The organism is Streptacidiphilus jeojiensis (assembly GCF_042510965.1).
Lineage (GTDB): Bacteria > Actinomycetota > Actinomycetes > Streptomycetales > Streptomycetaceae > Streptacidiphilus > Streptacidiphilus jeojiensis.
This window is the reverse complement of record NZ_JBEUKS010000001.1, coordinates 165736-281078: the sequence shown is the minus strand read 5'-3', so window position 1 is coordinate 281078 and position 115343 is coordinate 165736. Positions and strand designations below refer to the sequence as shown.

Genomic DNA, 115343 nt, shown 5'->3' with positions numbered 1-115343 from the left:
GCAGCAGGTTCCACTGGGCTGCGCCGTGTTCCAGGTCGTGGAGTTGGTCGGGGTCGGCGTACCAGTCGTTGTCGAAGTCGAAGCCGATGCGTTTGACGGGGGTGCCGTGCCAGGTCTGCAGGATGGTCTGGCCGGGGCGGCGGTGGACCCAGGGGGGCAGTTCGGTGTTGGTGATGATGTAGCGGGAGGTGGCGAGGGCTTGGTACCACTGGGGGCTGTGCAGGCGGATGGGGGTGGCGGTGGGGGGGATGTCGGCCTGGAGGTCGTCGACGACCCACAGGTGCTGCAGAGGGGTGCCGCGGGTGAGGAGTTCTTGGTGCAGGGCGCGGGGGGAGTCGGCGTAGGGGCCGCCGTTGTAGCTGGTGTACAGGACGGTGGGGCGCAGGGGCTGGGTGCGGGCGGCGGGGTAGGTCTCCTCGCGTAGCCGGCGTTGGTGGTAGGAGCCTGCTTCGTCGCCGGTCAGGGAGTCGGCTGCGGTCAGCAGCAGGCAGTCGTACCAGCGGCGGGCCAGGGTGACGGTCTTGCCGCGGGCGGTGACCTGGAGCGGGACGGTGGTGTGGGCGCGGGGGGCCAGGTGCAGTTTGATCTCGCCGGCGTCGGGTCCGTCGGTGGCTTCGGTGTCGAGGCGGCCGAGGAGTTCCCATTCGCCGGCGCGCAGGGGCAGTTCGCCGCTGTGGACGTCGTTGGGGTAGGCGGGCAGCAGGGCGGTGAAGGTGCCGTCGACGCTCTGGGCGGGGTGGGTCTGCGGGCGGCGGGTGTGCCGTTTGTGGCGCAGGACCAGGTCGAAGGTGTGGGTGCCGGTGACCGGGTAGCTGCCCTGGAGCTGGAACGCGGACTGGTCGGGCAGCACGGTGACCGATTCCACCACCGGCTGCACCCGCTGGTCGCAGATCTGCAGATAACCCCGCGGCGAGGCCTTGAAGAGCAGCGCCCGGTCTCCGGGCTTCACCTCCGCGCCCGCCTTCACCAGCGGGAACTGCACCGATGACGGACTGTCAGCCCCCAGGTCCAGGACGACCGGCACCACGTGGCCGTCCGCATGGACCAGGTCGGCCGACCAGTGCTCCTTGTCCCGGCCCTGGGTGCTGGGCCGGTTGCGGGAGTGCTCCAGCTGGACCCGCTCCAGGTCGGCGGGGTCGATCCGGACGGTGAAGGAGACCTGGTCGCCGGTGGCCGCGCCCAGCTCCAGGACGTAGTCCACGACGCGGGAGCTGCCGTCCTCGGTGTGCCGCAGCACGAGCACGACACCGTCCTCGATGCCCGGCTGGGCGCGCAGCGAGCCGCCGAGCTCGATCAGGTCGCCGACGGGCTCGGCCGAGGTGACCCGGGCCTTGACGGTCTCGACCCGCAGGCCCAGGTGCTGGTCGGTGATCTCGGGGATCAGCCGTACGTCCTCGCTCACCCAGAACGGCGCGGGGCTCTGGCCGGAGCCGGTCTGCCCCTCCTTGATCCGGGTCCGGCGCGGACGGCCTGCGCCGAACTGGGCCAGCGTCACCGCCCAGCTGGCGTCCTGCCATTCGCCGCGCTTCTTCAGGCGCTCCGGGTCGACGGTGACCGACCAGCCGGACCAGTCGGCGTGGTGGAACGGAAGGTTGGGGTTCTCGGCGGTCACGTCGGGACGCCGCACCGTGCGGGTGGGCAGCACCAGCGTGCGCTGGCTCTTCTTCCGGCGCAGTATCAGCGCGCGGACCGAGTCGTACCGGTGCTCGGCGCCGAGGTTCTTCTGGAAGGCGTGTCCCTCCAGCTTCAGCCGGCCGTTCTCCCAGGTGATCGCGTCCACGGTGGCGTGCAGGCCGACCGCGGCGACCAGGGTGGCCACCGCCTCGTCCAGCGGCGGACTGTCCTTCAGGACGGGGTAGTCCGCCTTGGGACGCAGCGTGCCGCGGGTCGGGATGGCCCGCGGGTACACCTCCTCGAACGCCAGCACGGCCAGCAGATCGTCCATCCGGCGCTTGGCGGTCAGCCAGTACTTGATCCGCAGGCCCTCGGGGAGTTCGGTCAGCAGGGTGGGCTCGATGTCCTCGACGATGCGGCCGACATGGTCCAGGAAGGCGGTCCGGTAGACGTCGTCGGCCTTCGCCAGCGAGCGGAAGAACATCTCCAGTTCCTCGACCAGGACGTTGAGGTCGTAGGACTGCAGATAGGTGTGGAACTCAGGGTCGGCCTGGGCCTGGGTCTTGAGGAAGTCGCGGACCATGCTGATCGAGGTGACCCGGTCGATCAGGCCCTTGGGGTCGGTGCTGTTCTGGGTGATCGACCGGGAGCCGACCTCGCGCATCCGCCACAGGTAGACCGGCTCGGCCAGGCAGTCGACCGACGTGGCGAGATAGTGCAGCGGCACGCTGACCGGGGCGTCCTCGTAGAGGATGCCGGGGTACTGCATGGCGTGCCGGTCCCAGAAGCTGCGCCGGTAGACCTTGTTCCACGCGGTGCGGTCAGTGACCAGAGAGGGGTGCTTGCTGATGTGGGTCCGCAACCGGGTCGCGCCGAACGGGGCGCGGTGCACCCAGGACGGGCTCGACCCCACGGCCCGGAAGCGGTGCACATTGCCGGCCACGAAGTCCGAGCCGGTCTGCTCCAGCGTCTCGATCATCAGCTGGTAGGCCTTGGGCGGGACGATGTCGTCGCTGTCCACGAAGGTCAGGAACTCGGCGTCGGGGTCCACGGCCGCGCTTCCGGTGTTGCGGGCCGGCCCCAGGCCCTTGTTCTCCTGCTGGACCAGGCGGAAGCGGGGGTCGCGCTGTGCGAAGGCCTCGGCGATCTCGGCGCTGGAGTCCGTGGAGCCGTCGTCCACCATGACGACCTCGAAGTCGTCGAAGGTCTGGGCGGCCAGGGACGCCAGGCACTCCTCCAGGTAGAGCTCGACGTTGTAGATCGGGACGACCACGGAGAGGCGGGGGGCCATGAGGTACGACGGGCCTTTCTGGTGCAAGGAGGACATATTTTCGCCGACAAGGCATAGCTCTTAAGCACCCAGGCCGACTCGGGCGCCCCTGCGCGAATCGGGGCCATGGGCGCACGGTCTACAAACTAGTAGACGATTGCCTGAGCGCCTTGCACGCCAGGCAAGAACTGAACATGAGCGTAGTTTGAAACATGCCTTCACACAGTTAGCTCAAAGGCAACATCGGCCCAACACTCGCTGTCCAGGACGTGTCTGGGAGCGTACCCAGAGATTTCCCAGGAACCGCGGATCCCTCGCTCACCCGTTCGGCCAGGAATCTGACGACCCGACAACTCACCTCGGGTCAGGCCGCTGGCCTGGGCATTCGCCGCTCGGGGGCGGGTCGATCCGGGGGGCCGGGCGCTCGTGCCGTCGCCCGCAGAACAGGCGCGACGGCACGCTCGGCGCTTCTGTAGAGCCTGTGGCTCAGGAAAGCAGCGACCCAGTGAAGCCTGTCAGGCCGGTGACGTCGGCAGCGCCGGCGACCCGGCCCCGCACCTCCCCGCGGCTGCGCCGGATCCTGACCGGAACCCCGGCCTCCCTCGCGCTACTGGCGGGAGCACTGCTCATCGCCCACGGGCTGCGGACGCCGACCCCGCCGCCGCAGCCCACCGCGGCCCAGGGCTTCGCGGCCGGGGACCAGGCCACCGCCGCGCCCGCCGTCTCCTCGCACCCCGCCTCCGCGGGCCCGCAGCCGCTGGCCGTGCTGGCCCCGGCGGTTCCGACCCGGGTGCGGATCCCGGCCATCGGGGTCGACGCCCCGCTCACCGCGCTCTACCTGGAGCCGGACGGGCAACTGGCCGCGCCCTCGGAGACCGACCGCAACCTGGCCGGCTGGTACCGCGCGGGCACCTCGCCCGGCAGCATCGGCACCGCGATCATCGCCGGCCATGTCGACACCCATCAGGGGCCCGCCGTCTTCTACGGACTGGGCGCGCTCAAGAAGGGGAACACCATCGAGGTCGACCGCGCCGACCACGTCGACGCCTTCTTCACCGTCGACGCCGTCGAGGCCTACGCGGCCACCGGATTCCCCGACCGCAAGGTGTACGCCCCGGCGGCCCGCCCCGAACTGCGCCTGATCACCTGCGGCGCCGGCTTCGACAAGAAGCGCCAGCAGTACCTCGGCAACGTCGTCGTCTTCGCCCACATGACCGGCAACCGTCCCGGCTGAGGCGCAGCCCCTATGCGGGGCTTTGAATCGTTTTCCGCAGAGCTGCCGACAACGCCCTGCATCCCGCTGGCCGAGCGGCCGACCTCTCTTGACGGGCCGATCGGGCCGGGCTAGATTGCCCGTGCGTGAAACGATTCATTAGAGGATGACAGGGAACCCCATGACGGATCTGTCCGCAGTCAAGGCGGCGCTGAAGGCCCAGGAGATAGAGACTCCCTCCTGGGGCTACGGCAACTCGGGTACGCGGTTCAAGGTGTTCGCGCAGGAGGGCGTGCCCCGTGACCCGTACGAGAAGATCGAGGACGCCGCCCAGGTGCACGCCGCCACCGGGGTGGCGCCGCGCGTCTCGCTGCACATCCCCTGGGACCGGGTGGACGACTTCGCCGCCCTGGCCGCGTTCGCCCGGGAGCGCGGGCTGCAGGTGGGGGCGGTCAACTCCAACACCTTCCAGGACGACGACTTCCGCCTGGGCAGCGTCGCGCACGCCGACCCCAAGGTGCGCCGCAAGGCGGTGGAGCACCTGCTGGAGTGCGTGGACATCATGGACGCCACCGGTTCCCGCGACCTGAAGCTGTGGTTCGCCGACGGCACCAACTACCCGGGCCAGGACGACATCACCGGCCGTCAGGACCGGCTGGCCGAGGCCCTGGCCGAGGTGTACGCGCGGCTCGGCGACGAGCAGCGGATGATCCTGGAGTACAAGCTGTTCGAGCCCGCGTTCTACCACACCGACGTGCCGGACTGGGGCACCTCCTACGCCCACTGCCTCAAGCTGGGCCCCAAGGCCAAGGTGGTCGTCGACACCGGCCACCACGCACCGGGCACCAACATCGAGTTCATCGTCGCCTTCCTGCTGCGCGAGGACCGGCTCGGCGCCTTCGACTTCAACTCCCGCTTCTACGCCGACGACGACCTGATGGTCGGGTCCGCGGACCCGTTCCAGCTGTTCCGGATCCTGCACGAGGTGGCGAAGAACGACGGCTTCGCCCCCGGGAGGCAGGTCGCCTTCATGCTCGACCAGTGCCACAACATCGAGGGCAAGATCCCGGCGGTGATCCGCTCGGTGATGAACGTTCAGGAGGCCACGGCCAAGGCCCTGCTGGTGGACCTGGACGCGCTGCGGTCCGCCCAGAGCGCCGGCGACGTGCTCGGGGCCAACGCCGTGCTGATGGACGCCTACAACACCGACGTCCGCCCGCTGCTGCGCGAGGTCCGCGAGGAGCAGGGCCTGGACCCGGACCCGCTGGCCGCCTACCGCGCCACCGGCTGGCAGCAGCGCATCGTCGCCGACCGGGTCGGCGGCACCCAGGCCGGCTGGGGGGCCTAGCCCTACCCGGTCCGGGCCCGTCCCCGCCCGCCGCTGACCCTCGCCGTCCGCCCCCGCCCGGACGTACCCCGGGAACCTGTCCGCGTTTTCGGGACAGGTCCGCCCTCCTTTCCCGCACAGAGGACCGCCACCATGTCGAGCCATCCCGAAATCGCCGCGTTGCTGGCCCGCTCCAACCGGCTGGGCGCCGACCCGCGCAACACCAACTACGCCGGGGGCAACACCTCCGCCAAGGGCACCGCCACCGACCCGGCCACCGGCGCCGAGGTCGAACTGCTGTGGGTCAAGGGCTCCGGCGGGGACCTGGGCACGCTCACCGAGCCGGGTCTGGCAGCCCTGCGGCTGGACCGGCTGCGGGCACTGACCGGCGTCTACCCCGGACCGGAGCGCGAGGACGAGATGGTCGCCGCGTTCGACTACTGCCTGCACGGCCGGGGCGGCGCGGCCCCGTCCATCGACACGGCGATGCACGGGCTGGTCGACGCCGCCCACATCGACCACCTGCACCCCGACTCCGGCATCGCCCTGGCCTGCGCGGCGGACGGCGAGAAGCTCACCGCCGAGTGCTTCGGCGACACCGTGGCCTGGGTGCCCTGGCGCCGCCCCGGCTTCCAGCTCGGCCTGGACATCGCCGCGGTCAAGGCCGCCAACCCGCAGGCCGTCGGCTGCGTCCTCGGCGGCCACGGCATCACCGCCTGGGGCGACACCAGCGGGGCGGCCGAGGCCAACTCGCTGCACATCATCCGCACCGCCGAGGCCTTCCTGGCCGAACGCGGACGTCCCGAGCCCTTCGGACCGCTGATCGAGGGTCACCGGCCGCTGTCCGAGGCCGGGCGCCGCGAGCGCGCCGCCGCGCTGGCCCCGCTGATCCGCGGCCTGGCGTCCACCGACCGTCCGCAGGTGGGCCACTTCACCGACAGCGCCCCGGTCCTGGACTTCCTGGCCCGCGCCGAGCATCCGCGGCTGGCCGCGCTGGGCACCTCCTGCCCGGACCACTTCCTGCGCACCAAGGTCCGCCCACTGGTCCTGGACCTGCCCGCGACCGCGCCGCTCGACCAGGTCGTCGAGCGGCTGAGGACGCTGCACACCGAGTACCGCGCCGACTACCAGGCCTACTACGACCGGCACGCCACCGCCGAATCCCCGGCGATCCGCGGCGCCGACCCGGCGATCGTGCTGGTCCCCGGGGTGGGCATGTTCTCCTTCGGCAAGGACAAGCAGACCGCCCGGGTGGCCGGGGAGTTCTACCTCAACGCGATCAACGTGATGCGCGGCGCCGAGGCGGTGTCCAGCTACACCCCGATCGAGGAGTCGGAGAAGTTCCGGATCGAGTACTGGGCCCTGGAGGAGGCCAAGCTGGCCCGGATGCCCGAGCCCAAGGCGCTGGCGACCCGGGTGGCGCTGGTCACCGGCGCGGGCTCCGGCATCGGCAGGGCGATCGCGCACCGGCTGGTCGCCGAGGGGGCCTGCGTGGTGGTCGCCGACCTGAACACCGACAGCGCCCAGGCCGTCGCCGACGAACTCGGTGGCCCCGACCAGGCCGTGGCGGTCACCGTGGACGTCACCGACGAGCAGCAGATCGCTGAGGCGTTCAAGGACGCCGCGCTGGCCTTCGGCGGCGTGGACCTGGTGGTCAACAACGCCGGCATCTCCATCTCCAAGCCGCTGCTGGAGACCACCGCCCGGGACTGGGACCTGCAGCACGACATCATGGCCCGCGGCTCCTTCCTGGTCTCCCGTGAGGCCGCCCGGACCATGGTCGACCAGGGCCTGGGCGGGGACATCGTCTACATCGCGTCCAAGAACGCGGTCTTCGCCGGCCCCAACAACATCGCCTACTCCGCCACCAAGGCCGACCAGGCCCACCAGGTCCGGCTGCTGGCCGCCGAACTGGGCGAGCACGGCATCCGGGTCAACGGGGTCAACCCCGACGGGGTGGTCCGCGGCTCGGGCATCTTCGCCGCCGGCTGGGGCGCCCAGCGCGCCGCCACCTACGGTATCGCCGAGGACAAGCTGGGCGAGTTCTACGCCCAGCGCACCATCCTCAAGCGCGAGGTGCTGCCCGAACACGTCGCCAACGCGGTCTTCGCACTGACCGGCGGCGACCTCACCCACACCACCGGACTGCACATCCCCGTCGACGCCGGCGTCGCCGCCGCCTTCCTGCGCTGACCCCTTCGCCCATCGCTCGGTCCGTTCCGCACTCCCCACCCTCCAGGTTGCCCGTGTGAACCCCACCTCCTCGTCCTCCGCACCCCCGGCCGTGTTCGCGGCTGCCGACCTCGGCGCCACCAGCGGCCGGGTGGTCCTCGCCCGGGTCGGGCCCGGCCGGCTCGACCTGACGGAGGTGCACCGCTTCGCCAACACCCCGGTACGGCTGCCGCAGGGCCTGCACTGGGACATCCTCGCGCTGTACCAGGGGGTGCTGGACGGGCTCCGCGAAGCCGCCAGGTCCGCGCCGATCGCCTCGATCGGGGTGGACAGCTGGGCCGTGGACTACGGACTGCTCGACGGCGAGGGGAGGCTGCTGGGCAATCCGTACCACTACCGGGACGAGCGCACGGACACCGTCGCCGACCGGGTCCGCGAGCAGATCGGCGCGGCCGAGCTCTACCGCGCCAACGGACTGCAGCACCTGCCCTTCAACACCCTCTACCAGCTGGCCGCCGAGGCCGGCACGCCGCAGGCCCTGGCGGCCCGTCAGCTGCTGCTGATCCCGGACCTGCTGACCTACTGGCTCACCGGCCGGACCGGCGCCGAGGCCACCAACGCCTCCACCACCGGCCTGCTCGACACCCGCACCGATGCCTGGTCGCCCGCGCTGGCCGGAGCCGTGGGCCTGGACCCCGCGCTGCTCCCGCAACTGCGCCGTCCCGGCGACGACTGCGGAACCCTGCTGGCCGGACCGGCCGCCGCCACCGGGCTGCCGCAGCGCACCGCGGTCACCGCGGTGGCCTCCCACGACACCGCGTCAGCCGTGGTGGCGGTCCCCGCCGACCGACCCGACTTCGGCTACGTCTCCTGCGGCACCTGGTCCCTGGCCGGGCTGGAACTCGAGGCCCCGGTGCTCAGCGAGGCCTCCCGGACCGCGAACTTCACCAATGAACTCGGCATCGACGGCACCGTCCGCTACCTGCGCAACATCATGGGCCTGTGGCTGCTCAGCGAGTCCCAGCGCAGCTGGCAGGCCCGGGGCGAGCCGCACCGGCTGGAACCGCTGCTGGCCAGGGCCGCCGCCGCGGAACCGTTCGCCGCCGTCATCGACCCGGACACCCCGGAGTTCCTGGCCCCCGGCGACATGCCCGCCCGCATCGCCGACTACTGCGAGCGCACCGGGCAGCGGCCGCCGGCCGACCAGGGCTCCCTGGTGCGCACCATCCTGGAGGGCCTGGCCCTGGCGCACGCCCGGACCCTGCACCAGGCAGCCGCCCTGGCCGGGCGCGAGATCCAGGTGGTCCACCTGGTCGGCGGCGGCAGCCGCAACGACCTGCTGTGCCAGTTCACCGCCGACGCGGCCGGGCTGCCGGTGGTGGCCGGACCCAGCGAGGCCACCGCACTGGGCAACGTCCTGGTCCAGGCCCGTGCCCACGGCCTGGTCCACGACCGCGCCGGGATGCGCCGCCTGGTCGCCGACACCCAGCCGCTGCGCCACTACACCCCGCGCGGCAACCGGTCCGCCTGGACCGCGGCCGCCGCCCGCGTCGGCCTGGTCTGAAGGACCCGACGACAGCACCCCAACGACCGGACGCCCACCGTCCCAAGGAGCCGCGATGCGTGTCGCACTCTTCCCGACCTGCGTCAACGACGCGATCCATCCGCGCACCGGACAGGCCGCGGTGGCACTGCTGGAGCGGCTCGGCGTGCAGGTCGACTTCCCGGCCGCGCAGACCTGCTGCGGCCAGCCCCAGTACAACACCGGCTACCGGCGGGCCACCGAACCGCTGGTGCGGCGGATGGCCGAGGCCTTCGCCGGCTACGACCACGTGGTCACCCCCTCGGGGTCCTGCACGGCCATGGTGCGCGACAACTACCCCAGGATCGGCGCCAGGGCCCGGACCGAGGGCCGCGGCGACGGCCTGGCCCGGGCCGCCGCGTCACTGGCGCCGCGGGTACTGGAACTGACCGAGTTCCTGGTGGACGTCCTCGGGGTGACCGACGTCGGTGCCTACTACCCGCACCGGGTCAGCTACCACCCGTCCTGCCACGGACTGCGGATGCTGGGGCTGGGGGACCGGCCCAGGCGGCTGCTGGAAGCCGTCGAGGGGCTGGAACTGGTCGAGCTGCCGGGCGCCGAGGAGTGCTGCGGCTTCGGCGGCACCTTCGCCGTCAAGAACCCCGACGTCTCCGCCGCCATGGGCGCCGACAAGGTCCGCAACGCGCTGTCCACCGGGGCCGAGGTGCTGTGCGGGGCGGACAACTCCTGCCTGCTGCACATCGGCGGGACCCTGCGCCGGGCCGACGCGCCGATGCGCGCCGTGCACCTGGCCGAGATCCTGGCCTGCACCCGGGCCGACCCGACCGGCGCCGGCTGGGCGGCCCCCAGAGCGAGGAGCAGCGCATGAGCGACACCTATCTGGGGATGCCGTCCTTCCCGCAGGCCGCCAAGGCCTCCACCAGGGACACCCGGCTGCGGGCCAATCTGACCCACGCCACCCGCACCATCCGCGACAAACGGGCCAGGGCGGTGGCCGAGCTCGACGACTGGGCGCAGCTGCGCGAGGCCGGCAAGCGGATCAAGGACCGGACGCTGCGTCACCTCGACGGCTATCTGGTCCAGTTGGAGCAGAACGTCACCGCCGCGGGCGGGACGGTGCACTGGGCCGCCGACGCCGCCGAGGCCAACCGCATCGTCGCCGACCTGGTCAAGGCCACCGGAGAGAGCGAGGTGGTCAAGGTCAAGTCGATGGCCACCCAGGAGATCGAGCTCAACGAGGCGCTGGCCGCCGAGGGCATCACCGCCTACGAGACCGACCTGGCCGAGCTGATCGTCCAGCTCGGCGAGGACCGGCCCTCGCACATCCTGGTCCCGGCGATCCACCGCAACCGCGGCGAGGTCCGCGACATCTTCGCCGCGAAGATGGGGGAGTGGGGCCGCCCGGCCCCCGAGGGGCTCGGCGACAGCCCGGCCGAACTGGCCGAGGCGGCCCGGCTGCACCTGCGGGAGAAGTTCCTGCGCGCCAAGGTGGGCATCTCCGGCGCCAACTTCATGGTCGCCGAGACCGGCACCCTGGTGGTGGTCGAGTCCGAGGGCAACGGACGGATGTGCCTGACCCTGCCCGAGACGCTGATCTCGGTGGTCGGCATCGAGAAGGTCCTGCCCACCTGGCGCGACCTGGAGGTGTTCCTGCAACTGCTGCCGCGCTCCTCCACCGCCGAGCGGATGAACCCCTACACCTCCTTCTGGACCGGCACCAGCGACGGCGACGGCCCCCGGGACTTCCACCTGGTGCTGCTGGACAACGGCCGCACCGACACCCTGGCCGACGAGGTCGGCCGGCAGGCGCTGCGCTGCATCCGCTGCTCGGCCTGCCTGAACGTGTGCCCGGTCTACGAGCGGGCCGGCGGCCACGCCTACGGCAGCGTCTACCCGGGCCCGATCGGGGCCATCCTCACCCCGCAGCTGCGCGGCACCGCCAGCGCCGTCGACGCCTCGCTGCCCTTCGCCTCCACCCTGTGCGGGGCCTGCTACGAGGTCTGCCCGGTCGCCATCGACATCCCCGAAGTCCTGGTCCACCTGCGTGAGCAGGTGGTCGAGCGGGACGGCCCCGGTCATCGGACCGAGCGTGCCGTGGTGCGGGCCGGCAGCTGGCTGCTGGACCACCCCGCGGCGCTGGGGGCGGTCGAGCGCTGGGCGTCCAGGACCCGCGGGCTGCACCCCCGACGGTTGCCCACCGCCCTGGCCAGGGCCTGGACCGACAGCCGCGACCTGCCCGAACTGCCGGAGGCCCCGTTCCGCGACTGGTGGAGGAAGAGCCGATGACCGTACCCGCGAAGGGTTCGTCCCGCGAGCGGATCCTGGCCCGGATCCGGGCCGCCGTCCAGGACGCCGCCGAACCGCCCCCGGTGCTGCGCGACTACCGGGACAGTCACCAACCCGACGACCCCGCCCGGCTGCTGGACCTGCTGGCCGCGAACCTCGCCGACTACCGCGTGGTGGTGCACCGCTGCACCGGGGCCGAACTTCCGGCGGTCATCGGCCGGATCCTGACCGAGCGCGGCTCGCGGACCCTGCTGGTACCGGACGGCGTCCCGGAGGACTGGCTGAGCGGTACCGCCGTCGAGCGGGTGCGCGACCACCCGCCGCTGGCGCCGGATCGACTCGACGCCGTCGACAGCGTGCTGACGGGGTGTGCGCTGGCCGTGGCCGAGACCGGCACCATCGTCCTGGACGCCGGGCCCGGGCAGGGCCGGCGCGCCCTCACCCTGGTCCCGGACCACCATCTGTGCGTCGTCCGTGCCGCCGACCAGGTGGTCGCCTCGGTGCCGCGGGCCCTGCCCCGGCTGGACCCGTCCCGGCCGCAGACCTGGATCTCCGGGCCCTCGGCCACCAGCGACATCGAACTGGACCGGGTGGAGGGCGTGCACGGCCCCCGCACCCTGGAAGTCGTCCTGGTCGGCTGAGGCCGGTCGACACCTTGTCCACGCCACCGCTTCGGCTTTCAACGTTTCAATTCAGCTGCTTGATGAACCGGCGCCGGGATTCCCGGGGCTGCAGTGGAACTCCCGCCCGCGGAGCAAGTGGAGCGGTGCAGGCAGGCGGCGTTATTGAATCGTGTCAATCCTTGAAAGCACCCCCGTGCACAGGCAATCGCGCAGGTCGGAGTCAGTCTTCCGACCCCAGCGGGCCGCCCCGGGCCGCGCACCTGCCGTACCGGGGCTTCCAACATCCCTTGACGCGCCCACAGCCCGAAGCTAACTTCGCGGCAACTCCTTTGAAACATTTCACAGCCCGGGTCGCAGTAGCCCGGAGAGCCAGGAGACCATCCATGACCCACCCCGAACCGGACCCGGTCCCGGTCCTCGCGCTCGAGGGGGTGAGCAAGTCCTTCGGCGCCGTCCGAGCCCTCCGCGGAGTCTCCCTGCAGCTGTTCGCGGGAGAGGCACACGCCCTCGCCGGCGAGAACGGCGCCGGCAAGTCCACCCTGATCAAGGCCCTGGCCGGGGTGCACCGGCCGGACGAGGGCACCGTGCTGCTGGACGGCGAGCCCGTCGTCTTCCACGGTCCGGCCGACGCCCGGGACGCGGGTGTGGCCGTCATCTACCAGGAGCCGACGCTCTTCCCGGACCTGTCGGTGGCCGAGAACATCTTCATGGGTCGTCAGCCGCGGCGCTCCTTCGGCCGGGTGGACCACCGCGCGGTCCACGCCGCCACCGCCGACCTGTTCCGCCGGCTGGGCGTGGACCTGGACCCGGACCAGCCGGCCCGGGGACTGTCGATCGCCGACCAGCAGCTGGTGGAGATCGCCAAGGCGCTCTCCTTCGACGCCCGCGTGCTGATCATGGACGAGCCGACCGCGGCGCTGACCGGCAGCGAGGTGGCCCGGCTGTTCGGCGTGGTGCGCTCGCTGCGCGAGGAGGGCGCCGCCGTACTGTTCATCTCGCACCGGCTGGAGGAGGTCTTCGCGCTGTGCCAGCGGGTCACCACCCTGCGGGACGGCGCCTGGATCGCCACCGAGCCGGTCGCCGGCCTCGGCGAGGACGACCTGATCCGCCGGATGGTCGGACGCGACCTGGACGAGCTCTACCCCAAGCTCCCCGCCGAGGTCGGCGCGGTCGCACTGAGCGTGCGCCGGCTCACCCGGGAGGGGGTCTTCACCGACGTCTCCTTCGAGGTGCGCGGCGGCGAGATCGTCGGCCTGGCCGGCCTGGTCGGCGCCGGCCGCAGTGAGGTCGCCCGCGCCGTGTTCGGCGTGGACCGCTGGGACGGCGGCGAGGTCGAGGTGGCCGGCAAGCCGCTGAAGCCCGGCGCCCCCAGCCTGGCCATGGCCGCCGGACTGGCCCTGGTCCCCGAGGACCGCCGGGCCCAGGGGCTGGTGATGGGGATGTCCATCGAACGCAACATCGGCCTCACCGGACTGCGGGCCACCTCCCGCGCCGGAGTGATGAACCGGGGCAGCGAGCGCAGCCGCGCCGTCGACTGGGCGGTCCGGCTCCAGGTGAAGTACGCCCGGCTGGGCGACCTGGTGGGCACCCTGTCCGGCGGCAACCAGCAGAAGGTGGTGCTGGCCAAGTGGCTGGCGACCTCCCCGACCGTGCTGATCGTGGACGAGCCCACCCGCGGCATCGACGTCGGCACCAAGGCCGAGGTGCACCGGCTGCTCTCGCAGCTGGCCGGACAGGGCGTCGCGGTGCTGATGATCTCCTCCGACCTGCCGGAGATCCTGGGCATGGCGGACCGGGTGCTGGTCATGCACGAGGGGCGGATAGCCGCCGAACTCGACCGGGCCGAGGCCACCGAGCAGTCGGTGCTGGCCGCGGCCACCGGAGTCACCGGGAGGGCGGCATGACCACCACCATGGAACCCGTGCGGGTCGCGGTCCCGGCGAGCCGGGGACTGCTGGACCGGGTGCTGAAGATGCGCGAACTCGCCATCCTCGCGGTGCTGGTGCTGATGCTGGCCGCCACCCAGATCGACAACAGCGCCTTCCTGTCCCAGCAGGGGATCAAGGACCTGCTGCTCAACGCGACCATCCTGGTGCTGGTGGCGGTCGGCGAGGCGATGGTGGTGATCACCCGCAACGTCGACCTGTCGGTCGGCTCGGTGCTGGGCATCACCGCCTTCGCGGCCGGGGACTTCCTCCAGGGCGGCGGCAACCCGCTGCTGGCGGTGGTGCTCGCGGTCGCCCTGGGCGCGGGGTTCGGCCTGCTCAACGGCCTGCTGGTGAGCATCGGTCAGGTCCCGGCCCTGGTGGTCACCCTGGGCACGCTCTACATCATCCGCGGCATCGACTCGATCTGGATCGGCTCCCGGGAGATCACCGCCGGGGTGCTGCCCACCGGCTTCATCGACTTCGGCCACAACGGCCTCTCCGCCCTGCCCTACCTGGCGGTCCTGGCCGCAGCGGTCCTGGTCGCCGTCGCCTACTTCCTGCGCAACTACCGCAGCGGCCGCGAGTTCTACGCCCTGGGCTCCAGCCCGGAGGCGGCCGGACTGGCCGGCGTCCCGGTCCGCAAGCGGATCCTGGCCGCCTACATCGCCTGCGGCGCGCTCGCCGGACTGGCCGGCGCGCTCTACCTGGCCCGCTTCGGCAACGTCGACTCCGGCACCGGCAGCGGCTACGAACTCACCGTGGTCAGCGCGGTGGTGGTCGGCGGCGTGGCCTTCACCGGGGGCTCCGGCAGCGTTTACGGGGTGGCCCTCGGCGCCCTGCTGCTGACCTCCATCAACAGCGTCCTGCCCTCGATCGGCGTCAGCTCGGTCTGGGTCCAGGCCATCGACGGAATCCTGCTGCTCGTCGCCATCGCGGTCGACCGGATCCTGGCCCTGCGGGTCGCCGGCATCCTGCGCAAGAGGGCAGCGGAGACAAGGAGCGCCCGCCATGGCTGACACCACCGCACCGTTCACCGCCCGACTGCGCTCCGCCCGACTCGGCGACATGGTCCGCTGGGACACCGTCGTCGGCGCCCTGCTGCTGGTCCTGCTGGTGTGCTCGTTCTCCTTCGTGGACAACTTCGGCAACGCGCTGAACCTGTCCTTCCTGATCGGCAACACCCTGCCGATCGCCCTGATCGCGCTGCCGATGACACTGCTGGTGGTCAGCGGGGAGATCGACCTCTCGGTCGGCTCGACCGCGGGACTGTCCGGCGCGGTCATGGGCGCGCTGTGGAACGCCGGCTACCCCATCGAGACGATCATCCCGATCTGCCTGCTGCTGGGGGTCGTCTGCGGACTGGTCAACGGCCTGCTGGTGACCCGGCTCGGACTGCCCTCACTGGCCGTCACCATCGGCACCCTGGCCGCCTACCGGGGAATCGCCCAGATCGTGCTGGGGGCCAACTCGGTCACCGACTTCCCGCAGCAGTACCTGGACTTCGGCTCCGGGCGGATCGCCGGCACCTTCATCCCCTACGCCGCGATCCCCTGGGCGGTGCTGCTCCTGCTGGCGGCGGTGGTGCTGCACGCCACCCCGGTCGGACGCTCGCTGTTCGCGGTGGGCGCCTCCGAGGAGGTGGCGCGCTTCAGCGGGGTGCGGGTCAAGCGGTTGAAGCTCTCCATGTTTGTCGCCACCGGCTTCGTCTCCGCGCTGACCGGAGTGTTCTGGGCGCTGCACTACGCCAGCGCCCGCTACGACAACGCCACCGGGCTGGAACTCTCCGTGGTCGCCGCGGTCCTGCTCGGCGGGATCGACTTCGACGGCGGCCGGGGCACCCTGGGCGGCGCGGTGGCCGGGGTGTTCCTGCTGGGGGCGCTGCAGAACGTGATGAGCCTGGTCAACGTCTCGGCCCAGTCCCAGATCGTGGTCACCGGCGTGCTGCTGGTGGTCTCCGTCCTCGGCCCGAGGGTGGCCCGGCAGCTGTCCGTGGCCCGCGCCCGACGGCGCACCCTCACCGCCCCGGTGGTGCCCGCTGCGGCGACCGCACCGGCCGGTGGTACCTGATCCCCGCACCGGTCCTCCATCCCTGATCCGCCCGGCCCCACCCCACCCGATCGGCCCGAACCCGTACCCAGGCTTCAGCCTGCCCATGTGCTGCCGCGGCAGCGAGAGGAACCCCGCCATGACCCAGAGAATCGCCCCCGCCGGCCGTCTCGGCGTCGCCCTGGCCGTCACTGCCACCGTCGCCCTCGGACTCAGCGCCTGCGGTGGCACCACCAAGAGTTCCACCGACAAGGCGGCCTCCTCGGCGCCGGCCGCCGCGGCGGGCTCCTCCGCCAACCCGAACGCGCCCACCAAGACCGGGCTGACCGTCGCCTTCCTGCCCAAGCAGGTCAACAACCCCTACTTCACCATCTCCGACAACGGCGGCAAGGCCGCGCTGACCACCCTGGGCGAGAGCTACAAGGAGGTCGGCACCAACAGCGGCACCGACACCGCGGGGCAGGTCTCCTACGTCAACACCCTGACCCAGCAGAAGGTGTCCGCGATCGCGGTCTCCGCCCAGGACCCCGGTGCCCTGTGCACCGCGCTCAAGCAAGCCATGAGCAACGGCATCAAGGTGGTCACCTACGACTCGGACACCAACCCGGACTGCCGGCAGCTGTTCATCTCCCAGGCCAGTTCCGAGGCGCTGGGCCGCAGCGAGGTCGACCTGCTCGGCAAGCAGCTCAACTACACCGGCGACATCGCGATCCTGTCGGCCGCGCAGACCGCGACCAACCAGAACACCTGGATCGGCTTCATGAAGGACGAACTGAAGAAGCCGCAGTTCGCCAAGATGAAGCTGGTCAAGATCGCGTACGGCAACGACGACGCGCAGACCTCGTTCCAGCAGACCCAGGGCCTGCTGCAGCAGTACCCCAACCTGAAGGGGATCATCTCCCCGACCACGGTCGGCATCAAGGCCGCCGCCCAGTACCTGTCCGGCTCCCAGTACAAGGGCAAGGTCACCCTGACCGGCCTGGGCACCCCCAACGACATGCGCGCCTACGTCAAGAACGGCACGGTCCAGGGCTTCGAGCTGTGGGACCCGGCCAAGCTCGGCAGCCTGGCCGCCTACGCGGCCACCGCCCTGGCCTCCGGCCAGATCACCGGCGCGACCGGGCAGAGCTTCAAGGCCGGCGACCTGGGCAGCTTCACCATCGGCGCCCAGGGCGTGGTGGTGCTCGGCGCGCCGACCGTCTTCACCGCGGCCAACATCGACCAGTTCCACTTCTGACCGGACCCGCCCGCGGCTCGGGCGCCGCCGCTCCACCGGGGCGGCGGGACCCGGGCCACGGGTGCGACCCCATACGATGAGCAGTCACCGGAGGTCGGAATCCCTCCGGTGTCGGCGTGAGGCGGCAGGACGGGCGCGTGGCACAGATGGTCGGTATCAAGGACGTGGCCCGGCAGGCCGGGGTCTCGGTGGGCACGGTGTCCAACGTGATCAACCGGCCGGACATGGTCTCCGAGGAGACCCGGTTCCGGGTCCAGGCCGTGATCGAACGCCTGGGCTACGTGCGCAGCGAGTCGGCCCGGCAGCTGCGGGCCGGCCGCAGTCGGATCATGGCGCTGCTGGTCCTGGACATGGGCAACCCCTTCTTCGTGGACGTGGCGCGCGGCGCCGAGCGGGCCGCCCGCGCGGCCGGGCTCGGCGTGATGGTCTGCAACAGCGGCCAGAGCGCCGCCGAGGAGGCCGAGTACCTCTCGCTCTTCGCCGAGCAGCGGGTGCGCGGCGTGCTGCTGACGCCCGCTGACGCCAGCGGACGCAACCTGGAGTCCTTCCGCCGCCACCACATCCCCTTCGTGCTGGTGGACCGGGTGGCGGCCGGCTCGGCCGAGTGCTCGGTCTCGGTGGACGACGTGGCCGGCGGGACCCTGGCGGTCCGTCATCTGCTGGCCGAGGGACACCGCTCCATCGCCTACGTCAGCGGCCCCGGCCATCTGCAGCAGATCAAGGACCGCCGGCTGGGCGCGCTGGCCGCGCTGGCCGAGGCGGGCCTGCCCCCCGAAGCCCTGCAGGACCTGCCGACCGAGGGGCTGAACGTCGCCGCGGGACGGGACGCCGGTGCCAGGCTGCTCGGGCTCACCAGCCGCCCCACCGCGGTGTTCTGCGCCAACGACCTGCTGGCCCTGGGCATGCTGCAGGCGCTCTACGCGGCGGGCGTCAGCGTGCCGGGGGAGCTGGCCATCGTCGGCTACGACGACATCGAGTTCGCCGCCGCGGCGGCGGTCCCGCTCACCTCGGTCCGGCAGCCGGCCCTCACCATGGGTGCGATGGCCGCCGAACTGCTGCTGGAGGAGACCGACGACGAGGCCGGCAAGCACCGGCACCAGCGGGTGGTGCTGCAGCCCGAGCTGGTGGTGCGCAGCTCCTCGCTGAGCCAGCGGCGACCGTCCTGACCCTCGCGCGCCACGGGTCGAGTCCGATCTATTGACGCCTCACAGGGCGCTCTCATAGATTCCCTTCGTGTCATATGAATGAAACGTTTCACACATTCTTCGTCAGTGCGCCCAGTCTGGAGAAGCACGTATGACGACGCCTCAGCGCGTTCTCCGCCGTCCGAATCGCAGACACCGCATCGCCCTCGCCGTCGCCCTGGCCGGGCTGGCCGCGGCGGCGCTGCCGACGGCCGGGGCCAGTGCCAGTGCCAGTGCCAGTGCCGCGGCCGCACCGGCCGCCCGTCCGTGGGACGCCTACAACCTCGCGCCCGCCACCCGCACCGTCACCCCGGTGCGGGTGACCCGCACCACGGGCACCCTGAGCGGCGCCTCCGCCGTGCTGCGCGGCCGACCGGTGACGCTCACCGGGGCCGGGTCCTCGATCACGCTGGACTTCGGCAAGGAGGTCGGCGGACTGGTGAGCCTGCACTTCACCGGCGCCGGGGCCGGACAGCGGCTGGGCCTCGCCTTCAGCGAGTCCTCGCAGTACATCGGCCCCGACAGCGACGCCAGCAATGGCGGCTCCGGCAGTGACGGCGCGATCTACGCGGATGCCACGCCCGGATCGAACTGGACGGCGCCGCAGGCCTCGTTGCGCGGCGGGTTCCGCTATCTGACGCTCTTCGCCGCCACCGACGGCCCGATCTCCCTGGACCAGGTCTCACTCGCCGTCAGCTTCGCGCCCACGATGGCGAACCTGCGCGACTACGACAACTACTTCTACTCCAGCGACCCGCTGCTCAACCGCATCTGGTACGCCGGTGCCTACACCGTGCAGACCAACACCATCGCCCCCAGCACCGGCCGGGTCTGGGGCCCGCCGGCCCAGGGCTGGAACAACACCGGAACCGTCGGCACCGGAGACACCGTGCTGGTCGACGGCGCCAAGCGGGACCGCACGGTCTGGCCGGGCGACCTGGGCGTGTCCGTGCCCACCGAGTACGCCTCGCTGGGCGACCTCACCCCCACCCGCAACGCGCTGACCACGCTGTACCAGCACCAGGCAGCTTCCGGCGAACTCCCCTTCGCCGGACCGCAGGTGAACTTCTACGGCTCGGACACCTACCACCTGTGGACCCTGATCGGCACGGCCAACTACTACCAGTACTCGCACGACGGGACCTGGCTGGACAGCGAGTGGGCGAACTACCGTCGGGCGCTGGCCTTCTCGCTCGCCAAGGTGCAGCCGGACGGGCTGATGTCGGTCACCGGCACCGCCGACTGGGCCCGCAGCGACCAGGGCGGGGAGAACATCGAGGCCAACGCACTGCTCTACCAGGCCCTGACCACCGGCGCCGCGCTCGCCGGCGCCGAAGGGGACCAGACCGACGCCTCCGCCTGGAAGACCGCCGCCGACACCGTCAAGTCGGCCGTCAACTCACTGCTGTGGGACGACGCCGCGGGGGAGTACCGCGACAATCCGAGCAGCGCCCTGCACCCGCAGGACGGCAACTCGGCCGCGGTCTGGTTCGGACTGGCGCCGGGCGACCGCGCCAAGCGCGTCAGCGCCTCGCTCACCACCGACTGGAACGCCTACGGCGCGACCACCCCGGAGAAGGGGTCGGAGATCGCCACCTTCCCCGGCTCCATGGAGATCCAGGCCCACCTGCAGGCCGGCGACGCCACCCGGGCCCTGGACCTGATCCGCCGCGAGTGGGGCTACATGCTCAACTCCCCGCTCGGCACCGGCAGCACCTTCTGGGAGGGCTATCTGGCGAACGGTCAGTTCGGCTACGGCGGCGCCTACATGAGCGCCTCGCACGGCTGGGCCACCGGACCCACCTCGGCGCTGACCTTCGACGTCCTGGGCATCAGCCCCCGGTCGGTCACCGGCGGCTACGCCCTGAAACCCCAGCCCGGCGACCTCGCCGACGCCCAGGGTTCCCTGAAGACCCCGCTGGGGGACATCAGGCTCGCCTGGCAGCACGACGTCGCCCGGCGCAGCTTCACCGAGCAGATCGACGCGCCGACCGCGGCGGTCGACGAGGTCGACGTGCCCACCTTCGGCGCCCCGACGCAGGTGACCGTGGACGGCAAGCGGGTCTGGAACGGCTGGACGGCACTCGGCTACGGGGCGCACCTGGAAGGCGGCTACGTGGTCCTGAACGGCCTCCCCGCCCGGGCGAGCGTCCGCAGCCAGGCGGTGGCCCCGGTGCCCACCGCGATCAGCGTGGCCGCGACGTCCACGCCGACGGCCCCGCTGCGGGCCGGCCAGGCCCTGACGCTTCCGGTCACCGTCAGCGCCCAGGGCGACAGCGTCCTGCACGGACAGGTCACCGCGAAGCTGCCGACCGGGTGGACCGCCGACCCGGCGAGCTTCACCCTGGACACCCGCGACGGACCCACCGACACGGTGGTCCAACTGACCGTGCACGCACCGGACGACGCCGCCGGCGGACCGCGGTCCATCGACGTCACCGCCGCGGCCGGCCGCACCAGTGCGCAGGTCAGCACCTCGGTCCTGGTGTTCGGCACCTGGCCGCAGGGCACCACCGCCGAGGCGTCCAGCGCGCACGCCCCCAATGTCTTCAACGGACAGCAGCGCAGCTACGACGCGGCCAACGCCATCGACGGCGACCCCGCGACCTTCTGGAACGACGACACCGCCGGGCAGTTCCCGGACACGCTCACCGTCACCGCCCCCTCGCCGGTCACGCTGCACGGGGTCGGCTTCTCCTCCATCGTCGACGGCGTGCCCACCGACTTCGCCGTGCAGACCTGGGACGGCAGCTCCTGGACCACGCAGGCGCAGGTGAACGGCAACACCGAGCTGGACCGGTGGATCCCGTTCGACGCCCCGGTCACCGCTTCCCAGGTCCGACTGGTCGTCACTGCTTCGCAGACGCAGAACGGCAATTACACCCGGGTCGCCGAACTCACCCCGTAGCCCCGGAACGCCGCCGGGGCATCGGAATCCACCGAAATTCCCGCCTCTGTTTTGAATCGTTATACCCCCACCACCACCCCACCCAGTCGTCCGCGACCCGCGGCCGACCGAGCTCCCGGGAGCCACCATGCCCACCCTGCGCCTCCCCGCACACACGGCCCGCACCGCCCAGGCGATCGCCGTCGTGGCCGCCCTCACCGCCACCTTCGCCGTCTCCGGACCGGCCTCCGCGAACACCGTCGGGGGCGGCGCGCGGCCCTCGTCGTCGCCGGACTGGCAGAAGTACGTCCAGGCACCCGCCGGCCGCTCGGTGCAGCCGGTCTCCATCGTCAGCACCACCGGGAACGTCACCCACCCGAGCGGGGCACTGGGCAAGGGCACCGCCGTGCTGACCCGCCCGGCCCCGGCGGCCAAGCCCGCCTGGCCCAGCGGAACCACGGCCACCGCGTCCTCGTACCACGACGGCAACCAGGGCAACGACGGCAAGCCGCGGACCTACGTCCCCGGCAACGCGGTCGACGGGAACACCGACACCTTCTGGAACGACGCCGACGCCGCCACCTACCCGGCCTGGCTCCAGATCACCAGCCCCACCGCGGTCACCCTGCCCGGCATCACCGTGCTGTCCAACAGCGACGGCGTCCCGCAGGACTTCACCGTCCAGACCTGGGACGGCTCGACCTGGACCACCCAGGCCACCGTCACCGGCAACACCGAGGTCCAACGGGCCGTCAGCTTCACCACGCCGGTCACCACCACGCAGGTGCGCATCAATGTCAGCAAGGACCAGGCCAGCTCCAAGGGCGAGTACACCCGGATCAACGAGGTCTGGCCCGGTGTGGTGGCCGACCCGCCGGCGCCGAGCATCACCCTGGACTTCGGCAAGGTCGTCGTCGGCTACCCCAGAATCAGCTTCGCCGGCGCGTCCGGCAACAACCCCGGGGTCCGGCTCGCCTTCTCGGAGACCCTGCAGTACCTGAGCGACCGCTCCGACTTCACCCGCTCCGACGTCAGCGGCGGACCGGGCACCGACCAGTACGCCGTGCCCCAGCAGGGCGGCGTCTGGACCGACAGCAAGACCTGCCTGACCGGCAGTCAGGTGTGCTCCGACGGACTGCACGGCTTCCGTTACCTGAAGATCAGCCTGGACGCCCTGCCCGCCGACGCGCCCTACACCCAGGCCAACGGCACTGTGAAGATCAACGGGGTGTCGCTGGACTTCACCCCGTTCCTGGGCACGCCCTCCAGCTACACCGGCTGGTTCGAGTCCTCCGACCAGCAGCTCAACCAGTACTGGTACGACGCCTCCTACACCAACGAGCTGGTCACCGACACCTTCCGGCCCGGCGACGTGGACCCGCGCGGGGCCGACAGCACCGGCCTGGACGGCAAGCTGGTGCTGCAGGACGGCGCCAAGCGCGACCGCGACCCCTACGTCGGCGACATCGCCGTCTCCGGCCGCACCACCTACCTCACCCACGACACCGCGGTCGCGGCCCGCAACGTGCTCGCCGACCTGGCCGACCACCAGCGCTCCGACGGCTGGATCCCGCCGGCCTCCATCAACAACTACACCCTGCCGCTGTTCGACTATCCGATGTGGTGGGTCACCAGCAGCTGGGACTACATCCTCTACACCGGGGACACCGCCTACGCGCAGACCTACTACCCCAACCTGGTCAAGGTGCTGGACAGCTGGTACCCCAGCGTCACCGACGCCAACGGCCTGCTCTCCAAGGGGCTCAACGGCACCGGCGGCTACGGCGACTACGCCTTCCTGCCGCGCACCGGCGAGGTCACCTACTACAACACCCTGTACGTCCAGGCCCTCAAGGACGCCGCCGCGCTGGCCACCTCGCTGGGCCGCACCGCCGACGCCGACCGGTGGACGCAGCGCGCACAGACCGTCAGCACCGCCGTCAACGCGCACCTGTGGGACAGCAGCACCGGCGCCTACCTGGACTCCGCCACCGGTCCGGTCCGGCACGCCCAGGACGGCAACGGACTGGCCGTGCTGGCCGGGGTCGCCGACCAGGCCCAGGCCACCTCCGCCCTGGACTACCTGGCCCGGAACACCGCGCTGCCCTACGGCAACTCCTTCATGGACAACGACACCCTGGTTTCCGACGGCACCCAGCGGGTCTACGCCTTCACCTCCTACCCCGACATCCAGGCCCGCTTCCTCAGCGGCCAGGCCGACTCCGCGATCGACGAGATCAAGCGGCTCTACGGCTGGATGGCCGGCCACGGCCCCGGCACCACCGACTGGGAGGGCATCGGCGCCGGCGGATCCCTCTACGAGGGCGCCTACACCTCGGCCGCCCACGGCTGGTCCACCGGTGTGGTCCCGGCGCTCACCAACGACCTGCTCGGCGCCACCCCCACCGGCCCCGGCTTCAGCACCTGGAGCGTCCAGCCGCACCCCGGCACGGTCACCTGGGCCCGCGGCCAGCTGCCCACCCCGCACGGCCCGCTGCAGGTCAGCTGGGTCCGCGGCAGCGGAGCCCAGCAGTTCTCGCTCACCCTCACCGCCCCCAAGGGGACCACGGGCGACGTCGCGGTGCCGGTCACCGGGAGCGCCGTGGTCCGGATCGACGGCCGCACCGTCTGGAACGGCACCGGGGCCACCGGTCCGGACGCCACGCTCCAGAACGGCTACCTCACCCTGCACGGAGTGCAGCCCGGAACTCACACCGTCACCGTCACCGTCACCCGCACCGGCAAGTAGTCGCGCGACCCGAACGGACGAGCCGTCAGACAGCCGAGGACAAGGAGAACCACCTCCGTGACATGGCCCGCAATCCGCAGCGGCCGGCGTCCGCGCCGGACCACGACCGCCGCGATCGTCACCACGATCATCGCCGCGGTGCTGTCCGTACCCACCGCGATGCCCGCACTCGCCTCCGCCGCCACCCAGCACCCGCCGGGCGTCACCGGCAGCGCCCAGGCCCCGACCGACCTCAAGGTCGACGGCCAGGGCCCCGGACTGCCGGTCGGTGAGGCCCGGCCGACCCTCTCCTGGGTCCTGCACGACAGCGCACGGGCGCAGAGCCAGACCGGCTACCAGATCCGCGTGGGCACCGGCTCGACGCGCCTGTGGGACTCGGGCCGGACCGCCTCGCAGAACTCCACCGACGTCGCCTACGCAGGACCCGCCCTGGCCGCCGACCGCAGTTACACCTGGTCGGTGCGGACCTGGAACCGCCAGGGCCAGGCCTCGCCCTGGTCGGCGCCGGCAGCCTTCGACACCGGGCTGCTCGACGCCGCGGACTGGTCGGCCTGGTGGCTGCAGGCCGGCGACGGAGCCCTGGTCCGCGGCGACTTCACGGTCACCGGGCCGGTCGCCAGGGCCCGCCTGTACTTCGCCGCCCAGGGGCTGGTGGAGCCGCACCTGAACGGCGCGCGGGTCGAACCGTCCGAGGTCCTCGACTCCTCCGTCACCGACTACTCCTCCCGGGTCCTGTACCGGGACCTCGACGTCACCTCCCTGCTGCACCAGGGCGGCAACGCGCTGGCCTTCATGGCGGGCAAGGGACAGTTCAGCGGCCAACCCACCTTCGTGGCCCAACTGGACGTGACCTACAGCGACGGAACCAAGGCCACCTTCGGCACCGGACCCGGCTGGCGGACCACCGCAGGACCGGTGACCGGGGACGACTTCTACTACGGGGAGACCTACGACGCCCGCAAGGCCGTCACCGGCTGGGACACCGCGGGACTGGACGACAGCGCCTGGCCCCTGGCGCACGCGGTCGCACCGGCGTCGCACCCGCTGAGCCTGGCCCAGGGCAGGCCGGTCACCGCACTGGACACCACCAGCTGCTGCGGCTGGTCGCCGGCCGCACTCACCGACGGCGTCGACGGCTCCACCGACACCTCCCAGGGCTACCACTCGGCCATCGAGTCCACCGCCGACACCACCAAGTGGGTGCAGACGGACCTCGGCACGGACCAGGACGTCCGGCAGATCCGGCTGTTCCCCGCCCGGCCGACCAACGACCCGGCCGGCGACTTCCCCGCCGCCGGATTCCCGGTGCGCTACCTGGTCCAGGTCAGCGACGACCCGACGTTCGCCACCGCGACCACGGTCGCCGACCGCACCGGCGCCGACCAGCCGTCGCCCGGTACCGCACCGGTGGTCCTCGACACCCGGGCCACCGGCCGCTACGTCCGGGTCACCGCCACCAGGCTGCGCTGCATCGGCAGCAGCTGCACCTTCCGGCTGGCCGAACTCGGCGTCTACGGCGCCCGTCCGGCGGTCGGCTACTCCGCGCTCACCCGGCTGCAGGCCGACACCACCCCGCCCACCGAGATCGTCAAGACCCTCACCCCGGTGCGGGAGACCCGGCCCGCGGCAGGCCAACGGGTGTACGACTTCGGCCAGAACATCACCGGCTGGGTGACCGTCACCGCGACCCAGCCCGCCGGAACCACGGTGGACATCAGGAAGGGCGAGATCCTCGACCCGACCGGCCAGGTGACCACCTCCAACATCAGCTTCTCCGCGGGCGACCCGCCACGGCAGACCGACCACTACACCTTCGCCGGTTCCGGCGCCGAGACCTACGCACCGCGGTTCAACTACTCCGGGTTTCGCTACGCCGAACTGACCGGCCTCCCGGACGGGGCCGCCGTCACCGTGACCGCCCAGGAAGTGCACACCGACGTGGCCACCACCGGCACCTTCACCTCGTCCGACGCGCTGCTGAACTCCATCCAGGGCGCGGTGGCCCAGACCCAGCTCAACGACCTGCAGTCGATCCCGCTGGACTGCCCCACCCGCGAGAAGCACGGCTGGCTCGGCGACGCCGCGGACTCCGACGTGGAGGCCATGGCCAACTACGACATGCAGTCCTTCTACGCCAAGTGGCTGGGCGACGTGGTCACCAGCCTCAACCCCGACGGCAGCATCCCCTCGGTCGCCCCCACCAACGGCAGCACCGGCTGGGCCACCGACCCGGCCTGGGGCACGGCCTACCCGCAGATCATCTGGGACACCTACACCCAGTACGGCAGCAAGCAGCCCATCACCGCCAACTACCAGCACGTGAAGGCGTGGGTCGACTACCTGGGCACCATCAGCGACGCCGACCACATCGTGGTCAACGCGCCGACCTCCTGGGGCGACGACTGGGTTGCCACCGTCAGCACCCCGCACGACTACTTCCAGACCGGCTTCTACTACCTGGACGCACAACTGCTCGCCAGGATGGCGGCCGTCGTCGGCAACCGGGCCGACGCGGCCGAGTACGGCGCCCTGGCCACCCGGATCGCCGCCGGCTTCACCAAGCGCTTCTTCGACCCCGCCACCGGCGTGTACGGCACCGGCACCCAGCTCTCCTACGCGATGCCGCTGGTGCTGGGCATCGTCCCGGCCGGCCGCGAGCAGGCCACCGCGGACCGCCTGGTGCAGGACATCGCCGCCCACGACGACCACCTCACCACCGGATTCGTCGGCACCACCCTGGTGTTCCAGGCCCTCGGCGCCTACGGGCGCAACGACGTCGCGCTGGCGGTGGCCGAGCGCACCGACTACCCCAGCTTCGGCTACATGCTCAGCCAGGGCCCGGGCACGATCTGGGAGAAGTGGGTCGACTCCTCCGCGCCGGACGGGACCTCCTCCAAGGACCACATCGGACTGGGCGGCTCCATCGGCCAGTGGTTCTACCAGCAGCTGGCCGGGATCCAGCCCGGCAGCACCGGATCGGGGTACAGCAGCCTCACCCTCGCCCCCGGCGTCGTCGGTGACCTGACCTCCGCCTCGGCCCAGCAGCGGACGGCACGCGGAACCGTCGTCAGTTCCTGGCAGCGCGACGGCTCCACGCTGACCTACCACGCGGTGGTACCCGTCGGCAGCACGGCGACCATCCGGCTGCCGCTGCTCGGCGGCGCGCAGTCCACGGTCAGCGAGGGCGGCCGGACCGTGTACGCGGCCGGGCACCGCGCCCAGGCCGATCCCGGTCTGGCCGTCGGCCGGGCGGACGACCAGCAGCTCACCCTCACCGCGGGCTCCGGCGACTACACCTTCACGGTGACCCCGCCGCGGACCACCGTCACCCGCCTGGCGGTCACGGCGAGCCAGCCGGCGCCGGTCACCGCGGGTACCGGCGGCGACGTCACCGCCGTGGTCGAGGGTCGCTCCACCGGCACCGGCCCGGTATCGGTCAGCGCCACCGTGCCCGCCGGCTGGACGGCCACGGCGACACCGGCGCAGATTCCGCTCACCCCGGCCACCACCGAGGTCCGCAGCACGCTGCGGATCACCGTCCCCGCCGACGTCGCCGGCGGGGTCTACCCGGTGACGGTGAAGGTCCGCACGCCCGACGGGACCGTCGCGACGGCCCCGGTGCACCTGCAGGTCTTCGGCCGCTGGCCGGCCGGAACCAGCGCGAGCGCGTCCAGCGAGCACGCACCCAACGTCGTCAACGGCGCGACCCGCACCTACCTCGCCTCCAACGCGATCGACGGCGACCTGACGACCTTCTGGAACGACGACACCCAGGGCCAGTTCCCCGACACCCTGACCGTCACCGCTCCCACACCCGTACCGCTGCACGGAGTGGGGTTCGCCTCGAACCCGGACGGCGTCCCGACCGCCTTCACCGTCCAGACCTGGGACGGCTCGCAGTGGGTGACCCAGGCCGACGTGTCCGGCAACACGGCCCTGTACCGCTGGATCCCCTTCGCCGGGGAGGTGACGACCACTCAGGTACGCGTCGTGGTGACCTCCGACCAGGACGGTGCCTTCACCCGGGTCGCCGAGCTGACTCCCTGATCGGTCGGCGAGGTTCAGGCGGCGGGCGGGCGACAGCCCGCCGCCTGGGCGGCCCGGGCGAAGGCGTGCACCAGCGGACGCGTGTCGTCGGCGCGCCAGGCCAGCGCGAACCGCGACGGCGACAGCCCGCGGACCGGACGGGTGACCACGCCGCCCCGGGTCAGCAGCGGGGCGTTCCCGGCGCCCAGCAGGCACACGCCCTGCCCGCCCACCAGCGCCTCGTAGGTCTCGTCGACCCCGCTGATCTCGGCGCCGACCAGCGGCTCCCGGCCGCCGCGCTGGTCCACGGCCAGCCAGTAGTCGCGCAGCACCCCGGCACTGCCCGGCAGCGCCAGGAACGGCTCGTCCAGCAGCTCGGCGAACTCCACCGCCTCGCACCCGGCCAGCCGGTGCGTCTCCGGCAGTGCCACCAGCCGCGGCTCCTCGGCCACCACCAGCCAGCGCAGCCGCCGCGCCTCGGGCTGCGGCAGCCACAGGAACGCCACATCGCTGGAGCCGTCGACCAGCCCCGCGCTGGGGTCGGCCCAGTCGACCTGACGGAGCACCAGCTGCGCGTCCGGGTACTCGGCGGTGAGGCGGGAGCGGATCGCCGGCAGCATCCCGCCGCGCCCCGGGCCGGTGCTCATCCCGACCACCAGCCGACCGTCCAGGGCGGCCCGGGCCGCCGCCACCGCGTGCTCGGCCTGCTCCCACTGCTCCAGCACCCGGCGGGCGTGCGGCAGCAGCGCCGCGCCGACGGCGGTCAGCCGAACCTCGCGCCGGTCCCGCTCGAACAGCGGCGCACCCAGGGTCCGCTCCAGCATCCGGATCTGCTTGCTCAGCGCCGGCTGCGAGACGAACAGCGCCTCGGCCGCCCGGGTGAAGTGCAACTCCTGTGCCACCGCGACGAAGTAGCGGAGATCCCGGCTGTGCACATCCATAGCCCATGGTTATCACGGAAGGTCTTGGACGCGCGAGACCCGACCGGAGCAGGCTGGGGACCAACAGAGCGAACACCACGGACCCACGGAGTAGCGATGAGCAAGGTATGGCTGATCACCGGCGCCAACAGCGGCTTCGGCCGGGCGCTCACCGAGGCGGCGGTGGCGGCGGGCGATGTCGTGGTCGCCGCGGCCCGGCGCACCGAGACGCTGGCCGACCTGGTGGCGGCGCACCCCGACCAGGTCGAGGCGGTCCGGCTGGACGTCACCGACCTGGCCGCCGTCGACGCGGTGGTCGCGGATGTGACCGCCCGTCACGGCCGGATCGACGTGCTGGTCAACAATGCGGGCCGGACCCACGTCGGGGCGGCCGAGGAGACCACCGACGCGGAACTGCGCGCGCTGTTCGAGGTGCACGTGTTCGGCCCCGCGGCCCTGGTGCGGGCAGTGCTCCCGTCCATGCGCCAGCGCCGCTCTGGGGCGATCGTGCAGCTCAGCAGCATGGGCGGGCAGATGTCCTTCGCCGGGTTCTCCGCCTACAGCGCCACCAAGTTCGCCCTGGAGGGCTTCTCCGAGGCGCTGCTGGACGAGGTCGCACCCCTGGGCATCAAGGTGCTGGTGGTCGAGCCCGGGGCGTTCCGCACCGGCCTGATGGGCAACCGCAGCGTCAGCGCGGAGATCGACGACTACGCCGCCACCGTCGGCCCGACCCGCGCCATGGCCGCGGCCGGGGACGGCGCCCAGCCCGGCGACCCGGCCAAGGCGGCCGCCGCGATCCTGACGGCCCTCGCCGCCGAGAACACCCCGCTGCACCTGCCGCTGGGCAACGACGGCGTGGACGCGGTCCTCGGCCACCTCGACGCCGTCCGCGCCGAGGTGACGGCCTGGGAGAAGACCGCCCGGGACACCGTCTTCGACTGAGCGGTCCGGCCGTCGGTTCGTCGGCCGTCAGCCATCGGCCGTCGGCCTGCGGACGCCCGGGTGGACCTCGTCGACACTTCGGCCACCCGGGCTCGGGCGGCGCCCGGTTCGCCTATGCTGCGCGCACAGGTCGGTCGGGACAGAGGAGCAGGCGCCTTGACGGCTCATCGGATTCCGCTGAACTACTTCGCGATGTCCTTCGGCCTGGCCGGTCTGGCCGGCACCTGGGTGACGGCTGGCCGCGAGGGCCATGTGCCGAGCGCGGTGGGCGACGCGCTCCTCGCACTGGCGGCGCTGGTCTGGCTGGTCACCGTGGGGCTCTACCTGCGCTACGCGCTGTCCGAACGGGGCAGGCTGGTCGCGGACCTGACCGACGGCATCGCCGGCCCCTTCATGTCGCTGGCGGTGATCACCCCGATGCCGCTGGCGGCCCAGGGCGTAGCGCCGCACGCACCGACCGCGGGCAAGGTCCTGGTCGACGTCTTCCTGGCGCTCACGGTCCTGCTCGGCGGCTGGTTCACCGGCCAGTGGATCTACGGTCCGCTCGACATCGACCAGCTGCACCCCGGCTACTTCCTGCCCACCACGGCCGGGGGTCTGATCGCGTCCGCCTCGGCCGCGGCGGTCGGCCAGCGTCGGCTGGCGGAGGCGATGCTGGGACTGGGCCTGGTCTGCTGGCTGATCCTGGGATCGATGATCCTGGCCCGGCTGATGTTCCGACCGCCGCTGCCGCTGCCGCTGACGCCGACCCTGGCCATCGAGGTCGCCCCGGCGGCGGTGGCCTCGCTCGCCTACTTCTCCCTCGACGGGGACCGGATCGACGTCTTCGCCGCCCTGCTGGCCGGCTACGGCGTACTGATGGTGCTGGCCCAGCTGCGGCTGCTGCCGCTGTTCCTGCGGCTGAAGTTCACCCCGAGCACCTGGGCCTTCACCTTCTCCTGGGCGTCCGTCGGCACAGCGACGCTGCACTGGGTCGACCGGGGCAGGCCGGCGGGCCACCTGGTCTGGACCGGCCTGGTGCTGGCCGCGGTCACCGCACTGGTGGGCGGCATCGCGGTCCGTACCGCGGTCGCCCTGCTGCGGCGTCAACTCTGAGCTGCGGCTTGGCGGATGCGGTATCGTCGCCGACGCCGGGCGGGTGCGTACAGCAGCAGGAGGGGTTCGTGACGGAGGACAGGACCTGGATGCAGGGGACCGACGAGCGGGCGCCGTCGGCGGATCTGCACCCCGAGGTCGCGCACCCCGCCCGGGTCTACGACGTGTGGCTGGGCGGCAAGGACAACTTCGCCTCGGACCGCGCCGTCGCCGAGCAGCTGGCGACGATGACCCCGCACGTGGTGAACGCGGCGCGGGCGAACCGGGCCTTCCTCGGCCGCGCGGTGCGCACCGTCTCGGCCCTGGGCGTCAGCCAGTTCCTGGACATAGGCACCGGCATCCCCGCCGCCGGGAACACGCACGAGGTGGCCCAGCGGGCCGACGCCTCCGCCCGGGTCGCCTACGTGGACAACGACCCGATCGTGCTCACCCACGCCCGGGCGCTGATGAGCGGGTCCGGCCACGGGGCCACCACGGTGACCCAGGCCGACCTGCGCGACCCCGAGGCGATCCTCGCCGCGCCCGGCGTCCGCGACCTGCTCGACTTCAGCCGCCCGGTGGCGCTGATGCTGGTCGCGGTGCTGCACTTCATCGGTGGCGACCAGGACCCGCAGGGCATCGTCAAGCGCCTGCTGGAGGCCCTCCCCGGCGGCAGCTACCTGATCCTGACCCACGGCACCGGGGACACCCTGCCGCAGGACCTGGCGCAGCGCGCCGAGCAGTCCTACGACCAGGCCGCGGCCCATCTGCACCTGCGGCCGCGCCAGGAGGTCGAGCGGTTCTTCGGGGGCGGGGAACTGCTGGAGCCGGGCCTCGTGCTCGCGCCGTTCTGGCGTCCGGACGGGCCGCTGGCCGCGGACGCCGAGCGGCTGGGCATCTACGCAGGCGTCGCCCGCTACTGAGCCCTGACCGGCCCCGATCCCCGGCGCCGCGCGGCCTCCGGCGTGCGGGGTGGCCGCAACGGCGGTATGCAGGGGGGATGGACGCGCCGGAGTGGTTCGTGGGGTGGCGCTCGTGGCGGTCGCGAGCGGGCCTGGTGGCGATCGCGCTGGCGGTGATGGCGGTGATCGCCCTCGCGGACGTGCTTTCGCCGCCCGACGTCCACCTGGGGCCGCTGCTGGTGGTCGCGCCGGCGTTCACCGCCTCGTTCGGCGGCCCGCGGCTGACCGGGTTCATCGGACTGCTGGCCGTGCTCACCCTGGTGTGCATCGGGCTGGCCCGGGGGGTGCTGGGCACCGAGAACCTGATCGTCCAGATCGGCTCCATGGTTGCGCTCTCGGCGCTGCTGACGGTCTTCTGCCGACTGCGGGAGCACCATCTCGGCGAGCTCTCCCGGGCCCGGTACGTCTCCGAGGCGACCCAGCGGGTGCTGCTGCCGCCGATCCCGGAGACGGCCGGCCCGCTGCGCATCGCGTCCTGGTACCACGCCGCCGAGGCGGGCACCAGGATCGGCGGGGACCTCTTCGCGCTGGCCCGCACGGCCACCGGCACCCGCCTGATCATCGGCGACGTCCGCGGCAAGGGACTGACCACGCTGGACGCCACCGCGATGCTGCTGGGGGCCTTCCGGGCGGCGGCCCACCGCGAGGCCCCGCTCCCCGAGCTGGTCTCCTACCTGGAAGGCAGCGTCTGCTGGGGCCTGGGACAGTTCACCGAGGCCGAGGGAGACGTCGGCGAGCGCTTCATCACCGCTGTCGTCGTCGACATCCCGGACGACGAGCAGGTGGTCCACCTGATCAACTGCGGGCACCCGCCCCCGCTGCTGCTGGGCCGGGAACACCCCACCCAGCTGGTCGACGACCAGTCCTCCCCGCCGCTGGGCCTGGGCGCCCTGGCGAACACCCCCTACGAGATCGCCACCTTCCGCTTCGGACCGGGCGAGCTGCTGCTGCTCTACACGGACGGGCTGATCGAGTCCCGGGACCGGACGGGGGCCTTCTACCCGTTGCCGGAACGCGCCGAACGGTGGAGCGCCGCAGCGCCACGGCTCTTCCTGGACGCGCTCCGGCGGGATCTGGAAGCCCATCTCGACGGGCCGCCCGAGGACGACATCGCCCTGATCGCCCTGCGGCGAGCCGGCAGTACCCCAGGGATCAACGACCCCGGCTCGAACAGCTGACCGCGGGGCCGTCGGAGTGGAGCTCCCTGCGTGTCCACAGCCGGGCCGGCGATCTGCGGGCATTTAGCGACGTAGCGTCAGAAAGTGACCATCCAGACCCGTCGGGCCCGGTGCGGCAGCCGTGCGTCAGCGCTGAGTGCCACCGTCGCCGGCCTCGCCCTCGTCGCCCTCTGCGGCTCCGCAACCGTGCCGGCCAGTGCCTCGCCCTGGGCGGAACGGCACCGGGCCGGCGGCTCGGTACTGCTCAACGAGACCTTCCAGGGATCCTCCATCGCGGACCCGGGCTTCATGCCGCTGGACACCGCCTGCCTGACCGGCGCCGCCACGACGCCGCCGGCGGGGGAGTCCACGACCGGGCCGTGCACCGCCGCCGACCAGACCGCCCCGAACGTGCCGACCCCCGGCGTCACCCCCGGCTGGCTCCAGCTCACCGACGGCGGCTACTACCGCGTCGGCGGCCTGCTCTACAACCGGCCGCTGCCCGGCAACGGCGGCCTGCAGGTGATCTTCGACCAGTACCAGTACGGCGGCAACGGGGCCGACGGCATCGGCTTCTTCCTGGTGGACGGCGCCGTGGACCTCACCGAGGCGGGCGCGGACGGCGGCTCGCTGGGATACGCGCAGCGCAACCTGGAACCTGGAGTGCACGGCGGCTACCTGGGCATCGGCCTGGACGCCTACGGCAACTTCGCCAACGACGGCGAGAACCGCGGCAGGAACTGCCCCGCCGCCTCGAAGTCCCCGGTGATCAGCGACTACCAGGTCACCGACTCGGTGACGCTCCGTGGACCGGGCGAGGACCTCGACGGCTACTGCTTCCTGGCCTCGACCATGACCGCGGACGCCTCCAAGCCCTCGGGCTTCGTCACCACCCTGCCCGGCAGCCTCAGGTCCAGCGCCACGGTTCCCGACGGGGCGGCGCGGCGGGTCCGACTGACCGTCAGCCCCGATCCCCGGCCGCTGGTCACCGTGGACATCGACTTCAACGACGGCAACGGCTACCAGCGGGTGCTGTCCTACCAGATGAAGGACGACGCACCGAAGACCTACAAGTTCGGCTTCTCCGGCTCGACCGGAGGCCTGATCGACACCCATCTGATCCGCAACGTCGTCGCGTCCTCGGTGGACCCGCTGAGCACCCTGAACCTGGTCAAGACCGTGGCCACCGACCTGCGCGGGCAGCGCGGGGCGACCCGCAAGGTGGGCGACACCGTCAACTACAACTTCCTGGTCACCAACACCGGCAGCACCGAGCTGGACGGGGTGACCATCAGCGACCCGAAGATCACCGACGCCACCTGTCCGCGCTCCACGCTGGGCCCCATGGGCAGCCCGACCGCGTCCATGGTGTGCACCGGCACCCATGTGATCACCGTCGACGACTCCTTCACCGGCGTGTTCACCAACACCGCCACCGCCGGCGCGACCAACCCGGGCGGCTCGAACGTGGTCTCCAACGAGTCCTCCGCCTCGGTGGACGTGGTGCGGCTGACCCCTGAGCTGGAGATCACCAAGACGGCCGAGCCGCAGCGGACCGAGCCGGGCGGCACGGTGCACTACACGGTGAGGATCAGCAACGTCGGCAGCATCCCGGTAAGCCCAGCCGACTTCACCGACGACCTGAGCGGGGTGCTGGACGACGCCGACTACAACGGCGACGCCACGGCGACGACCGGCACCGTCACGCCGGTGAAGAAGACGCTGCACTGGAGCGGGGACCTGGCGGCCGGGGCCGAGGCCACGGTCCGGTACTCGGTGACCGTCCACGACCCGGACCGCGGTGACGGGGTGCTGCACAACGCCGTCACCGGCAGCATCCCCGGCACCAGCTGCGCCGCCTCCACTCGCCACGCCACCACCCGCGCCGCCTCCACCCGCGCCCTGCTGCCCTGCACCGTCGACGTCCCGGTCGACCGGCCCACACCGACGCCCTCGCCCACGGTCACGATGGGCGAGCCCGGTGCCCCGACGCCCGCCCCCACCCGCACCGAGGCGGAACCGGCCCCGATGGCCCCGCGACCGCTCGGACCGGTGCACGCGCACCTAGCGGCGACCGGTATCGGGACCATGCTGATGCTCCCGGGCGGTCTGGCGGTCCTGGCCCTGGCGGCCGGAGCGCTGCTGCTGCTCCACAGCCGCCGGGACCGTGGCCCCAGCAACCCGGACGGGACCGATCCGGGCCCGGCGGACGAGTAGCCCGGGTCCGGGCGCGCCGCACCCCACCCCGTGGGGCGGCGCGCCCGGCCGGCGGTCAGCCGGGTTGCCCCGGCGCCGGAGGAACCGGACCCGCGGTGGGAGCAGCCGGGGACGTGACCGGTGGTGCGGCCGGCAGCGCCGTGGCGCCGCCCATTCCGGGCGCGATGGCGGCGCTCAGGACCGCGTTGTTGGGCAGCAGGACCGGCCCTTCGGGGGTGCGGAGCTGCACGAAGAGCAGGGTCATGTCGGTGACATGGCCCTGGATCCGGCCGCCGAGGGCGCCGGACTGGATCGTCACGTCCTGGCCGACGTGGAACGGGCGCGCGGTCAGCAGCACCAGTCCCGCGAAGATGTTGCCCAGCACCGGCTGGGCCGCGATGCCGACGATGACCCCGGTCAGCGCCCCGCCCAGGATCAGCCGGCTCCACGGCACGTGCAGCAGGCTTAGTGCACCGAGGACCACCAGCGCGTAGCCGGTCAGCAGGCACAGCATCCGCAGCGTGGTCACCCGCGAGTCCCCGAAACTCTGCGGCACCAGCGCGACCAGGTCCTGGGTGGCCCCGCGGACCGCGATCAGGGCGAAGACCAGGAAGACCAGCGCACTGGCCGCGGCAATGGTGCGGTCCGCCAGCGAGTGGTGCGAGGACTGGTCGCCGAGCACGCCCCCGTAGTACGTGGACACGGCCAGCCCGGCCAGCGCCATGGTGGTGGTCACGACGGCCTTGCGGGTGCGGATCACGCCGCGTCCACGGGGCCTGCGGCCGCCGGCCCGGCCGTGGTCCTCCTCGGAGGACGTGGCCTCATCTGGTGTTTTCACGCTCCGTATTGTGCAGCCCGGGGACTGCGCTGCGGAACATCCGCCACGGTTGCCGCCGCGCTCGCCGCTACGCTGCCGTCAGCAGCCGGGACAGGCCGGTGGCCTTCAGCACCCGCAGCAGCAGCGGCCGTGCCTGGACCAGGCGCAACGGGACGCCGAAGTCGGCGGCCAGGTGCTGCGCCCGGATGAAGACGGTCAGCCCGCCGCACTCGCAGGAGTCCACCAGGGCGACGTCGACGTCGATGCGCCGCACCAGGGGGTCGACCAGCAGCGGTTCGAGGGCCTGGTCGAGCAGCGCGTCGGTGCTCCGGTCGACGCACCCGGAGAGCAGGATCTCCGCAGTGCCGGAGTCCTCCCGCACGAGCACGGCCACGGCTGAACGGTCGCCCATGAGTCCCCCGATCCCGCAACGCTACTGGGGAGCAAGGTAGTTGAATCAGCCACGGCTCGTACACGACATCCCCATGATCCCTTCCGTATCGTGTCTCCGCCGTTACCCGCGCCGGGGGGAATCCGGGGGAATAGCGTCCCGGTGATCCAGGTTGGCCCACTCCAGAGCACCCCACCTTCAGGAGGACCCAGCATGCCTGGCATCACCGACCAGCCGGTTCGCGCTTCCGGAAGCTATCTCCTCGGCGGCGACCTGCCCGTCGCCCGGCTGGGGTACGGCACCATGCAGCTGACCGGCCCCGGCGTCTGGGGGGACCCCGCCGACCCGGCCGAGGCACTGCGGGTGCTGCGCCGCGCGGTCGAGCTGGGCGTCACCTTCATCGACACCGCCGACGCCTACGGGCCGTTCACGGCCGACCTGCTGCTGAAGCAGGCGCTGCACCCCTACCAGGACGATCTGGTCATCGCGACCAAGGCCGGATTCACCCGGCAGGGCCCGGGCCGCTGGACCGCGGTGGGCCGCCCCGAGTACCTGCGCCAGCAGGTGGAGCTCAGCCTGCGCAACCTGGGCCTGGAGCGGATCGACCTGCTGCAGCTGCACCGGATCGACCCCAAGGTCCCGCTCGCGGAGCAGATCGGCGAACTGGCCGCGCTGCAGGCCGAGGGCAAGATCCGGCACATCGGGCTGAGCGAGGTCTCGGTGGCGGAGATCAAGGAGGCCGGCCGGACGGCGCCGATCGTCTCGGTGCAGAACCGCTTCAACCTGGCCGACCGGGCCTCCGAGGACGTCCTGGACTACGCGGAGGCCAACGGCGTCGCGTTCATCCCCTGGTTCCCGCTGGCCACCGGCGGCCTGCTGGGCCCGGACAGCCCGCTCGCCCGCATTGCCGCCGATCGCGGCGCCACCCCGGCCCAGCTGGCGCTGGCCTGGCTGCTGCGCCGCTCCCCGGCCGTCCTGCCCATCCCCGGCACCTCGTCCGTGGCGCACCTGGAGGAGAACGTCCTGGGGGCGACGCTGGAGCTGACCGACGCCGAGTTCGACGCCCTCGCCGCCGCCGTCTGAGCCCGCTCAGCCCATATGGCAGTAGGGGTGAAGGCCTCGTCGACAGGGCGAGGCCTTCACCCCCAGCGTAGGCCTGCGGCCTACTGCGGCGGCTACCGGCGCGGCAGCTTCCAGCCCGGCCGCGGGAAGTGGCAGGTGTAGCCGTTGGGGTAGCGCTCCAGGTAGTCCTGGTGCTCCGGCTCGGCCTCCCAGAAGTCCCCCAGCGGCTCGACCTCGGTGACGACCTTGCCCGGCCACAGGCCGCTCGCCTCGACGTCGGCGATGGTGTCCAGGGCGACCCGGTGCTGCTCCTCGTCGGCGTAGAAGATGGCCGACCGGTAGCTTGCGCCGATGTCGTTGCCCTGCCGGTCCACCGTGGTCGGGTCGTGGATCTGGAAGAAGAACTCCAGGATGTCGCGGTAGCTGGTCCGCTCGGGGTCGAACTGGATCTCGATCGACTCGGCGTGCGACCCGTGGTTGCGGTAGGTGGCGTTGGGGGTGTCCCCGCCGGAGTACCCCACCCGGGTCTCGGTCACGCCCGGCTGCTTGCGGATCAGGTCCTGCATGCCCCAGAAGCAACCACCGGCCAGAACGGCCTTCTGCGTGTTGCCAGCCATGGCTTCTCCCTCTGTGTCCTCGGTGCCGGTCAACCCCCTGACCGGCCGGCCCGCGGCGGTCGCCACGGGCGGTCGTCTCCAACTGTCGCCGGGGCGGTGCCCGCGGTCAAACCTGGACCCGGACCACCCGGCGGACGGGCCTCCGGTTACCCTGCAAATGATCACCGGACGGGCGTTCGAGCGAGTAGGGTGTGCCCGTGGCTGACAAGTTGGGCTGGATGAAGCCCGGGGACGACGACACACCTTCGGTCGAGCTGCGCACGGACGTGCCCCACCCCGCCCGGATCTACGACTTCCTGCTCGGCGGCAAGGACAACTTCCCGGTGGACCGCGAGGCCTCCCTGGAGATCGCCGCCGTCTGGCCGAACCTCCCCGCCTCGATGCGGGCCAACCGCAGCTTCATGCAGCGGGTGACCCGGTACCTCGCCGAGGAGCAGGGCATCCGCCAGTTCCTGGACATCGGCACAGGCCTGCCCACCTCGCCCAACCTGCACGAGGTCGCCCAGTCCGTGGACCCCGCCGCGCGGGTCGTCTACGTCGACAACGACCCGATGGTGCTGGTGCACGCCCGCGCCCTGCTCACCAGCGCGCCCGAGGGCAGGACCACCTACATCGACGCGGACCTGCACGATCCGCAGGCCATCCTGAACGCCCCGAACCTGCGCGCCACCCTGGACCTGGACCGCCCGGTCGCACTGAGCCTGATCGCGGTGCTGCAGTTCGTCACCGACGAGGACGAGGCGCACGCCATCATCGACGGGCTGATGAAGCACCTGGCGCCCGGCAGCTTCCTGGCGCTGTCCACGGTCACCGCCGACAGCGCCCCCGAGGAGGTGACCCGGGGCATCGACGCCTACGCGGCCCGGGGCATCCCGGAGCGGATCCGCGACCGGGCCGAGGTCGAGCTGCTCTTCGGCGATCTGGAACTGGTGGACCCGGGCGTCTGCCTGGTGCACCGCTGGCACCCCGACGCGCAGTCGGCGGCCGTCCCCGACGAGCATGTGCACATGCACGGCGGCGTCGCCCGCAAACGCGGCTGAGCCGCGCCCCTGGGCCGCGCAGCCCCTGGTGAGAAGCGGGTAAGGGCACGGCCCCGGTCGCGAAAACCGGTCGGGCGCCGCTGCCCGGAGGGCTAAGGTGGGAAACGATCGATGAGACACCTCGTTCGGTGAGGCGTCTCCACGGACACAGGCCACTGATCCCACCCGTCGAGAGACGCTCCGGATCAGGACACCTCTTCCCGACCTAAGGGTTGAGGCCAAGTGGCTGCGCAGACGGGCCGGTTGACACAGGCGCCCGCGCTACGCCGTGGGGTGCCAAAGCTCTGACGAGTTGGGGTGTGCCGGTGGTCCGTGCCTGGATCCCGGCGTTCCCCCTGCCGCACGGCGCCAAGGAGCGCCACGACCGGAGGGAGGCGAGCGACATGGACAGCAGCTGCAGTAGTCCGGGCCACAAACGGCCCCAGCACCCATGCCCGAGCCCGTCTTCCTCCGGCATGCGGTAACCAGCCCCCGCTCCGTGCGACCCGCACGGCGACCGGTCGACCCCGCCCACCCGGGCCCCGGGCCGGACCGCGGCTGCCGCATGCCCTCCACACGGCCCCCACCGGGGCCAGGGAGGGGTCCACCATGACCACCACCGCCGACACCACCACCCGCGCCGCCGTCCTGGACGACGCGCACCTGGGCGACATCCAGGGCGCCCTGGGCACCATCCGGCTGGACGACCACGGCGCCCGCCGCGGCCTGTCCGCCAAGGTCAAGACCCTGCTGGCGATCGCCGGCCCCGGACTGATCGTCATGGTCGGCGACAACGACGCCGGAGCCTTCGCCACCTACGGCCAGGCCGGCCAGGACTACGGCACCCATCTGCTGTGGACCCTGCTCCTGCTGGTCCCGGTGCTCTACGTCAACCAGGAGATGGTGCTGCGGCTCGGCGCGGTCACCGGCGTCGGACACGCCCGGCTGATCCTGGAGCGCTTCGGCCGGTTCTGGGGCGCCTTCTCGGTGATCGACCTGTTCGTCCTCAACGCGCTGACCCTGGTCACCGAGTTCATCGGGATCACCCTGGCCGCCGGGTACCTGGGGCTGCCCAAGGCTGCCTCGGTGCTGCTCGCCGCGGCGATCATCGTCGCCTCGGCCTTCACCGGCTCCTTCCGCCGGTTCGAGCGGATCGCGATGGCCCTGTGCGCCGGATCGCTGCTGCTGGTCCCGATCTCCTTCATGGTCCACCCGGCCGCCTCCCAGCTGGCGCACGACCTGGTGGTGCCCGGCCTGCCGGGCGGCAGCGGCCAGCTGGCCACGGTGATGCTGCTGATCATCGGCATCGTGGGCACCACCGTGGCGCCCTGGCAGCTGTTCTTCCAGCAGTCCTACGTCATCGACAAGCGGATCACCCCGCGCTTCATGCGCTACGAGAAGGCGGACCTGGTCCTGGGCATCGTCGTGGTGATCGTCGGAGCCACCGCGCTGATGGGCGCCTGCGCCGCCGCCTTCGCCCACACCGGCGCCGCGGGCGGGTTCACCGACACCGCGGGCGTCGCCCACGGCATCGCCGCCGACGCGGGCCGGGTCGCCGGGGTGCTGTTCGCGATCGCGCTGCTGGACGCCTCGATCATCGGCGCCTTCGCCGTCTCGCTGTCCACCGCCTACGCCATCGGCGACGTCTTCGGCATCAAGCACTCGCTGCACCGCGGGGTCAAGGGTGCCAAGGGCTTCTACGCCGTCTACGCGGCCCTGGTCGCCCTGGCCGCCACCATCGTGCTGATCCCCGGCTCCCCGCTGGGGCTGCTCACCGAGGGCGTGCAGACCCTGGCCGGGGTGCTGCTGCCGTCCGCCTCGGTGTTCCTGCTGCTGCTCTGCAACGACCGGGAGGTCCTCGGTCCGTGGGTGAACGGCGCCAGGACCAACGCCTTCACCGCCGCCGTGGTCGGCGTCCTGGTCACCCTGTCGGTGATCCTGACCGCGTCGGTGCTGTTCCCGCACATCACCGCGAACGCGATCCTGGACATCATGGCCGGCTGCGGCGCGGCGGGCCTGCTCGCCGCCGGCTACGCCCTCGCCCGCCGCCGCACTGCCGCGACGGCGGACCCGGTCGACCGGACCGGCCGCGACTCCTGGCGGATGCCGCCGCTGGAGACCCTCACCAGGCCGGTGATGGCCACCGGCCGCAAGATCGGCATGGGTGCGCTGCGTGCCTACCTCGCGGTGGCGATGGTGCTGGTCATCATCAAGATCGTCGAGGTCGCGCTCGGAAGCTGACGACCCCTCATGTCAGGGGCCGTTCGAGGAGGACCCCGGCAGAGGCACCGTGTGGAAGGAGCCGAAGGGGACGCCGTTCAGCGCCCCGCCCATGGCGTCGTGCCAGATGGGTCCGGCCACGGTGCTGCCGAAGACCTGACCGGGGCCGTAGGAGGTGCCGCCGATGGACTGGCCGTCCTCCAGGCTGGTGACGGAGGTGCCGGTGTCGCTGACGACGGTGGCGCCGGAGAGCTGCGGGGTGAAGCCGACGAACCAGACCTGCTTGTGGGCGTCGGTGGTGCCGGTCTTGCCCGCGCTGGGGCGGCCGTCGGTGAAGCCGTCGGCCGCGCCGGTGCCGTCCTCGACCACGCCCTTGAGCATGGTGGTGATGGCGTCGGCGGTGCTCTGCTGCATCACCGGGTGGCAGTTGGCGGAGGGGACCGCCAGGCTCTTGTGGTTGACGTCGGTGACCGCGGTGATCGCGGTCGGGGAGCAGTAGACGCCCCGGGCGGCGAAGGTGGCGTACACGTCGGCCATCTCCAGCGGGGTCAGGCTGTTGGTGCCCAGGGTCAGCGACTGCACCTGGGCGATGGGGGCCAGGGTGGTGGTACCGGGGGAGTAGGTGGCCTGGCTGGTGATGCCCAGCTTGGCCATCATCTGCACGACGTTGCAGAGCCCGGCGTCCTTCTCCAGCGGCACGAAGTAGGTGTTCACCGACTTGGCCATGGCCTCGGGCATGGCGAAAGGACCGACCAGGGAGGGGGAGTCGTTCTGGTTCGGCGGGTTGTCGGACTCGGGGAGCCGGTTGCCCTGACAGTCCTTCATGGCCGGGTAGGGCTCCTGGTACGGGGCGGGGTAGGTCCGGTCCATGCCGATGCCGTTCTCCAGCGCGGCGGCCGCGGTGATCGGCTTGACGGTCGAGCCGGTCGGGAAACCGCCGCCCCCGCCCATGGAGCGGTCGACGTTGTAGTTCAGCGTGGTGACCGCGGGGCTGTTGCCGTCGCCGTAGGGGCGGCTCTGGCCCATGGCGACGATGGCGCCGGTGCCCGGCTGGACGATGGTCATCGCGGTGGCGGCCTTGTCGCCGGGGGCGACGTGGGAGCTGACCGAGTTCTCCAGGGCCCGTTGGGCCCTGGGGTCCAGCGTGGTGTGGATGCTGAGGCCACCGCGGTCCCACAGCGCCTGCCGGGCCTCGACGGTCCTGCCGAAGGCCGGGTCGGCGAGGAAGAGGTGTTCGACGTAGTCGCAGAAGAACTGCTCGCCGTTGCCGGCGGTGATGCAGCCCTCCTTGGGGCGACTCACCTTCAGCCCCAGCGGCGCGGCCTTCGCCCGCACGGCCTGCACCGCGGTGATCGACCCGTACTTGGCCATCGCGGCCAGCACCACATTGCGGCGGACCAGGGCGGCCTGCGCGTCGATCAGCGGGTCGTAGCCGCTGGGGGACTGCACGATGCCGGCCAGCAGCGCGGCCTGGGGGAGGGTCAACCGGTCGGCGTGGACGCTGAAGTAGCGCTCGGCGGCGGACTCGATGCCGTAGGCCTGCTCACCGAAGAAGGCGATGTTGAGGTAGTCGGTGAGGATCTGGTCCTTGCTGAGGGTCTCCTCCAGCTTGATGGCGACCTTCAGCTCGGAGATCTTCCGCGCCACGGTCTGCGCCTGCGCCTCGCGGACCTTGGCCGGGTCGTTGCCGGCCAGCTCCACGTTCATGTTCTTCACCAGCTGCTGGGTCAGTGTCGATCCGCCCTGCGAGGTGCCGGAGGAGGCGTTCTTGGTCAGCGCGCGCAGGGTGCCCTTGAGGTCGATCGCGCCGTGCTGGTAGAAGCGGTTGTCCTCGATGTCGACCAGCGCCTGCCGCATCACCGGGGCGATCCTGGCGAACGGCACCACGACCCGGTCCCGGGCGTAGACCCTGGCGATCACCCCGCCGTCGGCGTCGTAGACGGTGGACGCCTGGGAGAGGGTGGGGGCGGCGTTGTACTCCGCCGGAAGGTTGTTGAAGTCGGTCACCAGCGACTTGGCCCCGAACCCGAGCGCGCCGACCGCGGGCAGGGAGAGTCCGGCGACCAGTGTGCCCGCCAGCACACTCGCACAGACCATCGCCACGCCCAGTCCGAACCTGCGGATGACACCGTGCAGACGCTTCCCCGCCATGCTTCCCCGATACCCGGTCCGCCCGGGCCCGGCCCCTTTCCTTACCGCTCTCACACGGTTCCGGGCCGGATCCGGCCGGAACCGACGGCCTAGCGCGAGCCGGCCGGCTCCTTGTTGCGCGGACCTCCGGGGCCCGAGGTGTCGGACGCCGGACCGGAGATCTCCTCCAGCGAGCGGCCCTCGGCGTCCACACCGAGGAAGACCTCGACCACGGCGCCGATCAGCATCACCGCGGCTCCGATGAGGTAGCCGATGAACAGCTTGAAGTGGTCGTGGCCGTCGCCGATCAGCTGTCCGTAGAGCCAGGGACCGAAGGCGCCGAAGGACTGGGCGATGACGAAGAAGACGGCGATGGCCTTGGCCCTGACCTCCACCGGGAAGATCTCACTGACGGTCAGGTAGGCGGCGCTGGCGCCGGCCGAGGCGAAGAAGAAGATGACGCACCAGCACACCGTCTGGGTGACCGCGTTCAGCAGCCCCGCGTTGAACAGGAAGGCGCTGACGGCCAGCAGGAACCCGGAGAGGAAGTAGGTCCCCGAGATCATCTTTCGGCGGCCGACGGTGTCGAAGAGCCGTCCGATGGTCAGCGGGCCGATCAGGTTGCCCAGCGCGAAGAAGATGAAGTAGTAGGCGGTGTCACCGCTGGCCACGCCGTAGATCTTGGTGAGCACCAGTGCGTAGGTGAAGAAGATGGCGTTGTAGAGGAACGACTGAGTGATCATCAGCGACGCTCCCAGCACGGAGCGGCCGGGATAGCGGGAGAACAGGGTCCGGGCCAGGGTGACGAAGCCGATCTGGTCCGCGGCGGCGACCTGGACCGCCCTGGACCCGTCGACCGGTGGCAGTGACCGCCCGGAGGATTCGACTTCGTGCTCGATCTCGGTCACCGCCTGCTCCGCCTCGTCGACCCGCCCGTGCATCAGCAGCCAGCGCGGACTCTCCGGCAGGTTCTTCCGGACGAACAGGATGACGAAGCCGAGGACCGGGCCGGACAGGAAGGCCACCCGCCAGGCGTAGCTGCTGGGCAGGTTGTTGACGACGGTGAGGGTGATGATCGTGGCGATCAGGGCTCCGCCCCAGTAGGTGCCGTTGATCGCGATGTCCACCCGCCCCCGGTACCGGGCCGGGATGAGCTCGTCGATGGCCGAGTTGATGGCGGCGTACTCGCCGCCGATGCCCATGCCCGCGATGAACCGGGTGGCGTTGAGCCAGATGACCCAGCCCTGGCTGTGGCCGGCCGTGCAGGCGGTGAGGGCGCCGCCGAGCAGGTAGACACCCAGGGTGATCATGAAGAGGTTGCGCCGCCCCCACTTGTCCGACAACCATCCGAAGAACAGCGCGCCGGCGACCTCACCCAGCAGGTACACGGTGCCGACCGAGAAGCTCACCGACGCCGAGGACAGGTTCAGCGTGTCCGGCTGGGTCAGGATGCTGGTGACATTGCTGGCGATGGTGATCTCCAGGCCGTCCAGCACCCAGGCCACACCCAGGGCGATCACCAGCCTGGTGTGGAAGGGGGACCAACCCAGCCGGTCCAACCGCGCCGGGACCAGGCTGCGGATGCTCCGTCCGGAGTCCGGAACGGCATGGTCCCCCGGAATGGCGGAGTCCGAGGAGTGGGTCATCAGGCACCTCCGATGGCGCGTCCTTCGCCGAGCGCCGGCGTCGGCGCGGGGCCCGGAACCGGCCCGCACCGGCACTGCGCGCTGCGGGCGGCAGCGCCCGCACCAGCGCATCTGCCCGGTTGTCCAGCAGGCTAACGTCGCCCTTATCTCCCCGCAGAACCTGACGCGCCGCTCAGCCGGACTGCAGCCGGCCCCGCAGGAACCGCCGTTCCGCCTCGGTGGGGGCCAGCTCCAGGGCCGCGCGGTAGCTCGCGTCGGCCTCAGCCGCCCGGCCGAGACGGCGCAGCAGGTCCGCGCGGGTGGCGTGGAGCAGGTAGTACCGGTCCAGCCGCCCGGTCCCGGCGATCGCCTCGACCAGCGGCAGCGCCGCCTGCGGGCCCTCGGCCATGCTGACCGCGACGGCGCGGTTGAGGTCCACGACCGGGCCCGGTGCGACGGCCGCGAGCTCGGTGTAGAGCCCGACGATCTGCGGCCAGTCGGTCTGCTCCGCAGTCGGGGCGGTGGCATGGCAGGCCGCGACGGCTGCCTGGATCTGGAACGGTCCGGCCCGCCGCCGCCGCAGCGCCCGTTCGAGGACCGCGCTGCCCTCGGCGATCAGTGCCTGGTCCCACAGCGAGCGGTCCTGCTCCGACAGGGTGACCAGTTCGCCGTCGGCGTCGATCCTGGCCGGCCGGCGGGCGTCGTGCAGCAGCATCAGCGCCAGCATCCCCTGCGCCTCGGGCTCGTCCGGCATCAGCGCCGTCAGCACCCGCGCCAGCCGGACCGCCTCCTGGCACAGCCGGTGCTTCCGAGGGTCCCCGTAGCCCTCGTTGAAGAGCAGGTAGAGCACATGGAGCACAGCCGGGAGCCGATCGGGCAGCAGGTGCCCGGGCGGCACCCGGAACGGGATGGCCGCGTGCGCGATCTTCTGCTTGGCCCGGAACAGGCGCTGGCCCATGGTGCGCTCCGGCAGCAGGAACGCCCGCGCGATCTCGGCCGTGGTCATCCCGGCCAGGCTGCGCAGCGTCAGCGCCACCTGGGCGTCCAGGTTCAGCGACGGATGGCAGCAGGTGAACATCAATTCGAGCCGCTCGTCCGGGATCTCGTGGTCGCTCGCGTACGGCTGCGGTTCGGGTTGCATCGCGGCGACCTCCCGTAGCTTCGCCGCCTCCGTGGTCGCCCGGCGGATCCGGTCGATGGCACGGTTGCGCGCGGTGGTGGTGAGCCAGGCCAGCGGCTGGTCCGGGACGCCGGTCTCGGGCCACTTCACCAGTGCCCGGGCGAAGGCGTCCTGGGCGCACTCCTCGGCCAGGTCCCAGTTGCCGCCGGTGAACCGGATCATGGTGGCCACGATCCGGCTCCAGCCGTCGGCGTAGATCCCGGCGATCCGGTCCTCCACCTGCCGCTCCGTCATGGGTCTCGCGCTACCTGGTTCCTGCGCTGCCTGGTTCCTGTTCCGTGCTCCCGGCGGGCTGCCGGGCTGCCGTGCTCCGCCTAGTCCTCGTCGTCGAGCCAGAACGGGCGGAGCTCGATCATCCCGTGCCAGGCCATCGGGTGCTTGGATGCGACCTCGATGGCCTCGTCGAGATCGGCGCACTCCAGCACGTCGAAGCCGGCGATCTGGTCCTTGGTCTCGGCGTAGGGCCCGTCGGTCAGCAGCACCTCCCGGTTGCGGACCCGCACGGTCGTGGCGTCGTCGGCCGGGCGGGTGCGGTTGCCCAGCAGCCGGATCCCCTTGCCGTCCATCTCGGCGACCCAGTCCTCGACGTCCGGCGCGCCCTCGTCCTGTCCGGGCTTGAAGTCGGGGTCGGTGCAGACCAGCATCAGGTACTTCATGGCAGTGCTCCCATCGTGGTGTCGGCAAGTGACCACAGCAGTGGCCGTGGTCCCTTCATCATCTCCGTGCGACTGACGAACGGCGGGAGCGTTCTACTACCACTGTGCCGAAGATTTTTTCCGGCGGCGCCGAGAACGGTGCGGCGGGCGGTGCCGGGGGTATGCCCCACCCCCGAGTCGGGGACCAGCACCATGGGACCGGTCTGCCCCCGCTGGAACAGTTGGGTCGTGTCAGCACCTTTTCGGATTCCGGCGAGAGGGAGAACAGACCATGCACGCCATCAGCCCGCGCAGCCGCACCCTGGTCGCTGCGGCGGCCCTCACGTTGACCGTCGCCTGCGCGGCCCCGGCGGCAGCTGCGTCCGCGGCCGCGGGGTCGGCGTCGACCAGCGCGGTGCAGCAGTGGACGCAGCGCGGCACCGTCGTGACGGTGACGCCGCTGTCCCGACTGACGCCGGCCCAGGCCTCCGCGTACGTCACGACCATGGGCTTCGCGACGGGTGACGCCCGCGACGGTGTCGACCTCTACCGGATCACCTACCGGACCGTCACCCCGCAGGGAGGCCCGACGACCGCCACCGGACTGCTGGCGCTTCCCGTCGACGGGAGGCACAGCGCCCTGCCCACCGTCGAGTACACCCACGGCACCATGCCCTCCCGGGAGGACGCGCCCTCGGTCTCCGACGGGCCCGACCGCGCCGTCACGGTGATGTTCGCAGGTCAGGGCTTCGCCGCGGTCGCCCCCGACTACCTGGGCTTGGGCCTGGGGCCGGGCGCCCACCCGTACATGGACCTCGGCTCGGAGACATCCGCCTCGGTCGACCTGCTGCTCGCGGCGCGCACCGTCGCCGCCGAGCACGGCCGACGACTGGACGGACGACTGCTGGCCACCGGCTTCTCCCAGGGCGGCGCCGCCGCGATCGGCCTGGCCCATGCGGTGCAGCAAGGCGCGGTGCCAGGCTTCCGACTCACCGGGCTGGCGCCCGTCAGCGGACCCTACGACCTCCGCGGCCAGGAGATCCCGGCAGCCTTCGACGGCCGACTCGACCCGCCCATCGCCACGTTCTACCTGGCCTACCTGATCACCGCCTGGAACCGGCTGACCCCTCTCTACCAGACGCCGTCCGAGGCCTTCCGCGCTCCCTACGACCGCACCGTGCCGCAGCTCTTCGACGGCGACCACACCGACGACCAGGTCACCGCAGGCCTGCCGGCCGATCCGACGCACCTGCTCACCCCGGGATTCATCGCGAAGCTCCGCCACCCCACCGGCTCCTTCGCCGCGATGCTGAGCAAGGCCGACGCAGTCTGCGACTGGACCCCGAACGTCCCGGTCCACCTCTTCGCCGCCGACGGCGACCGCGACGTGGCCTACGGCAACGCAGTCGCCTGCACGGACGCCCTGCGCGACCACGGAGCGCACGTTTCACTCACCGACGTCGGCCCCGTGGTCCACACCCAGTCCGCCCTGCTGAGCTACCCGCAGATCCTGAACTGGTTCGAGAAGCTGGCGGCCTGACGGAAGCGCAACGCGCACGTCGGACCTGTCCATGGTTGGGCCAGGAACCGAACGGGTGCGACCTACGTCTCCCGCACCATGACTTCTGACGATCAGCAAGGGCACGCGAGCCGGACCGGAGCCGCCTCGCCGACTGCTGTGACTGTGGATCCGCCGCAGGTCAACGACTACGACAGCATCGCCGAGGCGTACTCGGCCGAGAACGAGACCAGCCTCGTCAATGCCTACTACGAGCGGCCGGCGATGCTGGCCCTCGCCGGGGACGTGGCCGGTCGGCGGATCCTCGACGCCGGCTGCGGTTCCGGGCCGCTGTTGGCGGCGCTGCGCGACCGTGGCGCCGTCGTGAGCGGCTTCGACGCGAGTGCCGGGATGCTGGAGCTGGCCCGGCGGCGGCTCGGTGACGGTGCGGACCTGCAGGTGGCCGACCTGGGCAGTCCCCTGCCCTACCCTGACGACACGTTCGACGACGTCGTCGCGTCCCTGGTGCTGCACTACCTGGAGGACTGGGGGCCGGCGCTGACCGAGTTGCGACGCGTACTGAAGCCCGGCGGTCGCCTGATCATGTCCGTCGACCACCCCTTCGCCATCCACGGCTTGGAGTTCCTGGCCGGGAACAGAAGCAACTACTTCGCGACCTACGACCGGATCGAGGAGTGGACCATGGGCGGCCAAACCGCCCAACTGCGCTTCTGGAACAGGCCGCTGCACGCCATGACCGACGCCTTTAGCGAAGCGGGGTTCCGGATCACGGTCATCAGCGAGCCGGAATCCGTCCCGGCCGCCCGTGACCTGTTCCCCGAGGTCAAGCCACGCTTCCTGAGCTTCCTGTTCTTCGTCCTGCAAGCGGAGTAGCACTGGAGCGGGCGCGGAGCCCGACGGTCACCGGCTGGCGCCGATGCCGTCCTGAGACTCCGCGCCCTGTTGTCCTACTCGTTCGGGTCCCACTCTGCGAGCTGCTCCATCGGCTCGGTGTTGCCGGTGGTCTCCACGCTGTCGAGCGGGGCGCGCTCGTAGAAGTAGAGGACCATATCGCTCGCAGTGCCTCGCATCGCCATGTCGCCGGGCTCCGCGTCGGCGGCGAGGTCGTCGCAGTGGACGCCGTCGGCGTTGAGGGTCAGGCGCCAGGAGCGGCCCTCGGTCGCGTGCAGGTCGATGGTCGCCGGCTTGAACGGCCAGGGGACGGTCGTCGCCGAGACGGTGGTCAGGAACTCGTCGACGCCCTCGACCGCGACGTCCGTCGGCAGCGGCTGCGCGGTCCCCTGGGTGAGTTGGACGTCGTAGGTGTGGACGGCGATCTCCTGGATCTGGTGCCGGGCCACGGCTCCGCTGGTCTGCGGGGCCTGCGAGCGGCCCCACCAGGTCCAGCAGCCGCGGTCCGGGCCGGCCTCGCGCATCGCGTCGAGCATGAGCTCGGTCGACTCGGCCAGCCAGGCGTCCAGGGCCTCGCGGTCACGGGGCGCGGTCGGGGCACCCTTCGGGTCCGTCCTCGCCGGGGGCTCAGCGCCCGGGCCCGCCGCGACGATCGCGGCCTGGCGCCGGCGTCCGTCGCCGAGGTGCTGCGCCAGGTCGCGCAGCGTCCAGTCCGGGCAGGTCGGAACCTGGACGTCAAGGTCGGGCGCGGACGCGATGGCAGCACGGAACGCAGCCGAACGGTCTTCGATCAGCCGCAGGACCTCAGGGAACTCCAAGATATTTTGCACGTCGGTTGTGTATCACGGCGCTCCGCCCGCAGGGTAGCGAATTTGTCGCACGAACGAACCGAGGGCCGGGGGTCGGACTTCCCAGGTCGGGCGTTGGAGTTGGTCGTTGTACACGATGATGTCGGCGTGGTCGGTGGGGCGGGCTGTGGTGAAGTAGAGCTGTTGGGAGGGGATGTAGCGGTGGCGCCAGGATCGTTCGATGTCTGCGGTAGAGCTGGCCAGCGCTGCGCCTCGGTGGCGGGCGCGGTCTATCGTCTGCTCGAAGGGGACGGACACGAAAATGCGCAGGTCCCACTGGTCGATGAGTTCTGGGCGTAGGAGGAAGACGCCGTCGAAGAGCAGTACGGCGTCTGTGGGGGCGGTCGTGGTCGGCTGGGATGACGGGGTGTCGGTTTCGGCGTCGTAGACCGCGGTTTGGAACCTTCGGTTTCCGCCCGGGCCCAGTGGGTCGAGTAGGACCCGGCACAGCGCGGCGTGGTCGTGGGCGTCGAAGTAGCAGCCCTCGGCCGAGTACTGGCCGCGTCGGTAGCGCTGGGCGCGGGGGACGAGGAAGTCGTCGATGCTTGCGCGGATGACGTCGCGGTCCTGGGCGCGCAGGACGACGGCAAGCTCATCGGCCAGCGTGGTCTTGCCGGAGGCGGGCGCCCCGTCGATGGCGACCCGCAGCGGGTGAGGCGTCGTGACGGACCTGATCGCCTCGGTCAGCCGACTGATGAGCTCGCCGCGAGTGCCCTGGTCCATTGCTACCTCTCTCACGGTGTCCGTGCCCAGCACCGCACGTCACGCTGTGGTCGCCGACGCTCGTTCGACGAGACAACCGCTTGATGGCCCGCCAGGGCCACAACCCAGTCTGGAGGGTCATGCCCCCTTCGCGAAGACCAGCACCTCCGTGGAGGCGACGCCCATGGGGGCCAGGAAGCTGGCCTCCAGGGTGCAGTTGAGGGTTGCGAAGAGGTCCACGCAGGTCTGGCGAGGCATGGCGGCCGGGTAGGAGTCGTGTCCCGAGCCGCCATCCGTCGCCCAGGCCTGTACCGCCGCGGGGTCCAGGCAGGTTTCCGTCATCACGTCGAAGACGATCCGACCACCGGGGCGCGTGACCCGTGCCATCTCGTAGAAGTAGCGGGAGGCGCAGAGGAAGGTCACGGTGTTGAAGACCTTGTGGGCCTGGACCAGGTCGACGCTGGCGTCGGGGGTCGGGGCGAGACTGCTTCCCGCGGTCGGTCGGGCGACCACGCCGAAGGTGGTCACTAGGTAGTCGGCCCAGGGCCCTGCGGTCTCGTAGATCTCGTAGCGGTCCGGCGAACACTCCTTCAGCGTCTTCTCCAGATACCGTCCGGACCCGGGGCCGATCTCCAGCACCGTTTGCGGGTCGGTGGCGAAGACACCGAGATCGCGTAGTTTGTCGATGGTGGACTGGGTCGCCCCGGGCGTCCCGTTCATCACCGCGTCGATGTGGTCGCCGACGGACAGGCCGGCTGCCCGGGCGGCCCGCATCGTTGCCTCGAACGGGATGAAGTCGTCGACGCCACCCAGGTTGTTGGCGCTGCGCACGATGTCGAATCCAGTACGCCCCAACACTCGCTTGAGCCCCGACTTCAATACCGGCATTCTCGCGCCTGCTGTCCTCATTAAACGTGCCCCCCAGTCGTTTCTGCGCTGGGGGTCAGCATAGGATCCGCGGATGCCGCAGCGCAGGGGGGACGGCAAATTCGCTACGGAGTTACGGTAGGCCGGTTTGCGGCGCGGGAGCTCACACCCGATGCATACCGTTTCGCTATGGAGGTAGGTCGATCCTCGGTGGTCTGCGCGGGAGTGTCGCAGGTGAGGGGGTGCAGGCACATCAGATATACAGCCAGCTCTCAGGAACTCTCCTGGAAGTTCCGGGTCTTGGCTGAATATGTTCTGACTGCCTGTCAATATCCGCCCTGGTTCCCTCATTTTCGGAACCAGGGCGAGCGCGGATGCAGTTGTGCGATCAGGTAGTGGCCTGTGCGGCTGCGGGGGCTACCGGCGTTGGCTGGAGTGTTTTGATTCCGGCCGCTGGACCCTTTCCGGGCTGAGGGATGGCTCGTATGGTGCATGTCATTGGAGCCATTAGATCGTGGTCATGACATTCCAGGCAGCCGTGGTTGCAGGCATATTCCTGCGAACGTCTCGGCGGTGTTGAGGCCCCGGGTCAGGACGCCGAGGAAGGGGACGTCGACGGCCGTCCTGCGCCGACTGCCGCCGTTCGTGGCGGGATGGCGGTCGGGCTCGGAAGGTCTGCGCTCGGGCGGCGCTGGGCTCGTCGGACTGCTGTGGCGGCGGCCAGGGATCCGATCACAGGGGCGAGGAGGTAGACCGGGAGCAGGGCGGTGCGGCCGGACAGGAGGGCGGGGCCGAACTCGCGGGCCGGGTTGGCAACGCCGCCGGAATGGGTGCCGAAGGCGATGATCTGAGCGGTGATCAGGGTGCCCACGGCCCAGGGGGTGTAGCGACCGAGGCGACGGCTGGAGATGCCGATGCCCGCGACGGCGACGATGACGAACATGGTGCCGGCCTCCACTGCGGCGACAGCCGCCCAGGACCACCCGGGAGCGGGCGCCACCGCGGCGTAGTCCGTGGCCCGGCCGGCGATCGCCGGCCCCCAGGCCAGCCGGGCGGCCGCGGTGCCGACGACGGAGCCGAGCAACTGTGCGGTGATGAACGGGAGGACGTCGCGCCCCGGGGTCCTCCCGTAGCGCCACATCGCAAGGCTGATGGCGGGGTTGAGGTGGCCGCCGGTCGCTCTGCCCCAGGGCGAGAGCATGAAGGCGGTGACGGTGTAGCCGGCGATCGGCGCGACCGCGAGCAGCCTTCGCTGCGGGGTGTTCCACCAGCCGCCGGAGCCGCTGTCGATGGTGACCATCAGCCATCGGGTCGCGGTGACCGCGATGAAGAGCATGATCGCGGTCATGACGAGTTCCAGGGCTGCCGCCCGGCGGTGCGTGCTCACAGCGGGTCGGTCCAGGAGGCGTCGGAGCGGGCCAGGACGTGTGTGGCGGCGGTCGCGCCGAGGAGCAGCAGGGAGGCGAGCAGCAACGGCAGGGCCGGGTTGCCGTGCAGGACGGCGACGGCGCCGGCCAGGCCGCCGATGAACATCGCCAGTGCGGACAGGGTGCGGCGGCCGACCTTGCCGCCCTTGCCGCCGGCGGCGCGGCTGTCGGAGGCGATGCCGGTGATGGTGAGGGTCAGGACGGTCGTGGTGAGGTCGGGGACCGCGAGCGCGCGGGAGGCCGCGTTCTGGACGCCCATGCCCAGTCCGAGCAGGGCGATCAGCGCATAGCGGGCATCCCCGTCGTACGGGCTGCCGGTGCTCTGGGCGATGGCGTAGGCGGCCAGGACAAGGACGCTCTCCAGGACCAGCGCCATGTGCAGCAGCTGCCCGCGGTGGGCCCGCGTCCGGTGCGCGATCCGGCCGCCGAGCAGCGCGCCGACGGCGAAGGCCGCGAGCGCCGCGAGCGAGGCGGCCAGGGAGAAGCCGGCGGCTCCGGCGATGGCGAAGCCGGAGAAGACGACGTTGCCGGTCATGTTGGCGACGAAGACATGCCCCAGGACGAGGTAGCTGAAGGCGTCGACGAGACCGGTGACCACCGTCAGCGCGAGCATCACCGGCGGGAGCGGGCCGTGCCGGTCCTCCCGGTCGGGGACCACGGTGGTCCACGCGTCCCGCAGTACGACAAGCATGGCGGCGCTCCTGTTCTCCTGGGTGATCACCTCCAGGTTGGAGCGTCTCGTACGTTCTGTCCAACATATGGATGCGGACTCAGCGAGCTGTTTCAGCGATCGATCGTCATACGGTATGCCGTTCGACGACGTCGAGGAAGGCCGCGGCGGCGGGCGCCAGCCGCTTGCTGTCGTAGACCACCGAGACGTGGTGCACCGCTGCCGGGTCCGCCAGGCGCAGGATGCGGGCACCGTTCGGCAGGGTGCCGTCCGGGAGGAGGGACCCGTGGCCGCGCACGGAGGAGTGCGGGACGACGGTGATGCCGACACCCCGCGCGGCCAGCCGGATCATGTCGTGGACCTGGCCGACCTCGAAGTGTCGCTGCGGCGTCAGTCGCTCCCGGGCGAAGGCCGCCTCGACCTGGCGGCGCAGTCCGCTGCCCTGGGAGAACTGGATCAGCTGGTCGTCCGTCGGGAGGTCGGAGAGCTCGATCAGGTCGCGGTCGGCCAGGGCGTGGTCCTGCGGCACGATCACCACCAGGGGGTCGCTGCCCAGCGACCGGTGGTCCAGACCCTCGGGTATGTCGCCGGGACCGAGGCCGACCACCGCCACGTCGAGGCCGCCGGACAGGACCGCGGCGGCCATCTCGGAACTGGGTGCGTTCAGCACGTGGAAGTCGATGGCGGGGTGCCGGGCGTGGTAGTCGGCCATCACCTCGACCATGTCGACCGAGCAGGCGAGCGTCTGCACCAGGCCCAGGCGCAGCCGGCCGCGGCGCAGGCCCGCGAGCGCGTCCAGGGCGGCCTGCGCGTTGTCCACGTCGGCGAGGATGCGCCGGGCCAGCGGTTCCAGCAGTTCGCCGGCGGCCGTCAGCCGGACCGAGCGGCTGGTGCGGCTGAACAGGGCGGCCCCGACCTCCTTCTCAAGGCGGGCGATCTGCTGGCTGAGCGCGGACTGCGCGACGTAGCAGTCGGCCGCGGCCTGGGTGAAGTTGCGCGTCTCGGCGACGGCCAGGAAGTACTTCAGATGCCGCAGATCCATCTGTCACGCCGATCGATTCGAGTGGAACCATGTGTTGGATCGATCCACTGTCGCAAATCTGGCGCATTCTGCGCGAGCCGAGCGCACGCACCGGCGCGCGGCAGGCCCGGGCCGTCGTCGAGGCCGCCGCCGAATCCGGGGAGCAGCGCAGCCGGCGTGGGCGCCGAGGGGACTTCCTGCCGGTGCGTCGCCGATGCCGGGCGTGCCGGGGTCAGTTGGGTTCCGCGGAGCCGGAGAGCTGGAGCTTGCGCTGGGCGCGTTGGTAGAAGGTGGTCTGGCCGAGGCGGACGATGCGGGCCGCGGCGGGGAGCATGTTCAGCTCGACGACGTCGCCCGGGCAGACCTGGCCGACCAGGCGGCCGTCGGCCTCGATGGCGAGGTCGCCGCTGTTGGGCAGGATCTCCAGGGTCAGCCGCTCGCCGCTGGAGAGGAACAGCGAGCGGTTGAAGGCCGAGTGCGGCGCCACCGGGGTGACCAGCAGTCCCTCGGCGTTGGGGGAGACGATCGGTCCGCCGGCGGAGAAGCTGTACGCGGTCGAGCCGGTGGGGGTGGCCACCACGATCGCATCGGCGCTGTAGCGGACGAAGGGCTGGTCCTGGACCCGCACCGCGACCGCGGCCGACTTGTGGCCGGGGGACCGGATCAGGACCACGTCGTTGAGCGCGGTCTCCTGGCGGGAACCGAAGGTCACCTGGACGGCCGAGCGGCCCTCCACGGTGAACCGGTGCTGGTCGATCGCGTCGAGCGCGGCCGGGACGTCCGGGATGTCGATCTCGGCGAGGAACCCCAGGCGCCCGACGTTGACTCCGAGCACCGGCGCGCGGCCGCCGACGGCCAGGCGCATCGCCCGCAGCATGGTGCCGTCCCCGCCCAGGCTGACCACCAGGTCGGCGGAGGCGTTCATCTCGTCGGCCAGCACCGGCAGGGCCTCGCAGCCGATCCGCGCCACCTCGTCCGCGAGCCCCAGGACCTTGGAGTCCCGGCCCCGGCTCCAGCGGACGATGGTGTCCACGATCGCGGTGTCGGTCCGCTCGGGGTGGAGTACCAGGCCCACCGCGCTGATCAGTCCCATGGGAGCTCCTCGAGGTCGGTCCGTGCGGTCCGTGGCCGTGACGCTCTCAGTCAGGCACAGCCGGTCAGCACGGGCAAGACCCTAACCCGGCATTCGGGCGCTCCCCGTCCCGCCGCGCCGGGGAGCGCCGGGGGAGGGGGCGGCCTGGTCGGCGGGGTCGCGCAGCGGACGGACGACGATGTCCCCCATGCCCTGGTCGGCCAGGGTGATCGCCTCGGCGTGGTCGCGGGTCGCCTGCTGCAGTGCGGCCGCGGCCGCTGACGCCGCTGCCGAAGAGGAGCCGTGGCCGGTGCGGTAGAGCGTCCTGGTGATCTGGCTGCCGGTGACGGGCAGCGTGGTGACCGTGACCTGGGCCAGGTGCGCGGCGAGGTACGCGGGCAGGATCGCGGCGCCGACCGCACCTGCCAGCAGGGCCTGGACGGTGCCCAGGTGCTCGGCGCGGTGCTCGACCGACGGGGTGACGCCGTGGGTGCTCGCGAACCGGGCGAAGGCGCGACCGCGTGCGGAGTCGGCGGGGGCGCCGATCCAGGGGCGGCCGGAGAGTTCGGCCGCGGTGGCCGGTACCTCCCAGCCGGCCGGGACGACCACGCGGTAGGTGTCCTCGCTGAGCACCTGCGCGCGTACGGCGGGCGGCAGCGGCAGGGCGGTGTCCCGGTCGTCGGTGATGACCAGGACGTCCAACTCGCCCAGGCGCAGTTGCCGCAGGCCGTCCTCCAGCCCGGCCTCGGCGAACCTCGGCTCGACCCCGGGATGCCACTGGGCGAGCAGCGCCAGCGAACGGGCCGCGATCCTGGACAGCACCCAGGGGGTGGCCCCGATCGCCACCGGCCCCTGCACGACCTGGTGGTTGGCCGCGCTCAACTGCTGGGCGGCGAGGGTGAGTTCCTGGTCGATGCGGGCACCGGTGGCGGCCAGCAGCCGTCCGCCGGCGGTGAGTTCCAGGCGCGGGCCGGAGCGGTCCACCAGGGGGAGTCCCACCTCCCGTTCCAGGGCGGCCAGTTGCTGGGACACCGCCGAGCGGGTGTGGCCCAGCCGGCGGGCCGCTGACGCCAGTCCGCCGCTCTCCGCGATGGCGTGCAGGACCAGCAGCCGCCGTGGATCGAGGTCCATCCGTGCGGCCCCTTCTGTCGTCCGGGGCGTCATCGTGCCACAGGGCGTTCGGCCATGGCCAGCTGTGCTGTCGGGAGGGGTAAGCAGAGCTGTCCGGAGGGACTGTCCTGCCGGGGCCCGGCTGCCAGACTGGCCGTCATCCCCAGGGCTTCGGCAGTCGGCCGCCCTGGTTCCCGCATGCCCGAAGCCGGGCTGAAGCCCGTACCCGAGGAGGCCGTTCATGGCACGACTTGCACCTCTGCGCGTCCGGAGGCCGGTCGCCGGCGCAGTCGTAGTGCTGCTGGCCGGCGCGCTGGTGTCGGCCTGCGGGGGAACCCCCACCCCCCAGGCCGAGCCCGGTACGGCCGGCGTGGCGGCGGCCGGGGACGCGAAAGCCGGCGCTGCCACGGGCACGTCGTACGTGCTCAGCGCCCCCGCGGTGGCCGGCGGCTACCCGCAGGGGCAGCCCTCGGCCCAGCTGGTGCAGCAGGTGGACGGCGACCTCAAGCAGACGGCCCAGCAGCTGGGCGTGTCCGGTACGCCGGTGCACGCCTACTACGACGACCGCGCGGACGGGGCCTGGATCTTCTACAACGGCGTCACCGGCGCCGGCTTCGACCCCGACCACCTGCACGACCTCCTGGACCAGCCCCCCGCCACCAAGGACGACGGCGCCGGCGACCTGCTCAGCACCAGTGCCGTCGACGCCGACCCCGGGTCGCACGGCGGCCGCGCGGTCTGCAACACCGTCCTGGTCCAGAACGCCATGCTGTCCACGGCCGCCACCACCTGCTCCTGGTTCACCGCGACCACCGCGGCCGGCATCACCGTGGTCATCAAGGGGGACGGCACCAACACCAAGGTCGGGTTCACCGCGGCCGACGTGGCCCCGATCATGCGGGCGATCAGGGCCGACGTCGAGCAGTCGAAGAGCCGGTGACCGGCAGGAGCGGCGTCAGCGGCGGTCGGCGCCGGTGTAGGCACGCACGTCGGCGACGCTCCACCAGCTGCCGCTGGCGGCCGTCAGGGTGAGGCGCACATAGCGGGTGCCGCGGCCGTCGACGTCGACGCTGGTGAACTGCCCGCTGCCCTGGCCGTCGGGGACCTCCGTGGTCCAGTGCACGCCGTCGGTGCTGGTGGCCGCGGTGTAGCCGCGCGGGTAGTCGCCGGTGGAGGCGCCGGTGTCGAAGACGACCTGCTGCGGGTGGAGCACCTTGCCGAGGTCGACCTGCAGGTACTGGCCGGGGGCCTGGGAGGTGCCGGAGGAGAAGCGGGTGCTGGCGTCGTCGTCGACCGCATTGGCCGCCGGGTCGGTGCTGCTGCCGGTACTGGCGGTGGCGGTCCATCCGGTCGGGTCGAGCTGCTGCGCTCCGTGTCCGGCGGCGGAGCCGGGGTTGCGCCAGACGAAGGTGGCCAGCGCTCCGCCGGGCAGCGTGTAGCTGAGGTTGCGGTCGCCCTCGCGGATGGCGAAGGTCTGCGGGTTGTCGTTCTCGTTGTGGGCGACCAGGACGGTGCTGCCGTCGGGGTTCCGGAAGGCGACGTCCTCGACCTGGCCGTTCCATCCGGTGGTGCCGAAGGAGGTGCTGGCGATCCGGACCGCGCCGGGCTGGACGAAGCGGGCCAGGTGGCCCAGGGTGTAGTACTCGGCGTTGCGGGTGACGGTGCCGTCGGCACCGATGGTCAGCACCCCGGTGCAGCCGGTGCAGCCGCCGGTGTGCGGGCCGCCTGCGGGATCGAGGGCGATGTTCCAGTTGATGACGGTCTTGGCCCAGTTGCGGGTGGCGCCGATGACCAGGTTGCGGGCGTGCCACTTGAGGGTGTCGGAGAAGGTGTCGGCCGGGTTGGCGGACTGGCTGCCGGAGCACTCGGTGAAGTAGATGTCCTTGGTGGGGAACTGCCGGTGCAGCGCGGTCATCGCGCTGGGGTCGCCGTAGTAGCAGTGGTAGGCGGTGCCGGAGATGTACTGGGCGGCGGGGGAGTTCAGCAGTTGCTGGGGGTAGTCGTCGACGTCGGCGGTCTCGTCGGGCGGGGTGGCGGCCGCGTCGTTGGGGTGCTCGGTCCAGTTGTGGTCGTAGCCCAGGATCGTGGTGTCCAGGTGGGCGGCGCGGAGCATCGGGCCGAGCTGCTCGATGACCTTGGCCTCCTGCCAGGACGGCATGTCGGTGCCGGGGTAGCCGGACGGGGTGCGGTTCTGCGGCTCGTTCTGCACCGTGATGGTGTCCACCCGCACGCCGTTGGCCCGGTAGGCCTGAATGAACTTCACCAGGTAGGCGGCGTAGGCGCGGTAGACCCTGGGGTCGTCGATCAGGCGTCCGCCGGTGAGCGAGCCGCCGGTCTTCATCCAGGCGGGCGGGCTCCACGGGGTCGCCAGGATCTGCAGGTGCGGGTTGAGCTGCTCGGCCTGTCGCAGCAGCGGCAGGATCTGGGCCTGGTCGTGGGCGATGCTGAAGTGGCTGAGCGAGTAGTCGGTGCTCCCGGCCGGGACGTCGTCGTAGGTGTAGGCCGGTCCGGTGGTGAAGTCCGAGGCGCCGACGGGCTGGCGCAGGTAGTCCAGGCCGTCCCCGGAGGTGGGGCTGAAGAGCGAGCGCATGGCGGCGGTCCGGGCCTGCGGGTTCAGGGCGGACAGGACCGAGGCGGAGGAGTCGGTGATGGCCGCGCCGAAGCCGGACATGGTCTGGAAGGTGCGGCTGGGGTCGACCACGACGGTGGGCGCGGTGCTGGGCGTGGTGGTGAAGCCGACGGTGCCGGCGTCGGTCATGGTGTCGGTGCCGTCCGGGGTGGTGATCCACACCTGCGCCGATCCTGAGCCGGAGCCTGAGACGGAGCCAGAGATGGCGCCCGAGCCGGAGACCGATCCCGCCGCGGGGTTGCGGACGGAGGCTGCCTGGGCCGGGGCCAGCCCGGTTCCGACGACGGCCGCAGCCGCGAGCGTGCAGACTGCGGCGAGCAGGGCTTTGCGTGGTGGACGCATGGGACCTCTCCAGGGACGAAGCGGAACGCGGCTTTGAAACGAAATGAAACAAATGTCATTCCGGCGAAACACACGTAAGCGCCCGGGCTCGGACCCTGTCAAGGGGGTTGTCATGGTTCCGCAACTACGGCCGCGGGGCTGCGGTATGCTCCGGCGCATGAAACAAAACCGGGTGACGCATGGCTAGGCCCCGGGCGAAGCACGTCACGGTACGGGCCATCGCAGCGGAGGCCGGGGTGTCCATCGCCACCGTCTCGCGCGTGATCAACGGCCATGCGACGGTTTCCCCGCAGACCCAGGAACTGGTCCGGCGCGCCATGGACCGGCTCAAGCCGGCGCCCCCCGCCGCGCGCCCCGGCGCGGTGTACGTGCGCTGCCCCTATGTGCTGACGGACTACTTCGGCGTCATCGTCACCTCGATCGCCGACACCCTGGCGCTGCACGGCCGCGACCTGGTGCTCGGCGCCGGCGAGTCCGCGCAGAGCGCGCATGTGCTGACCTCGCTGCCGCACAACCCCGCAATCGCGGGCGCCGTGCTGATCCTGCCGCCCGAGCCGGACCAGGAGCTGCAGGACCTGCGGGCGGCCGGCTTCCCCTTCGTGGTGGTGGATCCGCGCACCGAACTGCCGGGCGAGATCGCCTCGGTCTCGGCCGCCAACGCCGCCGGCGCCCGCAGCGTCACCGCGCACCTGACCGCGCTGGGGCACCGGCGCATCGGCGTCATCGGTGGGCCGGGCAACTGGCTGGCCGGCAAGGCAAGGCTGCTCGGACACACCTCGGCGATGGCCGAGGCCGGCAGTCTGACCACCTCCGACCTGCTGCGCAGCGCGGAGCCCACCACGGAGAACGGCTACCGGGCGGCCCGGGAGCTGCTGTCCCTGGCGGACCGTCCCACCGCCCTGATCGGCTTCAACGACAAGGTCGCGGTGGGCATCCTGCGCGCCGCGCACGAGCTGGGGCTGCGGGTGCCGCAGGACCTGTCGGTCGCCGGCTTCGACGACAGCGACCTGAGCCGCAGCACCCAGCCCAGGCTCACCACCGTGCGCCAACCCCTGGAGGAGATGGGCCGGATAGCGGTCTCGCTGCTGACCCGGCACCTGGACGGCCACACCGTGGACACCCTGCACATCGAACTGGCCACCCAGCTCGTGGTCCGCGAGTCCACCGGCCCGGTGCCGACGCGCTGACACCGGGTCAGTCGGGTCAGCCGGCGCTGCCGAGGCCGAGTTCGGCGAAGCGCTCGCCCATCCGGCGGTGGGTGGCCGCGTCCGGGTGCAGCTGGTCGGGGAGCGGCAGTTCGGCGCTGTCCGCCTCGCCGTAGAGCTCGCGGCCGTCGAGGTGGCGCAGGTTGGGGTCGTCGGCGGACCGCTGCCGGACGATGCGGGACAGTTCCTCGCGGATGGCCGTGAGGGTCAGCTTTCCGGCCGCGCGTTCGGCGGGGTCGCCGGTGGCGGTGAACCGCAGCTGTCCGGTGGCGAGCGCAGCCAGGTCGAAGGTGGTGGGCCCCGGGGTGTCCTCGTGGATGGGGCAGAGGATGGGGGAGACGACCAGCAGCGGCGTGGTCGGATGGCCCTCGCGGACGGTGTCCAGGAAGCCGTGCACCGCGGGGGTGAAGGCGCGCATCCGCATCAGGTCGGTGTTGACCAGGTTGATGCCGATCTTGAGGCTGATCAGGTCGGCCGGGGTGTCCCTGATGGTGCGGGCGGCGAACGGGTCGAGCAGGGCGCTGCCGCCCAGCCCGAGGTTGACCAGCTCCACCCCGGCGCGGGCGGCGGCGATCGCGGGCCAGGTGGTGCTGGGGCTCGCGGCGTCCGAGCCGTGGCTGATGGAACTGCCGTGGTGCAGCCACACCTTGCGGCCGCGGTCCGGCACCGGCTGGACCGCCGCGTCGGTGCGCAGCGAGACCAGTTCGGTGGTCTCGTTGTGCGGCAGCCAGATCTCGACGTCCTTGTCCTGGTCGGACAGGCCGGTGAAGCGGACGGTGGCGACCGGGCCGGGGCGGTGGTCGGCGGTGCCGGTGGCCATGTCGATGGTGAGCGTGTTGCCGCCGGGCGCGACGGCCTGGCCGGCCAGGCGTCCGTCGACGACCAGGTCGTAGACGCCGTCCGGGCGGGGCGGCGCGCCGGCGTAGCTGCGCTTGGTGGGCAGCGTGTCGAGCTCGACCACGGTGGCGCGGGTGCGCAGCACCAGGCGCACCCCGGAGGGCTGGGCCTCGGCCATGGCCAGCTGCGGGTCGGTGTTCTGGGCGCGGGCCCAGGCCGGCAGCCGGTGCGGCAGCAGGCCGTGCCCGGTGCGCTCCAGGTCCAGCGCGCCGCGCAGCAGGTCGGCGGTGATGGGTGTGGTGGTCAGGTCGTGCTGAGGGTGCGTCATGTCTCCGCCTGGCGATGGGGATGTTCGAGGAGGATCGGATGGTCGGGGCGGCCGGTCGGGTCAGGGCGCGGGCCAGTTGCGCAGCAGGGCGTCCAGCGCGTCCAGGGACCGCGACCAGCTTTCCTGGCTGTCGGGCGCGCTGTGGCTGAAGCCGCCCGACAGCTCCAGGGCCACATAGCCGTGGAAGGCGCTGCCCAGCAGCCGTACGGCGTGGGTCTGTTCGGGCTCGGCCAGGTCGTAGCCGCGCAGTACGGCCCGGGTCAGCTGGGAGAGCCTGACGCCGGCGGAGGCGGCGGCCGCCTGCGGGTCGAGCCGGTACTGGGCTGCCGCGTAGCGGCCGGGGTGATCGCGGGCGTAGTCGCGGAAGGTGTTCCCGAGCGCGGCCAGCGCGTCCCTGCCGGCCCGGCCGGCCATGGCCTCGGCGGCCCGGTCGGCCAGCTGCTCCAGGGCGAGCAGGGCGATTCCGGTCCTGAGGTCGTGCGAGTTCTTCAGGTGCGAGTAGAGGCTGGCGACCTTGACGTCGAACCGCCTGGCCAGCGCCGAGAGCGTCGCCTGGTCGAAGCCGACCTCGTCGGCCAGCTCCGCCCCCGCGTCGATCAGGCGCTGGGTGCTGAGTCCTGCGCGTGCCATGGTGTGCCCTGCCTCCCGGTTTCCTGCATCGACCATACATTTGCCTAATGCTTATAGGCAAATGCGCGATCGAGTTAGCTCACGGCAGGGTGAGGATGCGGGGGCCGTCCTCGGTGACGGCGATGGTGTGCTCGAAATGGGCGGCCCGGCTGCCGTCGACGGTGCGCAGGGTCCAGCCGTCGGGGTCGGTGCGGTAGGCGTTCTGTCCGCCGGCCATGAGCATGGGCTCGATGGCGATGGTGAGCCCGTGGCGCAGCGGGTAGCCGCGGCCGGGGCGGCCGTGGTTGGGGACGTGCGGGTCCTCGTGCATCCGGCGGCCGATGCCGTGGCCGCCGAAGTCGGTCGGCATGCCGCAGCGGGCCCTGCGGGCGACGCTGCTGATGGCGTGGGAGATGTCGCCGATGCGGTGGCCGACGGTGGCCGCGGCGATGCCGGCCTCCAGGGCCTGCTTGGTGGCGGCGATCAGTTCCAGGTCGGCGGGGCGGGGCGTGCCGACGGTGAAGCTGACGGCGGCGTCGCCGGTCCAGCCGTCGAGTTCGGCCCCGCAGTCGATGCTGACCAGGTCGCCGTCTCGGAGCCGGTAGTCGCCGGGGATGCCGTGGTCGACGGCGTCGTTGACGGAGGCGCAGATCACGGCGGGGAAGGGGGTGGGGGCGAAGGGCGGCCGGTAGCCGAGGAAGGGTGAGCGTGCCCCGGCTGCGGCCAGTACGGCGCGGGCGGCCTCGTCCAGCTCGCGCAGCCGGACGCCCACGGCTGCTGTTCCGCGGACCGCCGCCAGCGTGTTGGCCACGACGCGTCCGGCCTCGCGCATGGTCTCCAGCGCGGTGTCGGTCTTGATCTCCACCATGGATCGGAAGCTCCCTGCGATGCGGTGATGCCCAATACTTATACCGGTATTAGTATCACGGGCATGGTGAGAACTCCTTTGACCCCGGAAGAGCGGCAGCGGGGCGAGCGCTTCGGCGCCCTGCTCCGTCAGGCCCGCGGCGAGCGCAGCATGGTGGATGTGGCGGCGGCGGCCGGGCTGTCCGCGGAGACGCTGCGGAAGATCGAGACCGGCCGGGCGCCGACCCCCGCCTTCTTCACCATCGCCGCGCTGGCCTGGGCCCTGAACGTCTCCCTGGACGAACTGGCCGCCGCCTGCGCCGCGGATGCCGACGGCGAGGGGGCGGCCATGTCGGCCTGACGGTCGCCGGCCGGGTCCGCCGGCCTCAGATCTCAGACCGTGAGCGGAACCGGATGGACCTCGTCGGCCTTGTGCCCGGCGCGCTCATGGACGCGTTGCACCGCGTCGACGGACGGGGCTTCGGACAGGCAGTACACCGTGCCCGAGTCCGGGTCCGCCCAGGCCTGCTTGAAGTGGACGTTCTCGCTCGCCTCGATGGCGAGGTCGGCCTGGTGGGCCGATGCGAGCTGCTCCGCGGTGATCCCGGTCATGCCGTGGTGGACATCGATGAACGTGGCCATGGTCTACACATCTCCGTCGGCTCGGTGCGGTCCGCCCGGAGCGCAGCGGTCCCGCCGCCTGTCCGGTCGGCTCCCTCCAGGATGAACCCGCTGCGAACCGGACGCCAAGGTCAGGCGGTGCCGCTGGGGTCCTGGTATACGGCGTCCAGGGCCAGGTAGGCGCCGCCGCGGGCGGGTGCGGTGAAGCCGAGGGTCGAGGGAAGTACCTCGCAGCCGCCGCACTCCGGGGCCATCACCCGGCGGGCCACGCCCTCGCGGACGCTGGGCAGCAGGTAGTCGGCGAAGACCGCGAAGTAGCCGCCGAGCACCACCGCGCGCGGGTTGAGGACGTCGACCAGCAGGGCGACGCCCAGCGCCAGGTCGTCGGCGATCAGGGCGAGCGCCTGCAGCGTGCGCGGGTCGCCGTCGTCGGCGCGGCGGCGCAGGTCGGCCAGCCTGGACTCCACGTCCAGGGACGGGTCGTGGACCGGGTCGTCCGGGTCGGAGGCGTGGCGCAGCAGGGCGCCCAGGCCGACCATGGTCTCCCAGCAGCCGACCCGGCCGCAGGCGCAGGGGTGGCCGCCCGGGGCCAGCGGCATGTGGCCGATCTCGCCCGCGAACCCGCGTGCCCCGCGCATCAGTTGGCCGCCGCTGATGATGCCTCCGCCGACGCCGGTCTCACCGGTGACGTAGATCAGGTCGTGGATGTCGGAGGCCGAGGCGACCAGGTACTCGGCGATCGCGCCCAGCTTGGCGTCGTTCTCCAGCCGCAGCGGCGGCGCGGATCGGCCCAGCCGCTCCCGCAGCGCGTCCAGCGCCGCGACGTCGCGCCAGCCGATGTTGCTGGCGAAGGCCACCCGGCCGGTGGTGATGTCGACGTTCCCGGGCGCGGCCAGGGCCGCGCCCACCACCCGGGCGCCGGCCGCCTGGACCGCGGCCTCGGCCTCGCGGACCAGGGCCGCCGCGCTGTCCAGGACGGACTCCGGGCCGGCGGTCCGCACGTCCACGGCGATCCGCCGCTGGAAGGCCACCTCGCCGCGCAGGTCGAGCGCGACCACCGCCAGGTAGTCGACGTTGATCTCCACGCCGACCCCGCAGATGGTCCGCCCGTCGATCTCGACGGCCTGGCTGGGACGGCCGACCGAGCCGTCGCGCTCGGAGGCCCCCTCCCGCACCAGGCCCAGCTCGACCAGTTCGGAGATCAGGCCGGTGATGGTGGGCCGGGGCAGTCCGGTGTCCGAGGCGATCCTGGCGCGTGAGCGCGGGCCCGAGTCCCGCAGCAGCCGCAGCACCAGGCCGAGGTTGGTGCGCCGGATCGAGGCCCGGTCGCTCGGCTTGGACGGGCCGGCCATCGCGACCTCGTGCGCCGCGCCCCCACGCAGGTCTGCCTTCACGCTCACTCCCTACCCGCCGTCGTCCGGCACTGAAAGTTCTGCCGCGGTGTTGACTTCCGCCGCCTTAGTTATGATCCTACTTTAATTAATCGGGCTGTTCGCAAGTCCTCGCACGCCAAGTTATTCGATCGCTACCTCGTAGGAGACTTCAGGTGAGACGTCGTCAGATACGCGCCGTGGCACTGTGCGCCGCCCTCGCATCCATGGCCGTGGTGAGCGGATGCAGCTCCAGCGGCAGCACGGGCAGCTCGCAGAGCCCGTCCAGCGCCGGCGGCACGGTCAAGCTCGACTTCTGGGGCTGGGCCCCCGGGTACGAGCAGTCGGTCGCCCTGTTCAACAAGAGCCACCCGGGCATCCAGGTCATCTTCGACAAGACGCCCTCGGGCTCCAAGGGCGGCTACACCAAGATGCTGACGGCCGCTCAGGCCGGCAACGCGCCGTGCCTGGGCATGGTCGGCTACGAGACCATGCCCAGCTTCGCCGCCGCCGGGGCGATGATGGACGTCACCCAGTACCTGGCCCCGGCCAAGAGCCAGTTCGCCGCCTGGACCTGGAACCAGGTGACCATCGGCGGCAAGACCTACGGCGCCCCGGTCGACACCGCCCCGATGGGCCTGCTCTACCGCAAGGACCTGTTCGCCAAGTACGGCATCAGCAAGCCCCCGGTCACCTGGGCCGAGTACGCCGCCGACGCGGCCAAGGTGCACGCCGCCGACCCCAGCGTCTACCTGGGCGACTTCGGCAACGACGCCTACAACTACGCGGGCCTGGCCTGGCAGGCCAGCGCCCCGTGGTTCGGCACCAGCGGCGGCCAGTGGCAGGTGAGCCTGAACAGCCCCGCCAACCAGAAGGTCGCGGGCTACTGGCAGGGCCTGCTGGACAAGAAGCTGCTCAAGACCGACCCCAGCTACGACCCCACCCTCTACAAGGACATGGCCGCCGGCAAGATCCTCTCCGACGTCAACGCGGTCTGGGACACGCCCATCCTGGCCTCCAGCGTCAAGGGCACCTCCGGCAAGTGGGCGGTCGCCCCGATGCCGGTCTGGGACGCCGCCAACCCCGTCTACGGCAACGACGGCGGCTCGGCCACGGTCGTGCTCAAGGGCTGCGCGCACCCCAAGGAGGCCGCCGAGTTCGCCACCTGGATGAGCACCGACCCGTCCAGCGTCAGCAACCTGATCAAGGTGACCGGGATCTACCCCGCCGCCACCTCGGGCCTGTCCAACCCGGCCCTGTCCGCGCCGGACCCCTTCTACGGCGGCCAGGTGGTCTTCGACGTCTTCAAGGCCGAGACCCCGCACATCGACACCTCCTGGGTGTGGGGCCCGACCATGACGCAGACCTCGACCGACCTGGGCGACGGGCTCGGCACCAGCGCCGCCGGCAGCACCCGGATGCCGGACGTGCTGACCACGGTGCAGAACAAGACCGTCGCGCAGCTGAAGCAGCAGGGGATGAGCGTCTCCGGATGAGCACCGCCGCCACCACGCACAGCACGCCCACCACGCACCACGCGCGGCGGCGGGCCCGGACCGCCGCCGCGTTCCTGCTGCCCTTCGCCCTGCTGTTCGCCGTCGCCTACCTGGCCCCCATCGGCTACACCCTCTACCAGAGCCTGTTCAAGATGCACCGTGACGGGCTCGGCCTGTCCGCCCCCACCAAGGTCTTCGCCGGACTCGGCAACTACTCCGACGCGCTGCACGACCCGGTCTTCCGCAGCTCGCTGCTGCGGGTGCTGCTGATCGGCGTGGTGCAGGTGCCGGTGATGCTGGGCCTGGCCCTCGGGCTGGCCCTGCTGCTGGACGCCAAGGGCACGTTGTTCAAGCGCTTCTTCCGGCTGGCCTTCTTCCTGCCCTACGCCCTGCCCGGGGTGGTCGGCGCGCTGATGTGGTCCTACCTGGTCGCCCCCGGCCTCAGCCCGATCACCTCGGCCGCCCATGCGCTCGGCCTGCACCTGGACCTGACCTCAGGGCCCATGCTGGCCCCGACCATCGGCAACATGCTCACCTGGGGCTGGACCGGCTACAACATGCTGATCATCTACTCCGCACTGCAGGCCATCCCGCCCGAACTGGCCGAGGCGGCCCGGATGGACGGCTGCTCGGCACTGGGCATCGCCTGGCACGTCAAGATCCCCATCGTCCGCCCGGCGCTGGTGCTGACCACGGTGTTCTCCATCATCGGCACCGCCCAGCTCTACAACGAGCCGGCCGTGCTGCAGCACGTCGCCCCCAACCTCAGCAGCAACTACACCCCGATCTTCGCCGCCTACAACGCGGTCAACGACAACAACTTCGGCTACGCGGCCACCGAGTCGGTCATCCTCGCAGCCCTCGCCTTCGTGCTCTCCTTCGGCTTCCTGAAGCTGGTCGGGCGACGGGGGGCGGCGCTGTGACGACGCTCCAGTCCACCAGGACCGCCCCGACCCGGCCGGCCACCCCGCCGCGCAGGCCGGCCCCGGCGCACCCCTCGCGCTGGCTCACCCTCGGCGTGCTCGGCATCATCTCGGTCTACTTCCTGGCCCCGGTGTGGTGGCTGCTGGTCTCCACCACCAAGAGCAACTCGGCGCTCTTCAGCGGCAACGGCTTCTGGTTCAGCGGCCGCTTCGCCCTGCTGTCCAACCTGCACGACGTGTTCACCCGGCAGGGTGCGATCTACCCGCGCTGGCTGCTCAACACCGCCCTGTACGCGGTCGGCGGCGCCGCGGTCAGCACCCTGGTCTCCGCGCTGGCCGGCTACGCGCTGGCCAAGTACGCCTTCCGGGGCCGCGAGACCGTCTTCAACATCGTGCTCGCCGCCGTCCTGGTGCCGCAGCCGCTGCTGGCCGTGCCGCTCTACCTGCTGTTCTCGCCGGTGCACCTGGTCAACACCTACTGGGGCGTGCTGATCCCCAGCATGGTCAGCCCCTTCGGGGTCTACCTGGCCCGGATCTACGCCGCAGCCTCCGTCCCGGACGAGCTGATCGAGGCCGGGCGGGTCGACGGCGCCGGCGAGGTCCGCATCTTCGCCACCATCGGCCTGCGGCTGATGTCCCCGGCGCTGGTCACCGTGTTCCTGTTCCAGTTCGTCGGCATCTGGTCCAACTACCTGCTGCCCGCGCTGATGCTGGCCGACGACAAGCTGCAGCCGGTCACCGTCGGCCTGGTCGGCTGGCAGGCCCAGCGCGGCATCGGCGACGCGGTGCCGTTCAGCATCGTGATCACCGCGGCCGCCGTGTCGGTGGTCCCACTGATCGTCATGTTCCTTTCACTGCAACGGTTCTGGCGCTCCGGCCTGTCCGCCGGCAGCGTCAAATGAAGGGGAGCTGGATGCGCGCGCGCTACCACCTCAGATTCCAGATCCACCCCGACCCCGACCCGGCCCGCACCGCCGCCGACGCCACCGAGCTCGCCAAGGCCTGCGCGCAGGCCGAGGTGGACGAAGTGGTGCTGCTCACCGGCGCCGAGGAGTCCTTCGCCGGACACCTCACCGGCAGCGCCGAGGACCTCTGGTTCGAGACGGCCCGACTGGCCAAGGACACCCTGGAGGCGGCCGGACTGGAGGTCAGCCTCAACCCCTGGGTCACCGTGGGCCACGCCGACCGGGGGCGCAGCGGCGCACCGGGACGGCTCGGCTTCGCCCCGATGGTCTCCCCGTACGGGGAGGCGTCCACCGCACAGGCGTCCTTCGCCTGCCCCCGCTGGCGCGCCTGGATCGTCGCGCACTACGGGCGCTTCGCCGAGCTGGGCTTCCGGGTGCTCTGGCTGGAGGACGACTTCCGCTACCACAACCACGCACCGCTGCACTGGGGCGGCGGCTTCGAACCGCTGATGCTGGAGCGCTTCACCGCCCTGACCGGCTGGCACGGCACCCCGCAGGAACTGACGGCGGCACTGACCGCCCCCGGCCGCCCGCACCCCTGGCGCGCGGTCCTGCAACAGGTCTGGCGCGAGGCCCAGTTGGAGGTGGCCGCCGAGGTCGCCGCCGAGGTCGACCGGCGCTCGCAGGGCCGCTCACGGCTGGGCCTGATGAGCTCGGGCCTGGACGCGGCCTCGGTCGAGGGCCGCGACTGGGCGCAGCTCTACGGCGCACTCGCCATCGGCGGCCGGGCGGTGCAGCGACCGCACTTCGCCCCCTACTCCGACACCCCGGCCCGTGAGCTGAGCCGGCAGGTCTGGTCCCTGGAACTGCAGCGCGCGCTGCGCCCCGGCTTCGTCGACAGCGAACCGGAGATCGAGAACTGGCCGCACACCGCCTGGTCCAAGTCCGACACTCAGACCTGGTCCGAGATGGCCGCCGCACAGCTGGCCGGCTCGGACGCGCTGCTGCTCAACGTGCATCCCATGCACGGCCGCCGGGTCACCCGCTTCCCCCGGGTCACCGAGCTGCTGCGCCGCTCCCGCCCGGCCCTGGACTGGCTGGCCGCCCGCTACCACCGGGACCAGTCGACCATCGGGGTCGGACTGCCCTTCGCCCAGGACGCCGCCGCGCACGTCCGCACCCGGGGCAGCGGCCCGCAGGCCCTGGACGAACTGGCCGTCGACCCGGGGCCGGCGGCCGACCTGCTGCTGCGCTACGGCGTCCCGGTCACCGCCGACCCGCAGGCCCCGGTGCAGGCCCTGTTCGGCCAGTCGGCATGGGCCTTCCCGGACCAGGAGATCCGCCGCATGCTCGGCGGAGGCCTGCTGCTGGACGGCACGGCGGCCTCGGTGCTCTTTGAACGCGGCTTCGGACCGCTGCTCGGCCTGGACGGCGTCGAACTGATGCCGCGTGAGCAGCCGGACCCGAGCGGTCCCTACGCGGAGGAGCAGGTGCTGGACACCGGCGCGGTGCTCAGCGTCAACATGCAGCCGACCCTGGCCCGGCTGGAACCCGGGCCGGACACCGAGAGCTGGACCGAGATCCGGACCCCGCAGGGTCTGCGCTGGGGCTCTGGCCGCACCGCCTTCCGCAACCGCCTGGGCGGCCGGGTGGCCGTCCTCGCGGCCACCGACCCGGTCCAACTGCCCTACGACGACAGCGGACAGCAGCTGCTGCACCGCGCGGTGCGGTTCCTGGAGGGCGAACGGCCGCTACTGCCGCTGGTCACCGGCGGACCGCACCTGATCCCGCACGCCTCGCACCGCGACGGGACCACCCGCCTGGCGATCGCCAACGGCAGCGCCGACCCGGCCCGGCCGCACATCGCCGTGCCGGCGGCCCCCACCGAACCACAGGCCACCCTGCTCCGCCCGCTGGCGGCACCCCGGCCCGCCGGGACCGTCACCGACGCGGACGGCCTGCACCTGGAGACGGACCTGCCGCACCGGGGGTGGCTGGTCCTCGAATGGTGAGCCACCGCACCGAACCCCCACACCCTGCACTCCCACACCCTGCACAACTTGACGGAGGAACCATGTCCGCTCCCCACCGGAAGTCCGCCCCGGCGATCGGCGCCGTCGCCCTGGCGCTGGCCGGCGCCGGCCTGTTCGCCACCCCCGCCTCGGCGACCCCGCCGACCACCGGATACACCGTCACCATCGGCTCCATCGGCAGCTACGCCTACCCGACCGACACCCCCGCCGCGCCCTACCTGGACAAGAACGGCACCTTCTACTTCCAGCAGTCCGCCTCGCTCTACGGCAGCACCGACCCCCGCTACTGGGACTTCTTCACCGGCACGAACTTCGACACCGCCACCCGGTCCAGCGCGATCAGCGACGCGGTGAACCCGGCTAACCCCGTCGACAAGAACAACGACACCACCTACCGCTGCAACAACAGCCCCACCGGGAAGACCGCGACCGCGGCCCCGGCCGGCTCCGGCTACTCCCAGAAGAACTACTGCGACCTGATGGGCGTGTGGGTCGACCCCGACACCGGCAACTGGTACGGCCTGGTGCACAACGAGTTCACCCCCGAGCCCTTCGGCGCCAACTCCTTCTCGCACTACGACGCCATCGACTACGCCGTCTCCACCGACCAGGGCAAGGTGTGGACCATCACCGGCCACGCCATCACCAGCCCCTACAGCACCCTCCGCGGCGACACCACCGCCTTCCCCAACGGCACCTTCGACTACGGCGACGGCGACCCGCGGCTGTACGTCGACTCCGCGTCGGGCTACTTCTACGTCTACTACGGCTCGCGGATCGTCCCCAAGGCCGGCACCCCCGGAAGCACCGACAGCCTGGCCCACGTCGCCCGCGCGCCGATCTCCGGCAAGATGGCGACCGGCACCTGGCAGAAGTGGTACAACGGCTCCTGGTCCCAGCCCGGCGTGGGCGGCCTGGAGAGCAACATGGTCCCGGCGACCACGGCCGACCCCAGCGGCTACACCCCGGTCGGCAACGACTACAACCCGGCCAACGCCAGCACCGTCGACCAGCAGATCGCGGCGAACCAGCTGCCGCCCAAGTCCCCGCTGCTGGTCATGAACATCACCTACGACGCCTACCTCGGCCTGTACATCGGCGAACCCGAGACCGTGCAGCAGTCCGGCACCGAACCGCAGCAGTACTACGCCACCGACGACCTCGCCACCCAGAAGTGGCACCTGATCGGCGACTCCGGCAGCTACACCTCCGGCTCCTGGTACCGCTGGTTCCTCGACAGCGCCAACCTGACCAGCTCCACCATCGTCGGCAAGTCCTTCCGCTCCTACTGCGCCATCGCCTGCGCCGGCTCGGACGGCGAGTACGCCAACACCACCATCGACTCGGCCACGCCGGCCGCACCGCTGTTCGACCCGGCCAGGAGCTACCGGATCAGCAGCGGGGGCGGCCGGGTGCTCGCCCAGGCCGGCAAGGGCGCCGCCACCACCTCGGACGCCGCCGTGACCGGATCGGCGCTGGAGAACTGGAAGTTCAGCGCCAACGGCGACGGCTCCTACCGGATCACCAACGCCGCCACCGGCAAGGTGCTCGGCGTCGACTCCTCCGCCAAGGCCGGTCGGGCCTGGGGGGCGAAGCCGACCGTGACCGCCCTGGGCGCGGGCAACGGAACCGTCGGCCAGCAGTGGTTCATCGTCAGGAACGCCTCCCCGGCCGGAACCTACCGGCTCGTCAACCGCTACAGCGGCCTGGTGCTCGGCCTGTCCTCGAACGCCGGTCGCACCGCCGAGACCACCCCCACCCGCACCTGGACCAACACCACCGGCAACCCGGTCGGCGGCACCCGCAGCGCCGCCGAGCAGACCCTGACGGTCACCCCGGTCGGCGCACCGGCCCGGGCACCGAGGTGACCCAGTAGGGGGAGCGGGTCACGGGAGGGTGAGGACGACCTTCCCGGTGACCCGGCCGGTGTCACCGAGCGCATGGCCCTTGGCGGCCTGGTCGAGCGGGAACGTCGCCTCCACCACGGCCCGCAGCCGGCCGGCCGCCACCAGGTCGGCGATCGCCCGCATCCCCTCCTGGTCCGCCTCGACCAGGAGGACCCGGACCCGGGCCCCGCGCTCGCCGGCGCGGTCCGGCAGGTCCTCGGGGACGTTGCGGACCGCGATGGAGACCAGCTGGCCGCCGGGCTTCAGCACGTCGAGGGAGCGGGCGGCCGTGTCCCCGCCCAGGGTGTCCAGGACCAGGTCGACCGGGTCGATGTCGGTGAAGTCCTCGTTGCGGTAGTCGACCAGCTCGTCGGCCCCCAGCTCGCGCAGCAGCGCGTGCTTGGGGGCGCTGGCCGTGCCGATCACATGGGCGCCGCGCTCCTTGGCGATCTGCACGGCCAGGTGGCCCACCCCGCCGGCGGCGGCATGGATCAGCACCCGCTGCCCCGGCCGCAGGTCCGCCGTGTCCACCAGCGCCTGCCAGGCGGTCAGCGCGGCCAGCGGGATCGCGCCCGCCTGGACGTGGTCGATCCCGGCCGGCTTGCGCACCAGCGCGCGGGCCGGTGCGACCACGTACTCGGCGAAGGAGCCCGCCCCGTACGGGTACGGCAGCATGCCGAACACCTCGTCGCCGGGTTCGTGGATGGTGACCCCGATGCCGACGCCCTCCACCACACCGGACACGTCCCAGCCCAGGACCAGCGGCAGGCGGTCCAGGAATCCGGGGAACTGCCGGTGCTTCCAGTCGGTGGGGTTCATGCCTGCGGCCTTCACCCGCACAAGCACCTCGGAGGGGCCGGGAACCGGACGCTCGCACTCGGTCTCGTGCAGGACTTCCGGGCCGCCGTAGCTGTTCTGGCTGATCGCGTTCATCGTGGTCATACGGCCACGATGCCTGCTGCGCGGCTGCCGGGACAGTGGCCCGAAGGTCATGATCCGCAAGGATCGGGCCATCAGCTCTGCCGGGGTGCGGAAATCCGCGGCAGGATATGCGCCCGACGTAGATGAGTTCGACGGGTGAATCCGGTCCGACCTGAGAAACCACCGCACCGAGAAGAAGGAGACCCAGCCATGACGGCACCGGTGAAAGGCCCCGCCAGCTACTTCCCCTCGATCGAGAAGAAGTACGGCCGACCCGTCGCCTACTGGACGGAGCTGATCCGCTCCGCCCCGCTGACCAGGCACATGGAACTCGTCACCTGGCTGAAGACCGAGCACGGTCTGGGCCACGGCCACGCCAACGCCCTGGTGGCACACACCCTGGCGCAGCGGTAGGCAGCGGGGCGGCGCCGCCTACGATGCTGGCGTAGGCCCTGGAGGAGGAGACCGCCCATGACGAAGTACGTGATCACTCCGGACGTGGCCCTGCGCCTGGCCGAGGGCGAGGTGACGATCCCCGACGAGCACCGACTCCTGGCACCGACGCTGCTCCGCTCCCAGCTGCTGACGCTCCTTTACCAGGCGGTGCGCCGGGGCGAGATGTCCAGGAAGGACGCCGATCGCCGTCTCGACTACGTCCGCTCCCTGCGGATTCGACTGCTCGGAGACCGTTCCCTGCAGTCCACCGCCTGGAGGATCGCCGACCGGCTCGACTGGCCCGACACCCTCGACGCCGAGTACGTCGCACTCACCCAGCTCCAGGGCGACGCACTGGTCACCCTGGACACGGACCTCGCCGACGCGGTCAAGGGACTGGTGACGGTCGCTCCCGTCGAAGCGGTCTCGCAGCCCCCGGGGTGGTGTTAACCCCCGGTGCGATCCGGGCGGGAGCCCCCGGGCCGATGGGCCGCTGGTTGGCGACACTGGACCAGTCGGCGTCGCCGAGTCCGGCGAATCGCCCATCGCACCGCACTGAACAGGGGATTCCCATGCGCACTCGCATGATCGCCGTGTGTGCCGCTCTGGCGGCAGTCGCAGTGGGCACCACCGGAGCAGCACCCCGGGCTTCCGCAGCCGATGCCCCGGCAACCCGGTACGGGGAGGTCCAGGCGATCCTGCAACGGCTGACCACCGTTGACGGGGCGCCAGGGGCGCTGGCCGAAATCGGCGCCGGCGGCAGCCGGACGGTGCTGACCAGCGGGGTGGCGGACCTCGCCACCGGCGCGCCGGTGGCCGCGGACAGCCGGTTCCGGATCGGCAGCATGACCAAGATGTTCGTCGCCACCGTGGTGCTGCAACTCGTCGCCGAGCACAGGGTGGACCTCGACGCACCGATCGAGCGCTACCTCCCCGGGGTGGTCCGGGGCAACGGCAACGACGGCCGCGACATCACCGTGCGCCAACTGCTCCAGCACACCAGCGGCCTACCCGACTACGTCGACTATCTCAGCGAGGACAGCATCCTGGCCGATCCGCTGGCCCACTACAGCCCCCGGCAGCTGGTGAGCACCGCCCTGGCACATCCCCGGCTGTTCGCGCCCGGGACCGGATGGAGCTACTCGAACACCGACTACGTGCTGGCCGGGCTGCTCATCCGGGCCGTGACCGGCCACGCGTACGGGCAGGAGATCGACCGACGCATCATCAAGCCGCTCGGCCTGCACGACACTTCGGTGCCCGTCGACCGGTCCGCCATCCCCGGCACGCATCCACACGGCTACGCCGAGGTGACGGCTGCCGACCCGGTCGACGTGACCGCGTTCAACCCGTCGGTGGCCTACGCCTCCGGGGCCATGATCTCCAGTGGCGCGGACATGGACCGGTTCCTCGGCGCGCTGCTGCAGGGAAGGCTGCTGCCGCCCGCCGAGCTGCGGGCGATGCAGACCACGACCCCGACCGGTGACGCCTCCGGGAGCGGATACGGCCTGGGCCTGCAGAGCACCCCGCTGCCGTGCGGCGGGGTGCTCTGGGGACATGACGGCGGGATCTTCGGCTTCGAGACCATGAGCGGTGCCACGCCCGACGGCCGCCAGGTGACCGTGATGGTCAACCTCAACCCCGGCGGTACCGCCGCGCAGGACGCCGACATCCAGGCCGCCGTGACCGCAGCCCTGTGCGCGTAGTCGCGGTCGAACCGGCCTCAGTCCGCCAACTCCCGGGCCGCTTCCGGCCGGCCGAGGTGGTGGGCCCAATCCAGGGGAGTGGCGTCGAAGCGCCGGTCGCGGATGGCGGGGTCGGCCCCCAGCTCCAGCAGCAGTCGGATCGCCGGGACGTCGTCGGCCGCGGAGGCCTGGTGCAGGGCGGTCTCCCAGGGCTGGTCGGAGGGGATGTCCCCGCGGCCGAGCGCGTTGACGTCGAAGCCGAGGCCGGCCAGCAGGCGCAGCGCCCCCGGCCGGCCGTTGGCCGCCGCCCAGACCATCGCCGACGGACGGGCCGCGCGCGCTTCGGCGGCTACCCCGGGGTGCGCGGCCAGCAGCCGGGCCACGGCGGGCTCGTCGCCCGCCAGGGCCGCTCCGAGCAGCGCGTCCACCGGGTCCGCGGGCAGGGGCTCCGCACCGTGGGCGACCAGGTAGTCCACGAGCTCCTGGTCGCCGTTGCGCAGGGCCCGGGCGGCGGGGGTGCGACCGTCGGCGAACGGGGCGCGTACGTCCACGCCGTGCTCGACCAGGAGCCTGACCCGGTCGCTCTGGCGGTGGTCGACGGCCCAGCCGAGCTGTCCGCGCAGTAGCTGCTGCGGGGTGTCCAGGGCCTCGCCGAGGCGGGCCCGCCACGGGCCGCCGTCGCCCTGTCCGAGGCCGTGGTCGAACAGCAGGCGCAGATGGTCGTCGTCCGTGCCGAACATCCGGTTGTAGAGGGCCTGGCCGTCCGACGGGTCCGCTCCGGCCTCCAGGAACTGCCGGGCCAGGGCCAGCGAGCCGGGGTGCCGGGGCTGCCGCAGCGGTCCCTGCTCGCCCTCACCGAAGGCACCGGTGAGCAGGGTGAACGGGGTAGGCAGGCCGTGCCAGAGGTAGCCCTCGTGCGGATCGGCCCCGGCGTCGAGCAGCAACCGGGCGGCGACCGGCGCGCCCCCGGCGACGGTGCCGTGCGTGCCCGCGGAGCCGGCGCCGCCTCGGGCGGCCACCCCGAGGCGCGAGTAGACCAGGTAGAACAGCGGCGTCCAACGGTAGGGGCCGCCGCGCCGGGTGGCGGCGGCCCGGGGGCCGGCCGGGTCCGCAGCGAGATGGCGGCGCAGGGCAGCCAAGTCGGCTGCCGCGCCCGCGGCCCAGATGCTGAGGTCGACCAGGTCCGGGTGGAGCGCCAGCAGGTCCGCCGCCCGGGACCAGCGGTCGGGGCCGTCCGCCGGGGTGTAGCCGAGGCAGGCCAGGCGGCAGAAGCGGTCGGCCGGGCTCTCGGCGTCCTGCCCGACGGCGTCGTGTTCGCTGGGATCCCAGCGATAGCGGGCGATGGTCTGCAGATGGTGCTTCAGCCGGGGCCAGCCGGCGAATCCGTACTCGCGGGCGACGACCAACTGCGCGGAACTGAGCAGGAACCCCTGGTCGGCGGCGAAGCCGTGGACGGCGACCCGGCGGGCGGCGTCGGGATCACCCCCGCGGACAGCACGTTGCAGGGTCCGGCACTGACCCCGCAGGTGGTCCAGGTCGGCGTCCTCCGGCAGGACCCGACGACCGGGGAACCGGCCTGCGGCCGGAGCGGGGTCTGCGGGGGAAGGATCGGTCGGCACAACGGCCTCCTCTCGTCATGCCTGCTGTCCGCGTGGTCGGGCCGAAAGGAGTGCAGGGCCGTACGCACAGGTGAACCCGGATGGGCTGAGCCCTTCCCGCGGACCGGAGGCGCTCCGTGGCGCCGTGCTCAGACCCTAGCGTCCGCCCCACCCGCCGGGAAAGCCCGGCTCGAACCCCGGTGCCTGCACCGAGGAGGTGCATCAGTCGGCGTGGGCGCCGCGCAGGCCGCGCCAGACCGGGTGGGCGAGCAGGCCGGCGTCGGTGACGTCCAGGTAGTCGACCTCGCCGGTGACCTCGGGGCGGACGAAGCGGAGCGGGTCGGTGCGGGGGAGGGCCGGGCCGGCGGTGAAGGGGGAGCGGTCGGCGCCGAGGTGGCTGAGCAGGCCGACCAGGGCGCGGCCCTCGGCATTGGAGAACCCGGCGCCCACCCGGCCGACATAGCGCAGGTCGGCTCCGTCACGGACACCCAGCAGCAGCGCCTTCACGGTGGTGCCGGCCGGGATCCAGCCGCCGATGGTGATGTCCAGGGACTTGGTGTGCTTGAACTTGATCCAGTCCTCGGACCTGACGCCGGGCCGGTACGGCGAGGCCAGGCGTTTGGCGACCACGCCCTCCAGGCCCTTCTGCGCGGTCCACTCCAGCGCCGCGTCGGCCTCGCTCCCGGGCCAGACCGGTGGGACGACCACCCGGTGCCCGTCCAGCGGCAGGGACTCCAGCACCTCGCGCCGGTCCCGGTAGGCCGTCTCCACCAGCGAGCGCCCGTCCAGCCAGAGCACGTCGAAGAGCATCAGCGTCACCGGGAAGGTCCGCGCGCCGGAGCGGATCGCCGCCGGCCGGCGCAGGGACATCCGTTCCTGGAGCCGGCCGAAGGAGGGGCGGCCGTCCGGGCCCGCGGCGATGAGCTCGCCGTCGAAGACCGCGTCGGTGGCGCGCGGCAGCAGGTCCAGCAGTTCGGCGGCCTCGGGGTAGCGCTCGGTGGCCTGGTTGGCGTTGCGGGTCAGCAGCCGCAGGCCCCCGGCACTGCCGTCCAGGTAGGCGGTGATCCGCACCCCGTCCCACTTCACCTCCACCGCCCAGCGGTCCGGGTCGGCGGGAAGCCGGGTGCCCGCGGTGGCGAGCATCGGCCGGATCAGCGGCAGTTCCACGAGAGTACGGCCCAGGGCCACGGTGATCAGCGCCTTCGGTGACGTCGGCGGGCGGGACGCCGACCGTCACGTGCCGGGGGACCGACGGATCTCTGCCACTGCTGCCCCTGGACCCGGTCATCCGCTGCGATCGGCGCCCATCCACGCTAAGACCGGACCGCCGTTCCCGCAGCTCGGAGCTGCGGGAACGGCGGTCCGGCCGACTCGGCGTCAGCCGATGGAGAAGAACGGTGCGTCACCCCGCACGGTCATGTCCGGGTCCGTGGGGATGGAGACGACGCCTCCGGCCGGGTTGTCCGCGCCGTTGGCGGCGATCAAGGACACCTCGCCGCGCTTGAGACAGGAGGCGAGGGTCGCGGGAACGACGAGCCGGGTGCGCACCGTCACGTTCTGTCCTGCGCCGAGGCCGATCGTGTCGAACTTCGGCCACTGGCCGCTGAGTGAGACGGTGCGCCAACTGCTGCCGTCCCACCACTGGGCGGTGGCGAACGGTGTGAAGTCGCAGTTGGGCGTGGATCCAGCGGCATTGAGATACAGACCCACCCCGCTGTAGTCGGCCGTGGTGGTGTTGCTCAGCGTGAAGTCGAACTCGGCCGAGGTGGTTCCGGGGGCCACCGAAGCGGGGCCGGTACCGGTCAGGCTCGGGGTGGCCAGCGGCAGCGTCCGCGACCGGGTGACCGGCGTCGAGCCGCCATCGGCCAGGGTGACCTGGAAGTCGACGGATTCGACGCCGACCGGGGTCACCCGGAGCTGCTCCTGCACGGTCGCCTGCGCCGGCAGGCTCAACTGGTACGTCGCCGTGTCGGCGGCGGAGTTCCCGGAGCCCGCCTTGGTGTAGCTGACCGGCACCGCGACCCAGGCGCCGCCGGAGCCGTCCTGGCGCTGGACTATCCCGCGCTCCTGCGGCGTGGTCGACGTGGGGGAGCCGACTGTCGGCGCGCCCAGGTCCACGGTCACCGTCTCGGTGCGGGCGGCGCCGGGGTTGGTGACGGTGAAGCCGACCTGGTTCGCGGTCCCCTTGGCCAGTTCGGCGGGCAGTTGGAGGGACAGGCTCGGTGCGGCGTCGCCGGGCGCGGAGCTGGTGGACGGCGCCGGGGAGGCGCTCGGGCTCGGGCCCTGGCTCTGGTGGCTGGTGCTCGCGGAACTGCTGGGGCTGACGGCGGGCGGGGGTGGCACGGGTCCGCCTCCGGACCGGCCCACGGCCAGCGCCGTACCGATCCCGCCGGCGACGAGCGCCGCCGACAGCGCCGACACGGCGACCCGCCGGCGCAGGGTGCGGGTCGCACCGCGACGCCGGGCGGCCTCCGGACCGCGCGGCCGGGCCGCTGCGCCCGCGGAGGTGGCGATGGTGGACAGCAGGGTGTCGAAGTCCTCTGGCACGGCTAGATCTCCTTCCCGGTGCTGGGCCGCGGGGCGGCGCCCTGGTCGGTGCGGTACGCCGGCGCCGGTTCGACGGACTCGCTCAGATGCGGGGCCAGGGCCCTGCGCCCGCGGGAGAGCCGGGCCTTGACGGTCCCGGCCGGGACCCCGCTCTGGGCGGCTATCTCCTCCACGGACAGACCGACCAGGTGGTAGAGCACGATCGACTCGCGCTGGTCGGGCGAGATCCTGCGGAGCGCCGCCACCAGGGCCAGGTGATCCGGGTTCAGCCCCTGCACCACGCCCTGCCCGCGCTCGCGGCGGTGCGCCGAGAGCCGGTTCACGGTCTTGCGCCAGGTCGAGACGCTGAGCCGGTAGGCGACGGTGCGCACCCAGGCCTCGGGCGCACCGTGTCTGCTGACCTTGGCCCAGCGCTGCCAGGCGCGTGCATAGGCCTCCTGCACGCAGTCCTCGGCCTCGCCCAGACTCCCGGTCATCGCATACAGCTGGCCCACCATCCGCCGGTACGTCGCGGCATAGAACCCGTCGAAGTCCAAACTGGGCTCGTCCCTCACCGCGCCTCCCCTCCTGTTCGCGCATCCGGCAGCGCTCCTCGGCGCTGCCGCAGTGTTCACGCCTGGGGAGGCACCCCAGTTGCATACCGGACCCGGAAAATGATCCGGTGGCGCTCCTGCGCCCTCGGGGCCGCTATTCTCACGTTGAAACGGCGTGATGGAGGGCTCGAGGAGCCCGCCCGCCGAGGGTGACGGGGGTGAGTCCATGGCGGCGAGGACCGGTGGCTCGGCGGTACCGCGGCTCAAGGACGTGGCGGAGGCCGCGGGGGTCTCGGTGAAGACGGTCTCCAACGTGGTCAACGGCTCGGTCCAGGTCGCCGAGGAGACCCGGGCGCGGGTGCAGCAGGCCATCGACGAGCTGGGCTACCACCCGAACGTGATGGCCCGTCGGCTGCGCACCGGGCGCAGCGGAGTGATCGCGCTGGCCTTCCCCGAACTGCCCTCGCCGTACTTCGCTGAGTTGGCGGTCGAGGTGACCGCCGCGGCCCGCCGGCACGGCTGCACGGTGCTGATGGACGACACCGGCGGAGACCCGGTCGCGGAGCTGCGGATCGCCTCCGGTCTGGGCGACCCCATGATCGACGGGGTGATCCTCAGCCCGCTCGGCCTGGACCAGGCGGAGCTGGTGGACCGGGAGCGCCCGATCCCGCTGGTGCTGCTCGGCGAGGCGGACCTGGGCCCGGTGGCGGACCGGGTGCACATCGACAACGTCTCGGCGGCCCGGGACGCGACCCAGCACCTGGTGGACCAGGGATACCGGCGCATCGCCGCCATCGGGTGGCAGGACCCGTCCCCCCGGGCGACGGCGCAGCAGCGGCTGCAGGGGTACGCCGAGGCGCTGGAGAGCGCCGGCCTGCAGCCCGATCCGGCGCTCTTTCCGCCGGTGCGCTCCTACTTCCGGCCCGACGGCGCCGCGGCGATGCGGCGGCTGCTGAAGCTGCCCGAGCGCCCGGACGCGGTCTTCTGCTTCAACGATCTGCTGGCGCTGGGCGCGATGCGCGCGGTGCATGAGGCGGGGCTGCGGATACCGGAGGACATCGCCTTCGTCGGCTTCGACGACGTGGAGGAGGCCGAGTACGCGATCCCGTCGCTGACCACCATCGCCCCGGACAAGACGAAGATCGCCGAGCTGGCCGTCAGCCTGCTGCTGGAGCGGATCCTGCACGGTGACAGCGCGCCCAGCCAGTTCCTGGTCCCGGGCTACCGGCTGGTGGTGCGCGAGAGCAGCCGGCGGCGCTAGCCCGGCCCGGGCCCGGGCCCGGACCAGCTGCCGGGCGGCGGGCGGGGGCGGCTCGGACGCCCGGCGGTGGACTCGCGGATCACCAGCCGGTGCCCGGGCCTGATGCGGCGCGGCGGGGGCGCCGGATCCGCCCCGGCCGCGCCGATGCGCTCCAGCAGGCAGTCCACCGCCAGCCGGGCGATGGCGTGCTTGTCCGGCGCGACGGTGGTCAGCGAGACCGCCGCGTAGCGGCCCTCCTCGACGTCGTCGAACCCGACCACGGCGATGTCCTCGGGCACCCGCAGCCCGCGCTCCGACAGGACCCGCATCGCGCCCAGCGCGACCAGGTCGTTGTAGGCGAACACGGCGTCGGGCCGTTCGCCCCGGTCCAGCAGGGCGGCCATCGCGACGGCTCCGTCGCGCCGGTCGAAGCCGTCGGTGGCGGCGACCAGCGCGTCCCTGGCGAGTCCGCCGGAGGCGGCGATCTCCTGGCGCCAGCCGCTCAGCCGCAGATGGGCCGGCTGGCGCGCGCTCTCCTCGCGGGCGCCGAGGAAAGCGATGCGGCTGCGGCCGAGGTCCAGCAGGTGCCGCACCGCCGCCCTGGCGGCCGCGACATTGTCGATGGCGATGTGGTCGTAGGGCGCGTCGTACTCGCGCTCGCCGAGCAGCACCATCGGCGGTCCCGCGGTGCGGGCCAGCAGGTCCTCGGACTCCAGCTGTATCGGGCTGAGGATCAGCCCGTCGATGACGTGCGCGCGGAAGCCCTGGGAGACCAGGGCCTCCTTCTCCCGCAGCCCGGCGGTGTGGTCCAGCAGGACGGTCTGCTCGTGCCGGGCGGCGGCGTCGATCACCGCCCCGGCGACCTCGGCGAAGTAGGGGTTGCCCAGCTCGGGGACGGCCAGCGCGATGATGCCGGTGCGCCCCTTGCGCAGATGACGTGCCATCAGATTGGGCCGGTAGCCCAGCTCGTCGATGGCGTGCTGGACTCGGGCCCGGGTCGCCGGTGTCACATGGGGGTAGTGGTTGACCACGTTCGAGACGGTCTTCACGGACACGCCGGCGCGCAGCGCGACGTCCTTCAGGCTGACGCCCACGGCACTCTTTCCTGGTCCTGGGTCTCCTGGGTTCCTGGGTCTCCCGGCGGGGGAGCGGGTCTCCCGCCGGGAGGGCGGGTCAGGTCAGCTGCTGGGTCCGGCTGAGCAGCGTCTGCAGCAGCACCACCAGGGCCAGGAAGGCACCGTTGACGGCGTCGGTGAAGGCCGATCCGTACTGGGAGAAGTAGTGGTCGATCAGGTTGTGGATGACCGCGAGCAGCAGCACTCCGCTGACGGTGCCGCCGATCGAGCCGCTGCCGCCGGTGAGCAGGGTGCCGCCGATCACCACGGCGGCGATCGCGGTGAGCTCGTAGCCGACGCCGATGGTGGTGACGCCGGAACCGAGCCTGGCGCTGCCCAGGGCCCCGGCTCCGGCGGCCAGGGTGCCGGAGAGCAGGTAGACCAGGACCTTGGCGCGGGCCACCGGCAGGCCCATCAGCAGCGCGGCGTTCTCGTTGCCGCCCAGCGCGGTGAGTGTGGCGCCGAACCGGCTGCGGGTCAGCAGCAGACCGCCCAGCGCGAACAGCACGCCGACCAGGATCACCGGTGTCCAGACGCCGGCGCCGAGGTTGCGGAACCAGGACCCGGCCGGGACCAGGTAGGTGGTGGCGCCCTCGTGGGTGACCGCCTGCAACAGGCCGCGGGCGCCGAGCAGCCCGGCCAGGGTGACGATGAACGGCGCCATCCCGGCGCGGGCGATCAGCAGCCCCTGGACGGTTCCCCAGCCGGCGCCGACCGCCAGCGGCAGCAGGATCGCCAGCCAGGTCCCGCCGGTCTGCGCGCCGTAGGCGCCCAGGACACCGCCGAGGGCGTACAGCGAGCCGACGGACAGGTCGATGCCGCCGGTGATGATCACGAAGGTCATGCCCAGCGCGAGCAGCCAGACGAAGGCGTTGTTGCCCAGGATGCTGCTGACGTTTGACCAGGTGGGGAAGGTCGCGGAGGTGGCCGAGGCGATGGCGGCGACCAGCACCAGCACCGCCAGCGCGCCGCGCCGCTGGACCTGGGCCGCGAGCCGCTCGCGCAGCGGCAGCCGGGCCGAGGCGGCGGACGGGCCGGGACCGGGGCCGGAGGACAGCGCGGTCGGGGGGAGGACGGTCGGACTCATCGGGTACCACGCTCCTGCGATGCGTACACGGCGCAGCAGATGATGGCCGCCTCGACGATCTGGGTGTACGAGTTGGGCACGTTGTGCTGGGTGAGCACCGCGGTGATCAGCTGCATGAACAGCGCCCCGGCCACGGTGCCGAGCACCCGGACCCGGCCGCCGGTCAGCGGGGTGCCGCCGACGACCACGGCGGTGATCGCGTTGAGTTCCATGTTGAGCCCCTGGTTGGCCGGGTCGGCCTCGGCGCCGTGGCCGACGATCATCACACCGGCGAGGGCGGCCAGCACCCCGGAGACCAGGTAGACGGTCAGCAGCACCCGCCGCACCGGCAGTCCCGCCAGCCGGCTGGCCTGGCGGTTGTCGCCGATCGCGACCAGCCGGCGGCCGAAGGTGGTGCGCCGCACCACCAGGCCCACGGCCAGCGCGACCAGCGCGGTGATCCAGGCCATCAGCGGGATGCCAGCCAGGCTGTCCGAGCCCAGGGAGAGCAGGGCGGTGTCGGTGACCGGCTTGGCCGAGTCGCCGTTGACGATCTCGGCCAGCCCGCGTACGCCGATCATCAGCGAGAGCGTCGCCACGATCGGCTGCACCCGGGTGAAGGCCACCATCGCCCCGCCGACCGCACCGGAGACGGCGCCCAGAGCCAGGGCTATCAGCAGCGCGAACGCCAGCCCGTAGCCCAGGTAGAGCGGTACCACCGCGGCGGCGAGCGCGACCACGGCGCCGACCGAGAGGTCGATGCCCTCGGTGCCGATCACCAGGGCCATGCCGAGGGCCACCAGCAGTGTGGGGGCGACCTGGAAGAGCTGGATGCGGACGTTGCCCGCCGACAGGAAGTCGGAGTTCAACCCGACGGCGACCAGGAACAGGACGGCCAGCGCCGCATAGACGCCGTACTCCTGAAGCAGTCTCAGCAGCCGGTCGCGGTCGCGCAGGGCGCCGGTCCAGGCGAGGGTGCTCATGGGGTGGGCTCCTTGTCCTGGTCCTTGGCATCGGCGTCCTGGGTATCGGTGTCCCGGGCATCGGCGTCCTGGGCCAGTGCGCCGAGCAGTGCGTCCTCGGTGACCCCGTCGCCCTCCAGCTCGCCGACCACGCGGCCGTCCTTGAGGACCACCACCCGGTCCGAGCCCTCGATCAGCTCCTCCAGCTCCGAGGAGATCAGCAGCACGCCGAGCCCGTCCTCGGCCAACTCGTTGATCAGCGCCTGCACTTCGGCCTTGGCGCCGACGTCGATGCCGCGGGTGGGCTCGTCCAGCAGCAGGACCTTGGGCTGCAGGCAGAGCCAGCGGGCGAGCAGCACCTTCTGCTGGTTGCCGCCGGACAGGTCGCTGACCTTCTGGTCCGGGCCTGCGGCCTTGATCCGCAGCCGGTCCATGAAGAGCCGGACCACCTCGTCCTGCCTGCGCCGGTCGACCAGGCCGGCCCGGGAGAGCCGGGGCAGCGCGGCCAGCACGATGTTCTCGCGGACCGAGAGGTTGGGGATGATTCCCTCGGCCTTGCGGTCCTCGGCCAGCATCACCACGCCGGCCCGCATCGCCGCGGCGGGGCTGCGGCGCTGCAGGCGGGCCCCGTCGACCTCGACGCTGCCGCTGTCGGTGGCCAGCGCGCCGGTGATGGCCTTGGCGGTCTCGCTGCGGCCCGCGCCCAGCAGGCCGCCCAGACCGACGACCTCGCCAGGGCGGATCTCCAGGGAGACCCGGTGCAGACGGTGACGCAGGCTCAGATCCGTCGCCCTGAGCGCCGGGCGGCCGTCGGCGCCGGCGCTGCGGTCCGCCTCGAAGGCGGTGGCGCCCTTCTCCCGCACCGCGGACATCTCCCGGCCGAGCATCAGCGAGATCAGCCGCAACCGCTCCAGCCCGGCGATCTCGCCGGTGTGCACGACCGCGCCGTCGCGCATCACGGTCACCCGGTCGCAGACCGCGTAGAGCTCGTCCAGCCGGTGGCTGACGTAGACGACGGCGATGCCCTGCGCCTTGAGCCCCCGGATCACCTCGAACAGGGTGTCCACCTCGCGGGGCTCCAGCGACGAGGTCGGCTCGTCCATGATCACCACTCTGGCGTCCACCTGGACCGCCCGTGCCAGCGCCACCATCTGCTGCGCGCCCAGCCCCAGCGTGCGCAGCGGCCGGGTGACGTCGGTGTCCACCCCGAAGCGGCGCAGCTCCTGGGCCGCCTGACGGTTCATCCGGCCCACGTCGACCAGGCCCAGCCGGCGGGGTTCGCGGCCCAGGTAGAGGTTGCGCGCCACCGACATCAGCGGCACCAGGTTGACCTCCTGGTAGATCGTGGAGATCCCGGCGGCCTGCGCCTCCAGCGGATTGCGGAACTCGCGGTCCGCGCCCGCCAGCCGGACCCGGCCCGCGTCCGGGCGGTACACCCCGGTCACCACCTTGATCAGGGTGGACTTGCCGGCGCCGTTCTCGCCGATCAGCGCGTGCACCTCGCCCGGCCGCAGGGCGAAGTCCACGCCGCGCAGGGCGTGCACGCCCGCGAAGCTCTTGTCGACCCCCACGGCCTCCAGGACGGAGTCGGGTGCGGGGCCCGGGTCCTGCTGGACCAACGTTGTCCTCCTCGTACGGGACCGCGGGGCTCCCGGGGGCCGCCTCTCGGCGCGGCCCCCGGGAACCGTTGCCGGCCGGTTCAGTAGACGAGCCCCTGGGTCAGCGCCTGCTGGGCGTTGGCGCTGGTGAAGTGGGAGTCCTTGATGATCACCTTGGGCTGGACGCCGGTGGTCCCGAAGAAGTCCTTGAGGGACTGGAACGCCAGCGGGCCGAAGCGCGGATTGGTCTCGATGTCCGCCACCACCTGCCCGGCGGCGACGTCCTGGACGGCCTGCTGGATCCCGTCGATGGTGACGACCTTGACGTCCTTGCCCGGGGTCTTCCCGGCGGACTTGATCGCCTGGATCGCGCCCAGGGCCATGGCGTCGTTCTCGGCGTAGACGGCGTTGATGTCGGAGTGCGCCTGGAGCAGCTGCTCCATCACCTTCTGGCCGTCGGTCTGGTCGAAGTTGGCGGTCTGCGAGGCCACCACGGTCATGCCCGGGTACTTGGCGGCGAGCTTGTCGGTGAATCCCTTGGTGCGGTCGGCCGAGACGTTGTTGCCCGGAGTGCCCTGCAGGATCGCCACATGGGCGGTACCGCCGGTGGCGCCGGCCAGGTCGTCGGCGGCTATCTGGGCCTGGCCGTAGAAGTCGGAGCCGATGAAGGCGATGAAGTCGGAGCAGGCGGTGCCGGTGACGGTGCGGTCGATGGTGAGCACCGGGATCTCTTTGGCCTTGGCCTGGGCGAGGGCCGGCCCGAGGCCGTCGGAGTTCTCCGGGGCCACGATCAGCACCTTGGCGCCCTGCGCGATCATGTCCTCGATCTGCGAGTTCTGGGCGTTCACATCGGCGTTGGCGTTGCGCTCGATCAGCTTCACGCCCAGGCGCTTGGCCTCGTCCTCGATGCTCTTGGTCTCGGTGGCGCGGAACGGGTTGCTGGTCGACTCGGACTGCGAGAAGCCGACGACGGTCTTGCCGTCGGTGATGTCCACCTGCGGCACACCCCCGGCGTAGGTCTGGTAGGTGCAGCCGGGGCCGGCCGGGGAACCGGACGGCGAGACCACCTGCTGAGCGGCGGCGGTGCCGGCGGCCGTGGCCCCGGAGGACGACGAAGGGGCAGTGGTGGAACCGGAGTTGGTGCATGCGGTCACTGCCAGGAACAGTCCGGTGGTGACGAGCGCCGCGGTCGCGGCTCTGGTCCGGGGGGAGGCGTTCATGCGCCGATCACATCCTCGGAAGAAGGGTGGAGGGAGGAGGGGGCGGGGGATTTCCAACGATGTAGAGGACAGTGGGCCATGAACTGTCAACCTGTCAAGACTCTGTGTCAGAAACGTTTCAGGCGACAGCCCGGCCGTCGAGTCCGACCGAGGGGCCCGTCGTCCTCCGGCCCGGGTCCTGGCCCTGACGGCAGTCGATCGGATCGGTGAATCACCAGCTCAGAAGCGTTTCTGAGGCATTGTCGGAAGCGTCGGGGCCATTGGCGGGCGGATCTGCCCGGGGTCTGGACAGGGCCCGGCCGGCGTGCTGTCATTCTTGCTGCTGCGGATTTCCAACGTTGTCAACGATGTGGCCGAGTTCCGCGCGACCCCCTCGACCCTGCGCCGTCCGGCCACGAATTCCCCCTGCCACCACTGCTCCCCGAGCAGGCCCTGGAGGAACACATGACCGACCCTCAGTACTCCCGCCGCGGGCTGCTCCGCTGGTCCGGTGCGGCCGGACTCGGCGCGGCGGGGCTGGCCCTGCTGCCGCCCGGCGCCGCCCGCGCCGACGCTCCTGACGTCGCGTCAACCGCAGCGGTGACCGACGCTGCGGTGACCGCTGCCGGGGCGACCGCCGCCGGGCAGTCCGCCGGTACCGTCCTCGCCACCGAGTTCGACCCGATCCGACCCCCGGCCGTTCCGCTGGCGGTGCGTTCGCCCTACCTCAGCACCTGGCTCCCGGCCGACAACCCGGCCGGGACCTGGCCCACCTTCTGGACCGGGCGCACCACCGCGATGACCGGCATCGCCGAGATCGACGGGGTGCCGTTCCTCTTCCTCGGCGCCCCCAACATCTCGGGCCACGTCCTGCGCGGCACGGCCCTGCGCCGGCTCACCACGACCGCCACCAAGTCCCGGTTCCTCTTCGAGGCCTCCGGCGTGGAGCTCACCCTGACGTTCCACTCCCCGGTGGAACCCGCCGACCTGCGGCGCCAGTCCGTGCCGCTGTCCTACGTCACCGCCGACGTCCGCAGCACCGACGGCGGCAGCCACCAGGTGCGCCTCTACTTCGACATCTCGGGGGAGTGGGTGCACGCCGACTCCGGCACCCCGATCCGCTGGTCGCAGGAGCAGGTCGCCGACTCCGGCACCGCGCTGACCGCGCTGAGCTTCACCCCGGACACGCCGCGGGTGCTGGCCGAGAACGGCGACATGGCGACCTGGGGCTCGATCGTCTGGAGCGCCACCAACCGCTCGGGACTGACCTGGCAGATCGGCGCCGACACCGCGGTACGACCCGCGGCGCTGAACGACGGCAGACTCGGCAACTCCTCCGACAGCGACCAGCCGCGCCCGATCGACGACAACTGGCCGGTGTTCGCGTTCCACTTCGACCTGGGCAGTGTGGGCCGCTCCACCGAGTCCGCGGTGCTCTCGGTCGGCCATGTCCGCGAACCCGCCCTCAGCTACCTGGGCACGCAGCTGCCGCCGCTGTGGAAGTCCTCCTGGTCCTCCTGGCAGCAGATGGCGGCCTTCTTCCACGCCGACGCGGCGGCCGCCGGCAGGCGCGGCGACGCCCTGGACCGCAGGATCCGCGAGGAGGCCACCGCCGTCGGCGGCGAGAGGTACGCCGCGCTGTGTGCGATCGCGCTGCGGCAGGCCTACGCCGGCACCGAGCTGGTCAGCCGGGACGGACAGCCCTGGGCCTTCCTCAAGGAGATCTCCAGCGACGGCAACGTCTCCACCATCGACGTCACCTACCCGGCGATGCCGGCCTTCGCGTACACCGATCCGGAGTACCTCGGGCTGCTGCTGGCCCCGATGCTGGACTACGCCGAGCACGGCGGCTGGCCCAAGACCTTCGCCGAGCACGACCTGGGCTCCAGCTACCCCAATGCCTCCGGACACAACGACGGCAACGAGGAGGACATGCCGATCGAGGAGTCGGCCAACATCCTCATCATGAGCGCCGCCTACGCCGCCCGCACCAGCGGCGCCAAGGCCCGGACGTTCGCCGCCGCGCACTACCCGATCCTCAAGCAGTGGGCCGACTACCTGGTCGACAACACCCTCGACCCCGGCTTCCAGAACCAGACCGACGACTTCACCGGCTTCATCGGCCACAGCGCCAACCTCGCGCTCAAGGGGATCATCGCCGTCGGCGCGGCGGGCCAGTTGGCGGCGCTCGCGGGCAGGACCGCCGACGCGGACCACTACCGGGCGGTCTCGCGCGACTACATCTCCCAGTGGGTCGGGCTGGCCCAGGACGCCTCCGGCGACCACCTCAAGCTCGCCTACGACCAGCCCGGGACCTGGAGCCTGAAGTACAACGGCTACCCGGACGCGCTGCTCGGCCTGGGCCTGGTCCCCAAGCAGGTCGCCGCCCAGGAGGCCGCCTGGTACCTCACCCAGGTCAACCAGTACGGCGTCCCGCTGGACGTCCGCCACTCCTACACCAAGGGCGACTGGGAGATGTGGACCGCCGCCTGGCTGCGCGACCACCCGGTCAGCGGGTACCTGGTCGACGCCCTGTACGCCTTCGCCCACACCTCGCCGTCCCGCGTGCCCTTCACTGACTGGTACGACACGGTGACCGACCATCAGAGCGGCTTCCAGGCCCGTCCGGTGATCGGCGGCGTGTTCGCCCTGCTCAGCCTGGGGCAGGCCCGCTAGCACCCGGTCCGGCCGAGATGTGACGCGAACGACTGGCAGCCCTCCTCACATCGGGGAGGGCTGTCTCGTCATAGCGGTATGAAAACGACAATCCGGTACGCAAGTCTCGGCCTGCTGGCCGCGACCGCACTGTACACAGGCATCTGGGCCTACTTCTCCCCGACCAGCTGGTACGCCGACTTCCCCGGCCTCGGCCTCAGCTGGCTTCCCCAGCTGGGCCCCTACAACGAGCACCTGAGCAAGGACGCCGGGGCGATGTTCCTGGCCCTGGCGGTGCTGACCGCCGTCACCCTGCGCTCGGTCCACGACACCCGGCTGGTGCGGACGACCGGAGCGGTCTGGCTGGTCTTCAATGTGCTGCACTTCGGCTACCACGTGCAGCACCTGGACATGTACGGCACGCGCGACCAGGTGCTCAACGTGGTGTTCCTGTCCGCCCTGGTGCTGCTGGCCGCACTGCTGCTGGTACCGGACCGTTCCGGGCGACAGGACGGCGTTCGATGACGTACAACCGGGAGCACCACGGCAACGACGGCGGCACGAACGCGAAGGAGGGCCCGGGCATGCGGGTGGCGGTGGCAGGCGGGACCGGACTGGTGGGCAGGTACGTGGTCGACGAGCTGGCGGCGGCGGGACAGGAGGCGGTGGTGCTGTCCCGGGCCCGGGGCGTGGACCTGGTCACCGGAACGGGACTCGACGCGGCGATGGCCGGCGTGTCCGCGGTCATCGACGTCAGCAACACCACCACCATCAGCGGCAGGAAGGCTGTGGCCTTCTTCGACCGGGCCGGCCGCAACCTGCTGGACGCCGGCGTGCGGGCCGGCGTCGCCCACCACGTCGCCCTGTCGATCGTCGGCATCGACCGGGTGGGCCTCGGCTACTACCTGGGCAAGCTGCGCCAGGAGGAGCTGGTCGGCAACGGGCGGACGCCCTGGACGGTGCTGCGCGCCACCCAGTTCCACGAGTTCGCGGGCCAGACCCTGGACCGGGCCCCCAAGCCGCTGGCGCTGGTGCCCAGGATGCGCACCCAGCCGGTCGCCGTGGCCGAGGTGGCCCGACACCTGGTCCGGCTCACCCTGGCCGAGCCGCAGGGCATGGCTCCCGAACTGGCCGGACCCCGCGTCGAGCAGCTCGTCGACATGGTGCGGAGCCTGCTGCGCAGCCGGAACCAGTCCCGGCTGCTGCTGCCGGTGAAGATGCCCGGCGCCACCGGCGCGGCCATGACCGCTGACGGCCTGCTGCCGCTCGGGCCCGGACCCCGGGGCAGCCAGACCTTCGACGCGTGGCTCGCCGGGCAACCGGTCCAGGGAGGATGACGACACCGTGCCCGCACCCTCCGGACCGACCCCGGACCCCACCTTCGGCTCGCTGCTGTCCGAGCGTCGCCGGCTGCTCAACATCGGATACCGCATGCTCGGGTCGGTGCAGGACGCCGAGGACGTGGTGCAGGAGACCTACGCCCGCTGGTACGCCCTGCCCGAGGAGGCGCAGCAGGCGATCGACATGCCGCTGGCGTGGCTGACCCGGGTCGCCTCGCGGATCTGCCTGGACCACCTGGTCTCGGCCCGGGTCCGCCGCGAGCGCTACACCGGGGAGTGGCTGCCCGAACCGGTCCGCGACAGCGCCCTGTGGACCAGTTCCGGCAAGGAGGGCGGCGAGGATCCCGCCGACCGGATCACCTTCGACGAGTCGGTCAGCATGGCCATGCTGGTGGTGCTGGAGTCGATCACTCCGGCCGAACGCGTCGCCTTCGTCCTCCACGACGTCTTCGGCATGCCCTTCACCGATATCGCGGAGACGGTGGGCCGCACCCCCGCGGCCTGCCGCACCCTCGCCTCCTCCGCCCGACGGCACATCGCCCGCCAGCGGCCCGGCAGCAGCACGCCCGAGGAGCACCGGCGGATCGTCCGCGCGTTCCGGGGCGCCTGCGGCACCGGCGACCTGGACACCCTGGTCTCGCTGCTCGACCCCTCGGTCGAGTCGCGCAGCGACGGGGGCGGCAAGGTGCGCGCGGCGCTGCGTCCGGTCGTCGGCCGGGACAAGGTGGCCCGGCTGTTCCTCGGACTGCTGCGCAAGGAGCCGGAGGTGGAACTCGTCGAGGAGGACGTCAACGGCGCCCCCGGACTGGCGGTCCGCATCGCGGACGCCATCGTCGCGGTGCTCACCATGGACGTCCGGGACGGCCTGATCACCGATCTGTGGATGGTGGTCAACCCGGACAAGCTCCACGCCTGGACCGGCGCCGACCCGGACTGACCGGTACCGCGCCCCGGTGCGCGGCAGGGGCCCGGTCGCGTGGAGCGGGCCCCTGCCCGGTGTTCAGGTCAGGGCGAACTTCTGGGCGGCGCTGCCGTTGCAGTCGTAGATCTGGAGGCGGGTGCCGTTGGCGGTGGCGCCGCTGGGGGAGTCCAGGCAGCGTCCGGACTGGGGGTTGAGCAGGGATCCGTCGGCTTGTTGGATCCATTTCTGGCCGCCGACGCCGTTGCAGTCCCAGAGTTCGACCTGGGTGTTGTCGGCGGTGCCGTTGCCGTTGATGTCCAGGCAGCGGCCCAGCGTGGACAGGGAGTTGTCGGCGTTGTGGGTCCAGTGCTGGTCCAGCGCCCAGGACTGGCAGTTCCACAGCTGCACGGCGGTGCTGTCGACGCCGATGTCGTCGCCGGCCACGTCGAGGCACTGGCTGCCGGGACCGTTGACCGGACCGCCGCCGTTGACGGCGAACTTCTGGGCGGCGCTGCCGTTGCAGTCGTAGATCTGGAGGCGGGTGCCGTTGGCGGTGGCGCCGCTGGGGGAGTCGAGGCAGCGTCCGGACTGGGGGTTGAGCAATGACCCGTTGGCTTGTTGGATCCATTTCTGGCCGCCGACGCCGTTGCAGTCCCAGAGTTCGACCTGGGTGTTGTCGGCGGTGCCGTTGCCGTTGATGTCCAGGCAGCGTCCCAGCGTGGTGAGCGAGCCGTTGGCGTTGTGGGTCCAGTGCTGGTCCTCGGCGTAGGACTGGCAGTTCCACAGCTGGACGGCCGTGCCGTCCACGCCGGTGTCGTCCGCGGCGACGTCCACGCACTGGCCGCCGGGGCCGGTGATCGTGCCCTGCGGTCCGTTGGGCACGTTGGTCTCGCCGGAGTAGCCCACCGAGACGATGTCGGCCTGCACCGCGTTCTCGGCGGCGTCGGTCGGGTAGCCGGAGACCATGACGCCCTCGAAGAAGGTGCCCATGTTCCAGTTGCTGTTGTCCCCGCCGGTGCCCAGGATGATGCCGCCCTCCTGGTGCATCGGCATGTAGCCGCCGCGGGTCGGCAGCGAGCCGTTCCACCAGGTCGACAGCGATCCGGACTGGGAGTTGCCGCCCTTGAGGGCGTAGCTGGTCTGGCCGTTGTTCTTCAGCACGGCAGTGACGAAGGCGCTGCTGTTGCCGGCGTTCGCGGTGTTGGAACCGTTGTTCCCCTGGAACATGCCGTTCTCCATGTCGGCCTCGACCCAGGGACCCGAGCCGGTGCACGGCGCGAAGTAGCAGGTGGTGGCGATGGACACGGCATCCATGTGGCCGTTGCCGGTGTCGGCCGGGGTGCTCTCGGCGTTGCCGTAGTCGAAGCAGCAGGCGGAGCCGACGTGGGTGCCGCTGGCCACCATGTAGGCGCCCTCGGCCTGGCCGTTGACCGCGGCGCCGGAGGCCGCCCCGGAGGAGCGGTAGCCGACGCCCGGCGAGATCCAGATGCCGTACACCTTGTGCCCGCCGGCGGTGACCGCGAGCTCGCTCGCGTCCGCGCCGCGGTCGGCGCCCATGCCGGAGGTGCCGGCCGGGCCCGGGGTCAGGTCGTTGTGGCGCGAGGTCTGGTCGTAGATCCGGGTGATGCGGCAGGTGGAATCCCCGCAGAAGGTGTCCTGCGCGCCGGCGTTGGCGTAGCCGCCCTGGGACAGCAGGCCGATGTCGGCGGTGGCCCCGTCGGATGCCCGGGTGACCTGGTACAGCGGGCCGTTGTAGGCGGAGAACAGGGCCCGCACGGTGCTGTGGGCGGCGACGCAGGGGGTGCCCGCCGCGGCGTAGATGTCGCACGGCAGCGAACCGGCGGCCTGCGCCACCTGGGGAAGGCCGATCAGCGCGGCGAGTACCAGTCCGAGGGCCGCCAGCGAGGACGCCAGCGCCCTTCGGACGGCTTTGGTGACGGCGGATCTCGTTGGGGGCATGGCGTCCTGCTTTCTCACCCATCCGATTACAACGTTGTAGGTCACCGTTCCGCATTGGATATGTACTGTCAATACTCCTGCTGCGGAACCGGGATGACCCACCGTCAGCCGGTCCCGCGAGGCCGATCCGGGGCTAGGCTCTGCCCGGTGATCGCGCCGACCGTGCGGTCGCCGGGGCCGGCAGGGGGAACGGGGGGCCATGTCCACGCTGGGTACGGGAAGTCGCGGCGGGGCCGTGCTGATGGCGGCGCTGGTGGTCGACTCGATCGGCAACGGGCTGTTCCTGCCGCTGCAACTGGTGTTCTTCAGCCAGCTCACCGATGTCCGGCTGGGCCTGCTGGGGGTGCTGATGAGCGCGGCCAACACGCTGACCCTGCCGATCCCGGTCTGGACCGGCGTGCTGGTCGACCGCTTCGGCGCGTTCCCGCTGGTGGTCGCGGCGCAGCTGATGCAGGGTGCGGGCTATCTGGGGTACGACCGGGTGCACGGGCCGGTCGGCATCCTGCTGGCCACCACCCTGGTCGCCGTCGGGGTGCGGGTCTTCTGGTCCAGCGTGTTCACCGCGGTCGCGGACTTCGCCGACGGCAGCCCGTCGACGCGGACCAAGGACACCTGGTTCGCCTGGGCCAACACCACCAGGACCGCCGGGCTGAGCGCGGGCGGACTGGTGGCCGCGGCCGCCATCGCCGACGGCAGCGACGGCGCCTACCGCGCCGTCGCCCACGGGTCCGCCGCGGCCTACCTGACCGCGGCCGTCGCCATCGCCGTGTTCGTGCGCGCGCCGGGACGGGTGCGGGGCACCGGCGATCCGCAGGCGGGCTACCGGACCCTGCTGCGGGACCGCGTCTTCCTCGCCTTCACCGGCGTCAACACCGTGTTTGCGACCACGAGCATGATGCTGGCCCTGGGCCTGCCGGTGTTCGTGCTGGACGGGCTGCACGGCCCGCGCTTCCTCGCCCCGGCGATCCTGGTGGGCAACACCGTGCTGCTGGCGGCGCTGGCGGCGCCGGTGATCAAGCGGCTGGCGCCCTACCGGCGCTCCCGGGTCGTCATCGCGGCCGCCGTGCTGTGGGCGGTGTGGTGCCTGCTGTTCGCGGCGCTGTCGCCGACCCTGCGGATCTGGCTGGTCCCGCTCCTGGCGGGGGCGGCGCTGCTGTTCACGGCGGCCGAACTGCTGCACGCCCCGGTGTCCATGGCCCTGGCCACCGGGCTGGCTCCGGCCGCCGCCCGCGGCCGCTACCTGGCGGTGTTCCAGTACTCCTTCACCTTCGCCGGCATGGTCGCCCCGGCGTTCTTCACCACGCTCTTTGAAGCCGGACGGGCCCTGCCCTGGTTGGTGCTGGGCGCCGTCAACCTGCTGGCCGCGCTGGCGATGCGGCTGCTGGAGCCGCGGATCCCGGCCGCCGCCCAGCACGAGGAGCGGCCGTCGGGCGACGATCGTCGGCTGCCGAAGGCCGTCGGCCCGTAGCGGTGGCCTGCCACAGCCGCCGTGCGGACAGCAGCGCCGCGGCGAGCAGCAGCAGGTCCCGGACGGTCAGCAGCAGCGTCGCCGGGATCGAGCCGTGGACCAGTTCCCGGCCCAGGAACGGGAAGACCGCCGCCGTCAGCGGGCAGGCCGCCAGTACCAGCAGCGCCGGCTGCCGCTGGGACGTACCGGTCCGCAGCAGGCACACCGCGGCCAGGCCGACCAGCCACACCAGGTACTGCGGGCTGAGCACCCGGCTGGTGACCACGAAGAGCAGCACCGCGGTGAAGGCCGCGTCCGGCAGCACCTGGCCGGCCGAACGGTCCGCCCGGGTCCGCCACCACAGCAGCCAGGCCAGCGCCGCCACCGACAGCGCCTCGCCCACCCGGGCGACCGCCCCCACCCACGGCCCCAGGAACTCGGTCGACCCCTCGTGCACCCCGATCCGGCCCGACCAGCCCAGGTGCCGGGCCAGCTGGAACGGCAGCGCGGGCAGCGACTCGAACTCGATGCCCCGGTCCCGCTGAGCGGTCAGGAATCCGAACGCCCCCGGCATGGTCGCCGCGAAGGCCACCGCCCCGAGGCCCACGGTGGCCGCCGCGGCCGCCCAGGACACCCGTGAGCGCCGCCCGCGCTCAGTGCCCACCAGCAGCAGCACCGGCCACACCTTCACCAGCGCGCCCAGCCCCACCAGCACCCCGAACACGATGTCGGCGGCGGGCAGCCGGCGCCAGGAGGCGGCCAGCAGCGCGGCCACCGCAAGCGCCGTCACCATCACGTCGAAGCGGTTCCACGGCGTGGTCCACAGCAGCGGCAGGCCCAGCGCCCAGACCCAGCAGCCCGCCGAACTACGCCCCCGCTCCCGGCCCCGCTCTCGCTCTCGGCCGCGTGTCGCCGCCCGCAGCAGCATCGCCATCACCGCCGCGTCGCATACCGCGCACAGGCAGATGAAGGCGGGCCCGTAGTCCGTGAACGGCACCAGCGCCGGCCACAGCATCGGCCCCGCCGCGCCCGGCGGGTACTGCCAGCTGACGTCGTGCACCGGGAACGCCCCGTGCCGCAGCACCTGGGACCACGGCCGGTACACCCGGTCCACCGAGTAGTCCAGGCCGCCGGGGGCGGCGAAGGGCCCGACCTTCAACGACCCCGCCACCAGCACCAGTCGCGTCAGCGCCCAGACCAGCAGCGCCCACCGTGCCCGCGACCAGGCCGCCCAGGATCCCATCGGCGCAGTCTCTCATCCGACCGCGCCGCGCCCCGACCCCGGGGGGTCGTATACGCACGGATCCCGGCGGTCAGCGCAGCTGCCGGGCGACCAGGACCAGCGCGGCCTGGTCGTCGTCGGTGAAGCCGCCGGTGAAGGCGTCGACGGCGTCGGTGACCGCGTCCAGGATCTGCTGGGCGTCGGTGACCCCGGCGGTCGCGCGCAGGGCCTCGGCCAGGCTCTCCTCCCCGAAGAACGTGCCGGCCGGGTCGCGGGCCTCCAGGATCCCGTCGGTCACCAGCACCAGGCTGTCCCCGTCGTCCACGGTGAACACCTCCAGCACCAGCTCCGGGTCGGAGGAGACCCCGAGCAGCTGGCCGGCCGGGCTGGGACTGCTGACGGTGCCGTCGGCGCGGCGCAGCAGCGGCGGCGGGTGCCCGGCCCGCACCATGCTCACCGCGATCCCGTCGCGGGTGCGCCGCAGTTCGGCGTAGATCAGGGTGACGAAGCTCTCGCCGCCGTCCGCCCGGGCCAGCAGGGCGTCGTTGATCGCCTCCGCCACCGCGCTCGGGGTGGCCAGCAGCGGGGCCACCGCGCGGGCGGTGTTGCGCACCAGCGCGGTGGTGGTCGCCGCGTAGGCGCCGCGGCCGCAGACGTCCCCGATGACCAGCCCCCACCAGTCGCCGGGGAGCGGGAAGACGTCGTAGAAGTCGCCGCCGATGTCCAGCCCCTCGCCCGCGGGCCGGTAGGAGGCGGCCAGCTGCGCCCCCGGCACCTCGGGCAGCGCGGCCAGCAGCAGCCCCGCCTGCAGGTCGCGGGCCAGCCGGGCCCGCTGGTCGTGCTGGCGGGTGGTCTCGGCGCCGGCCGCGGCGGTGCGGGCGAGCTCCTCGGCCAGGGCGATGGTGCGGTCGTCCAGCGGCCGGTCGGCGGTGGCCGCCAGGCTGAGCACGCCGAAGGTGTGCCCGCGGGCGGTGAGCGGGACGCAGACCTGTGCGGTGATGGGCAGGCCCAGCTCCTGCCACGGCCCCGGGGGAGCGGAGGTCACCGTCTCGCCGGCGCCGCCGGCCAGCACCCGTCCCACCGGGGACGCCCCCAGCCGCCCCGGCTCCTCGGCGGCCAGCAGCGCCTCGACCCGTTCCGGCAGGTTCGGCGCCACCGCGACGGCCACCCGGCGGATCCGGCCGCCCTCCAGCACGTCGATGACGCAGACCGGCCCCAGGGACGGCACCGCCAGCCGGGCCAGCCGCTGCAGGTTCTGCGGGTAGTGGGCCTCCTCGCTGACCGCGGTGCTGGTCTCCAGTACGAACGCCAGGTCGGAGCTCAGCGCCTGCTCGCTCTCGTGCGCCCGGCGCCGCGCCTGCTCGGCCCGGTGGCGCTCGATGGCCAGGGCGGCGGTGCGGGTGAAGACGATGCTCAGGTCCAGGTCGTCCTCGCGCAGCAGCTGCGGCGTGCGGTGGTACATGGCGAAGGTGCCCAGCAGTTCACCGGTGCTGGAGATGATGGGCGAGGACCAGCAGGCCGCGAGCCCGGCCCGCTTGGCCAGATCCAGGTAGGAGGCCCACAGCGGATCGGTGGCGATGTCGTCGACCACCACCATCTCGCGCCGGTACGCGGCGGTGCCGCAGGAGCCCTCCACCGGACCGATCGGGCTGCCGTCGATGGCCTCGTTGTAGAAGTCGGGCAGGCTGGGGGCGGCCCCGTGCACCAGCCGCTGCCCCGACGGGTCCAGCAGCAGCACCGAACTGAGCACCTTGGGCGAGATCTTCTCGATGGCGCGGCACATGCCGTCCAGGACCTCGGCCAGCGGCGCGTCCCGGGCGATCTGTTCCAGCAGTACCTGCTGCTCGGCGGCCATCTTGTGGGCGGCGCGCTGGCGGGTGACGTCCACCGCGACGAAGACCACGCCCTGGATCCGCCCGGCCTGGTCCAGACGTGGTTCCAGGCTGAAGTCGAAGTACCGCAGCCGTGACTTGCCGGTCGGTCCGAGCAGGACCTCGGCGGTGTGCGCCACGAACGGTGCGCCGTCCCGGTAGACCCCGTCGACCAGGCCGGTCAGCCCCTGGTGCACCAGCTCGGGCACGACCTCCACGATCGGACGGCCCAGCAGCCGGCGGTCCCGCCCCACCCCGATCGCCTCGAAGAAGGCGTCGTTGGCCCCCGCGAGCAGATGCTCGGGACCGCTGAGCAGGGCGAAGAGCACCGGCGCGTGCGCGAACATGTCGGCCACCAGATCGGGACCCGCCGCGAGGTCGGCGGGCCGCTTCATGGCTGCGCTCCGTTGGCTCGGCTCCCTGGCTGCATGAGATCAGCCTGACCCCGCCGGTGCGGGCCAACAAGTCGGAGCCGCGGAGTCACCGGATCCGCGGCGCGGCGGCCCGGCCTCATGGGCCTTGGCGGTGGCCGGACTGATGAACAGCTCCGTGGCGATCTCGCCGTTGGACAGGCCCCGGCCGACCGGGGTGAGCACCTCCCGCTCACGCTCGGTGACGCCGTCCAGCGCGCCCGGCGGTGAGCCCGGCCCGCCGGTGGCCGTGGGCGCCGAGGCAGTCTCGGGGCGCTGGACGAAAGGGCTGGCATGGGCCGATGCCGGGCCGGTGTGTCGGGGGCTTCGCTACCTGGGTTCCACGGGCAGGCCCTGCTTCGGGCAGGTGGTGAGGACGTGCTGCATCGCGGACCTCTCCGGTGCGGTGACCGACAGGTGGTACTTGGTCTTGACGGCGATCTGGCGGGCGACGTAGGAGCAGTGGTAGCCGGCCTGTGGGGGGAGCCACTGCGAGGCGTCGCCGTCGCCCTTGGCCTCGTTGGTGGGGCCGTCGACGGGCAGCAGTTCCAGGGGGTCCTCGGCGAGGTCCTTGCGCAGGGTGGCGGTCAGCCGGGAGGCGCCGCTGGTCCAGGCGTTGCCCAGGGCCACCACGTGGTCGATCTGGATGACGGTGGACTTCGGTCCGCGCACGAAGTCGATGGTCCTGCCGGTGTAGGGGTCGTGCAGCGTTCCGGAGGCGACGATGCAGTGACCGGAGCGGTAGGTGATCCGGGTCAGGTACAGGGCCAGGATGTCGTCGCGGGTGTCGCAGCCGTTGTGCCCGTCCACGTCGTCAACGTCGTCGGTCCAGGCGGCGCCGAAAGCCAGTCGGTTGTAACCGCTCATGGTCCCGGCCGCACGGACCGGCAGGCGGTTCAGGGCGGCGCCGGCAGACCCGCTGACTGCGTCCTGGCCGGCGGCCGGCGGCGAGGTCTGCGTCGGGGCTGCACCTACCAGCGGCTTCTGGCAGCCCGTCAGGCCGACCAGCCCCGCCACCAGGAGCGACGTCACCGCCGTTGCTGTTCTGCTGCGCTTCACGCACATCCCCTTCTGCCGGCCTGCTGACGACCGCTCACCGTGGTGTGCGGTAGCCGTCTTCCGCGTGCGCCTACCCGGACCGGCCGCCTCCAGTCGGGCCCGGCGCGCCGCAGGCGGTTGTGCGGCGCACCGGGCCCGACGGGTCTCAGGGAGCGCCGGGCGGGGTGACGGTGGCCAGGATGTGGTGGTCGCTGTCGTGCAGTTCCAGGCGCGCCGGAGGGGTGGCGCCCTTGAGGGTGTAGTGCTCGCGGATCCGCGTCAGGATCTGTGGGAGCGCTGCCTCGGTGTCGCTGGACACCGGGCCGTTCTGCAGCCAGTGCAGCGTCAGCGTCCAGTCCTGCGCGGTGTCGGTGGTGGGGGAGGGTTCGGTCTCGGCGGTGACCGCGATGGAGTCCAGGGCGCCGATGATCGCTGCCATGTCGTCCGGGTCGATGCGCCCGGGGTCCTCTTCGATGCGTGCTTCAGCCATACCGGTCGCCTGCCCAGTCCCATCGCGCACAGGCGTCCCAAAGAGTTCCCCGGGTTTTTCGATGACGGAGTGTCAGTGGTGCTGGCCCTGTCGGCCGAGGGTGTCCGCCGGGGTCGCGCCGGGGCGGGTCCACTGCGGTACCGGGCGGCCGGTGGGGCCCCAGGTGGGGGTGCCGTCCGCGTCCGCGCGCCAGTACCAGCAGGCCCCGCGTTCCTCGGCGGGGTACCCCTCCGGCTTGTCCTCCCAGGCCTCGCCGCGGCCGTAGGGCGTCATGTCGAGCAGGGCGAAGGACCCCATGAACGCCTCGTTGCCACGGCCGGTCGTGGAGTAGGTGAGGAACACCCGTTCGCCGTCGCGCAGGAAGCAGGTGAGGGTTCCCATGTCGCCGCCGACCGGGGGCTCCACGTCGCGCACCGAGTACCAGGGCTGGGTGTAGCCCATGAAGGCGACGAAGGGAGCGACCTCCTCCCACCGGCCCGCGGTCAGGACGGCGAACGAGACGCCGCGGGCGTTGAGGTAGACCGCGTCCTTCAGGTGCCAGGCCGCGTAGGTGCAGCCCTCGCACTGGCCCTGGTGCGGCGCGCCGTCCCACCACATGTGCTTGTAGACCACGAGCTCGTCGCGGCCCTGGAACAGGTCCAGGAACGGGACCGGGCCGTCGGGGCCGACCACCTCGACCTTCCCGTCGAACTCCACCATGGGCAGCCGGCGGCGGGCCGCGGCGATGGCGTCGCCCTCGTGGGTGTGGGCCTTCTCGCGGACCAGGAGCTCGTCCCGGGCGGCCTGCCAGGTGTCCAGGTCGACGACGGGCGGGTGGCCGGGCAGCGTGCTGGTCGGGTCGTCCGGGGTGGTTGCCATGGTGTCCTCCGTGGAGTGTCCGGTGCCGGGCGGTGTTCTGCGGCACCCACGGGAGTGGACTCGCGGCCGGGCCGGAACTCATCGGTGCTCCGGTGCGAATGCCGAGCCACAATCGAACAATTCCGAGCGCTGGATCGACCAGACTGCAACATATATTGACTTTGCGTCAGCTGTGGAGTTGAGTGCCACTCGCCTCGCACATGACAATCGAGGACGGGAGACACTCATGCGTCAAGGAATCCCCAGAACCGTCGACCGAAGGGCCCGCAGGCTGGTCGCGGCGTTGACCGCGGGCGCGGCGGCACTGGCGATGGCACTGCTGCCGATGCCGCAGGCCCAGGCCGAGAACAACGGGGTCGGCCAGACCCCGGCACTGGGCTGGAGCAGTTGGAGCTACGTCCGCTCCGCGCCGACCGCTGCGGTGATCGACGCCCAGGCCGACGCGATGAAGAGCAGCGGGCTGGCGGCGATCGGCTACCAGTACGTCAACATCGACGACTTCTACTACCAGTGCCCCGGCAGCCAGGGCCCGGGGGTGGACCAGTACGGCCGGTGGGCCACCGACACCACCAAGTTCCCGCCGTCCGGCTCCACCGACGGGATCGCCGTGGTCGCCAACCACGTGCACGCCGACGGACTGAAGTTCGGGATCTACGTGACCCCGGGCATCTCCAAGCAGGCCGTCGCCCAGAACACCCCGATCCAGGGCACCAGCTACCACGCCGACGACATCGCGACCACCAGCTCCGAGAGCAACTACAACTGCGGCGGCATGGTCGGGATCGACTACAGCAAGCCCGGCGCGCAGGCGTTCATCAACTCCTGGGCCAATGAGTTCGCCTCCTGGGGCGTGGACTACGTCAAGATCGACGGGGTCGGCACCGGCGACGTCGGCGACGTGCAGGCCTGGTCGGCGGCGCTGCAGCAGACCGGACGCCCGATCCACCTGGAGCTGTCCAACAACCTCGCCATCGGCAGCGCCGGCACCTGGGCGCAGTACTCCAACGGCTGGCGCACCGGCGGGGACGTCGAGTGCTACTGCGGTTCGAACGGCAGCAGCTATCCGCTGACCGACTGGGGCAACATCCAGCAGCGCTACGCCCAGGTCGCCGCCTGGCAGCCCTACGGCGGCCCCGGGGCGTTCAACGACTACGACTCGATCGAGGTGGGCAACGGCTCCAACGACGGGCTCACCGCCCCGGAACGGCAGTCGCAGCTCAGCCTGTGGGCGATGGCGGCCTCCCCGCTGATCCTGGGCACCGACCTGACCCACCTCGACGCGACCGACCTCGGCTACCTCAAGAACACCGCGGTGCTGGCCGTGGACCAGGACGCGGTGGACGCCTCCCGGATCGTCAGCAACGGCAACCAGCAGGTGTTCAGCAAGACCGAGTCGGACGGCAGCGTGATCATCGGCCTGTTCAACTACTCGGGCAGCAGCAGCCAGACCGTCAGCGTCAACCTGGCCGCCGCCGGCATCACCGGCTCGCCCACCGCCACCGACCTGTGGACCGGCTCCTCGATCGGCACGATCAGCGGCACCTACAGCGTCAACCTCGGCCCCGGCGCGGTGCAGCTGCTGCGCACGCCGCCCGGGACCAGCACCGCCACCGAGTACGTCAGCACCGCCTCCGGGCGCTGCCTGGACGACCCCAACTCCAACACCACCCCCGGCACCCTCCAGGAGATCTGGGACTGCCACCACGGCCCCAACCAGGAGTGGACCTACTCCGGCGGGACGCTGCGCACGCTCGGACTGTGCCTGGACGCCTTCAACCAGGGCACCACCTCCGGGACCAAGATCGACCTCTACAGCTGCAACGGTCAGAGCAACCAGCAGTGGACCCTGAACTCCAACGGCACCATCACCGGGGTGCAGTCGGGCCTGTGCCTGGACGTCACCGGCGGCGGGGCCAGCGCCAACGGCACCGGGGTCGAACTCTGGACCTGCAACGGCGGCAGCAACCAGAAGTGGACCAAGGCCTAGCCGCCACCGACCTGCCGTACGGACGGGCCCGCGGCGGCCCGTCCGTACGGCAGTGTCGTCGCCGGGCGGCCCCGCGCCCGGTGGGGGCTCAGCCGTTGGCGGGGTGCAGGTTCACCTGGTGGCGGTCGGCGGCGATGATGTCCGGCAGCGGGAGTCCGCCGCTGCTGTCCAGGTGCATCAGGGTCGCCTGGACCTGGCCCGGACCGGGGGTCAGCGTCGTCCCGTCCCCGGACTGGCCCTGGTTCACCCAGGTGTGGTCGAGGCCGTCGCAGGTGGCCGCGGTGCCGCCGATGCTGTGCTGCACGGAGCCGGTCTGCACCGAACTCGACACGAACACCGGGCCGCCGTCGGCCGGTGCCGAGCAGCGGTAGGTGCCGGAGAGGGTGACCGTCCCGTCCTTGGCGACGGTCCCGGTCGGGTTCGCGGACACCGATCCGGCCGGCTGGTCGGCGCGGGCGGTCGAGGCCATCGGGGCGGCGACGGCGGCGAGCGCCGCCGCGACCACCGCTGTGGCCAGCATGTTCTTCTTCATGATCTACGCAACGGCGGGCGGCGGATCCGGTTACGGGAACCTGCTCCAGATGGGTCCCGGGCGCGCGGGTGACGCGGCCTCAGCGGCTGCTGTGCAGGTGGCGGCTGGTCCTCTACCGTGGTGGTGGTCCCGTCGGGGCCCCGATATGTGAGGATGTTTCAGGTGATTCGCCGTCGTACTCCCGTTGCCGGGGCCGCCGTCCTGTTCGCACTGGCCGCCGTGGTCGGCTGCAACGCCCACTCCGGCGTGTCGGTGGACGCCGCCGGGCCCAGTGCCAGTGCCTCCGGCAGCACCTCGGCCGACCAGGACAGCGGCGCCGCGCTGGCGTACGGGCCAGGGCCGCAGAAGACCTACACGGTCCAGGCCCAGCCGCCGGCCGGGTCCTGCCACGTCGGGTACGACCACGGCCAGCCGCTGCCGGACCCCGCCTGCACGCCCGGCGCGCTGTCCCCGGCGGTCACCCAGGCGACGCTGGCGACCACCATCTGCCGCAAGGGCGGCTACACCGGCACCATCCGTCCGCCGGTGGGCATCACCAACAAGGAGAAGGCCGCCAACGCCAAGTCCTACGGCTACACCGGCCCGCTCCACGACGCCGAGTACGACCATCTGATCAGTCTTCAGCTGGGTGGCGACCCCAACGATCCCAGGAACCTCTGGGTGGAGCCGCCCTCTCCCGGCCACAAGGCCGGAGCCGGGCCCAACAACCCCAAGGACGCGGTGGAGACCCGTCTGCACACCGCGATCTGCAACGGACAGGTGACCCTGGCCGCGGCCCAGAAGGCGATCGCGACCGACTGGGAGACCGCCGAGCAGCGCCTGGGTCTCACACCCCAGCCGGGCGACTCCTCCGGCCCCGCGGACTGAGGCACCGCCCTGCCATTGGGATGAACGTTCCGGGCCGCCGGAGCACGTCCGGGGTCCGGAAGCCGGGCCAGGCCCGATAGTGGAGCGATGACCACTACCGTCGCTGCGGCGACCGCGGCCGAGAGGGCGCCGTTGAGCCGGCGTCAGATGAACGTCATCTTCGTGACGATCACGCTGGGGATGCTGCTCGCGGCCCTGGACCAGACCATCGTGTCCACCGCGCTGCCCACCATCGTCGACGACCTCGGCGGCAGCGGGCACATGTCCTGGGTGGTGACCGCGTACCTGCTGGCCGAGACCGTCTCCACGGTGCTGGTCGGCAAGTTCGGCGACCTGTTCGGCCGCCGGGTGGTGTTCCAGATCGCCGCGGTGGTGTTCGTCGCGGGCTCGGTGGTCGCCGGCGTCTCCAACGGGATGCTGATGCTGATCGCCGCCCGCGCCGTGCAGGGCATCGGCGGCGGCGGGCTGATGGTCACCGCGCAGGCGCTGATCGCGGACGTGATCCCGTTGCGCGAGCGCGGCAAGTACCAGGGAGCGCTGGGCGCGGTCTTCGGCGTGACCACCGTGCTCGGCCCGACCCTGGGCGGGCTGTTCACCGACCACCTGTCCTGGCGCTGGTGCTTCTACGTCAACATCCCGGTCGCGGTGGTGATGCTGGCGATGACCGCCCGCTACATCCCCTCGGTCAGGTCCGCGGCCAAGCCGCTGATCGACTACGCCGGGATCGTGCTGGTGGCGCTGGGCGCCTCGGCGCTGATCCTGGGCCTGTCCTGGGGCGGCAACGAGTACGCCTGGGGCTCGGCCACCATCATCGGCCTGTTCGTCGCCTCGGTGCTGCTGCTGACGGCCTTCGTCTTCGTCGAACTCCGCGCGACCGAGCCGATGCTGCCGATGCACCTGTTCCGCAACCCGGTGTTCACGGTCTGCTCGGCGCTCAGCTTCATCGTCGGCTTCGCCATGCTCGGCTCGATGACCTACCTGCCGACCTACCTGCAGTTCGTCGACGGCGTCTCGGCCACCGTGTCCGGAGTGCGGACGCTGCCGCTGGTGGGCGGCCTGCTGGCGACCTCGATGGTGTCCGGGGTGGTGGTGGGCCGCACCGGACGCTACAAGATCTTCCCCATCGTCGGCACCGCGGTGATGGCCGTGGGCCTGTTCCTGATGTCCACGATGGGGCGCGGCACCGGGGTGTGGCTGGAGTCGCTCTACATGCTCGTGCTGGGTCTGGGCATCGGCTCCGCCATGCAGGTGCTGACCATCGCGGTGCAGAACACCGTCGCCTACCACGAGATGGGCACCGCCACCTCGGGCGTCACCTTCTTCCGCACCCTCGGCAGCTCGGTGGGCACGGCGGTGTTCGGCACCCTGTACACCGACCAGTTCACCCCCAACCTGGCCAAGGCCCTGGCCAAGGTCCCGACCGTGCCGCCCGCCGCGGCCCTCAGCCCCAAACTGCTGCACGCACTGCCGCCGGACAAGGCGGCCCCAATCATCGACGCCTACGCCGACACCATCAACTTCGTGTTCCGGTGGGTGGTCCTGGTCGCCCTGGCCGGCTTCGTCATCGCCCTCTTCCTCAAGGAGGTCCCGCTGCGCGACAGCTCCAGGGCCGGCGCCGGCGACATCGGCGACGGCTTCTCGGCCCCGGACGGAACCGACTCGGACCAGCAGCTGGAGCGCGCGGTCTCCCGGGTGCTGCGCAAGGCCGGCCCGCAGGCGGCCCGGCAGATCCTGGCCGATTCCGGCACCCGGCTGACACCCGGTCAGGCCTGGGCGCTGGGCCAGATCCACTGGCGCACCCGGGCCCGGGGCGGGACCTCGGTCACCGAGGTCGCCAGCGCCCACCACATGCCCGCCGAGGTGCTGGAACCGGCCTTCACCGGGGTCTCCCGGGCCGGCTACGCCCGACTGGACGACGACCGGCTCTCGCTGACGCCCGACGGCCACACCGAGGTCGAGCGGCTCACCACCGCGTGGCTCGCCTGGCTCGGGACCCAGCTGGACGGCTGGGACGGCGACGACCCGGCGGACCGCGCGCAACTGGACGGCGCGATGCGGCGCATCGCCGACCGGCTGCTGGACGAGGAGCAGACCTGGCGCGAACCGGCCGACGCCTGAGGCCGCGGCCGGGGCAGCCGCCCCGGGTCGCCGACGGCCGTGTCCGCGTTCGGGGGCTGCCGCGCCGGGCGCGGCGGTAGGGTCGGCCGGATACTGGTCGACAACGGGGCAACGGGGCAGTCGACCGTCCCGGCGAGCCGGAGGTGGACTGGTCGTATGGAGGCACCGAGCCCGATCGGGCCCGCGCGGGTGGTCCGCTGGTTGCGCGCCCACGATCCCGGGCTGGCGGCGCTGCGCCGGGCCGGTCGCACCGCGATCGTCATGCCGGCCCTGTTCGCGCTCTGCACCCAGGTGCTGCACTCGCCCGCCATGGCGAGCTTCGCCGCGTTCGGCTCCTTCTCGATGCTGCTGCTGGTCGAGTTCACCGGCCCGATGGTGCAGCGGCTGCGGGCCCAGGCCGGACTCGCGGTGGCCTGGGCGGTACTGATCTGCCTGGGCACGCTGACGGCCCGGGTGACCTGGCTCGCGGTGGTGGTCACCGTCGTCGTGGCCTTCCTGGTGCTGTTCTCCGGGGTGGTCAGCTCGGTGCTGGCCGGCACCGCCACCGCCCTGCTGCTCGCCTTCGTGCTGCCGGTGACCACACCGGTGCCGCTGTCGCAGCTGCCGGACCGGCTGGCCGGCGCCGGGCTGGCCGCAGGAGCGGCGCTGCTCGCGGTCTCGCTGCTGTGGCCGAGGCCGGCCGCGGACCCGCTCAGCGGCCCGGCGGCGCGGGTCTGCCGCACCGTGGCGGCCCAGCTGCGCACCGAGGCCGCGCAGTTGGCCGGGGGAGCCGACGCGCCGCGCGCCGGGCAGTGCCGGGCCTCGGCGCGGAAGGCCGCGGCCGCTGCGGCCGAGCTGCGCGGCGCCTTCGACGCCACCCCCTACCGTCCCACCGGGCTGTCCACGACCTCCCGGGCGTTGGTGCGGCTGGTCGACGAGCTGACCTGGCTGAGCACCATCCTGGGCGACCGGGCCGACTACACCGACGACCCCCCGGCCTGCGACCCCGCCGCCCGCCAGGTCCGCCGGGCGGCGGCCGACGCCCTGGACCGCGCGGCCGACCTGCTCGGGGACCTGCACGGCGACCCGGAGGCGCTGCAGCAGGCCGCCGCCGTACTGGGCTCCGCCATGGACGCCATGGAGCTCAGCTCCACCGCGCGCCTGCCGGTGGACCCGCCGACGGGGAACGGCAGCGCCGGGGTCTACACCTTCGTGGCCGCGCTGGACCTGTCCTTCCGGGCCCAGGAGGTGGGATTCGCCGTCCTGCAGATCGCCGGAAACGTGTCCCTGGCCGCGGCCGCCGAGCGGCGCAGCTGGCCCGACCGGCTGCTGGGCCGCGAACCCGGCGCGCTGATCAACCCGCTGACCGCGGCCCGGGACCGGGCCCGAGCCCATCTGGAGCCGGGTTCGGTCTGGCTGCACAACAGCCTGCGCGGCGCGGTCGGCCTCGGCATCGCGGTCACCCTGGCCCAGGTGCTGACGGTGCAGCACTCCTTCTGGGTCGGTCTCGGCACCCTGTCGGTGCTGCGCTCCAACGCGCTGAACACCGGTCAGAACGCGGTGCGGGCGGTGGCCGGGACGGTGATCGGCTCGGTGATCGGGGCCGCACTGCTGCAGCTGATCGGCCATCACGGGACGCTGCTGTGGTTCCTGCTGCCGGTGGCGATCCTGATCGCCGGGATCGCCCCGGCCGCGATCTCGTTCACGGCCGGGCAGGCGGCCTTCACGGTCACCCTGGTGGTGCTGTTCAACATCGGCCTGAACCCGGACTGGCACATCGTGCTGCTGCGGATCCAGGACATCGCCCTGGGCTGCGCGGTCAGCGTGGTGGTCGCGCTGTTCTTCTGGCCGCGCGGTGCCACGGCCGCCGTCGACCGGGCGCTCGCCGACGCCTACACCGCGGGCGCCGGCTACCTGGCCGGAGCGGTGGAGTACGCGCTGGGCCGTCCGGTGTCGGGGCCAGGACCGCTGGTGCAGCCGCTGCCGGAGAGCCGGGAGGCGGCGGCAGCGGCCCGCAGGCTGGACGACGCCTTCCGCAGCTACCTGGCCGAGCGCGGCGCCAAGTCGATGCCGCTGGCGGGGATGACCACTCTGGTGACCGGAGTGGTCGGACTGCGGCTGGCGGCGGACGCCGTGGTCTCGCTGTGGCGCGACGCCGAGGCCGGGCGGGCCGAGGTGGAGAGCACCGGGGCCGGCCTGGAGGTGCTGGGCACGGCGGACCGGGTGACCGACTGGTACCGGGGCCTGGCCGCCGGCTTGGACCAGCACGCACCGGTCCCGGGCCCGGTCCCGCTGGACGCCGCCGGCGCGGCGCGCATGGTCGAGTCGGTCCGCAAGGACCTGAGCGACGACCGCGGCGTGCCCACCCCCACCGCGGTGCGGGTGATCTGGACCGGTGACCACGTCGACGTCGCCCGCCGGCTCCAGCCCAGCCTGGCCGCCGCGACCAGGCCGGCTCAGCTCAGTCCGCCTGCAGCCGGCGCCGGTAACGCGGTTCCCAGCGCAGGCGGTTGAGCAGCCGGACCGGCGGCGGGAAGGCGGCCAGGATGCGGGGGCGGTCGGCGGGGCGGGCCGCGTCGAGGATCCAGGGCACGTAGACGGCGGCGCCGCGGGGGCCCTGGCGCCGGGCCATGGCGCGGCGGAAGGCGTCCCAGTCCTTGGTGGTCAGCACGGACTGGATCAGCGGGAGCGCGGCCTCCTCCTCGTGCCTGGTGTGGTCGCCCAGCACGGTGGACAGCTCCCGGAGGCGTTCGGGCAGGTCCGCCGAGCGCTGGGCCATCGCGGTGTCGACCGCGTCCAGCACCGGGTCCAGCAGGGCGTGTTCGGCCTCCATCTGCCGCATCAGCTCGGCGTCCCGGGGCCGGTCGGCGACCGCGGCCAGCACCCGCGGCCACAGCACGGTGTCCTCGACGGTGTGGTGCAGCCGGAGCTGGCGGTCGAAGTTCTGCCAGGCGGCGCGGACGGACCCGGTGCCGGCCCGGCCGGCGGCGCAGTCCCGGGCCAGCCGGTCCAGGTCGTGGCGGAAGGCGTCGTGGGTGGCGTACATGAGGGTGAAGTCGATGTCGCCGGTCTGCGTGGCGGTCATGGCGAGCCTGTCTTTCCGGAGTGGTGGACGGGGCTTCGGCTGGGTGCGCGGGATCCGGCGCGGGTATGTTGTGCTCTGTAAGCCATAGATTACGAGGAGCATATCATATGGATTCCGTAGCATCTTCGGAGTCGGCGGAGCCGCGCCGGCGCAGGCGGAGCACGGCCGCCATCAGGGAGTCGCTGCGCGAGCTGAGCATCCAGCTGTCCCTGCTCAACCACCAGGTCGGCTCCCGCCTGGCGCTCAAGGACGTCGACCTGGACTGCCTGGACCTGATCAACCGGCACGGACCGCTCAGCCCCAGCGCCCTGGGACGCCTGGCCGGCCTGCACCCGGCCACCCTGACCGGCATCCTGGACCGCCTGCAGAAGAACGGCTGGATCGCCCGGGAGCGTGACACCGCCGACCGCCGCGCCGTCGTCCTGCGCCCGCTGCGCGAGCGCAACGCCGAGATCCTGCAGCTGTACTCCGGTATGAACGGCGCCATGGAGGAGATCTGCTCCGGCTACAGCGAGGCCGAGCTCGCCCTGCTCGCGGACTTCCTCGACCGCACCGCCGCGGCCGGTCGCACCGCCACCGACGAGCTGGCCGGCGGCTGATCCGCACGCCCCCGCCGCGACCGGTACGGCCGGGGTGAGCGGCGGTACGGTGTGGTCATGACGCAGCTCACGGCCGAGGCGCCGCGACCGGTCGAGTTCTCCACGGTCGGCCTGCCCGAGCAGCGGCGCATCGAGCTGTGGGAGGGCCACAACGCCGATGCGCTGATCGGCCTGCGCTGCCGGACCATCGACGCGGCCGTCCTGGAGGCCACCGAGCTCAACCTCCAGCTGGACCGGGTCCACCTGGCCCGGGTGCGCGGCACCTCCCATGTGGTGGAGCGGGACGCCGAGGTGATCCGGCGGCGCCCGGCCGACGCGGTCGCGCTGTACTTCAGCCTGGTCGGCGAGGCGTTCTTCTACCACCGGGACGGGGTCCGGGTGGTGCGTCCGGGCCAGCTGCTGATCTGCGACGCCGACCGGCCGTTCCTGCGCGGCTTCTCGAACGGGCTCGAGGAACTGGTCGTCAAGGTCCCGCGCGAGGTGTTCGCCGCCGTGACCGGGACGGGCCGGCCGGCCGAGCCGGTGGTGGTCGACTTCGGCAGCGGCGGCAGCCCCTACGCCCGCGCGCTGGCGCGCCAGGTCGGACGCGCCGCCAGGGCCGTCGACCCGGTGGCGGCCGACGAGCGCGCGCTGCTGGAACTGGTGGCGGCACTGGCCACCGGCGGCCGCGACGGGCTGTCGCCGGCCCACCTCGCCGCCGCGCGCGCCTTCATCGGGATCCACCTCGCCGACCCCGGGCTGTCGGCACCGCAGGTGGCCGCGGCGGTCGGCCTCAGCACCCGGCACCTGTCCCGGGTCTTCGCCGGGGAGGGCACCACGCTGCCCAAGTACGTCCTCGAACGGCGGCTGGAGGCCGCGCATGCCATGCTGCAGAGGCCGGGCTCCTCGGCGACGACCGTCGCCGAGACCGCCCACGCCTGCGGCTTCGCCTCGGCGGACCACTTCTCGCGGGCCTTCGCCGCCCGCTTCGGCGAGCGGGCCACCGACCTGCGCCGCCGGGCGGTGGCGGCGCGAGCCATGGCGCCCGACCCGACCGGCTGACCTCGGCGGCTGTCCGGATCGGCCATGCCTGTCGCTTCCCGCCCACTTCGGGCCCGCTGCTTCGGGATCCGGTCAGGGCGCACGACAGTGTCAGTCACCGACCGGCAGCGCCGCCGGTCCTGGCGGAAGGCGGAGCCGCGATGCCTGTGTTCGACGACGGTCAGAGCGAGACCGAGATCCCGGTGGGGGTGGTCGAGACCGATGTCCTGGTCGTCGGCTCCGGCCCGGCCGGTTCGGCCGCGGCGCTGTTCCTGTCCCACCTCGGGATCCCGAACATCATGATCACGAAGTACCGGTGGACGGCGAACACCCCCCGTGCGCACATCACCAACCAGCGGGCCATGGAGATCTTCCGGGACCTGGGCATCGAGGACCAGGTGCTCGCCGACGCCACCGACCATGCGCTGGTGGGCGACACGGTCTTCTGCACCTCGATCGCCGGCGAGGAGATCGGCCGGATCCGCACCTGGGGCACCAGCCCGGCCCGCGAGGCCGACTACCAGCTGGCCTCCCCGTGCCTGACCGTGGACATCCCGCAGACCTACCTCGAACCCATCCTGGTCAGGAACGCCACGGTGCGCGGGACCCAGGCACGGTTCTCCACCGAGTACCTCTCGCACACCCAGGACGCCGAGGGCGTGGACGTGCGGGTCCTGGACCGGCTCACCGGCAGCGAGTACACCATCCGGGCCAGGTACCTGATCGGCGCCGACGGCGCCCGCTCCAAGGTCGCCGCCGACATCGACCTGCCCTACCAGGGGCGGATGGACATCGCCGGGTCCATGAACATCACCTTCAAGGCCGACATCGAGCCCTATGTGGGCCACCGCCCCTCGGTCCTGTACTGGGTGGTCCAGCCGGGCTCGAACGTGGGCGGCATCGGCGCCGGGCTGGTCCGCATGGTCCGGCCGTGGAACGAGTGGCTGATCGTCTGGGGCTACGACATCGACGACGAGCCGCCGACCGTCGACGAGGCCGCCGCGCAGCAGATCGTCCGCAACCTGCTCGGCATGCCCGAGCTGGAGGTCGAGATCACCGGGACCTCGCTGTGGGGCAACAACGAGATGTACGCGACGCACCTGCAGAACGGCCGGGTGTTCTGCGCCGGCGACGCGATCCACCGGCACCCGCCGAGCAACGGACTGGGCTCCAACACCTCGGTGCAGGACTCCTACAACCTGGTCTGGAAGCTCGCCGCCGTGCTGCGCGGGCAGGCCGACCCCTCGCTGCTCGACACCTACTCGGTCGAGCGCGCCCCGGTCGCCGAACGGATCGTCAAACGGGCCAACAAGTCGAGCCGTGAGTTCGTCGACATCTTCGTGGCGCTGGGCATCACCGGGGCCAGGAGCGAGGCCGAGATGATCGAGCAGATCGAGGAGCGCAAGGCCAACACCCCCGAGGGCGCCGCCAAGCGCGCCGCGCTGGTCCGGGCCATGGAGCTGAAGAACTACGAGTTCAACGCCCACGGCGTCGAGCTCGGCCAGTTCTACCGGTCGTCCGCGATCGTCTCCGACGGGTCGGAACCGCCCGAGCCGGTCCGCGACCCGGACCTGTACTACCAGGCGTCGACGGTGCCCGGCTCACACCTGCCGCACGCCTGGGTTGGCGACAACAAGCGCCGGTTGGCGATGATGGACCTGGCACCGTACGACCGCTTCACGCTGATCACCGGTGTCGCGGGGGAGGCCTGGGCCGCTGCGGCCGACAAGGTGGCGCACGAGCTCGGGGTGCCGCTGACGACCGTGGTCATCGGCCCGGGCCGGGAGGTCACCGACCTGTACTACGACTGGGCCAAGCTGCGCGAGGTGGAGGAGTCCGGCGCCCTGCTGGTGCGGCCCGACAAGCACATCGCCTGGCGGTCCGGCTCGCTGCCGGCCGACGCGGAACGGGAACTGCACGACGCGCTGGCGTCGGTGCTGGGACGGAACGGGATCTGACATGCGCTTCGAGCACGAGGGACTCGCCCAGCGGGTGCTGTTCGGGTCGGGAGAGGCTGCGCGGGCCGTCACCGAGGAGGTCGAGCGGCTCGGCAGCCGACGGGTGATGGTCGTCGCCGGCGCTTCCGAGCGCGGGCTCGCCGAGTCCGTCACCGCCGGTGTGCCGGTGGTGGTGCACCACGACGAGGTGGTGATGCACGTACCGGTCGAGGTGGCCGAGCGGGCCCGGGCCGTGGCCGCCGCCCATGACGTCGACGCGATCGTCTGCGTCGGCGGCGGGTCCACCACCGGGCTGGCGAAGGCGGTCGCGCTGACGACGGGCCTGCCGATCGTGGCGGTGCCGACGACCTACGCCGGGTCGGAGGCCACCAACGTCTGGGGGCTGACCGAAGGGGCCAAGAAGACCACCGGGGTGGACGGCCGGGTGCTGCCGCGCGCGATCGTCTACGACGCGAGCCTGATGCTCGGCCTTCCGGTGGCGATGAGCGTCGCCTCGGGGCTCAACGCGCTCGCGCACTGCGTGGACTCGATGTGGGCGCCGCGCGCCGACCCCATCGACCGGGCCCTGGCCGGCGAGGGCATCCGCGCCCTGCGCATCGGCCTGCCGCAGGTGGTCGCGGACCCGCGCGGGCTGGAGGGGCGCGAATACGCGCTCTACGGCGCCTATCTGGCGGCGGTGGCCTTCGCGTCGGCCGGCTCCGGTCTGCACCACAAGATCTGCCACGTCCTGGGTGGCCGCTACGACCTGCCGCACGCGCAGACGCACGCCGTCGTCCTGCCGCACGTCCTGGCGTTCAACGTGCCCAGCGCGCCCGAGGCCGAGCGGCGCATCGCCGCGGCCTTCGACGCTGCGTCGGCCGTCGAGGGGCTGCGGCGGCTGCGCACCGAACTGGGCGCCC

General features: G+C 72.0%; 91 protein-coding genes, 1 pseudogene and 1 riboswitch (2 of these 93 only partly in view). Of the genes and pseudogenes, 50 read left to right on the top strand and 42 right to left on the bottom strand.

Features of this window, described 5'->3' with window-relative positions; genetic code table 11:
* Positions 1 to 2905: the 5' portion of a bifunctional glycosyltransferase/CDP-glycerol:glycerophosphate glycerophosphotransferase gene (locus ABUW04_RS01300; RefSeq protein ID WP_380561817.1), read on the bottom strand. 704 nt of this gene lie to the left of the window's left edge; 2905 of the gene's 3609 nt are visible here — the first part of the coding sequence; the start codon lies at positions 2903 to 2905; its stop codon lies off the left edge, out of view.
* A gap of 502 nt (positions 2906 to 3407) precedes the next feature.
* On the opposite strand from ABUW04_RS01300, the gene ABUW04_RS01295 reads away from it, so the two are divergent.
* The 15 genes from ABUW04_RS01295 (at position 3408) to ABUW04_RS01225 (ending at position 28126) form a co-directional block, all read left to right on the top strand.
* Positions 3408 to 4118 (top strand): class F sortase, encoded by a 711-nt coding sequence (locus ABUW04_RS01295; RefSeq protein WP_380561815.1) that lies wholly within the window; start codon positions 3408 to 3410, stop codon positions 4116 to 4118.
* A gap of 160 nt (positions 4119 to 4278) precedes the next feature.
* On the top strand, positions 4279 to 5445 hold the full coding sequence (gene rhaI, locus ABUW04_RS01290; protein WP_380561813.1) for an L-rhamnose isomerase: 1167 nt from the start codon (positions 4279 to 4281) through the stop codon (positions 5443 to 5445).
* Positions 5446 to 5577: 132 nt separating this feature from the next.
* A complete protein-coding gene (locus tag ABUW04_RS01285; protein ID WP_380561811.1) occupies positions 5578 to 7617 on the top strand; it encodes a bifunctional aldolase/short-chain dehydrogenase in 2040 nt (679 codons plus the stop codon).
* A 55-nt stretch (positions 7618 to 7672) separates the two neighbouring features.
* Entirely contained in the window at positions 7673 to 9160 is a 1488-nt protein-coding gene (locus ABUW04_RS01280; protein ID WP_380561809.1) for a rhamnulokinase, read from the top strand.
* A gap of 55 nt (positions 9161 to 9215) precedes the next feature.
* On the top strand, positions 9216 to 10007 hold the full coding sequence (locus tag ABUW04_RS01275) for a (Fe-S)-binding protein (protein ID WP_380561807.1): 792 nt from the start codon (positions 9216 to 9218) through the stop codon (positions 10005 to 10007).
* Positions 10004 to 11425, top strand: a complete 1422-nt coding sequence (locus tag ABUW04_RS01270) for a lactate utilization protein B (protein WP_380561805.1) — start codon at positions 10004 to 10006, stop codon at positions 11423 to 11425. Before ABUW04_RS01275 ends, ABUW04_RS01270 begins: the two co-directional genes overlap by 4 nt.
* The gene (locus ABUW04_RS01265) at positions 11422 to 12066 is read left to right on the top strand and encodes a LutC/YkgG family protein (RefSeq protein ID WP_380561803.1); all 645 of its coding nucleotides are present in this window, start codon (positions 11422 to 11424) and stop codon (positions 12064 to 12066) included. Before ABUW04_RS01270 ends, ABUW04_RS01265 begins: the two co-directional genes overlap by 4 nt.
* 365 nt (positions 12067 to 12431) lie before the next feature.
* Entirely contained in the window at positions 12432 to 13952 is a 1521-nt protein-coding gene (locus tag ABUW04_RS01260) for a sugar ABC transporter ATP-binding protein (protein ID WP_030252883.1), read from the top strand.
* Positions 13949 to 14992 (top strand): ABC transporter permease, encoded by a 1044-nt coding sequence (locus ABUW04_RS01255; RefSeq protein ID WP_380561801.1) that lies wholly within the window; start codon positions 13949 to 13951, stop codon positions 14990 to 14992. The genes ABUW04_RS01260 and ABUW04_RS01255 overlap by 4 nt, the downstream gene beginning before the upstream one ends.
* Entirely contained in the window at positions 14985 to 16043 is a 1059-nt protein-coding gene (locus ABUW04_RS01250) for an ABC transporter permease (RefSeq protein ID WP_380561799.1), read from the top strand. Before ABUW04_RS01255 ends, ABUW04_RS01250 begins: the two co-directional genes overlap by 8 nt.
* A gap of 118 nt (positions 16044 to 16161) precedes the next feature.
* A complete protein-coding gene (gene rhaS, locus ABUW04_RS01245; RefSeq protein ID WP_380561797.1) occupies positions 16162 to 17259 on the top strand; it encodes a rhamnose ABC transporter substrate-binding protein in 1098 nt (365 codons plus the stop codon).
* 137 nt (positions 17260 to 17396) lie between these two features.
* A complete protein-coding gene (locus ABUW04_RS01240; RefSeq protein WP_030252876.1) occupies positions 17397 to 18425 on the top strand; it encodes a LacI family DNA-binding transcriptional regulator in 1029 nt (342 codons plus the stop codon).
* Between the two features lie 130 nt (positions 18426 to 18555).
* Positions 18556 to 21351, top strand: a complete 2796-nt coding sequence (locus ABUW04_RS01235) for an alpha-L-rhamnosidase-related protein (protein ID WP_380561795.1) — start codon at positions 18556 to 18558, stop codon at positions 21349 to 21351.
* 127 nt (positions 21352 to 21478) lie between these two features.
* The gene (locus ABUW04_RS01230) at positions 21479 to 24079 is read left to right on the top strand and encodes an alpha-L-rhamnosidase-related protein (protein WP_380561792.1); all 2601 of its coding nucleotides are present in this window, start codon (positions 21479 to 21481) and stop codon (positions 24077 to 24079) included.
* A gap of 57 nt (positions 24080 to 24136) precedes the next feature.
* The gene (locus tag ABUW04_RS01225; RefSeq protein ID WP_380561790.1) at positions 24137 to 28126 is read left to right on the top strand and encodes a family 78 glycoside hydrolase catalytic domain; all 3990 of its coding nucleotides are present in this window, start codon (positions 24137 to 24139) and stop codon (positions 28124 to 28126) included.
* A gap of 14 nt (positions 28127 to 28140) precedes the next feature.
* Here ABUW04_RS01225 and ABUW04_RS01220 read toward each other — a convergent pair whose 3' ends face one another.
* Positions 28141 to 29046, bottom strand: a complete 906-nt coding sequence (locus ABUW04_RS01220) for a LysR family transcriptional regulator (protein ID WP_380561788.1) — start codon at positions 29044 to 29046, stop codon at positions 28141 to 28143.
* A gap of 96 nt (positions 29047 to 29142) precedes the next feature.
* Here ABUW04_RS01220 and ABUW04_RS01215 point away from each other — a divergent pair, with 96 nt between their 5' ends.
* The 5 genes from ABUW04_RS01215 to ABUW04_RS01195 all read left to right on the top strand — a co-directional run bounded on the left by ABUW04_RS01215 (position 29143) and on the right by ABUW04_RS01195 (position 35377).
* Complete coding sequence (locus ABUW04_RS01215) at positions 29143 to 29967, top strand: oxidoreductase (protein WP_380561783.1); 825 nt, start codon at positions 29143 to 29145, stop codon at positions 29965 to 29967.
* A gap of 156 nt (positions 29968 to 30123) precedes the next feature.
* Entirely contained in the window at positions 30124 to 31062 is a 939-nt protein-coding gene (locus ABUW04_RS01210; RefSeq protein WP_380561781.1) for an SLAC1 family transporter, read from the top strand.
* Positions 31063 to 31130: 68 nt separating this feature from the next.
* The gene (locus ABUW04_RS01205; protein ID WP_380561779.1) at positions 31131 to 31964 is read left to right on the top strand and encodes an SAM-dependent methyltransferase; all 834 of its coding nucleotides are present in this window, start codon (positions 31131 to 31133) and stop codon (positions 31962 to 31964) included.
* Between the two features lie 77 nt (positions 31965 to 32041).
* The gene (locus ABUW04_RS01200; RefSeq protein ID WP_380561777.1) at positions 32042 to 33181 is read left to right on the top strand and encodes a PP2C family protein-serine/threonine phosphatase; all 1140 of its coding nucleotides are present in this window, start codon (positions 32042 to 32044) and stop codon (positions 33179 to 33181) included.
* A gap of 84 nt (positions 33182 to 33265) precedes the next feature.
* Positions 33266 to 35377, top strand: a complete 2112-nt coding sequence (locus tag ABUW04_RS01195) for a DUF7507 domain-containing protein (protein ID WP_380561775.1) — start codon at positions 33266 to 33268, stop codon at positions 35375 to 35377.
* A gap of 55 nt (positions 35378 to 35432) precedes the next feature.
* Here the strand turns inward: ABUW04_RS01195 and ABUW04_RS01190 are convergent, their stop codons facing one another.
* Both ABUW04_RS01190 and ABUW04_RS01185 read right to left on the bottom strand, forming a co-directional pair.
* Positions 35433 to 36194 carry a mechanosensitive ion channel family protein gene (locus ABUW04_RS01190; RefSeq protein ID WP_157623685.1) on the bottom strand — a complete coding sequence of 254 codons (762 nt, stop codon included), beginning with the start codon at positions 36192 to 36194 and terminating at the stop codon, positions 35433 to 35435.
* A gap of 67 nt (positions 36195 to 36261) precedes the next feature.
* Positions 36262 to 36567: an STAS domain-containing protein gene (locus ABUW04_RS01185; protein WP_198037384.1), complete on the bottom strand. Its 306-nt coding sequence runs from the start codon at positions 36565 to 36567 to the stop codon at positions 36262 to 36264.
* 210 nt (positions 36568 to 36777) lie between these two features.
* Here ABUW04_RS01185 and ABUW04_RS01180 point away from each other — a divergent pair, with 210 nt between their 5' ends.
* Complete coding sequence (locus tag ABUW04_RS01180) at positions 36778 to 37647, top strand: aldo/keto reductase (protein WP_030252859.1); 870 nt, start codon at positions 36778 to 36780, stop codon at positions 37645 to 37647.
* A 92-nt stretch (positions 37648 to 37739) separates the two neighbouring features.
* Here ABUW04_RS01180 and msrA read toward each other — a convergent pair whose 3' ends face one another.
* Complete coding sequence (gene msrA, locus ABUW04_RS01175) at positions 37740 to 38243, bottom strand: peptide-methionine (S)-S-oxide reductase MsrA (RefSeq protein ID WP_030252858.1); 504 nt, start codon at positions 38241 to 38243, stop codon at positions 37740 to 37742.
* A 218-nt stretch (positions 38244 to 38461) separates the two neighbouring features.
* On the opposite strand from msrA, the gene ABUW04_RS01170 reads away from it, so the two are divergent.
* Positions 38462 to 39283 (top strand): SAM-dependent methyltransferase, encoded by an 822-nt coding sequence (locus ABUW04_RS01170; protein ID WP_030252856.1) that lies wholly within the window; start codon positions 38462 to 38464, stop codon positions 39281 to 39283.
* 113 nt (positions 39284 to 39396) lie between these two features.
* Positions 39397 to 39587: riboswitch (M-box (ykoK) riboswitch) on the top strand.
* A gap of 284 nt (positions 39588 to 39871) precedes the next feature.
* Positions 39872 to 41503 carry an NRAMP family divalent metal transporter gene (locus ABUW04_RS01165; RefSeq protein ID WP_380561772.1) on the top strand — a complete coding sequence of 544 codons (1632 nt, stop codon included), beginning with the start codon at positions 39872 to 39874 and terminating at the stop codon, positions 41501 to 41503.
* 12 nt (positions 41504 to 41515) lie between these two features.
* Here ABUW04_RS01165 and ABUW04_RS01160 read toward each other — a convergent pair whose 3' ends face one another.
* The 4 genes from ABUW04_RS01160 to ABUW04_RS01145 all read right to left on the bottom strand — a co-directional run bounded on the left by ABUW04_RS01160 (position 41516) and on the right by ABUW04_RS01145 (position 47073).
* A complete protein-coding gene (locus ABUW04_RS01160) occupies positions 41516 to 43633 on the bottom strand; it encodes a transglycosylase domain-containing protein (protein WP_380561770.1) in 2118 nt (705 codons plus the stop codon).
* A gap of 89 nt (positions 43634 to 43722) precedes the next feature.
* On the bottom strand, positions 43723 to 45258 hold the full coding sequence (locus ABUW04_RS01155; RefSeq protein ID WP_380561768.1) for an MFS transporter: 1536 nt from the start codon (positions 45256 to 45258) through the stop codon (positions 43723 to 43725).
* A 172-nt stretch (positions 45259 to 45430) separates the two neighbouring features.
* Positions 45431 to 46651 (bottom strand): RNA polymerase sigma factor, encoded by a 1221-nt coding sequence (locus tag ABUW04_RS01150; protein ID WP_380561766.1) that lies wholly within the window; start codon positions 46649 to 46651, stop codon positions 45431 to 45433.
* A gap of 80 nt (positions 46652 to 46731) precedes the next feature.
* Positions 46732 to 47073 carry a YciI family protein gene (locus ABUW04_RS01145; RefSeq protein ID WP_030252847.1) on the bottom strand — a complete coding sequence of 114 codons (342 nt, stop codon included), beginning with the start codon at positions 47071 to 47073 and terminating at the stop codon, positions 46732 to 46734.
* Positions 47074 to 47344: 271 nt separating this feature from the next.
* Between ABUW04_RS01145 and ABUW04_RS01140 the strand changes: the two genes are divergently transcribed.
* Together ABUW04_RS01140 and ABUW04_RS01135 are read left to right on the top strand one after the other, a co-directional pair.
* A complete protein-coding gene (locus ABUW04_RS01140) occupies positions 47345 to 48592 on the top strand; it encodes an alpha/beta hydrolase family protein (RefSeq protein ID WP_380561764.1) in 1248 nt (415 codons plus the stop codon).
* Positions 48593 to 48670: 78 nt separating this feature from the next.
* A complete protein-coding gene (locus tag ABUW04_RS01135; protein ID WP_380561762.1) occupies positions 48671 to 49444 on the top strand; it encodes a class I SAM-dependent methyltransferase in 774 nt (257 codons plus the stop codon).
* A gap of 74 nt (positions 49445 to 49518) precedes the next feature.
* Here ABUW04_RS01135 and ABUW04_RS01130 read toward each other — a convergent pair whose 3' ends face one another.
* The 8 genes from ABUW04_RS01130 to ABUW04_RS01095 form a co-directional block, all read right to left on the bottom strand.
* Positions 49519 to 50292, bottom strand: coding sequence for a maleylpyruvate isomerase N-terminal domain-containing protein (locus tag ABUW04_RS01130; protein WP_380561760.1), 774 nt, complete (start codon positions 50290 to 50292; stop codon positions 49519 to 49521).
* Positions 50293 to 50304: 12 nt separating this feature from the next.
* Positions 50305 to 51033 carry a cytidylate kinase family protein gene (locus tag ABUW04_RS01125; protein ID WP_380561758.1) on the bottom strand — a complete coding sequence of 243 codons (729 nt, stop codon included), beginning with the start codon at positions 51031 to 51033 and terminating at the stop codon, positions 50305 to 50307.
* A 117-nt stretch (positions 51034 to 51150) separates the two neighbouring features.
* Positions 51151 to 51921 (bottom strand): methyltransferase domain-containing protein, encoded by a 771-nt coding sequence (locus tag ABUW04_RS01120; protein WP_380561756.1) that lies wholly within the window; start codon positions 51919 to 51921, stop codon positions 51151 to 51153.
* A gap of 547 nt (positions 51922 to 52468) precedes the next feature.
* Positions 52469 to 53266: an MIP/aquaporin family protein gene (locus ABUW04_RS01115; protein ID WP_380561754.1), complete on the bottom strand. Its 798-nt coding sequence runs from the start codon at positions 53264 to 53266 to the stop codon at positions 52469 to 52471.
* Positions 53263 to 53997, bottom strand: coding sequence for a YoaK family protein (locus ABUW04_RS01110; RefSeq protein ID WP_380561752.1), 735 nt, complete (start codon positions 53995 to 53997; stop codon positions 53263 to 53265). Before ABUW04_RS01110 ends, ABUW04_RS01115 begins: the two co-directional genes overlap by 4 nt.
* A gap of 106 nt (positions 53998 to 54103) precedes the next feature.
* The gene (locus ABUW04_RS01105; protein ID WP_380561749.1) at positions 54104 to 55018 is read right to left on the bottom strand and encodes a LysR family transcriptional regulator; all 915 of its coding nucleotides are present in this window, start codon (positions 55016 to 55018) and stop codon (positions 54104 to 54106) included.
* 211 nt (positions 55019 to 55229) lie between these two features.
* Positions 55230 to 56090, bottom strand: a complete 861-nt coding sequence (locus ABUW04_RS01100) for an NAD(+)/NADH kinase (RefSeq protein WP_030252823.1) — start codon at positions 56088 to 56090, stop codon at positions 55230 to 55232.
* A gap of 81 nt (positions 56091 to 56171) precedes the next feature.
* On the bottom strand, positions 56172 to 57200 hold the full coding sequence (locus ABUW04_RS01095; RefSeq protein ID WP_380561747.1) for a LysR family transcriptional regulator: 1029 nt from the start codon (positions 57198 to 57200) through the stop codon (positions 56172 to 56174).
* A gap of 220 nt (positions 57201 to 57420) precedes the next feature.
* Here ABUW04_RS01095 and ABUW04_RS01090 point away from each other — a divergent pair, with 220 nt between their 5' ends.
* On the top strand, positions 57421 to 58119 hold the full coding sequence (locus tag ABUW04_RS01090; protein WP_380561745.1) for a hypothetical protein: 699 nt from the start codon (positions 57421 to 57423) through the stop codon (positions 58117 to 58119).
* Positions 58120 to 58134: 15 nt separating this feature from the next.
* Here the strand turns inward: ABUW04_RS01090 and ABUW04_RS01085 are convergent, their stop codons facing one another.
* Positions 58135 to 60150, bottom strand: coding sequence for a glycoside hydrolase family 30 beta sandwich domain-containing protein (locus tag ABUW04_RS01085; protein ID WP_380561743.1), 2016 nt, complete (start codon positions 60148 to 60150; stop codon positions 58135 to 58137).
* Between the two features lie 179 nt (positions 60151 to 60329).
* Between ABUW04_RS01085 and ABUW04_RS01080 the strand changes: the two genes are divergently transcribed.
* The gene (locus ABUW04_RS01080; protein ID WP_030252815.1) at positions 60330 to 61337 is read left to right on the top strand and encodes a LacI family DNA-binding transcriptional regulator; all 1008 of its coding nucleotides are present in this window, start codon (positions 60330 to 60332) and stop codon (positions 61335 to 61337) included.
* Positions 61338 to 61353: 16 nt separating this feature from the next.
* Here ABUW04_RS01080 and ABUW04_RS01075 read toward each other — a convergent pair whose 3' ends face one another.
* The 3 genes from ABUW04_RS01075 to map form a co-directional block, all read right to left on the bottom strand.
* A complete protein-coding gene (locus ABUW04_RS01075; RefSeq protein WP_380561740.1) occupies positions 61354 to 62520 on the bottom strand; it encodes a GDSL-type esterase/lipase family protein in 1167 nt (388 codons plus the stop codon).
* A 60-nt stretch (positions 62521 to 62580) separates the two neighbouring features.
* Entirely contained in the window at positions 62581 to 63150 is a 570-nt protein-coding gene (locus ABUW04_RS01070; RefSeq protein ID WP_380561738.1) for a TetR/AcrR family transcriptional regulator, read from the bottom strand.
* A 79-nt stretch (positions 63151 to 63229) separates the two neighbouring features.
* Positions 63230 to 63997, bottom strand: a complete 768-nt coding sequence (gene map / locus ABUW04_RS01065; RefSeq protein WP_380561736.1) for a type I methionyl aminopeptidase — start codon at positions 63995 to 63997, stop codon at positions 63230 to 63232.
* A 63-nt stretch (positions 63998 to 64060) separates the two neighbouring features.
* Between map and ABUW04_RS01060 the strand changes: the two genes are divergently transcribed.
* On the top strand, positions 64061 to 64336 hold the full coding sequence (locus tag ABUW04_RS01060; RefSeq protein WP_380561734.1) for a helix-turn-helix domain-containing protein: 276 nt from the start codon (positions 64061 to 64063) through the stop codon (positions 64334 to 64336).
* A gap of 32 nt (positions 64337 to 64368) precedes the next feature.
* On the opposite strand, the gene ABUW04_RS01055 is transcribed toward ABUW04_RS01060, so the two are convergent.
* Both ABUW04_RS01055 and ABUW04_RS01050 read right to left on the bottom strand, forming a co-directional pair.
* On the bottom strand, positions 64369 to 64617 hold the full coding sequence (locus tag ABUW04_RS01055; RefSeq protein ID WP_030252806.1) for an SCO4226 family nickel-binding protein: 249 nt from the start codon (positions 64615 to 64617) through the stop codon (positions 64369 to 64371).
* A 110-nt stretch (positions 64618 to 64727) separates the two neighbouring features.
* Positions 64728 to 65990, bottom strand: a complete 1263-nt coding sequence (locus ABUW04_RS01050) for an ROK family protein (RefSeq protein ID WP_380561732.1) — start codon at positions 65988 to 65990, stop codon at positions 64728 to 64730.
* A 152-nt stretch (positions 65991 to 66142) separates the two neighbouring features.
* Here ABUW04_RS01050 and ABUW04_RS01045 point away from each other — a divergent pair, with 152 nt between their 5' ends.
* The 5 genes from ABUW04_RS01045 to ABUW04_RS01025 all read left to right on the top strand — a co-directional run bounded on the left by ABUW04_RS01045 (position 66143) and on the right by ABUW04_RS01025 (position 73191).
* Positions 66143 to 67462 (top strand): ABC transporter substrate-binding protein, encoded by a 1320-nt coding sequence (locus tag ABUW04_RS01045; RefSeq protein ID WP_380561730.1) that lies wholly within the window; start codon positions 66143 to 66145, stop codon positions 67460 to 67462.
* Positions 67459 to 68385 carry a carbohydrate ABC transporter permease gene (locus ABUW04_RS01040; protein ID WP_037594839.1) on the top strand — a complete coding sequence of 309 codons (927 nt, stop codon included), beginning with the start codon at positions 67459 to 67461 and terminating at the stop codon, positions 68383 to 68385. The genes ABUW04_RS01045 and ABUW04_RS01040 overlap by 4 nt, the downstream gene beginning before the upstream one ends.
* Entirely contained in the window at positions 68382 to 69287 is a 906-nt protein-coding gene (locus ABUW04_RS01035) for a carbohydrate ABC transporter permease (protein ID WP_380561728.1), read from the top strand. The genes ABUW04_RS01040 and ABUW04_RS01035 overlap by 4 nt, the downstream gene beginning before the upstream one ends.
* A gap of 11 nt (positions 69288 to 69298) precedes the next feature.
* The gene (locus ABUW04_RS01030; protein WP_380561726.1) at positions 69299 to 71302 is read left to right on the top strand and encodes a hypothetical protein; all 2004 of its coding nucleotides are present in this window, start codon (positions 69299 to 69301) and stop codon (positions 71300 to 71302) included.
* Between the two features lie 62 nt (positions 71303 to 71364).
* Positions 71365 to 73191: an RICIN domain-containing protein gene (locus ABUW04_RS01025; protein ID WP_380561724.1), complete on the top strand. Its 1827-nt coding sequence runs from the start codon at positions 71365 to 71367 to the stop codon at positions 73189 to 73191.
* An 18-nt stretch (positions 73192 to 73209) separates the two neighbouring features.
* Here ABUW04_RS01025 and ABUW04_RS01020 read toward each other — a convergent pair whose 3' ends face one another.
* Complete coding sequence (locus ABUW04_RS01020) at positions 73210 to 74142, bottom strand: NADP-dependent oxidoreductase (RefSeq protein ID WP_380563405.1); 933 nt, start codon at positions 74140 to 74142, stop codon at positions 73210 to 73212.
* Between the two features lie 198 nt (positions 74143 to 74340).
* On the opposite strand from ABUW04_RS01020, the gene ABUW04_RS01015 reads away from it, so the two are divergent.
* The 3 genes from ABUW04_RS01015 (at position 74341) to ABUW04_RS01005 (ending at position 76271) form a co-directional block, all read left to right on the top strand.
* Positions 74341 to 74544 carry a DUF4287 domain-containing protein gene (locus ABUW04_RS01015; RefSeq protein WP_380561722.1) on the top strand — a complete coding sequence of 68 codons (204 nt, stop codon included), beginning with the start codon at positions 74341 to 74343 and terminating at the stop codon, positions 74542 to 74544.
* A gap of 57 nt (positions 74545 to 74601) precedes the next feature.
* A complete protein-coding gene (locus ABUW04_RS01010) occupies positions 74602 to 75015 on the top strand; it encodes a type II toxin-antitoxin system VapC family toxin (RefSeq protein WP_380561720.1) in 414 nt (137 codons plus the stop codon).
* 122 nt (positions 75016 to 75137) lie between these two features.
* Positions 75138 to 76271, top strand: a complete 1134-nt coding sequence (locus ABUW04_RS01005) for a serine hydrolase domain-containing protein (protein WP_380561718.1) — start codon at positions 75138 to 75140, stop codon at positions 76269 to 76271.
* Positions 76272 to 76288: 17 nt separating this feature from the next.
* Here the strand turns inward: ABUW04_RS01005 and ABUW04_RS01000 are convergent, their stop codons facing one another.
* The 4 genes from ABUW04_RS01000 to ABUW04_RS00985 form a co-directional block, all read right to left on the bottom strand.
* Positions 76289 to 77869 carry an ankyrin repeat domain-containing protein gene (locus ABUW04_RS01000; protein ID WP_380561716.1) on the bottom strand — a complete coding sequence of 527 codons (1581 nt, stop codon included), beginning with the start codon at positions 77867 to 77869 and terminating at the stop codon, positions 76289 to 76291.
* 201 nt (positions 77870 to 78070) lie between these two features.
* Positions 78071 to 79036 carry an ATP-dependent DNA ligase gene (locus ABUW04_RS00995; protein ID WP_380561714.1) on the bottom strand — a complete coding sequence of 322 codons (966 nt, stop codon included), beginning with the start codon at positions 79034 to 79036 and terminating at the stop codon, positions 78071 to 78073.
* A gap of 189 nt (positions 79037 to 79225) precedes the next feature.
* Entirely contained in the window at positions 79226 to 80395 is a 1170-nt protein-coding gene (locus tag ABUW04_RS00990; protein WP_380561712.1) for a hypothetical protein, read from the bottom strand.
* Positions 80396 to 80397: 2 nt separating this feature from the next.
* Positions 80398 to 80949: a SigE family RNA polymerase sigma factor gene (locus ABUW04_RS00985; RefSeq protein WP_037594835.1), complete on the bottom strand. Its 552-nt coding sequence runs from the start codon at positions 80947 to 80949 to the stop codon at positions 80398 to 80400.
* 205 nt (positions 80950 to 81154) lie between these two features.
* Between ABUW04_RS00985 and ABUW04_RS00980 the strand changes: the two genes are divergently transcribed.
* Entirely contained in the window at positions 81155 to 82189 is a 1035-nt protein-coding gene (locus tag ABUW04_RS00980) for a LacI family DNA-binding transcriptional regulator (protein ID WP_030252780.1), read from the top strand.
* On the opposite strand, the gene ABUW04_RS00975 is transcribed toward ABUW04_RS00980, so the two are convergent.
* The 5 genes from ABUW04_RS00975 to ABUW04_RS00955 form a co-directional block, all read right to left on the bottom strand.
* Positions 82186 to 83262 (bottom strand): LacI family DNA-binding transcriptional regulator, encoded by a 1077-nt coding sequence (locus ABUW04_RS00975; protein ID WP_380561710.1) that lies wholly within the window; start codon positions 83260 to 83262, stop codon positions 82186 to 82188. The two genes, ABUW04_RS00980 and ABUW04_RS00975, sit on opposite strands and share 4 nt — an antisense overlap.
* A gap of 79 nt (positions 83263 to 83341) precedes the next feature.
* Positions 83342 to 84370: an ABC transporter permease gene (locus ABUW04_RS00970; protein ID WP_380561709.1), complete on the bottom strand. Its 1029-nt coding sequence runs from the start codon at positions 84368 to 84370 to the stop codon at positions 83342 to 83344.
* Entirely contained in the window at positions 84367 to 85332 is a 966-nt protein-coding gene (locus ABUW04_RS00965) for an ABC transporter permease (protein WP_030252775.1), read from the bottom strand. The genes ABUW04_RS00970 and ABUW04_RS00965 overlap by 4 nt, the downstream gene beginning before the upstream one ends.
* On the bottom strand, positions 85329 to 86930 hold the full coding sequence (locus ABUW04_RS00960) for a sugar ABC transporter ATP-binding protein (RefSeq protein WP_380561706.1): 1602 nt from the start codon (positions 86928 to 86930) through the stop codon (positions 85329 to 85331). The genes ABUW04_RS00965 and ABUW04_RS00960 overlap by 4 nt, the downstream gene beginning before the upstream one ends.
* Positions 86931 to 87010: 80 nt before the next feature.
* A complete protein-coding gene (locus tag ABUW04_RS00955; RefSeq protein WP_380561704.1) occupies positions 87011 to 88129 on the bottom strand; it encodes an ABC transporter substrate-binding protein in 1119 nt (372 codons plus the stop codon).
* 444 nt (positions 88130 to 88573) lie between these two features.
* Between ABUW04_RS00955 and ABUW04_RS00950 the strand changes: the two genes are divergently transcribed.
* The 4 genes from ABUW04_RS00950 (at position 88574) to sigJ (ending at position 93040) form a co-directional block, all read left to right on the top strand.
* Positions 88574 to 90784 (top strand): glutaminase family protein, encoded by a 2211-nt coding sequence (locus ABUW04_RS00950; RefSeq protein ID WP_380561702.1) that lies wholly within the window; start codon positions 88574 to 88576, stop codon positions 90782 to 90784.
* 78 nt (positions 90785 to 90862) lie between these two features.
* Positions 90863 to 91288 carry a hypothetical protein gene (locus ABUW04_RS00945; protein WP_380561700.1) on the top strand — a complete coding sequence of 142 codons (426 nt, stop codon included), beginning with the start codon at positions 90863 to 90865 and terminating at the stop codon, positions 91286 to 91288.
* Positions 91285 to 92100 (top strand): SDR family oxidoreductase, encoded by an 816-nt coding sequence (locus tag ABUW04_RS00940; RefSeq protein ID WP_380561698.1) that lies wholly within the window; start codon positions 91285 to 91287, stop codon positions 92098 to 92100. The genes ABUW04_RS00945 and ABUW04_RS00940 overlap by 4 nt, the downstream gene beginning before the upstream one ends.
* A gap of 7 nt (positions 92101 to 92107) precedes the next feature.
* Positions 92108 to 93040, top strand: coding sequence for an RNA polymerase sigma factor SigJ (gene sigJ, locus ABUW04_RS00935; RefSeq protein WP_380561696.1), 933 nt, complete (start codon positions 92108 to 92110; stop codon positions 93038 to 93040).
* Positions 93041 to 93103: 63 nt separating this feature from the next.
* On the opposite strand, the gene ABUW04_RS00930 is transcribed toward sigJ, so the two are convergent.
* A complete protein-coding gene (locus tag ABUW04_RS00930; protein WP_380561694.1) occupies positions 93104 to 94963 on the bottom strand; it encodes an arabinofuranosidase catalytic domain-containing protein in 1860 nt (619 codons plus the stop codon).
* A gap of 199 nt (positions 94964 to 95162) precedes the next feature.
* Here ABUW04_RS00930 and ABUW04_RS00925 point away from each other — a divergent pair, with 199 nt between their 5' ends.
* Positions 95163 to 96431: an MFS transporter gene (locus tag ABUW04_RS00925; protein WP_030252761.1), complete on the top strand. Its 1269-nt coding sequence runs from the start codon at positions 95163 to 95165 to the stop codon at positions 96429 to 96431.
* Here the strand turns inward: ABUW04_RS00925 and ABUW04_RS00920 are convergent.
* The 6 genes and pseudogenes from ABUW04_RS00920 to ABUW04_RS00895 form a co-directional block, all read right to left on the bottom strand.
* Positions 96313 to 97653 (bottom strand): glycosyltransferase 87 family protein, encoded by a 1341-nt coding sequence (locus tag ABUW04_RS00920; protein ID WP_380561692.1) that lies wholly within the window; start codon positions 97651 to 97653, stop codon positions 96313 to 96315. The genes ABUW04_RS00925 and ABUW04_RS00920 overlap by 119 nt on opposite strands.
* Before the next feature lie 70 nt (positions 97654 to 97723).
* Positions 97724 to 99898, bottom strand: a complete 2175-nt coding sequence (locus ABUW04_RS00915) for a SpoIIE family protein phosphatase (RefSeq protein WP_380561690.1) — start codon at positions 99896 to 99898, stop codon at positions 97724 to 97726.
* 117 nt (positions 99899 to 100015) lie between these two features.
* Positions 100016 to 100150 (bottom strand): annotated as a pseudogene (locus ABUW04_RS00910) (response regulator transcription factor); the annotation flags it as partial.
* A 93-nt stretch (positions 100151 to 100243) separates the two neighbouring features.
* A complete protein-coding gene (locus ABUW04_RS00905; RefSeq protein WP_380561688.1) occupies positions 100244 to 100972 on the bottom strand; it encodes an HNH endonuclease family protein in 729 nt (242 codons plus the stop codon).
* A 145-nt stretch (positions 100973 to 101117) separates the two neighbouring features.
* Positions 101118 to 101441, bottom strand: a complete 324-nt coding sequence (locus tag ABUW04_RS00900; protein WP_030252749.1) for a hypothetical protein — start codon at positions 101439 to 101441, stop codon at positions 101118 to 101120.
* 72 nt (positions 101442 to 101513) lie between these two features.
* A complete protein-coding gene (locus ABUW04_RS00895) occupies positions 101514 to 102299 on the bottom strand; it encodes a DUF899 domain-containing protein (RefSeq protein WP_380561686.1) in 786 nt (261 codons plus the stop codon).
* A 226-nt stretch (positions 102300 to 102525) separates the two neighbouring features.
* Between ABUW04_RS00895 and ABUW04_RS00890 the strand changes: the two genes are divergently transcribed.
* Positions 102526 to 104286 carry a glycoside hydrolase family 27 protein gene (locus ABUW04_RS00890; RefSeq protein WP_380561684.1) on the top strand — a complete coding sequence of 587 codons (1761 nt, stop codon included), beginning with the start codon at positions 102526 to 102528 and terminating at the stop codon, positions 104284 to 104286.
* An 88-nt stretch (positions 104287 to 104374) separates the two neighbouring features.
* Here ABUW04_RS00890 and ABUW04_RS00885 read toward each other — a convergent pair whose 3' ends face one another.
* Positions 104375 to 104818 carry a DUF6299 family protein gene (locus ABUW04_RS00885; RefSeq protein ID WP_380561682.1) on the bottom strand — a complete coding sequence of 148 codons (444 nt, stop codon included), beginning with the start codon at positions 104816 to 104818 and terminating at the stop codon, positions 104375 to 104377.
* Positions 104819 to 104971: 153 nt separating this feature from the next.
* Here ABUW04_RS00885 and ABUW04_RS00880 point away from each other — a divergent pair, with 153 nt between their 5' ends.
* From ABUW04_RS00880 to ABUW04_RS00870, 3 genes are all read left to right on the top strand, one after another.
* Positions 104972 to 105685, top strand: a complete 714-nt coding sequence (locus ABUW04_RS00880) for a hypothetical protein (protein WP_380561680.1) — start codon at positions 104972 to 104974, stop codon at positions 105683 to 105685.
* Between the two features lie 87 nt (positions 105686 to 105772).
* Positions 105773 to 107803, top strand: a complete 2031-nt coding sequence (locus ABUW04_RS00875; RefSeq protein ID WP_030252741.1) for an MFS transporter — start codon at positions 105773 to 105775, stop codon at positions 107801 to 107803.
* A 156-nt stretch (positions 107804 to 107959) separates the two neighbouring features.
* Positions 107960 to 110296, top strand: a complete 2337-nt coding sequence (locus ABUW04_RS00870) for an FUSC family protein (protein WP_380561678.1) — start codon at positions 107960 to 107962, stop codon at positions 110294 to 110296.
* Here ABUW04_RS00870 and ABUW04_RS00865 read toward each other — a convergent pair.
* On the bottom strand, positions 110244 to 110867 hold the full coding sequence (locus tag ABUW04_RS00865) for a hemerythrin domain-containing protein (RefSeq protein WP_380561676.1): 624 nt from the start codon (positions 110865 to 110867) through the stop codon (positions 110244 to 110246). The genes ABUW04_RS00870 and ABUW04_RS00865 overlap by 53 nt on opposite strands.
* A 107-nt stretch (positions 110868 to 110974) precedes the next feature.
* On the opposite strand from ABUW04_RS00865, the gene ABUW04_RS00860 reads away from it, so the two are divergent.
* The 4 genes from ABUW04_RS00860 to ABUW04_RS00845 all read left to right on the top strand — a co-directional run.
* A complete protein-coding gene (locus ABUW04_RS00860) occupies positions 110975 to 111466 on the top strand; it encodes a MarR family transcriptional regulator (protein WP_380561674.1) in 492 nt (163 codons plus the stop codon).
* 57 nt (positions 111467 to 111523) lie between these two features.
* Complete coding sequence (locus ABUW04_RS00855) at positions 111524 to 112507, top strand: helix-turn-helix transcriptional regulator (protein WP_380561672.1); 984 nt, start codon at positions 111524 to 111526, stop codon at positions 112505 to 112507.
* A gap of 140 nt (positions 112508 to 112647) precedes the next feature.
* Positions 112648 to 114444, top strand: coding sequence for an FAD-dependent oxidoreductase (locus tag ABUW04_RS00850; RefSeq protein WP_380561670.1), 1797 nt, complete (start codon positions 112648 to 112650; stop codon positions 114442 to 114444).
* Between the two features lies 1 nt (position 114445).
* Positions 114446 to 115343 carry the 5' portion of a maleylacetate reductase gene (locus tag ABUW04_RS00845; protein ID WP_380561668.1) on the top strand. The gene runs 158 nt beyond the window's last position, so only the first 898 of its 1056 coding nucleotides appear in the window; it begins with the start codon at positions 114446 to 114448; the stop codon falls past the right edge of the window.

Coding starts and splice junctions, on each gene's coding strand:
- ABUW04_RS01100 (WP_030252823.1), bottom strand. CDS start 56,090: ATGGGACTGATCAGCGCGGTGGGCCTGGTACTCCACCCCGAGCGGACC.
- ABUW04_RS01270 (WP_380561805.1), top strand. CDS start 10,004: ATGAGCGACACCTATCTGGGGATGCCGTCCTTCCCGCAGGCCGCCAAG.
- ABUW04_RS01030 (WP_380561726.1), top strand. CDS start 69,299: ATGCGCGCGCGCTACCACCTCAGATTCCAGATCCACCCCGACCCCGAC.
- ABUW04_RS01080 (WP_030252815.1), top strand. CDS start 60,330: ATGGCTAGGCCCCGGGCGAAGCACGTCACGGTACGGGCCATCGCAGCG.
- ABUW04_RS00865 (WP_380561676.1), bottom strand. CDS start 110,867: ATGACCGCCACGCAGACCGGCGACATCGACTTCACCCTCATGTACGCC.
- ABUW04_RS00980 (WP_030252780.1), top strand. CDS start 81,155: ATGGCGGCGAGGACCGGTGGCTCGGCGGTACCGCGGCTCAAGGACGTG.
- ABUW04_RS01110 (WP_380561752.1), bottom strand. CDS start 53,997: ATGCTTGTCGTACTGCGGGACGCGTGGACCACCGTGGTCCCCGACCGG.
- ABUW04_RS00940 (WP_380561698.1), top strand. CDS start 91,285: ATGACGTACAACCGGGAGCACCACGGCAACGACGGCGGCACGAACGCG.
- ABUW04_RS00900 (WP_030252749.1), bottom strand. CDS start 101,441: ATGGCTGAAGCACGCATCGAAGAGGACCCCGGGCGCATCGACCCGGAC.
- ABUW04_RS01095 (WP_380561747.1), bottom strand. CDS start 57,200: ATGGACCTCGATCCACGGCGGCTGCTGGTCCTGCACGCCATCGCGGAG.
- ABUW04_RS01020 (WP_380563405.1), bottom strand. CDS start 74,142: ATGAACGCGATCAGCCAGAACAGCTACGGCGGCCCGGAAGTCCTGCAC.
- ABUW04_RS01145 (WP_030252847.1), bottom strand. CDS start 47,073: ATGAAGTACCTGATGCTGGTCTGCACCGACCCCGACTTCAAGCCCGGA.
- ABUW04_RS01220 (WP_380561788.1), bottom strand. CDS start 29,046: ATGGATGTGCACAGCCGGGATCTCCGCTACTTCGTCGCGGTGGCACAG.
- ABUW04_RS01155 (WP_380561768.1), bottom strand. CDS start 45,258: ATGACCCACTCCTCGGACTCCGCCATTCCGGGGGACCATGCCGTTCCG.
- ABUW04_RS01275 (WP_380561807.1), top strand. CDS start 9,216: ATGCGTGTCGCACTCTTCCCGACCTGCGTCAACGACGCGATCCATCCG.
- ABUW04_RS01200 (WP_380561777.1), top strand. CDS start 32,042: ATGGACGCGCCGGAGTGGTTCGTGGGGTGGCGCTCGTGGCGGTCGCGA.
- ABUW04_RS00875 (WP_030252741.1), top strand. CDS start 105,773: ATGACCACTACCGTCGCTGCGGCGACCGCGGCCGAGAGGGCGCCGTTG.
- ABUW04_RS01250 (WP_380561799.1), top strand. CDS start 14,985: ATGGCTGACACCACCGCACCGTTCACCGCCCGACTGCGCTCCGCCCGA.
- ABUW04_RS01165 (WP_380561772.1), top strand. CDS start 39,872: ATGACCACCACCGCCGACACCACCACCCGCGCCGCCGTCCTGGACGAC.
- map (WP_380561736.1), bottom strand. CDS start 63,997: ATGGTGGAGATCAAGACCGACACCGCGCTGGAGACCATGCGCGAGGCC.
- ABUW04_RS01085 (WP_380561743.1), bottom strand. CDS start 60,150: ATGCGTCCACCACGCAAAGCCCTGCTCGCCGCAGTCTGCACGCTCGCG.
- msrA (WP_030252858.1), bottom strand. CDS start 38,243: ATGGCTGGCAACACGCAGAAGGCCGTTCTGGCCGGTGGTTGCTTCTGG.
- rhaS (WP_380561797.1), top strand. CDS start 16,162: ATGACCCAGAGAATCGCCCCCGCCGGCCGTCTCGGCGTCGCCCTGGCC.
- ABUW04_RS00855 (WP_380561672.1), top strand. CDS start 111,524: ATGACGCAGCTCACGGCCGAGGCGCCGCGACCGGTCGAGTTCTCCACG.
- ABUW04_RS00880 (WP_380561680.1), top strand. CDS start 104,972: ATGTTTCAGGTGATTCGCCGTCGTACTCCCGTTGCCGGGGCCGCCGTC.
- ABUW04_RS01230 (WP_380561792.1), top strand. CDS start 21,479: ATGCCCACCCTGCGCCTCCCCGCACACACGGCCCGCACCGCCCAGGCG.
- ABUW04_RS01075 (WP_380561740.1), bottom strand. CDS start 62,520: ATGACGCACCCTCAGCACGACCTGACCACCACACCCATCACCGCCGAC.
- ABUW04_RS00945 (WP_380561700.1), top strand. CDS start 90,863: ATGAAAACGACAATCCGGTACGCAAGTCTCGGCCTGCTGGCCGCGACC.
- ABUW04_RS01160 (WP_380561770.1), bottom strand. CDS start 43,633: ATGGCGGGGAAGCGTCTGCACGGTGTCATCCGCAGGTTCGGACTGGGC.
- ABUW04_RS00950 (WP_380561702.1), top strand. CDS start 88,574: ATGACCGACCCTCAGTACTCCCGCCGCGGGCTGCTCCGCTGGTCCGGT.
- ABUW04_RS00965 (WP_030252775.1), bottom strand. CDS start 85,332: ATGAGCACCCTCGCCTGGACCGGCGCCCTGCGCGACCGCGACCGGCTG.
- ABUW04_RS01055 (WP_030252806.1), bottom strand. CDS start 64,617: ATGGCCACGTTCATCGATGTCCACCACGGCATGACCGGGATCACCGCG.
- ABUW04_RS01015 (WP_380561722.1), top strand. CDS start 74,341: ATGACGGCACCGGTGAAAGGCCCCGCCAGCTACTTCCCCTCGATCGAG.
- ABUW04_RS01150 (WP_380561766.1), bottom strand. CDS start 46,651: ATGACGGAGCGGCAGGTGGAGGACCGGATCGCCGGGATCTACGCCGAC.
- ABUW04_RS00885 (WP_380561682.1), bottom strand. CDS start 104,818: ATGAAGAAGAACATGCTGGCCACAGCGGTGGTCGCGGCGGCGCTCGCC.
- ABUW04_RS00915 (WP_380561690.1), bottom strand. CDS start 99,898: ATGAAGCGGCCCGCCGACCTCGCGGCGGGTCCCGATCTGGTGGCCGAC.
- ABUW04_RS00890 (WP_380561684.1), top strand. CDS start 102,526: ATGCGTCAAGGAATCCCCAGAACCGTCGACCGAAGGGCCCGCAGGCTG.
- ABUW04_RS01255 (WP_380561801.1), top strand. CDS start 13,949: ATGACCACCACCATGGAACCCGTGCGGGTCGCGGTCCCGGCGAGCCGG.
- ABUW04_RS00895 (WP_380561686.1), bottom strand. CDS start 102,299: ATGGCAACCACCCCGGACGACCCGACCAGCACGCTGCCCGGCCACCCG.
- rhaI (WP_380561813.1), top strand. CDS start 4,279: ATGACGGATCTGTCCGCAGTCAAGGCGGCGCTGAAGGCCCAGGAGATA.
- ABUW04_RS00970 (WP_380561709.1), bottom strand. CDS start 84,370: ATGAGTCCGACCGTCCTCCCCCCGACCGCGCTGTCCTCCGGCCCCGGT.
- ABUW04_RS00860 (WP_380561674.1), top strand. CDS start 110,975: ATGGATTCCGTAGCATCTTCGGAGTCGGCGGAGCCGCGCCGGCGCAGG.
- ABUW04_RS00870 (WP_380561678.1), top strand. CDS start 107,960: ATGGAGGCACCGAGCCCGATCGGGCCCGCGCGGGTGGTCCGCTGGTTG.
- ABUW04_RS01120 (WP_380561756.1), bottom strand. CDS start 51,921: ATGAGGACAGCAGGCGCGAGAATGCCGGTATTGAAGTCGGGGCTCAAG.
- ABUW04_RS01125 (WP_380561758.1), bottom strand. CDS start 51,033: ATGGACCAGGGCACTCGCGGCGAGCTCATCAGTCGGCTGACCGAGGCG.
- ABUW04_RS01070 (WP_380561738.1), bottom strand. CDS start 63,150: ATGGCACGCGCAGGACTCAGCACCCAGCGCCTGATCGACGCGGGGGCG.
- ABUW04_RS01025 (WP_380561724.1), top strand. CDS start 71,365: ATGTCCGCTCCCCACCGGAAGTCCGCCCCGGCGATCGGCGCCGTCGCC.
- ABUW04_RS01090 (WP_380561745.1), top strand. CDS start 57,421: ATGGCACGACTTGCACCTCTGCGCGTCCGGAGGCCGGTCGCCGGCGCA.
- ABUW04_RS01005 (WP_380561718.1), top strand. CDS start 75,138: ATGCGCACTCGCATGATCGCCGTGTGTGCCGCTCTGGCGGCAGTCGCA.
- ABUW04_RS01235 (WP_380561795.1), top strand. CDS start 18,556: ATGACGACGCCTCAGCGCGTTCTCCGCCGTCCGAATCGCAGACACCGC.
- ABUW04_RS01215 (WP_380561783.1), top strand. CDS start 29,143: ATGAGCAAGGTATGGCTGATCACCGGCGCCAACAGCGGCTTCGGCCGG.
- ABUW04_RS01010 (WP_380561720.1), top strand. CDS start 74,602: ATGACGAAGTACGTGATCACTCCGGACGTGGCCCTGCGCCTGGCCGAG.
- ABUW04_RS00850 (WP_380561670.1), top strand. CDS start 112,648: ATGCCTGTGTTCGACGACGGTCAGAGCGAGACCGAGATCCCGGTGGGG.
- ABUW04_RS01180 (WP_030252859.1), top strand. CDS start 36,778: ATGCCTGGCATCACCGACCAGCCGGTTCGCGCTTCCGGAAGCTATCTC.
- ABUW04_RS00920 (WP_380561692.1), bottom strand. CDS start 97,653: ATGGGATCCTGGGCGGCCTGGTCGCGGGCACGGTGGGCGCTGCTGGTC.
- ABUW04_RS01135 (WP_380561762.1), top strand. CDS start 48,671: ATGACTTCTGACGATCAGCAAGGGCACGCGAGCCGGACCGGAGCCGCC.
- ABUW04_RS01040 (WP_037594839.1), top strand. CDS start 67,459: ATGAGCACCGCCGCCACCACGCACAGCACGCCCACCACGCACCACGCG.
- ABUW04_RS01170 (WP_030252856.1), top strand. CDS start 38,462: ATGAAGCCCGGGGACGACGACACACCTTCGGTCGAGCTGCGCACGGAC.
- ABUW04_RS00955 (WP_380561704.1), bottom strand. CDS start 88,129: ATGAACGCCTCCCCCCGGACCAGAGCCGCGACCGCGGCGCTCGTCACC.
- ABUW04_RS01140 (WP_380561764.1), top strand. CDS start 47,345: ATGCACGCCATCAGCCCGCGCAGCCGCACCCTGGTCGCTGCGGCGGCC.
- ABUW04_RS01105 (WP_380561749.1), bottom strand. CDS start 55,018: ATGGATCTGCGGCATCTGAAGTACTTCCTGGCCGTCGCCGAGACGCGC.
- ABUW04_RS00925 (WP_030252761.1), top strand. CDS start 95,163: ATGTCCACGCTGGGTACGGGAAGTCGCGGCGGGGCCGTGCTGATGGCG.
- ABUW04_RS01265 (WP_380561803.1), top strand. CDS start 11,422: ATGACCGTACCCGCGAAGGGTTCGTCCCGCGAGCGGATCCTGGCCCGG.
- ABUW04_RS01060 (WP_380561734.1), top strand. CDS start 64,061: ATGGTGAGAACTCCTTTGACCCCGGAAGAGCGGCAGCGGGGCGAGCGC.
- ABUW04_RS01285 (WP_380561811.1), top strand. CDS start 5,578: ATGTCGAGCCATCCCGAAATCGCCGCGTTGCTGGCCCGCTCCAACCGG.
- ABUW04_RS01260 (WP_030252883.1), top strand. CDS start 12,432: ATGACCCACCCCGAACCGGACCCGGTCCCGGTCCTCGCGCTCGAGGGG.
- ABUW04_RS00930 (WP_380561694.1), bottom strand. CDS start 94,963: ATGCCCCCAACGAGATCCGCCGTCACCAAAGCCGTCCGAAGGGCGCTG.